The following is a 114344-nucleotide window of genomic DNA, read 5'->3' on the forward strand; positions in this document are numbered from 1 at the left end:
GCACCCGCGGCCGTTCGTCTGGACGAAAACCGCCGACGAGATCCTCGACAAAGTCGCCGCCTACTGCCGACGAATCTCCGACTCAGGTCACTAGGACCTGTCCGGCGGATCATGCCGCAGACGCGTCTAGACGCGCGGCAGGTGACGGTCCAGCAGCGCACGCAGGCGGTCCGAGTCCTCAGGGCTGCGGGCGCCCCGCTTGGCCAGGACGATGGCGCAGCGGCCGGCGCGGTCGGGGCTGCGGAGGGCGATGACGCGGTCCGACTCGGTGTAACTGCCGTAGTTGGCCCAGCCCATGCGCATGTCCGCATGGGCGCTCACCGTTCGCACCCCGGCCGCGCCGACGGTCACCCGGACGGTGCCGTGGTGCTGGTTCGCCTTCAGCAGCTGCCCGGCCGAGATGCGCGGCGCGAAGAACATCAGCACCACCCACACGAAGAACATCACCCCGTACGACATGCCTCCCGCGTCACGGTTTCGCACGCCGACCACGATCAGCCCCACCGCGAACAGCGCGACGCACACGAGGAACGCCGGACGGTGGATGAAGCCGGCCTTCCCCCGCTTGCGGGTCAGCAGCCTGACGGCGTCCGTCATGTCCGCACGCTGGAGCTCGTACTCCAGCGTCACGGTGTCCTCGCGCACACCCACGCCCTGCTCTTCGTCCACGGTCCCTCCCCGAACGCACTGGTGACGAGCGGTGATCGTAGCCCCAGTGGATGACGGGCGAGCACGCGGTCATGCCGCGAGCGGCCACCGATGCCCTCAGACTCCCGACCTGCTCCTCACCTGAGCCGGCGCGGACGGCCCGCTCACCGGCATCGGCCTGCGGACGGTGCTGAACAGCCGGGACAGGACGGCCGAGCGGCCCTGGTCGGCGGTGTTCGGGGCGATGGCGGCGACCCCCGCCCGCAGCCACTCGTCCCACTCGGGCCGGTCGGCCGGGGCCAGGCGCCCATGGGCCTCGGCCATGTCCAGGATCCTGGTGCCTATCTCGGTCGCCATCGAGCCCCCGTGGTAGCGGTAGCGGCTGCCGACGACGCCGAGGTGACACACGTTCACCTGCCCGCGTAACAGGGCGACGGAGATGTTCAGGAAGGTCTCCACACCGAAGTCCGGCGGCAGCGGGGCGGCACGCAGGAGACGGGTGCGGACGGCGCGGTAGCCCGTGAGGGCGTTGGCCCCGTGGAAGCCGACCTCCGGGAAGAAGCGGGCGGTGAGCGGCTCGTAGATGGTGAACGTGGACGCCAGGATGGTGCCGGGATGGTCGTACTCGTAGTCACCGACCACATGGTCCGCCGTACCGTCGGCCGCGGCCTCGCGGAGCACCGCGGCGACGTTCCGTTCCGACGTCACGAGGTCGGCGTCGAGGAAGCACGTCCACTCACTGTCCACCGTCGACACGGCGAGCTGCATGGCCGCGCCCTTGCCGAGCGGGCCGCCGATCACCTCCGCACCGGCCTCGCGGGCCCGCCGGGCCGTGTCGTCGGTCGACCCGCTGTCCACGACCAGGACCCGGTCACCGGGCTGCGCGGCCTCCAGCGCCTGACCGACGATCGTGGCGACCGTGGCCTCTTCGTTGTGTGCCGGAATCACGAACGCGAACAAGCGGAACCCCCGTTGAGATCGAGCTGTGCGCCCATGATCTTAAATCGCACACGCGCGCGGCCTGTTCCCGCCCGGGGGTGAGGCATGTCATGGCGAGCCCGCCGACGGCGGCTACTAGGTGGCCGGGTGGTCCGGGTCCCCCTCCATGGCCAGCAGTTCCTCGTTCGGGATCGCCCCGCCGAAGCGGCGGTCGCGGGAGGCGAACTCGATACAGGCCCGCCACAGGTCGCGGCGGTCGAAGTCCGGCCACAGGACGTCCTGGAAGACCATCTCGGCGTAGGCGCTCTGCCAGAGCAGGTAGTTGGAGGTGCGCTGCTCGCCGCTGGGACGCAGGAAGAGGTCCACGTCCGGCATGTCCGGGTAGTACATGTACTTCGCGAAGGTCTTCTCGTTCACCTTCGACGGGTCGAGCCGGCCGGCCCGGACGTCCTCGGCGAGGGCCTGCGCGGCATCCGCGATCTCCGCGCGGCCGCCGTAGTTCATGCAGAAGTACAGCGTGAGCCGGTCGTTGTCCTTGGTCTGCTCCTGGGCGATCTGGAGCTCCTTGGCGACCGACTTCCACAGCTTGGGCATACGGCCCACCCAGCGCACCCGGATGCCCAGCTCGTCGAGCGTGTCCCGGGTCTTGCGGATGAAGTCGCGGTTGAAGTTCATCAGGAAGCGCACCTCGTCGGGCGAGCGCTTCCAGTTCTCGGTGGAGAAGGCGTACAGGGAGATGGCCCCCACGCCGATCTCGACCGCGCCCTGCAGCACGTCCAGCACCCGCTCGGCGCCGACCTTGTGGCCCTCGGTGCGGGGCAGTCCGCGCTCCTTGGCCCAGCGGCCGTTCCCGTCCATGACGATCGCCACATGGTTGGGGACCAGCTCACCGGGGAGCTTCGGCGCGCGGGCGCCCGACGGGTGCGGCTCCGGTGTCCTGTACTCGCGGCGCTGGCGCCCCAGGAACCCGCGTACGACCATGGTGCTTCTCGTCTCCTCGTGCTTGCTTGCCAGGACTATGGAAAGTGGAGAACTTCTAGGTCTTCTCCACGTATCTGAGGGAGCGCAGCCCGCGCTCCAGGTGCCAGTGCAGGTAGGCGGACACGAGCCCGCTGCCCTCCCGGACGTGCCGCGGCTCGGCCGCGTCCGCGGTCTCCCAGTCTCCCGTAAGCAGCGCGCCGAGGAGTTCCAGGGTCTGCGGCGACGGTACGACACTGCCGGGCACCCGGCAGTCGACGCAGACGGAGCCGCCGGACGCGACGGAGAAGAACCGGTTGGGCCCCGGCATCCCGCACTTCGCGCAGTCGGTGAAGCTCGGCGCGTACCCGTTGACGGCGAGGGAGCGCAGCAGGAAGGCGTCGAGGACGAGGTGCGGCGCGTGCTCACCGCGGGCGAGGGTGCGCAGGGCGCCGACGAGCAGCAGATACTGCTGCACCGCGGGCTCGCCCTCGTGGTCGGTGAACCGCTCGGCGGTCTCCAGCATGGCCGTGCCGGCGGTGTACCGCGCGTAGTCGGCGACGATCCCGCCCCCGTACGGTGCGATGGTCTCGCTCTGCGTGCACAGCGGCAGGCCGCGCCCGATCAGCTCGCTCCCCCGGGCGAAGAACTGCACGTCGACGTGGGAGAAGGGTTCGAGCCGCGCCCCGAACTTCGACTTGGTGCGCCGCACCCCCCGGGCCACGGCGCGTACCCGACCGTGACCGCGCGTGAGCAGCGTGATGATCCGGTCCGCCTCACCCAGCTTCTGGGTGCGCAGCACGATGCCGTCGTCGCGGAACAGACTCATGGCCCCATTCTCCCGTACGCCCGGAGTCAGCGGACCCGGTCGGGGTGGCTGATGGTGTCCCAGGGGGCCAGGTTCCAGGGGCTGGCCCGGTCGGCGGGGTCGAGCAGGGCGCGCAGGTGGGTGTCGGCGGCGGACTGGGGAGCGGGCAGATTGCCGGTGGAGACGCTCTCCAGCCCCTCCCTCCACACCTGCCGTCCGAGCAGGTAGTGATCGGCGTACTCCCGCCACGAGCCGTACGTCCCCACCACCGCCGGCACGATGTTCTTCAGCGCGGTCCAGGCCTCGGCCTCGGTGAGCATGCCGCAGCCGAAGCCGCGCCGGGAGATGTCGACGTACAGGGCGGCGTCCCAGGCGAGCGGCGAGACCCCGAGCCGCCGCTGGGCCCGCGCCCGGTACCCACTGCGCGCCAGCCCGTCGAGCCGGCGGGCCAGATCGTCCCGCGACGTGATCTCCCACTGCTCGGCCAGCCAGCGCCGGGCACTGTCGTCGTCGATCCGCGTGAACGGGTACAGCGTCGTCCGCGAGGCGTTCCGGTCCCGGCTCACCGGCGCGCTCAGCGACACCATCCACAGCTGGTGCGTGGTGAGGGGCACGGGGTACCGGCGTTCGGTTCTGGGCCGCCTTCTCCATTTCCACATGCTCGACAAGCGCATGGGGCCGCACCTTATGTCACACCTGCACGGGCTGCCCCGAGGGCCGGGTGGGGGTAACCCCCAGGGAAATCAGGGCGGTTGCCCGGATGTGACGTGCCGGTGTGATCCGCGAGGCTCATGCGTATGAAACAGATCACGCAGATCCTGGCCGCCTCCGTCACCGTCCTCGGCCTCACCGCGCCGCTCACGGGAACCGCCTCCGCGTCTCCGTCGGCCCACGGCGCCTCCCCCGCCCTCCACTGGACCGACTGCGCGGGCGGCTCGCTCGATCCTCGCCAGCAGTGCGCCACCCTGAAGGTGCCGATGGACTACGCGCACCCGGGTGGCCGGACGATCGACCTCGCGATCTCACGCATCCCCAGTGAGAAGCCCGCCGTACGCCGTGGCGCGCTGGTGCTGATCCCCGGTGGGCCGGGCGGGTCCAGTCTCGGCGATCCCTCGGGGAAGGGGCAGAAGTTGCCGCAGGAGGTGCGGGACGCCTATGACCTGATCGGCTTCGCGCCGCGCGGGATGGCCCCGTCCACCTCCGTCAGCTGTGGGCTCGACCATGCCGATCTCGCCGTCTCCAAGCTGCGGCCGTGGCCCGCGCCCGACGGGTCGGTCACCGGCAACATGGTCACCGCCCGGCGGACGGCGGACGCCTGTGCGCGCAACGGTGGAGAGCTGATCCGGCACATCAGCACGGTGGACAACGCGCGGGACCTCGACCGTGTCCGGGCCGCGCTCGGCGAGCGGCGGATCTCGGCGTGGGGGGTGTCGTACGGGACGTACGTCGGGGCGGTCTACGGCGAGTTGTTCCCGCACCGCACCGATCGCGTCGTCCTGGACAGCAACGACGACCCGGACCCCACCCGGGTGGCCCGTGGCTGGCTCGCCGGGCACGAGCGGGGGGTGGAGGACACGTTTCCCGACTTCGCCGCGTGGGCGTCGGCGCCCGGCAACCCGGACCGGCTGGCCCGGACGGCGGCGGAGGTGCGGCCGCTGTTCCTGCGGCTGGCCGCGCGTCTGGAGCGCGAGCCGATTCCGTGGCCCGGGGCCAACCCCGAGGAGCTGAACGGGAACGTGCTGCGCCAGACCATGCTGGACAGTCTGTACAACCCGGGCCGCTATCCCGCGTTGGCGAAGCTGATGGTGGCCGCCGACAAGGGCACCGTGCCGCCCGCGCCCGCGTCCCCGCCCGAGTCGGTGCTGCAGAACGTCACCGCGGTCGGCGCCGGCACCCTGTGCAACGACGTGGCATGGCCCAGGTCCGCCGCCACGTACCAGAAGGGCGTCGACGCGAGCAGGAAGGCGTACCCGCTGACCGCGGGCATGCCGAGGAACGCGATGGTCTGTGCCGCCTGGCCCTACGCGCCCCGCCGGGCACCGGTGCGGATCACCGACCGGGGGCCGTCCAACGTGCTGCTCGTGCAGAACGAGCGGGACGTGGCCACCCCGCTGAGCGGCGCCCTGCGGCTGCGCGCGGCCCTCGGAGACCGTGCCGTCATGGTGACCGTGAACTCCACCGGCCACGACGCCTACCTCGCCAACGGCAACGCGTGCGGTGACGACACGGTGTCCCGCTTCCTCGCGACGGGTGAGCGTCCCGAGGAGGACGTGTACTGCCCCTGAGCCCTGCACCTCCTGCCGTACTGCCGGGCCAGCGCGTGGAAGGCCTCCTTCGGTTCCCAGTGCCAGTCGGAGCCCGGGTCGTCGGGATGGTCCTTGAGGGGCTTGGTGATGGCGTAGCTCGCGAGGTCGAGGTCGTGGCGCGGGCTGTCGGGGCGGTGGGGGGCGTCCGGGGTGACGAACTCGAAGGCCATCGCCGCGTACAGGCCCATGGACTCGCAGGCCTCCAGCACGTCGACGAGGTACGCGGCCTGGGTGCGCTCGCTGCGGACCGGGTTGCCCTTGATCTCCGGCGGGTCCTTGGCGTAGTCCACGATCGCCCAGCCCATGCCGCCCGTCTCGGGGGCACCCCGGTACGCGCAGGTGCCGAACTCGGTGAGGGCCAGGGGCTTGCCCCGGCGGAGGTACTGGCGCAGGTCCCGTACGTAGTCCGCCTGTCGGCGGTGGTAGCCGTAGTAGTCGATGCCCACCACGTCGAAGAGGTTCCAGTCGACCTCGTCGTCGGCGGCGGCCGCGTAGCTCAGCCGGCCCCGGAAGACGGAGCGGCCGACCTTCGCCGCGCGTGCGGTGAAGCGGTCCAGGCGGCGTTGCGTCCGCACCGGGTCGTAGGTGCCGTCGAGGCGGTGCTGGACGCGGTCGAGGACCGTGTCGCCGGGCAGGATGCCCGGGACGTACAGCCAGAACTCGCAGCCCACGCTGAGGTCGACGCTCGCGCCCTGTCGCCGCAGCCGCTCCGCGAACCGGCCGGTCTCGGCGAGGTGGTCGAGGATGTCCCGCTCCGGGACGTCCCCGAGGGTCGGCTGGAGCCAGACGTGCAGCCCGCGTTCGGCGGCCTCGGCGGCGGTCGCGGTGAGCCGTTCGACGCCGTCGCCGGTGACGTCGAGGGTGTCGGCGTGCAGTTCGTCGCGGATGACTCGGACGTCCCGGCGCATCCGGGCCGTACTGAAGGCGGTGCCCGGAGTCTCGCCCGCGCCGAGGGTGTAGACGACCCCCCGGTGGGCGAGCCCACGCCCGCCACCCCCGAGCCGGGCGCTGGCCGCCTCCCGCCGCGCCGCCCTCCGCCCGCTCGCCGCCGCCATTCCACCCGGCAGCACCGCCCCCGCGACCCCCGTGACCCCGACGGCCGCCGCCCCCGCGAGGAACCGCCCCCTGCCGATGCCCTCGTTACCGCCGTGCGCGCCTTCGCTGTTCCCCGTCGTCTTCTTCATGCGCCCACTGTGCCGACGCCCACCCCGTCCCCGCTGTCGCCCGATGGTCTACGGCACCGCGACCAAGGTATGAGCACGGCGTCCTCCGGTACGGCCCGGGACGTCACCCGAACCGTCCTACGTAGCGCCGCTGCCACGGTGTCTCCACCGCGCCCCGGGCGTAGTGGCGTCGTACGAAGGTCACCGCTTCCTCGGCGGGCACGCCGTCCAGCACGGCGAGGCAGGCCAGTGCCGTGCCCGTGCGGCCGCGGCCGCCGCCGCACGCGATCTCCACGCGCTCGGTGGCGGACCGCTCCCAGGCCTCGGTGAGGACCGTACGGGCGGCGGCGCGGTCCGCGGGGAGGCGGAAGTCGGGCCAGCGGAGCCAGCGGTGGGGCCAGGGCACGTCGGCGGGCGGGCGGCCCTGGAGGTAGACGCCGTACGACGGGACGGTGGCCGTCGGGTCGAGGGGGCGGCGCAGGGCGCGGCCACGGATCAGCCGGCCCGACGGCAGGCGCAGGACGCCCGGCACCTCGGTGCTCCACTCTCTCTCCATGACCCCATTCCAAACGCCTGCCGGGACCCGGGCAACCGAATCCGCGCGACCGGTGGTCTGGAGGGCGAGGGAGGGTGCTTGATGCAGGCCGAACTAGAGGCCCAGTTCCAGGAATTCGTCAGGGCTCGCTGGTCCCGTCTGGTACGGACCGCGTATCTGCTCACCGGCGACGCGCACCACGCCGAGGACCTGACGCAGACGGCGCTGGCGAAGGCGTACCGGTCGTGGCGGCGGGTCGCGCGCAGTGACAGCCCGGAGGCGTACGTGCGCCGGATGCTGGTCACCTGCAACAGCGACCGGTTCCGCAAGCGGCGGGTCAAGGAGGCGCTGACCGCCGCGCCGCCGGAGACGGCGGGGCGCGAGGAGGACGTACGGCGGGTCGACGAGCGGGGTGCGCTGCTCGCCGCACTGGCCCAACTGCCGCCCAGGCAACGGGCGGTGGTGGTGATGCGCTACTGGGAGGACCTGTCGGAGGCCGAGGTCGCCGGTGTGCTCGGCTGCTCTCCCGGCACGGTCAAGAGCCAGGCGTCCAAGGCGCTGGCGAAGTTGCGTACGTATCCGGGGCTGGCCGGGGCGATGGACGCCCCCGCGCCCAGCCGCACGTCGTCGGCGCAGGGAGGCAGCAGGTGAACGGGGAGCGGCAGCGGGACTTCGACGAACAGCCCGAGGGCGTGGACGGCGAGCGGGGGCCGGATTTCGAGGATCACGTGCGTGATCTGCTCGCCGAGGACGCGTACGCGATCCGGCCGTCGCCGGTGCCGTATCCCGCGATCCGGCGGCGAGGCGTGGTGGAGCGGCGTCGGCGGGTGGCGGCGGCCGGGGCCGCGTTGGTGACGCTGGCCGCGGTGCCGGTGGGGGCGTACGCGCTGTCCCCCGGCGACCGGGGCGTGAGCACGGCGTCGACACCCACGCCGTCGGTCAGCGCCCCGCGGTCCGCCGCGCCGACCCCGGCCGCGTCGCCGTCGGGGCCCGCGCGGCCCGCCACCACCGGCCAGCTTCTCGACGGGGTCACCTTCCGACGGGCCACGGAGGGGCTGGAGGCGTGCCTCGACTACGACAAGCAGTACGGCGGCAGCCGCCCGGGCCGCTCGGACCTGGGGAAGGCCTCCGACTACCGGATCATCCTGGCGATGCACAGCACCGGCGACTCGAACGCGCCCGGTGACGGCATCTACGTGGTCGCGGTCAAGGAGCGGCCCAAGCAGACCCGGCTGATCTGCAACATCAGGAACGGCGAGGCCCAGGGCCTGAACACCAGCGTGGGCGGCACCTCGGTCGACGAGGGCAACGGGGCGGTGTACGCGGACATCAACAGCGGCAAGCTCTACCAGCAGTCCTTCCTCGACAAGGGCAAATGGAAGCTCCCGTTCCGCTGGGGGATCATCGGCACGGTGAAGCCGTCGGTCGCCAAGGTGACCGTCTCCTACGGCGACAGCGACAGCACGGCCGTGCTGGACCACGGCTGGTTCGTCGCCGCCGGCATGCTGAACCAGCAGGTCACCGAGGCTCCGCACATCAAGGGCTACGACGCCGGCGGCAAGCTCGCGTACGACTCCGACCAGGACAAGACGTACGAGCGGACGCTGCCGTAACAGTTGGGGCCAGGCCGGGAGCGTGCCCGCGGACAGGCGGCACGCCCCGGCAACTCGTGTTCACCCACGCGACAGTCAGTGCGTGGTCTCAGCCAGGTCGCAGGTGCGGCAGACCACTCTGCGCGCCGCGCGGGCGCCGTAGGTGCGCCCCAAACCGGCCGGGTGAGAGATGTGCACCTGACGTACATGGGCGTGGTTCTCGCAGGTGGCCAAGCCGCAGCGCGAGCAGACACCAATGCCCTCGGTGTCAGTGCGCGCCTCCTGAAGGCAGTCGTAGCACCTCATGTCCAACTCCGGTTCTCAGAAGGGGTCGGGTGTGGCGGCTGAGAGGAAGGCGACTGATACCCACAGCGCGGAACAACACGTCAAATCACCACAAGTGATCGATAAGGCGTAACCCGCTCGTGCCGTACACACCTGCTCAATGGACTCGAAAAGTAACGTCTACATTGGACTTTGTCAAATGTAGGACTTAGTCTGCGTTCCTGATCGACCATCAGCGCCCGCCCCTTCTGGGAGCAACTTCCGCCCTTCACAGCGCCATTGGTCCCACCTCTGGCGACTGCGCCATTCGTGTGCGATCTCTTGACCGCCCCCACAGCCGCTCTTATGGTCGCGCCTGACCAAGCAGGACGTAGGACGTCGTATCTCCCCCCACTGGAGGAACCGTGCGCGACGTGACCCGCGACGTGACCCGCGACGTTCCGGCGCCGCACCGCCGGTCGTTCCTGAAGTACAGCGGCGCGCTCGGCGCGGCCGCCGCCCTGACCTCGTCGTTGTCGGCCTGTTCGTCCGGCCCGGAGTCGACCAACGACACCGGTGGATCGGGCGGCGGCAAGGACGGCACGCTGACCGCGGTCATCGGCTACGGCAACGACGGCAGCTGGGATCCGACACAGACCGCGTCGGCGTTCTGCATGGCCGCCAACAACCACATCTACGAGGGACTGCTCGACACCGACCCGATCTCCCGCGAGCCGTACGCGGCCCTCGCGACCCAGGTGCCGGCCGATCTGAGCGGCACCTCCTGGAAGTTCGCCCTGCGTCAGGGGGCCACCTTCCACGACGGCAAGCCGGTCACCGCCGACGACGTGGTCTTCGTCTTCGACCGGATCCTCGACCCGGACACCCAGACCCTCGCCAAGGGCTTCTTCGCGAGCTGGCTGAAGGAGGTCCGGAAGATCGACGCGCGGAACGTCGAGCTGGTGCTGAAGTTCCCCTTCCCGGAAGGGGTTTCGCGGCTCACCCTCGCGAAGATCATGCCGAAGCACGTGTTCTCGCAGCCGGGCGCCTGGGACGACGCGACCAAGGGCAAGGCGGTGGGCTCGGGGCCGTACCGGCAGAGCGCGCACCACCCGAAGTCCAACACGACCTTCGAGGCGTTCGCCGACTACAACGGACCGCGCCGGCCCGCGTTCAAGAAGATGAACTGGCTGACGATCGTCGACGCCGCCCCGCGGGTCGCCCGGATCTCCGGCGCCCAGGCGGGCGCGCAGATCGCCGACAACATCCCGTACGCCAACATCGCACAGCTGAAGAAGGGCGGGCTGTCGGTCGCCGGCGGGGCCGGGATGAACAACCTGTTCCTGATGTTCAACACCAAGCACAAGCCCTTCGACGACGTCCGCGTCCGGCAGGCGCTGCACTACGCCATCGACACGGAGAAGATGGTGGAGGTCGCCCTGAAGGGGCACGGGACTCCGTCGAGTTCCTTCCTCAACGAGGCCAACCCGAGCTACCGGCGAGCGAAGACCGTCTACGACTACGACCCCGACAAGGCGAAGGCGCTGCTCAAGGCGGCCGGGGTCCGCGGTCTGAAGGTCGAGATCCTCTCGGTGAACGTGAGCTGGATCGTCGACTGTCTGCCGACCATCAAGGCGTCCTGGGACGCGATCGGCGTCGAGACGACGCTGTCCCCGCAGGAGACCACGGCCGTCTTCACCAAGATGGACCAGAAGCAGGACTACCAGGTCGTCGCGGCCGCCTCGAACCCCAACCAGTTCGGCGTCGACGCCGACCTGATCATGCACTACAACTACGGTCCGCAGAACCTGTGGATGCAGTACGCGCGCTGGGCCGACAACTCCGTGGCCAAGCGGCTCTTCAAGGACATGGACCTCGCCACGCGGCAGTCCGACGCCGAGAAGAAGAAGCTGATGATCCAGGAGTACATCGACGTCGTCGCCGAACAGGCCGTGCTCTACCCGGTCGTCCACAACGAGCTGATGACCGCCTGGGACCCGAAGCGGCTCGCCGGGATAAGAGCACAGCCGTACCCCGGCATCAACCTCCTCCAGGCCAAGTGGGTCTAGGAGCCGCTCGGTGATCACCGTCGCCAGGATCCTGCTCCGGCGCATCGCCCTGCTCGTCCCGCTGATGCTCGGCATCGTGCTGTTCGTCTTCCTGGTGATGCGCTTCTCGGACGTCGACCCGGCGTCCGCGTTCTTCCAGGGCGCCAACCCGACCCCGCAGCAGCTGCACGACTTCCGTGAGCGCAACGGCCTGCTCGACCCGCTCCCCGTCCGCTACGTCGACTTCGTCGGCGCCCTCCTCCACGGCGACCTGGGCGTCAGCGCCCTGACCCGGGCACCGGTCGTCGACCAGGTCACCACCGCGCTGCCGCTCACCCTCCAGCTCACCTTCCTGGGCCTGGGCATCGCGGTGGTGCTGGCGCTGGTCGGCGGGGTGACCGCCGCGATCCACCGGGACCGGCTGCCCGACCAGATCATCCGGGTCGTCTCCCTCACCGGTGTCGCGGCCCCCGGCTTCTGGCTGGCGCTGCTGATGATCCAGTACCTGGCGGTCGATCTGGGCTGGTTCCCGACCGGCGGCTACATCAACCCGGCCGACTCCTTCACCGGCTGGCTGAAGACCATGACCCTGCCCGCCTTCGCGCTGTCGCTTCCCGTGGCGGCGCAGCTGACGCGGATCGTGCGGACGGCGGTGGTGGAGGAACTCGACAAGGACTACGTGCGCACGGCGATCGGCAGCGGCCTGCCACCCGTGGTGGTGGTCGGGCGGAACGTGCTCAGGAACGCCCTGATCAACCCGCTCACCGTGCTCGGGCTGCGGGTCGGCTACCTGCTCGGCGGCGCGGTCGTCATCGAGACGATCTTCTCGCTGCCGGGGATGGGCAAGCTGATGATCGACGCCGTGAAGAACGGCGACCCGGCGGTCGTCCAAGGGGTGGTGCTGACCACGGCCACCGGCTTCGTCGTCGTCAACCTCGTCATCGACGTCCTCTACCTGCTGGTCAACCCACGGCTGCGGGAGGCGACATGACGTTCGGCCGCAAGAGGCTCGCCCGGGCCCTGTCCCGTCCCGGCGTCCGGCTGCGCCGCTGGCGTCGGCTGCCGCCGCTGTCGAAGGTCGCCGTCTGCTTCCTGTCCGTCGTGGTGCTGATGGCGCTGCTGGCGCCGCTGCTCGCGCCGGACGATCCGCTCGACCAGCAGCCGCCCGTCGACGGCACCGGGCATCCGTCCGCCGAGCACTGGATGGGCCAGGACAGCCTCGGCCGGGACATCCTCAGCCGGCTGATGTACGGCGCCCGCTGGTCCCTCGCCATCGGGCTCGGCGCGACCGGGCTCGCCCTGGTCGTGGGGGCGCTCCTCGGCGCGGTCGCGGCGACCTCGCGCAAGGCGGTCGACGAGACGCTGATGCGCTGCCTGGACGTGGTGATGGCGTTCCCGGGGATCGCGCTGGCCGCCGTCCTCGTCGCCGTGTTCGGCGGTGGGATCACCGTCCTGATCTGCGCGATCGCGTTCCTGTTCACCCCGCCGGTGGCACGGGTCGTACGGGCGAACGTCCTCGACCAGTACGGCGAGGACTACGTGACGGCGGAACGCGTGATCGGCGCGCGGACCCCGCACATCGTGCTGCGGCACGTGGCCGTCAACTGTGCCGCGCCGGTCCTGGTGTTCTGCACGGTGCAGGTCGCCGAGGCGATCGTGTTCGAGGCGTCCCTGTCGTTCATCGGCGCGGGCGTGCGGCCACCGGACCCGTCCTGGGGCAGTGTCATCGCGGACGGCAAGAACATGGTGCTGACCGGGGGCTGGTGGGCGACCGTCTTCCCCGGGCTGCTGATGCTGGTCACCGTGCTGTCCCTGAACGTCCTCTCCGAGGGCGTCTCCGACGCGTGGGCGGCACCCTCGGCGCGCGAGGTGGACCTACCCGAGGAGGCGAAGGACGAGAGGGACGCGAAGGACGCCCTCGAGGCCCCCGAGCCCGGCAGCGGCGAGGTCGTCGAGCTGCCCGGTCTGGCGGAGGCGGCGCGGCGGCTGCGCGCCCGGGCCCGCCCGCTGCCCCGCGAAGGGCAGCTGGTGCTCGCGGTGGAGAACCTCGCCGTCGGCTTCGACGCCCGGCACGGCGGAGTGGACATCGTCGACGGCATCAGCTTCGAGGTGTACGCCGGTGAAGTCCTCGGCCTGGTGGGCGAGTCGGGCTGCGGCAAGTCACTGACCGCGCTCACCGTGATGGGGCTGCAGCCGAAGGGCGCCCGGGTCGGGGGGCAGGTCCGGTTCGACCAGCGGGAGCTGCTGGCCGAGCCGATGCGCGTACGCAGGCGGCTGCTCGGCCACGAGATGGCGATGGTCTACCAGGACGCGTTGTCCTCCCTGAACCCGGCGATGACGATCCGCGCCCAGCTCAAGCAGGTCGTACGGCGCGGTGGCCGCCGTAGTCCCGCCGAACTGCTGACCATGGTGGGGCTCGACCCCGAGCGCACCCTGCGCAGCTACCCGCACGAGCTCTCCGGCGGCCAGCGCCAGCGGGTGCTGATCGCCATGGCGCTGTCCCGGGACCCGAAGCTGATCATCGCCGACGAGCCGACGACCGCGCTGGACGTGACCGTGCAGGCGCAGGTCATGGAGCTGCTGTTGCGGCTGCGTGCGGAGCTGGGCTTCGCGCTGGTCCTGGTCTCGCACGATCTGGCGCTGGTCGCGGACGTCACCGACCGGGTGGTGGTGATGTACGGCGGGCAGATCGTGGAGACGGGCGTGACCGCCGACCTGGTGGAGGCGCCGGCCCACCACTACACGCGCGGTCTGCTCGGGAGCGTGCTGTCGCTGGAGTCGGCGGCCGAGCGGATGACGCAGATCAGGGGCGTGGTCCCGGCCCCGGCCGACTTCCCGGCGGGCTGCCGCTTCGCCGACCGCTGCCCCCTGGCGAGCGAGGTGTGCCGTACGACCGCCCCCGACCTGACGGGCAGCCACACGCACACGGCGGCCTGCCACCACCCGGCGGTGGACCTGGTGACGACGGAGAGCGAGGTCATCACATGAGCGGGGGCGTGGGCGCGAGCGCGCTGGTGGAACTCTCCGACGCCCATGTCGTGCACAGGGCCCGCAGCGGCGGACTGTTCACGCGGGACCGGGTGTACGCCCTGACCGGCGCCGACCTGACCATCGCGCCGGGCGAGACGGTCGGTGTGGTCGGCGAGTCCGGCTGCGGCAAGTCGACACTGGCGAAGGTGCTGGTGGGGGTGGAGCGGCCGACGTCCGGCACGGTGTCCTTCAAGGGCCGTGACCTGTGGTCGATGCCGCCCGCCGAACGCCGGGCGGCCGTCGGCGGCAGCACCGGCATGATCTTCCAGGACCCGTCGACGGCCCTGAACCGCCGGCTGACGGTCCGGAAGATCCTGCGGGACCCGCTGGACGTGCACGACCGGGGATCGAAGCGGCAACGTGAGGAACGCGTGCGCGAGTTGATGGCTCTGGTCGGCCTCCCCCGGGTGCTGGCCGACGGTCTGCCCGGGCAGCTCTCCGGCGGGCAGCGGCAGCGTGTCGCCATCGCCCGGGCCCTCGCGCTCGACCCCGATCTGGTGGTGGCGGACGAGCCGACGAGCGCGCTGGACGTGTCGGTCCGCGCCCAGATCCTCAACCTGCTGCTGGACCTGAAGGACCGGCTGGGTCTGGCGCTGGTCTTCGTCTCGCACGACATCCAGACGGTACGGCGGATGAGCGACCGCGTGATCACCATGTACCTGGGCCGGATCGTCGAGGAGGCCCCGGCCGACCGGGTCACGGACGGCTCCCGGCACCCCTACACCCGTGCCCTGTTCTCCGCGACGCCCGGCCTGCTCGACCCGATCGAGCCGATCCCGCTCGCCGGTCCGGTGCCGTCGGCGACCCGGCCGCCGAGCGGGTGCCCCTTCCGGACGCGGTGCTGGAAGGCGGACGAGGAGTGCGCGTCCGACATGCCGGGCTTCTCGGCCGCGTCGACGCCCGGACATCGCTACCGCTGCCACCATCCTGTGGAGGAGGACCGTTCGACCCGCGACCTCGTACGACAGAGCCAGCAGCCAAAGGAGCCTTGATGCCCTTCCCCACCCCGCTCTCCGGTGTCGTCCCGCCCGTCTGCACCCCCCTGACACCGGACCGCGAGGTGGACGTCCCCTCGTTGCTCAGGCTCCTCGACCATCTGATGGGGGCCGGAGTGCACGGCCTGTTCGTCCTCGGCTCCTCGTCGGAGGCCGCGTTCCTCACGGACCGGCAGCGCGCGCGGGTCGTGGAGGCGACCGTCGCCCATGTGGCGGGGCGACTGCCCGTGCTGGCCGGGGTGATCGACATGACGACGCCCCGCGTCCTGGACCATGTCGCCGCGGTGACGGCGGCGGGCGCGGACGCCGTGGTCGTCACCGCCCCCTTCTACGCCCGCACCCACCCGGCGGAGATCGCCCGCCACTTCCGTCTGGTCGCGGCGGCCAGTCCGGTCCCCGTGGTGGCCTACGACATCCCCGTGGCCGTGCACACCAAGCTGCCCGCCGCTCTGGTCCTGGAGCTGGCCGCCGAGGGCGTGCTGGCGGGGCTGAAGGACTCCAGCGGTGACCTGGCGGCCTTCCGCGAGGTCGTCACGGGCGCCCGCGTGAACCCGGGCATCACCGGTTTCAGCGTCCTGACCGGCTCCGAGCTGCTCGTCGACGCGGCGCTCGCGCTGGGGGCGGACGGGGCGGTGCCGGGGCTCGCCAATGTGGATCCGCACGGGTACGTCCGGCTCGACCGGCTCTTTCGGGAGGGGGACGGGGTCGCTGCGCGGGCGGAGCAGGAGCGGTTGTGCGCGCTGTTCGGGCTGGTGGGTGTCGGTGATCCGGGGCGGATGGGGGGCAGCTCGTCGGCGTTGGGGGCGTTCAAGGCGGCGTTGTGTCTGCGGGGGGTGATCGAGTCTCCGGTGACGGCGGAGCCGCAGGTGCGGTTGTCCGCCGACGAGGTGGAGGGGGTGCGGAAGTTCTTGGTGGCGGGGGGGCTGTTGTAGCGCCTGCTCGTCTCCTCGGTCGCGGTTCGTCGGCGGGTGCGGGTCCGTTGTGGTTGGTCGCGCGGTTCCCCGCGCCCCTTGTGGCGCTGCGGTTCTCGGCGCCGCCAAGGGGCCGCCGTTTCAGCCTCCCCCCGGCGTCACCAGACCCGACTCGTACGCCAAGACCACCAGCTGTGCCCTGTCCCGTGCTCCCAGCTTGCCCATGATGCGGCTGACGTGGGTTTTCGCGGTGAGCGGGCTGAGGCTCAGCGTCTCGCCGATCTCCGTGTTGTTGAGGCCGCGCGCGACCAGGGTCAGTACCTCGCGCTCGCGCTCCGACAGCCCCTCGGGGCCGCCGTCGGCGCACGGGGTGGTGTGGCTGCGCAGGAAGCGGGCGATCAGGCGGGCCGTGGGGCCCGGGGAGAGCAGGGCGTCGCCGGCCGCCACCGTGCGGATGGCGTCGAGGAGTTCGGCGGGGCGGGTGTCCTTCACCAGGAAGCCGGATGCGCCCGCGCGCAGCGCCTCGACGATGTACTCGTCGGTGTCGTAGGTGGTGAGGACCAGTACGCGCACCCCGGCCAGGTCCTCGTCGGCCGCGATGAGTCGGGTCGCCTCGATGCCGTCCAGGTCCGGCATGCGCAGGTCCATCACCACCAGGTCGGCGCGCTCGGTGCGGGCCCGCGCCACCGCCTCACGGCCGGTGCCGGCCTGGCCGACGACCTCCATGTCCTTCGCGGACTCGACGAGCATCGCGAACGCCTCCCGCACGAGGGTCTGGTCGTCGGCGAGCAGAACGCGGATCATGCGGTCCCTTCCCCTGTCATGTCTCGTCACGTCTCATCGGCAGTACGGCACTCACCTCGTAGCCCTCCCCCGGCAGCGGCCCCGCGTCCACCGTGCCGCCCACGCTGCGGGCCCGCTCCCGCATGCCGACGAGCCCGAAGCCGGGGGTGCCCTCCCCGACGCCCGCGCCGTCGTCGGTGACCCGCACGCGCAGGGCGTCCTCGCCGTCGCACACCTCGACCCGCACGGTGAGGCCCTCGCGTCCGCCGTGCCGTACGGCGTTCGTGAGGGCCTCCTGCACGATCCGGTAGGCGGCCGCGCCCACCGCGGCGGGCACCTCCACCGCGTCCACCGCCAGGTCGACCTTGGCGCCGGCGGCGCGGGCGGTCTCGGCGAGGTCGGGCAGGCCGTGCAGGCCGGGCAGGGGGCCGCGGCCCTCCTGGGCGTCCTCCTCGCGCAGCACCTCCAGCGTCGTGCGGAGTTCGCCGCGGGCCGTGCGGCAGGTGTCCGCGATGTCGTCGAGGGCCTTGGCGACGGCCGTGCGGTCGAGGCGGTCGGGGTCGGCGGCCAGGACGTGGGCGGCGACGGAGGTCTGCACGCCGATGAGAGTGATGCTGTGCGCGAGCAGGTCGTGCAGGTCGCGCGCGATGCGCAGCCGTTCCTCGGCGACCCGACGACGGGCCTCCTCCTCGCGGGTGCGTTCGGCGCGTTCGGCGCGCTCCAGGGCGGAGGCGATGTACTGGCGGTGGACGCGGATGTACCCGCCGAGCAGCAGCACGGAGACGATCCAGCCGGAGATGCGCAGGATCTCGGCGACCTGGTGCGGGTTTTCCAGGGCGTTGACGAAGAGCGTGACGCCGACGACGGAGGCGCCGGTGAGTACGGTGCGGCGGGCGGTGCCGTTCGCGGCGACGGTGTAGAGGGCGATCATGGCGACCGGTACGGCGGCGCTGTGCGTGTAGTCGAGCCCGTGGTAGGGCACGACGCACAGCACCACGGCGAGCAGCGCGAGCAGGGGGCTGCGGCGCCGCCACACCAGGGGGACCTGGGCGGCCAGCAGCAGGGTCCAGCCGAGGGCGTCCAGGTGGCGGCCGTCCTCGACGGACATGCCGAGCGCGACGGCCAGCAGGGCGGCCGCGGCGGCGAGCCAGGCGTCGGCCCGCAGCGGGGAGGGTCCCACGGCGCGACCGGCACCCGCGCTCCCCGTGCCGGCCGGCACGCCGTTGACGACGGCCAACGCCCGCTCGACCAGGGCAGCCCGCTCGATCAGGGCGCGACGACCCCGCATGGTTCCCCCCTCTCCCACGACACCATCCTCCATCAGAGGGCGCCCCTTCCGCAGGGAAGGGGCGCCCGGGGCTCAGCCTCCGACCGGCTCACGCTCCCGCGTGCGTTCCGGTTCCGGCGCCTTGGACAGCCGTCCCGGCCACCACACCTTCCGCCCCAGTGCCACGCTCGCGCTGGTCACGAGGTAGGTCCGCACCAGGAAGGTGTCGAGGAGCACCCCGACCGCGATCACGAAGCCGAGTTCGACGAGTTGGACCAGGCCCATGTTGGTCAGCACCGCGAAGGTCGCGGCGAGGACGAGACCGGCGGAGGCGATGACCCCGCCCGTGGTGCGCAGCGCGGTGAGCGCGGCGGTGACGGGTTCGACGCCCCGCACGGACTCCTCGCGCATCCGGTGCATGAGGAAGATGCCGTAGTCGACGCCGAGGGCGACCAGGAACACGAAGGACAGCAGCCCGAGGCCGGGGTCCGTGCCCTCGAAGCCGAACACCGGTCCGAAGACCAGCCCGCCGATGCCGAGCGCGGCGCCCCACACCGCGACCACGGCGGCGACGAGCATGAGCGGCGCGACGAGCGACCGCAGGAGCACGATCAGGATCAGCAGGACGGAGACGAGGACGAGCGGGACGACGATCATCCGGTCCCGGGCGTTGGTGTCCTTCAGGTCGAGTTGCTGGGCGCTGTCCCCGCCGACGTAGGAGCCGTCGAGGCTGTCCCGCAGCCGCTCGATGGTCGCGGTCTCGGCCGCCGACTGCGGGGGTGCGGACGCGGTCACGGAGATCTCCGTCCAGCCGTCCCCGGTACGGCCCTTGCGGGCGTCGGCGACGCCGGCCGTGCCGCGGATCGCCTCCAGGGTGGCATCGGCGCGGCCGGCCGGGGTGAGCACGTCGATGGGCTGTGCGGAGCCCTCCGGGTAGGCCCTGGCGAGGGTCTCCAGGGCGGCGACCGACTCCGGCCGGTCGACGAAGGAGTCCTGCTGCTTGACCGCGCCGGGCAGGTTCAGCGCGCCCAGGGCGAGCGCGCCGAGCAGGACGGCGCCGGCCGCGAGGACGGTCTTCGGGCGCCGGCCGGCGGAGGTACCCATCGCGGCGAACAGCGACCGGCGGGCCTTGGGCGTGCTGTTGTAAGCGGGCACCAGCGGCCAGAACACGCGGCGGCCCAGCAGGACCAGGAGTGCGGGCAGCAGGGTCAGCATCGCCACCAGCGCGCACAGCACACCGACGGTGCCGAGGGGCCCCATCCCCCGGTTGGAGTTGAGGTCGGCGGCGAGCAGGCACAGCAGGCCGGCGGCGACGGTCCCGGAGGAGGCGAGAACGGCGGGCCCGCAGCCGCGCAGGGCGGCCCGCATGGCGTCGTACGGCCGCTCGACGCGCCGGAGTTCCTCGCGGTAGCGGGAGACGAGCAGCAGGGCGTAGTCGGTGCCGGCGCCGAAGACGAGGATCGTCATGATGCCCGAGCTCTGCCCGGACACCGTCGTCCCGAAGGCCTGGTTGAGGCCGTAGGCGACGCCCATCGACAGGTAGTCGGCGATGCCCGCCACGACGAGCGGCACCAGCCACAGCACCGGGCTGCGGTAGATGAGGATCAGCAGGAGGGCCACGACGCCGACGGTGGTGTAGAGCAGTGGCCCGCCGAGCGCGTCGTAGACCTTGGCGGCGTCGGTGGCGAACGCCCCCGTGCCGCCCACTTCGACGGTCAGTCCGTCCGCGCTGTGGGCGACCTCGCGCACGGCGTCGACGAAGGCGTCCCGCTTCTCCTCGTCGGTGCCGGGCTCGTTGCTGGCGACGGGGTACATGAGGGTGGTTCCGTCCTCGGACGGAATTCCTCGCGGCGGTGTGGTCAGCGCGTGCTCCCCCGCGACCCGCGTGACCTGCTCCCGTGCCGTGTCCCGGTCGGCGGCGGTCAGCCCGCCGTCGCGGTGGTAGACCAGCACGAGCTCGGTGCTCTCGCCGCCGGGCAGCCGGTCCTGGATCTCGGCGACCTGGGTGGAGTCGGCGTTCGCGGGCAGGTAGTCGGTCACGCGGTCGTGCTGCACGTCGGCGAGTTTCGCCGCGAACGGCGACACGACCGCGAGCACGCCGACCCACAGCGCGAGCACCAGCCAGGGAACGGCACGCCGCCCACTCGTCTTTCCTGTCGTCTTTCCGGCCCCCATGGAACGGGCCCTCCCTCCGGAGCGGATGTCTGGGTACGGCATCCAGACTTCCGGCTCGGCGGGCCCGAATCGTCGCGCGTCAGGGCGAGTTCGGGGGTACTGCGTGGGGCGGCCGGGCGGGGTGGTTACTCCCCGGGGAGTAACCGGAGAGCGTCAGGACGGGGTGCGGGCCGCCGCCAGGACGCGGGTCACCTCGTCGGCGCCGATGGTCAGCGCCGCGCCCACCGTGGCCAGGACGTCGCGTTCGGCGGGGGTGTACGGGCCGTCGGCGAGGGCGATCCTGGCGCCCTGGAGCAGGATCGACTCGCGGCCGACCTGGGCGAGGTGGGGGGCGAGGGGGTCCAGGGCCTCGTGGAGCTCTATGGCCAGGCCGGTGCAGGAGGGTTCCCCGAAGGCGCGTCCGGTGTCCGCGGCGAGGGCGTCCACGAGGGCGGCGAGCTGGTCCTCCGTACAGTCGTCGAAGCCGGCGGCGCGCACGGCGGTCGTGGCGGCCTCCAGGGACGTACGGGCGCAGGTGCCGCCCGCGGCGAGGACGGCGAGGGCGACGGTGTGCACGGCGTCGCGGAGCATCGCGGAGAAGCGGATGGTGGTGGGGTGGTCGAGGACCTCGGTGCCGAAGTGGTGGTGGCAGGCCGCGCACTCGACGGCGGGGCCGGTCTCGCCGCGCGGCAGCACGGGCACGCCGAGGACGGTGAAGCGGCGGCGGCCGGTGAGCCGCTGGTAGTTGCGGTCGCCTCCGCAGCCGGGGCAGAAGAACTCGCCGTCCCCGACGGGAGTCCACGCGGTTCGGGTCCCCAGAATGCGCGCACGCCCGTCGACACGGCCGTTTCGTCCCCGTCCTGGCAGCACGTCGCACCTCCCACTCGCCGCGGCATCATCGCCACACGCTTGCGTGATGTTAGCCACATCCATCAGGTGGAGTCAGCACCCTGGACGAGACCTTTCCGTGACCTGCACATGGGAGTGGCCGAGATGTGACGGGGCCCCGACCGCCTCGTACCACGGTCAGGGCCCCGAAGTCCCCGGTCAGCCCCGGTTTGTGCGCGTCAGCGGGTGGCGCGGTTGACGGCGGAGACGACCGCCTTCAGCGACGCACGCGTCGTGTTCGCGTCGATGCCGATGCCCCACAGGACCTTGTCGCCGATCGCGCACTCGATGTACGAGGCGGCCTGCGCGGAGGCTCCCTCGCTCATCGTGTGCTCCTGGTAGTCCAGGAGGCGTACGTCGACGCCGATGGACTGCAGGGCGTCGAAGAAGGCCGAGATCGGACCGTTGCCGGAGCCGGACAGGACGGTGGCCTCGCCGTCGACGGTCGCCTCGACCGTCAGCCTGTCCACGCCGTCCGTGTCGGTGGTCGACTGGTTGTTGCGCACCTGGATACGGCCCCACGGGTTGTCCGCGTTCGGCAGGTACTCGTCCTGGAAGACCGACCAGATGGCGCCGCCGGTGACCTCGCCACCCTCGGCGTCCGTCTTCGCCTGGATGATCTTCGAGAACTCGATCTGCATCCGGCGCGGCAGGTCCAGCTTGTGGTCGTTCTTCAGGACGTACGCGATACCGCCCTTGCCGGACTGCGAGTTGACCCGGATGACCGCCTCGTAGGAGCGGCCGACGTCCTTGGGGTCGATCGGCAGGTACGGGACCGCCCACTCGATGTCGTCGACGGTGACGCCCTTGGCGGCCGCGTCGGCCTCCATGGCGTCGAAGCCCTTCTTGATGGCGTCCTGGTGGGAGCCGGAGAAGGACGTGTAGACCAGGTCGCCCACGTACGGGTGGCGCGGGTGGACCTCCATCTGGTTGCAGTACTCCCACGTACGACGGATCTCGTCGATGTCGGAGAAGTCGATCTGCGGGTCGACGCCCTGCGAGAACAGGTTCATGCCCAGGGTGACCAGGTCGACGTTGCCGGTGCGCTCGCCCTGCCCGAACAGGCAGCCCTCGACGCGGTCGGCACCGGCCATCAGCGCCAGCTCGGCGGCGGCGACGGCCGTACCGCGGTCGTTGTGCGGGTGGACGGAGACGCAGACGTACTCGCGGCGCGAGAGGTTGCGGCTCATCCACTCGAAGCGGTCCGCGTGCGTGGACGGCGTCGAACGCTCCACCGTGGCGGGCAGGTTGAGGATGATCTCGCGGCCCGGGCCCGGCTGGTAGACGTCCATGACCGCCTCGCAGACCTCCAGCGCGAAGTCCAGCTCGGTGTCGGTGAAGATCTCCGGGCTGTACTGGTAGCCGAACTCGGTCTCGGGGCCCAGCAGCTTCTCCGCGTACTCCATCACCAGGCGGGTGCCGTCGACGGCGATCTGCTTGATGTCGTCCTTGGAGCCGCGGAAGACGACCCGGCGGAAGACCGGGGCGGTGGCGTTGTACAGGTGGACGGTCGCGCGGCGGGCGCCCTTCAGGGACTCCACGGTCCGCTCGATCAGGTCCTCGCGGGCCTGGGTCAGGACGGAGATCGTCACGTCCTCGGGGATCGCGCCCTCTTCCTCGATGATCGAGCGCACGAAGTCGAAGTCGGTCTGTCCGGAGGCGGGGAACCCGACCTCGATCTCCTTGTAGCCCATCTTGACCAGCTGGTCGAACATCCGGCGCTTGCGCTCGGGCGACATCGGGTCGATCAGGGCCTGGTTGCCGTCGCGCAGGTCGGTGGAGAGCCAGCGGGGGGCGACGGTGATCCGGTTGTTCGGCCAGGTGCGGTCGGGGATGTCGACCTGCTCGTAGCGGCCGTACTTGTGGATCGGCATGGAACTGGGCTGCTGGCGGTTCGCCATGATGCGGGGGCTCCTCAGGGTGTCCGGATGGACGGCCGACGACGCAACGCCAAGCTCCGCGGGGAGGGAGTCGACCTGGACTACAGGCCCTCGCCGCGGCAGCTAAGAAGAAGCAGCCCGAAACGCATGATGCTCCGCAGCGTAGCCGAGCCGCTCCTGTCGCGCGGGGTCGTATCAGTATGCGGGACCGCGGGGAGGAACGGGACAAAAAGTGCGCCATACCACTCGCGCGGGGGTTCCCTGGCGTCGTATCCCTATATTTCACCAATCATGGTTGCGGGTAGTGACACCGGTATAACCGAGTGCAAAGGTGCCGGGCATGACGACGAACGGGGGCTTCGAGCCCGTCTTCTGCACCGTCGTGCCGCCCTATGTCCTCGACAAGCTGGCACAGCACGACGACCCCGCACTCTCCGGACCCGCCCAGCGCACCCTGGTGCGCGACAGCGAGCTGCGCGCCCGCCGGCGCGTCACCGCCGAGTTCCGCCTGGCGGCCGCCCCGACGGCGAAGGCACCGTCGGACCAGCCGCTGCGCACGATCTACGACGCCGAGCACCGCACCGAGCTGCCCGGCACCAAGGTCCGCGACGAGGGCGACGACCCCGGCCGGGACGCCACGGTCAACCGCGCCTACTCGGGCCTCGGCGCCACCTTCGACCTCTACCTCAAGGCCTACCGGCGCCACTCGATCGACGGCGACGGCCTGCCCCTGGACGCCACCGTCCACTACGACGAGGGCTACAACAACGCCTTCTGGAACGGCGAACAGATGGTGTTCGGCGACGGGGACGGCGAGATCTTCACCGACTTCACCAACTCCATCGACGTCATCGGCCACGAACTCACCCACGGCGTCACCCAGTACACGGCGAACCTCACCTACTACGGCCAGCCGGGCGCCCTGAACGAGTCGATGTCCGACGTCTTCGGCTCGCTCATCAAGCAGTACTCCCTCGGCCAGACCGCCGCCGAGGCCGACTGGCTGATCGGCGCCGGCCTCCTCGCCCCGGGCGTGACCGGCAAGGCCCTGCGCTCCATGAAGGCACCGGGCACGGCCTACGACGACGACGTCCTCGGCAAGGACCCGCAGCCCGCGACCATGGACGACTACGTCCGCACCGGCCGCGACAACGGCGGCGTCCACATCAACTCCGGCATCCCCAACCACGCCTTCTACCTCGTCGCCACCGCCCTCGGCGGTCACGCCTGGGAGAAGGCGGGCCAGATCTGGTACGACGTCCTGACCGGCGGCGAGCTCAAGGAGCGGGCGTTCTTCACCGACTTCGCCAAACTGACCGTCAAGGCCGCGCGCGAGCGCTACGGCGACGGCGGCGACGAGTTCCAGGCCGTGGAGAAGGCCTGGGAACAGGTCGGGGTGCGGATCCTGTGACGGCGTACTAGACAGGGACCCATGCGTATTCAGGTGACCCGTACGGGTGGGTTCGCGGGCATCGAGCGCCGCGCCGAGGTCGACACCTCGGGGCGGCCCGATGCCGACGAGTGGCACGCCCTGGCCGAGAAGGCACTCGCCGACGGCCGGGGCGCGCCCGCGGCCGGCGTTCCGGACGGCTTCAACTACGAGATCACGGTGGACGGCCGGACGGTGTACGCGGCCGATCCCCGGCTCACGGAGGAGCAGCGGAGGCTGGTTTCCAGGGTGCTGAAGGAAGGGGCCTAGGGCCTGTCGTTTGGATCACGCCGCAGACGCGGGGTCTGGCACGCCCATCTGCGGCGTTGTCGTCGGTTGCCGATGCTCCGCATCGACGCCCTCCTCCGCCTTGCAGCTGCACGCACCAAACCCCGCTCACCGGCGCTGACCAGCCCGTGTCGATTTCCTGCGACCTGATCCAAACGACAGGCCCTAGTCGCCGCGGCCCTGGCGTTCGGCGGCCGCCTGCCACTCCTCACTCAGCAGGCCGAACTCCACGGTGTCGTACCACTCCTGTCCCACGCGCACGGCGGCCCGCCTGCGCCCCTCCTCGACGAAGCCGAGGCGCCGGAACGCCCGGAGGGCACGCTCGTTGCCGCTCCAGGTGTCGAGTTCGACCCGCCGCAGCCCGCAGGACCCGAACAGGTGACCCACGAGCAGCCGCAGGGCCTCGGTGCCGTGGCCGCCGCCCCAACGGTCGCGCTCGCCGATGGTGATCCCGACGGTGGCCCGCCCCGCGAACGCGTCGAGGTCGCGGTAGTCGACCATGCCGATCGGGCGTCCGCCCTCCCGTTCCTCGACGGTGAAGGTGGCCCCGTCGCGCGGGTCCTCGCGGAGCCTGGCCTCATGGAACCGCTCCACGGCCTCACGGGTGACCGGGCCGAAGTGCGGGTGGCCTCCCGTGGCCCAGTGCGCCACCTCGGGGTCGTTGCGCCAGCGCAGTTGGACATCCAGGTCCCCGGCGCGCAGGGCGCGGAGTCGTACGAGCTTGCCTTCGATCATCCGGTTGATCATAAACGGGTCCAGTCGATCACCGGAGCGAGGGACGTAACCGCAGTTCCGGGCAAGGGCGTTGACTTCCGTTACCGCTGGTACGGATGATCCGGCGCATGGCGACTGACGCAAGCAACCCGATCCCCCCGTTCCCGGCCGGCTTCCTGTGGGGTGTCTCGACCTCGGCCCACCAGATCGAGGGCGCGGCGGACCAACGTGAGGCGTCCGTGTGGGACGTCTTCTCCGCCGAGCCGGGGCGGGTGAAGGACGGCTCGACGGCGGCGGTGGCCTGCGACCACTACCACCGCTACCCCGAGGACGTGGCCCTGCTCAAGGGCCTCGGCGTGGACGCGTACCGCTTCTCGATCTCCTGGCCTCGGGTGAACTCCCCCGGCGGCCTGGACTTCTACGACCGTCTGGTGGACGAGCTGTGGGCGGCAGGCGTCCGCCCCGTCCCGACCCTCTTCCACTGGGACCTGCCGGTCGCGCTGGACTGGCTGGAGCGGGACACGGCCTCGCGTTTCGCGGAGTACGTGTCCGTGGTGGCCGAGCGTCTCGGCGACCGCGTGCAGAAGTGGATCACGCTCAACGAGCCCGCCGAGCACACCCTGTTCGGGCACGCCCTGGGCGCGCACGCCCCCGGCAGGCAGCTGATGTTCGACGCGCTGCCCGCCGCCCACCACCAGCTCCTCGCCCACGGTCTGGCCGTACGGGCCCTGCGCGCGGCCGGCGCCACCGACATCGGCATCGCCAACTCGCACGGGCCGACCTGGGCGGCCTCGCGGGAGCAGGCGGACCTGGAGGCAGCCGACTTCTACGACCTGCTCCTGAACCGCCTGTTCGCCGACCCCGTCCTGCTGGGCGAATACCCCGAGGGCATCGGCGAGTTGATGCCGGGGGACGTCGCGGCCGACCTGAAGGTCATCGGGGAGCCGCTGGACTGGTACGGCGTCAACTACTACGCGCCGACCCGGGTGGGCGCACCGCAGGGCACGGACATCGAGTTCGGCGGTCTGACGATCCCGGCGGAACTCCCCTTCTCCGTGCAGGAGATCGAGGGCGTCCCGGTGACGGACTTCGGCTGGCCGGTGGTGCCCGAGGCGCTGACAGAGCTGCTGACCGGCTTCCGGGAGCGCTACAAGGACCGGCTCCCCCCGGTCGTGATCACCGAGAACGGCTGCAGCTACGAGGGCGTCGACGACCAGGACCGCATCGCCTACCTGGACAGCCACATCCGGGCACTGCACCGGGCGGTGGAGGCGGGCGTGGACGTGCGCGGGTACTTCGTCTGGTCGCTCATGGACAACTTCGAGTGGGCGGAGGGCTACGCCCGCCGGTTCGGGCTGGTCCACGTGGACTTCGAGAGCCTCGCCCGGACCCCGAAGGCGTCGTACGCCTGGTACCGGGACGTGCTGCGGGCGCAGAGATGACGACGGCGGGCCGGGCCCCGGCGACCGCCCTCACCGAGCCCGTCGAGCGGGTGGGCCGGGACTGGACCTCGGCCCTCTCGCTGGCCAACGGGGCGATCTGGGTGGGCTGGTACGGCCCCCTGCAGATCCTGCTCGCCTCCCAGGCCAAGGACTTCGCGCCCGGCTCCGGCATGTCCAAGGAGACGATGCTGGCCTGGGTGACGGGCGTCGGCGCGGTGGTGTCGCTGGCGGCGAACCCGCTCTTCGGGGCGCTGTCGGACCGTACGACCTCCCGCCACGGCCGCCGTACGCCGTGGATCGTGGCGGGCGCCGCGGGCGGGGCGCTGTCCCTGCTGCTGCTCGGGGCGGCGGACGGGGTGTGGACGATGGCGCTGGGCTGGTGCCTGGTCCAGCTCACCCTGAACGCGGCCTTCGCGGCGGTGACGGCGGCGGTCCCGGACCGGGTGCCGCGGCTCCAGCGGGGCTCGGTGGGCGGCTGGCTGGGCGCGGCACAGATCCTGGGCGTGGTCGGCGGGACGGGCCTCGCCACGGTCGCCGGGGGTGTCGGGGCCGGGTACGTGGCGTGCGCGGTGTTCACGGCGGTGGGGGTGCTGCCGTACGTGCTGCGCCACGCGGACCTGCGGCTGCCGGAGGCGGACCGGCCGCCCTGGTCCTGGCGCGGCTTCCTGGCCGGCTTCTGGCTCAGCCCGCGCCGCCACCCCGACCTGGGCTGGGCCTGGCTGACCCGGTTCCTGATGAACCTGAGCAACGCGCTGGTGCTGCTCTACCTGCTCTACTACCTGCGCGACCGGCTGGACTACGGCGACCCCGACGAGGGCGTGCTGATCCTGACGGCCGTGAACGGCGTGACGCTGCTCGCCACGGTCGTGGTCGGGGGCGTCTGGTCGGACCGGGTGGGGCGGCGCAAGCCGTTCGTGATCTGGTCGGGGGTGCTGATGGCGGTGGCGACGGCCGGGCTCGCGGTGTGGCAGACCTGGCCGGGCGCCATCGTCGCGGCGGCCGTGCTGGGCGTCGGCTTCGGTGTGTTCACCTCCGTCGACTTCGCGCTGATGACGGACGTCCTGCCGCGGGCGCTGGACCGGGGCAAGGACCTCGGCGTCATCAATGTCGCCAACGCCCTGCCCCAGGTCGCGGCGCCCGCCCTCGCCGCGCCGATCGTGAGCCACCTGGGCGGCTACCGGGTGCTGTACCTGGTGGCGGCGGTGATCGGGCTGGCGGGGGCGGTGCTGGTGGGGCGGATCCGCGGGGTGGACTGATCCGGTGGGCCGACCGGTGGGCTGACCCGGTGGACCGGCCTACAGCGCTCCGGCCTCCCGGGCCGCGTAGACGCTGGGGTACAGCGGGCGGTAGCCGAGTTCGCGGCGGATGCGTTCGGTGGAGGTCAGCTGGAAGAAAGGGTCGGGGTCCGTGTGGTCGTAGAGCTCGGCCGGGACGTCGACCCCGTTGAGCTGGTGCAGCTCGACCGCCGTGACGGGGGCGTCGTCGGCGATGTTGTAGATCCGGCCGTCGGCACCCGGCGCGTGCAGGAGGCGCAGCAGGCCCTGGGCGACGTCCGCGTGGTGGACCATGTGCAGCTTCTGGGTCGCCGCCCAGTTCCCGGCCCACATCAGGGACTGGGCGAGGTGCGGATCGCCCTCTCCGTAGACGAAGGCGAGCCGGCCGACACGCACGTCCAGGCCCTCCAGCGCGAGCAGCTCCCGCTCGGCGATCCCCTTCGACTCGGCGTAGGCGCCCCACATGGAGCCGCCGGGCTGGATCTCGTCGTCCTCGGTCAGCGGGCGGCCCCGCCCGACGCCGTACACCAGGCCCGTGCTGACCTGCACGAACCGCTGCACGCCGGAGGTCTGTGCGGCACGGCCCAGTTCCAGTGCCGCGTCCCGGTTGACGGCCCACGCCTCCTCGTCCGGCACCCCGCGGAAGGCCGCCGCGACGTTCACGACGGCGTCCGCTCCGGCCACCGCCTTGCCGAGCGCCTCCGTGTCGCGCAGATCGCCGAGGACGACCTCCGCGCCCAGCTCCGCGAACCGCTCCGCCCGGTCCGCGTCGCGCACCAGGACCCGTACCCGATCCCCCGGCCGCGCCTGCGCCAGCAGCCTCGGCACGAAACGGCGGCCGACCTGTCCCGTCGTACCCGTCACCAATGTCAGCATGTTCTGCTCCTGTCGTCGGTTCGTCGGTGACCAGCCTTCGACGAAGTCACCGCGACCGGGAGAGACCTCCCGATCGGGGGACCGGCAGTCCCTGGATAAGCCGGGCGGGCTGCCCCACGCTGGAGAGGTGAACCGACCCGAACTCGCCGACTTCCTGCGCCGCGGCCGCGGCCGCCTCACCCCCTCGGACGTGGGGCTGGCGCCGGGCGCCCGCCGCCGTACGCCCGGCCTGCGCCGCGAGGAGGTGGCGCAGCTGGCGGGCATGTCGGTGGACTACTACACGCGCCTGGAACAGCGCCGTGGCCCGCGCCCGTCCCGGCAGATGCTGAGCGCGCTGGCCCGCGCCCTGCGCCTCACCGACGACGAGCGCGACCACCTGTTCCACCTGGCCGGCGAGGAGCCCCCGCGCCGTGAGACGGCGTCGGCGCACGTCCCGCCCGGCCTGATGCTGATCCTGGACCGACTGCACGACACCCCGGCGCAGGTGGTGACCGACTGCGGCGAGATCCTGGCGCAGAACGCGATGGGCAGGGCACTGACCCGCGACGTGATGTCCCGCCCCCGGCGTGAGCACAACGTGGTCCGCCTCTACTTCCTGGACCCGGACGCGCGCACCCTGTTCCCGGAGGAGGACCGGGCGGATCACGCCCGCGCCCACGTGGCCAACCTGCGCGCGGTCGCCGCCGCCCGCCCCGACGACCCCGAGCCGGCCGCGCTGGTCGCCGAACTCCTCGCGTCCAGCGAGGAGTTCGCCCGCCTGTGGGACGAGCACGAGGTGTCCCTGCGCAACCGGGCGACGAAGCGTTTCCTGCACCCCGTGGTGGGCCTGCTGGAGCTGGACTGCGAGGTGCTGCTCAGCCACGAGCACCACCAGCTCCTGGTCATCCACACGGCCCGCCCGGGCACGGAGTCGTACGAGCGGCTGGAGTTGCTGCGGGTGGTGGGGCTTCAGGATCTGTCTCCGGAGCCTTCCGGGACGCCGTACGAGTAGTCCGGAATTCACCCTTGCCGCCCCCTCTCCCCCGCGCATCAATGAAGCCATGGATCCGACGGACCGTCAGATTTTCAGCCGGTCGAGCAGCGTGCCCGCACCCACCCGCTCGCAGGCCGTCGGTCGACACTCACCCGCGAAGGGAGCCCCAAGCAGATGAGAGGCAAGCGAATCGGAACAGGTGCGGCAGTGGCGGTCGGGGTGCTCGCGCTCGGCGGGGTCGCGCTCGCCCCCGCGGCCGTCGCCGTCACCCCCCAGGCGGCGACGATCACCGCGGACTGCGGCATCTTCGGTGGCGGAGCCGCCACGCTCACGGCCACGCAGAACGGCACCGCCGCCACCCTCACCCTCACCTCCACCGCGATCAAGGCGCCGATCGCGCTGGCGAAGGACTCGATCACGTCCACCCTCACCCTGGTGAAGTCCGGGGGCGGCAGCAGGGTCTTCAGCGGCAAGGTGAACCCGGCGATGGCCGTCGGCGACCCCATCACCGTCGGCCCACTCCCGGGGACCGTGGCCTCCGGCGACAAGCTGGAGACCTACGGCGGCTCGCTCAAGATGGTCGTCCTGGGCATCACCATCACCTGTACGGCCAAGGCACCGCAGTCGCCCGGACCCTTCGTGTTCGACTGACCGAAGCCGAGCGAAGGCCGAGCGCAGGCTGAGCCCGCCGAGCACAGAGCAGGCGCGGCAGGGAAGGTGACGACCCGTCAGTTTTCCTGCCGCATCTCCATTGACTTCTCACACCGCCTCCACGTCAATGCCCCTTGTCGGCGCAGAAGAGCCGCTGCGCCCATCCCTCAGGAGGGGGCACCCATGGGTCAGACCACCCGAAGACGCCGCCTGGCGTCACTGCTCGGGGCGACCGCGCTCGCGGTCACCGCGGGCGGCGCACTGGCCGCGCCGGCCGGCGCCGTGTCCGCCCAGTCCGCCGACGTGGACTACATGACGCACTGCATCCCGCCGCCCATCGCGGGCATCCCGCCGATCGACGGCACCACCACCGGCCGTATCGCCGTCGACAACACCAGCCCCAAGGTCGGCGACACGGTCACCGTGACCTACACGGTGGTCAAGCCCGCCGCCAGCAACCCCACCGACCTCGCCCTGCCGGCCGACATCATGACCCCGACCGGCAAGGTCACCCTCGGCGGGGCGCAGACCGGCGACGTCACCGTCACGGGGCCGAAGAAGAACGACCCGGTGCCGGGGAAGGGCGCCTTCCCGTCCTTCTCGATGACCGGCACGTTCACGGTCACCAAGGCCGGCGCGATCACCCTCTCGCCCGGCGACTACAACATCCACACCAGCTACATCCTGGAGCTGGACACCCCCTGCACGGTCACCAGCCCGCCCGCGCCGGTCTCCGAGACCGTCACCGCGGTGGGCGACCCGCCCGCCAACACCCGAGCCATCACCCTGGGTTCGGCGTCCGGCAAGCCCGGTGACAGCGTCCACGTGACCGGCAGCGGCTTCACCGCGGGCGCGACCGTCACCCTCGCCGGGCGGTCCGGGAGCACCCAGACCGCGGACAAGGCGACGGTGACCGCGAGCGCCCAGGGCGCCATCAGCGGCGCGCTCGTCGTCAACGACAAGACGACGAGCGGGGTCGTGGCCTACGAGGGCACCGAGTGGAACGCGGCGAAGGGCGCCGGGCCGGTCGCGTACGTCGTCATCGACGACACGCCCGTCCCGGCCGGCAGCCAGAAGCTCACCACCACGGTGAAGGCGGGCACGCTGTCCATGTCCCAGGCCGGGGACGCCGTCCAGCTGTCGGGCGTCGACTTCGGCAAGGGCGGGGCCTCCAAGGGCGACCTGCGCACGGTGACCGTCAAGGACTTCCGCGGCGGACCCGCGGGCTGGTCCCTGACCGGCAAGGTCACCGACTTCACCGGCCCCGGCGCCAAGATCGACGCCGGGAAGCTGAGCTGGACGCCGGCCTGCGCGACCAAGGCGGGCAGCCCCAGCACCTGCCGGGCCGGTTCACCGGGCCCGGTCGGCGGTTCGGGGGCGACCCTGGCGTCCACGCCCGACGGCACGCTCACCGGCGGTGAGTTCACGGTCGACGCCGGGCTGTCGCTCGACGTACCGGCGTTCACGCCTCCGGGGTCGTACTCGGCGGTCCTCACCCTCACGCTCAGCTGATCACCGTACGGGCGCCCCGTCCCCACGGGTCCGCACCCGCCCGTCCGCCTCGTCCCCTTTCGCCTCGTCCCCTTTCGTCCCGTCCTCTTCCGTCCGGTCCGTGGGAGTCCGCACCCATGCGCAAGCCGTACGCCCTCCTCCTGCCCCTTCTGCTGTGTCTGCTGGTCGCCGCCCCCGCGCACGCCGCCGACAACGGCAGCTGGTCCGTGTACCCGGTCTCCTCCGGCGTCTCGGAGCGTCCGTACTTCTACCTCTCCGCCGACCCCGGGCAGACGATCACGGACAAGATCGTCGTCGCCAACAAGACCGCGAAACCGCTGACTTTCCGCCTGTACGCGGCCGACGCGTACAACACCGAACGCGACGGCGGGTTCGCCGTGCGGACGGAGAAGGAGCGGATGCGAGGGGTGGGCGCCTGGGGGAAGCCCGGCAGGTCCCGGATCACGGTGCCCGCCGACAAGTCGGTCACCGTGCCGTTCACGCTCCGCGTGCCCGAGGGCGCCGAGCCCGGTGACCATCCCGGTGCGCTGGTGGCCCTGGACGAGCGCGTCGACGCCGGTGACGGTTCGCTCGCCGTCGGGGTACGGCGGGCCGTCGGCGCCCGCGTCTACCTCCGGGTGAACGGGCCCACCCTGCCCGCGATCTCCGTCGAGGGCGTCCGCGTCTCCCACCACCAGCCCCTCGTCCCCGGCCTCGGCGACAGCACGGCGACCGTCTCCTACACCCTGCGCAACACCGGCAACGTCACCCTCAACCCGAGGGTGGAGCTGCGGGCCCAGGGCCTGTTCGGCCGTACGCTCCTCACCCGCGACCTGGCCGGGGTCCCCTCCGAACTGCTGCCCGGGCAGCAGGTGCGGCTCAGCGAGCCCTGGCGCGGGGCGCCCCAGCTCGACTGGGGCGACGTGACGCTCACGGCGAGCGCGAAGGACACCCGCGAGTCGGCCGGGGCGTCCTTCTTCGCGCTGCCGTGGCTGGTGGTGGCGGTGGCGTTCGCCGCCGGAGTGGTGGGCGGGGTGCTCCTCGTCAGAGCGCGTCGGGGCCGCGCTCGCCCGTCCGCACCCGTACGACCGTCTCGACGGGCAGTGCCCACACCTTTCCGTCCCCGATCTTCCCCGTCTGCGCGGCCTTGACGATCGCGTCGATGACGGCGTCGGAGTCGGCGTCCTCGACGACGACCTCGATACGGACCTTGGGGACGAGGTCGACCTGGTACTCGGCGCCGCGGTATACCTCGGTGTGGCCGCGCTGCCGGCCGTACCCGCTGGCCTCGGTCACGGTCAGGCCGTGCACGCCGAGCTCCTGGAGGGCGGTCTTGACCTCGTCGAGGCGGTACGGCTTGACGATCGCGGTGATGAGCTTCATGCCTGGGTCTTGGCCTTCTGCGCGGAGGAGAGGACGGACGCGGTGACCGGGGCGCCATGCCCCAGGACGCCGTGATCGTATGCGGTCTCGGCGTGCACCGTAAGGTCCAGGCCCTTGTACTCCTGCTCCTCGCTCGCGCGGAAGCCCATGACCTTGTCGATCAGCTTGCCGATGCCGTAGGTGACGAGAAAGGCGTACGCCCCGACGGCGACCACGGCCACCAGCTGCTTCCCGAGCTGCCCGAGCCCGCCCCCGTACAGCAGGCCCTCGGCGCCACCGGTCATGGTGTCGACGGCGAAGACGCCGATCAGCAGGGTGCCGATGATCCCGCCGACCAGGTGGACGCCGACGACGTCCAGGGAGTCGTCGTAGTTCAGCCTGAACTTCCAGCCCACGGCGTACGAGCAGACGACACCGGCGGCGAGGCCCACGACCAGCGCGCCGAGCAGGGACACCGACCCGCAGGACGGGGTGATGGCGACCAGGCCCGCGACCGCGCCGGAGGCGGCGCCCAGCGTCGTCGGGTGGCCGTCGCGCTTCTGCTCGACGAAGAGCCAGCCCAGCAGGCCGGTGCAGCCCGCGGCGAGGGTGTTGAGGAACGCGGCGGCGGCGAGACCGTTGGCCCCGAGGGCGGAGCCGGCGTTGAAGCCGAACCAGCCGAACCAGAGCAGACCGGCGCCCAGCACGACCATCGGCAGATTGTGCGGACGCATGGCGTCCTTCTTGAACCCGAGACGGGGACCGAGCACCAGGCAGAGAGCCAGACCGGAGGCACCGGAGGTGATCTCGACGGGCAGGCCGCCCGCGAAGTCGAGGGCGCCGAGACGGTCCAGGATCCAGCCACCCGGGCCCCACACCCAGTGGGCGACGGGAACGTATACGAGCAGCGCCCACACCGGCACGAAGACCAGCCACGCCCCGAATTTCGCCCGGTCGGCGACCGCACCGCTGATCAGCGCGGCCGTGATGATCGCGAAGGTGAGCTGGAAGGTGGCGAAGAGCACGGTGGGGACGGTGCCCTGCACGCTGTCGGGCCCGAGACCGGACATGCCGGCGTGTTCCAGGCCGCCGATCAGCCCGCCGCCGGCGTCGTCACCGAAGGCGAGGGAGTACCCGGCGGCCAGCCACACCACCGTGACCAGGGCGATCGACACGAAGCTCATCATCAGCATGTTGAGGACGCTCTTCGTGCGGACCATGCCGCCGTAGAACAGGGCCAGACCCGGGGTCATCAGCAGGACGAGGGCGGTCGCGGCGAGCAGCCAGGCGGTGTCGCCGGTGTCGATACGCCCTGCGGCGAGGTGGGCGGCGAGGATCACGGTCGTCTCCAACGGTGTCGGGGCTCGTCAGAGGGTCACCGGCGTGCGTTTCCGGTCGCGTACAGGTGTGTTTCCGTGACGTTTCGTTGCGTGGAGGTTTCCGGGAGCTCACGGGGTGGCCGGTGGGCTCCCGGTAGGCGGACGGTGGACGGACGGTGGACGGACGGATGTGCGGTGGGGCCTTGTGGATCAGGGAGAATGGTCGCCATGAGCGTTCGCAGCCAGTCATCCAAGCCGTCTGAATCGTCGGAGGCTCCCCACCGCGCAGGCTTCGCCTGCTTCGTGGGCCGCCCCAACGCGGGCAAGTCCACCCTCACGAACGCTCTGGTCGGCCAGAAGGTGGCGATCACCGCGAACCAGCCGCAGACCACGCGGCACACGGTGCGGGGCATCGTGCACCGGGAGGACGCCCAGCTGATCCTGGTCGACACCCCTGGGCTGCACAAACCGCGCACGCTGCTGGGCGAGCGGCTGAACGACGTCGTACGCACCACCTGGGCCGAGGTCGACGTGATCGGCTTCTGCCTGCCCGCGAACGAGAAGCTCGGCCCCGGCGACCGCTTCATCGCGAAGGAACTGGCGTCCATCAAGAAGACGCCCAAGATCGCGATCGTCACGAAGACCGACCTCGTCGACGGCAAGACGCTCGCCGAGCAGCTCATCGCGATCGACCAGCTCGGCCGGGAACTCGGCTTCGAGTGGGCGGAGATCGTGCCGGTGTCGGCGGTCGCCGACAAGCAGGTCGACCTGCTCGCCGACCTGCTCGTCCCCCTCCTGCCGGAGGGCCCGGCCCTCTACCCCGAGGGCGACCTGACGGACGAGCCCGAGCAGGTCATGATCGCCGAGCTGATCCGCGAGGCCGCGCTGGAGGGCGTACGCGACGAGCTCCCGCACTCCATCGCCGTCGTGGTGGAGGAGATGCTCCCCCGCGAGGACCGCCCCGCGGACAAGCCCCTCCTCGACATCCACGCCTTCGTCTACATCGAGCGCCCCAGCCAGAAGGGCATCATCATCGGCCCCAAGGGCAAGCGCCTCAAGGACGTCGGCATCAAGTCCCGCAAGCAGATCGAGGCGCTGCTGGGTACTCCGGTCTTCCTGGACCTGCACGTCAAGGTCGCGAAGGACTGGCAGCGCGACCCGCGGCAGCTGCGCAAGCTGGGCTTCTGACGGGTTCTGTCTGGCGGTTTCTGTCTGGCGGGTTGTTTCTGGTGCGGGCCGGCACAATCCAGCCCGTCCGGCGCTTGAGGACGAGGCCGTTCAGGCCGAACGGGGGTCTGGGGGCAGAGCCCCCAGGGACCTCAGCCCGCCGAGACAGTCAGCCGAACAACCCCGTCGGGCCCAGCCACCAACACCGGCGTCTCCGCACCCCCAAGGTCCCGCACAGCCGCCCGGTCCTCCGCGGACGCGGACTCCGCGTCCGTCACGACCGCCGCCGCCTCCAACGACTTCGCCCCGGACGCCACTGCCATCGCCACCGCCGTCCGCAGCGCACTCAACTGCAACGATTCCAGGGCTACGGTGCCTGCCACATACGTACGGCCGGTCTCGTCCCGCACGGCCGCGCCCTCCGGCACACCATTGCGGGCCCGGGCCGAACGGGCCAGGGTGACGATCTTGCGGTCCTCGGGGTCGAGCGCGTTGCTGTCGGTCATGCCCTGAGCATACGGACACGCACCGCCGCGCTCAGGGCCGGTCCAACCGCAGTCGCTCCGCGCGCGGCAGACCGGCCACGACCAGGTCGTACGAGTCCTCGATGAGCTCCCGGACCTGTTGATCGGGGAGTCCGCCGTCCACCGTCACCGTGTTCCAGTGGCGCTTGTTCATGTGGTAGCCGGGGATGATGAGGCCGGGATGGTCGGCGCGGAGCCTGATCGCGTCCTCGGGGTCGCACTTGAGGTTGATCGTCAAGGGCCGCGCGTCCAGGTTCGAAAGGGCGAAGAGCTTGCCCAGGACCTTGAAGACGGACGTTTCCGGGTTGAAGGGGAAGTCCTCGACCGCCGCGTTGAAGGACAGACAGAGGGCGCGCAGTTCCTGGGGGGTCACTCCGCTTTCGCCTCCTCCTGGTCCAGTGGCTCCACCTTGCCGTCCGGCTCCACGAGGACCGTCACGATCTTGTTGCGCCGGCCGGCCGCGGCCTCCGCGGTCAGCCGCAGTCGGCGCCCGTCGGGAAGGTCGACGTGCGAGGACGCCCCGGCGATGGGGACGCGGCCCAGCGCCTTGGCGAGGAGTCCGCCGACGGTTTCCACGTCCTCGTCGTCGAACTCCTCCAGGCCGTACAGCTCGCCGAGGTCGGTGATGTCGAGGCGGGCGGTGACGCGGTAGCGGTCCTCGCCGAGGTTCTCGACGGGCGGGAGCTCACGGTCGTACTCGTCGGTGATCTCGCCGACGATCTCCTCGAGGATGTCCTCGATGGTGACGATGCCGGCGGTGCCGCCGTACTCGTCGATGACGACGGCGACGTGGTTGCGCTGCTGCTGCATCTCGCGCAGCAGGTCACCCGCGTTCTTGGTGTCGGGCACGAACGCGGCGGGCCGCATGGCCGTGGAGACGAGTTCGCTCTCCGCGTCGCGGCTGATGTGCGTCTTGCGCACCAGGTCCTTCAGGTACACGATCCCGACGATGTCGTCCTCGCTCTCCCCGGTGACGGGAATGCGCGAGAAGCCGGAGCGCAGGGCGAGGGTGAGGGCCTGACGGATCGTCTTGTAGCGCTCGATGACGACGAGGTCGGTACGCGGGACCATGACCTCGCGGACGAGCGTGTCGCCCAGTTCGAAGACGGAGTGCACCATGCGGCGCTCCTCGTCCTCGATGAGGGACTCCTGCTCGGCGAGGTCGACCAGCGCCCGCAGCTCCGCCTCGGAGGCGAACGGGCCGCGGCGGAAGCCCTTGCCCGGGGTGAGCGCGTTGCCGATGAGGATCAGCAGCGGCGGGATGGGGCCCATGATCCTGGCGAGCGGCAGCAGGACGTACGCGGCCGCCGTCGCCGTGTTCAGCGGGTGCTGGCGGCCGATGGTGCGCGGGGAGACCCCGACGGCGACGTACGACACCAGGACCATGACGCCGATCGCGACGAGGAGGGCCTCGGCGGTGCCGTCGAACTCCCTCAGGCAGCCGTACGTGATGAGCGCGGCGGCCGCCATCTCGCAGGCCACGCGCACCAGCAGCGACACGTTGAGGTAGCGGGTGGGGTCGGCGGCGACCTGGATCAGCTTGGCGCTGCCGCGCCGCCCGGACTTCACGGCCTCTTCGGCGCGGAAGCTGGAGACGCGCGCGAGGCCCGCCTCCGCGCAGGCGGCGAGCCAGGCGACGACGACCAGGGCGATCGCGCCGGTGACGAGGGCGAGGCTCATGACACGGTGGGGGCCGGGGACGGGCCGGTCAGGCCCTTCTCCGCACGCCAGCCGTCCACGATGGCCGCCTGCAGGCCGAACATCTCGGCCTTCTCGTCGGGTTCCTCGTGGTCGTAGCCGAGCAGGTGCAGCACGCCGTGGACGGTGAGCAGCTGGAGCTCCTCGTCCATGGAGTGCTGGGTCTCCGCCTCGGCGCCCTGCTTGGCGGCCACCTCGGGACACAGCACGATGTCACCGAGGAGGCCCTGCGGGGGCTCGTCGTCGTCCTTCGACGGCGGACGCAGTTCGTCCATCGGGAAGGACATGACGTCCGTGGGCCCCGGCAGGTCCATCCACTGGATGTGCAGCTGCTCCATGGCGCCTTCGTCCACGACGATCACCGAGAGCTCGGAGAGCGGGTGGATGCGCATCCGTGCGAGCGCGTAGCGGGCGATGTCGAGGATCGCCTGCTCGTCGACCTCGGTTCCGGACTCGTTGTTGACGTCGATCGACATGGTGCGGTTTCTGTCTACTTCCCCTTGGGCCCGGACTGCCTGCCCCGGCCGCCCTTGTGGGTGCCGTTCTCGGTGCCGTGCTTGGTGTCGTACTTCTCGTACGCGTCGACGATACGGCCGACGAGCTTGTGCCGTACGACGTCGTGGGACGTGAGGCGTGAGAAGTGGACGTCGTCCAGGCCCTCCAGGATCTCCTGCACCTGGCGCAGACCGGACTTGGTGCCGGACGGCAGGTCGACCTGGGTCACGTCACCCGTGATCACGATCTTCGAGTCGAAGCCGAGGCGGGTGAGGAACATCTTCATCTGCTCAGGGGAGGTGTTCTGGGCCTCGTCGAGGATGATGAAAGCATCATTGAGGGTGCGACCACGCATGTACGCCAGCGGCGCGACCTCGATCGTTCCCGCCGCCATCAGCCGCGGGATCGAGTCCGGGTCGAGCATGTCGTGCAGCGCGTCGTACAGCGGGCGCAGGTAGGGGTCGATCTTCTCGTACAGCGTGCCGGGCAGGAAGCCGAGGCGCTCCCCCGCCTCCACCGCCGGGCGGGTCAGGATGATGCGGTTGACCTGCTTGGACTGCAGGGCCTGCACCGCCTTGGCCATGGCGAGGTAGGTCTTGCCGGTGCCGGCGGGGCCGATGCCGAAGACGATCGTGTGCTTGTCGATCGCGTCGACGTACCGCTTCTGGTTGAGGGTCTTGGGCCGGATGGTGCGGCCCCGCGAGGACAGGATGTTCTGCGTCAGCACCTCGGCCGGGGTCTCCTGGCCTTCGCTCTCCCCGTTCTCGCTCGCCCTGAGCATGGCGATCGAGCGTTCCACTGCGTCCTCCGTCATCGGCTGCCCGGTGCGGAGCACCAGCATCATCTCGTCGAACAGGCGCTGGATGAGGGCCACTTCAGCGGGGGCGCCGACCGCGCTGATCTCATTGCCCCGGACGTGGATGTCGGCCGCCGGGAAGGCCTTCTCGATCACGCGCAGAAGGGAGTCACCGGACCCCAGGACGGTCACCATGGGGTGCTGGGCGGGGACGGTGAACTGTGCTCTCGCCTGCCCCTGCGCGGGGGTGTGAGCTGTGGGTGTCTGAGTCATGGGCCGGCGCTGAAGGCCTGCGGTTCCTCCTCATCACGGCCGCGTAGCTGAGAGCGGCCTCGCGGTATCCAGAGTACGACGGTCCACTGACAACGCCGTAGGGCTTTTCGGTGCCGATACGGTCATCGCCGCGAGCCTCACGCCGACCTGCGGAACCCGATCGTCGGCACGGCCCTCCGCAGCGGCCACGGTCGTACCGCCCCCTCGGGGACGAGGTCCGCGAGGAACGCGTACCGGCGCAGGGCGGTCGGGTCCTGGCCCTCGACCGACTGGACCCTGCTCCACCAGGCGGCGATCTCCGCCCACCCCGGTGCCGAGAGGGACCCGCCGAACTCCTGGACCGACAGGGCGGCGGTCAGGCCGGCGAAGGCGAGGCGGTCGGCGAGCGGCCAGTCGGCGAGTGTGCCGGTGACGAAGCCGGCCACGAAGACGTCGCCGGCGCCGGTCGGGTCGAGTGCCTCGACGGCGATCGCGGGGACCTCGGCGCTCTCCCCGGTCCGCCGGTCCACCGCGTAGGCGCCCTCCGCGCCGAGGGTGACGACGGCGAGCGGCACGTGCTCGGTGAGGGCGTGCGCGGCGGCCCGCGGGCAGGTGGCGCCCGTGTAGCGCATGGCCTCCGCCGCGTTCGGCAGGAACGCCTCGCAGTGTTCGAGGTCGGCGAGGCCCGCCAGGTCCCACGCCCCGGTGTCGTCCCAGCCGACGTCGGCGAAGACGCGGGTGCCGTGGTGCGCGGCCTGGGCGATCCAGGGGGCCCGTTTGCCGGGGGTGAGGGAGGCGACGGCCGCGCGGGCGCGGGGCGGGTCCTCGGGGGCGGGCTCCTCGGGGGGCGGTTCGTGGCCGTGGGAGACCATGGTGCGCTCGCCCTCGTAGGCCATGGACACGGTGACCGGGGAGTGCCAGCCGGGGACCGTGCGGGACGGGGAGAGGTCGATGCCCTCGCCCTGTGCGAGCGCGTCCCAGCAGTAGTCGCCGTAGTGGTCGTCGCCGAAGGCGGCCGCGAGGGACGTGCGCAGGCCCAGACGGGCCAGGGCGGTGGCCATGTTGGCGACGCCACCGGGGCTCGACCCCATCCCGCGCGCCCAGGACTCGGTCCCGCGCACCGGGGCGGAGTCGAGCCCGGTGAAGATGATGTCGAGGAAGACGGTGCCGGTGAGATAGACGTCCCAGGGCGGGTCGCCCGGTGTACGCAGGGCGGCCAGGGGGTCGACCTGGGGCTGCTTGCGGGGGTCCTCTCCGACGGACGGGGTCACGATGCGCTCCCTGACGATGGTGCGGATCCAGCCAGTCTGCACCAGACCACCGACAGCGGGGCGGCAGTCCCGCCTCTACCGCCCCTCTCGTCAGGCGGCGGCCGGTCCCGGACGGGCCGTTCGCGCCGCACCCGGTGTCGCCCGGGGTTCCGGTGTCACCGGGGCCTTCGCCGGCTTCGTACGGACCCGGTCGTTGCGGCCGCCGCCGCGGACCAGCAGGACGCTGAGCGCGGCGAGGAAGCCGACGACGGTGAGGCCGACCAGGCCGCCCTTGGTGGAGCCGGTGGCGTCCTCGATGAGCCCGAAGGCGGTGGGGGCGACGAACCCGCCGAGGTTGCCGATGGAGTTGACGAGCGCGATGCCGGGGGCGGCGGCGCGGGCGTCGAGGTAGCTCTGCGGGATGGTCCAGAAGATCGGGGAGGCCGGTTTGAAGCCCATCGCGGCCAGGCACAGCGCGCCCAGGCCCGCCCACGGCGACACGAACACGGCGAGCAGCGTGCCGCAGCCGCCGAGGACCAGCAGGGCGATCAGGATCGGGCGGCGCTTGCCGATGCGGTCGGAGACGCGGCCGCTGACGTAGACCGAGGCGATCGCGCACAGCCAGGGCACCGAGGTGAGCAGGCCCACCTGGAAGGAACTGAGCCCGCCGATGTCGTCCACGATCGACGGCAGCCAGAAGGTGACCGCGTACAGGGCGACGTTGATCGCGAAGTAGATCCACAGGAAGAGCAGCATCTGGGGATCGGCGAGCAGCTTCCAGCGGGAGACGTGCGTGCCGGTGCCGCGTTCGGCGTCGCGGGCGTCCTGCTCGGCGTCGATGACCGCGACGAGGCCGGTCTTCTCCTCGTCGGTGAGCCACTTCGCCGTCTCGATGCCGGAGTCGAGGAAGCGGTAGACGACGAAGCCGAGGACGACGGAGAGGACGCCCTCGATGAAGAACATCCACTGCCAGCCCGAGTGGCCCCAGACGCCGTGCATTTCGAGGAGCGCGCCGGAGACGGGGCCGACGATCACGGTGGCGGTGCCGGAGCCCATCAGGAAGATCGAGGTGGCGCGGCCGCGGTGGGAGTCGGGGAGCCAGCGGCTGAAGTAGTAGATGACTGCGGGGAAGAATCCTGCCTCCGCGACGCCGAGCAGGAAGCGCAGGGCGTAGAACGTCTCCACGCTGTTGACGAAGGCCATCGCGGTGGCGACCACACCCCAGCTGATCATGATCCGGGTGAGCCACACCTTCGCGCCGAACCGCTCCATCAGGATGTTGGAGGGGACCTCGAAAAGGGCGTAAGCGATGAAGAAGATCCCGGCGCCGAGTCCGAACGCGGCGGCCGACAGCCCTACGTCGGCGCGGAGTTCGTCCTGGGCGAAGCCGAGGTTGACGCGGTCCATGTAGTTCGCGACGAACATCACGAAGAAGAGGGGGACCACACGGCGGAAGATCTTGCGGATGGCGGACTGGACGGCGGGCGGGTGTTCTACGGGGACAGCTGGTTTTACTGACACGAGCGGCTCCGATCGTGCTCAGGCGGAGGGGGGATTACCAGCGGGGAACGGCAGGGGTCACCCAGTCCGGGTCGGCGACCCGCATCGCGGCCGCGTCGTCGCGGTCCTTCAGACTGCCGTCGTCGTCGAGCCAGCGCCGGTGGAGGAACTCCAGTCGGTCACGGTCGAGTTCGACGCCGAGGCCGGGTGCGTCGGAGACGGTGACCTTGCCGTCTTCGAAGGTCAGCCGCTGGGTGAGGACGTCCTCCGACTGCCAGGGGTAGTGGGAGTCGCAGGCGTGGTGGAGGTTGGGGACGGTGGACGCCACATGGGTCATGGCGGCCAGGGAGATCCCCAGGTGGGTGTTGGAGTGCATGGAGACTCCGACGCCGAAGGTGCGGCAGATGGCGGCGAGTTGCTGGGTGTTGCGCAGGCCGCCCCAGTAGTGGTGGTCGGAGAGGACGACCTGGACTGCGTCCTTCTGGAACGCCTCCTTGATCTCGGCGAAGGTCGTCACGCACATGTTGGTGGCGAGGGGGACGTCGGTGTGCGCGGCGACCTCGGCCATGGCGGGGGTGCCGAGGGCGGGGTCCTCCAGGTACTCGAGGACGTCGCCGAGCTCCTTCGCCACGTGCAGTGAGGTCTCCACGGACCAGGCGCCGTTGGGGTCGAGGCGCAGGGGGTGGCCGGGGAATGCCTCGGCGAGGGCGCGGATCGCGGCGATCTCCTCGTCGGGCGGGAAGACGCCGCCCTTGAGCTTGAAGGAGGTGAAGCCGTAGCGCTCGGTGAACCTGCGGGCCTGCTCGACGACTCCGGCGGGGTCGACGGCGGCACCCCAGTCGTCCTTCTCGGACGTCACGCCCTCGGGGTGGTCGGCCCACTTGTAGAAGAGGTACGCGCTGTACTCGACGGCGTCGCGCACCTTGCCGCCGAGCAGGGCGTGCACGGGCAGGCCGAGGGCCTTGCCGAGGGCGTCGAGGCAGGCCACCTCGAAGGCGGAGATGACGGACAGCCGCAGCTTGTCGGCGGTCTGGACACCGCGCAGTCCGCCGACGTCGACCTGGCCGGAGACCCGGGAGTTGTCCACGGCCACTTCTTCGGCGACGACGAACAGCCCGTTGAGGTCGCTCACCGGGCGGCCGACCAGCTTGTTCGCGAACGGCCGGGCCAGCTCCAGGTACTTGGTGTCGCCGTAGGTCTCCCCCACGCCCGTCGTCCCGTCGGCCGTGACCACCTCCACGATGAGGCGGGGGGTGTACGGCTGGTGGACGCCCTGTGTGTTGAGCAGGGGCGGGTCGGCGACCAGGATCGGCGTCAGGCGGACCTCGGTGATGGTCAGGTCGCGGGTCACAGGGAGGCTCCTACGAGGTCGAGTCCGGTGGTGAGGACGGCCTTGAGGTCGGCCAGGTCGGCTGCCGACGGGTCGGTGAGCGGGGCGCGGACCGGGCCGACGGGACGGCCGCGCAGCCGGGCGGCGGCCTTGACGAGGGACACGGCGTAGCCGGGGACCCGGTCGCGGAGTTCGACGAGCGGGACGTAGAAGTCGCGCAGCAGCCGGTCGGTGGTCTTGTCGTCGCCCGCGTGCAGGGCGGTGAAGAACGCGTCGGCGATCTCGGGGGCGAAGGCGTGCACGGCGGAGGAGTAGGCGGGGACGCCGACGGTGGCGTAGGCGCGGGCCTGGATCTCGGCGGTGGCGGCGCCGTTGAAGAAGAGGAAGCCCTCGGGGGCGGCGAGGGTGAGGCGCTGGAGGCGGTCGAGGTCGCTGTGGCCGTCCTTGAGGCCGATGACGTTCGGGATCTCGGTGATTCGCCTGAAGGCCTTCACGCCGAAGGCGACCTGGCCGCGCTGGTAGGCGATGAGCGGCAGCCGGGTGCGGGCGGCGAGGTGCTCCAGCTGGGCGACGAGGCCGTCCTGCGGGGCGGCGACGAGGTAGTGCGGCAGCACGAGCAGGGCGTCGGCTCCGGCGTCCTCGGCGATGCGCGCGAAGCGGGAGGCCTGGGCCCAGCCGTAGCCGACGCCGGCGACCACGGGCACCCGGCCGGCCGACTCCTCGACGGCGATGGTGACGACCCGGCGGTACTCGTCCTCGTCGAGGGAGAAGAACTCGCCGGTGCCGCAGGCGGGGAAGACGGCGCCGGGGGCGGTGGCGATCTGGGCGGCGACATGGGTGCGGAAGCCGTCGGGGTCGAGTGAGCCGTCCGCGTGGAAGCTCGTCAGCGGGAACGACAGCACGCCGCCCGCCATGCCGTCCCGCAACCGCCGGGTCGTGTCCGGGTCGAGGGTCACCCTCGCTCATCTCCCTATGTAGACGTCATCTACGTATGAGGATGGAGGTTAGATACGCGAACACCGGCCGTCAATGGGCGCGCCCGCACCTTTACGATCGGCACATGTCGGAGACAGGGGGCGTCCGCGAGGTGAAGTCGGCGGCGCGCACGGTCGAGCTGCTGGAACTGCTCGCGGCGCGCGGCGACCGCCCGGCGCGGCTGCAGGAGCTGGCGGACGAGCTGGGCGTGCCGCGCAGCTCGATGTACGCGCTGCTGCAGACCCTGATCTCGCGCGGCTGGGTCCGCACGGACACCACCGGCTCCCTCTACGGCATCGGCATCCACGCCCTGCTGACCGGCACCAGCTACCTCGACTCCGACCCGCGTGTACGGCTGGTGCGGCCCTATCTCGACGAGGCGTCCCAGGCGCTGGGCGAGACCATCCACCTGGGGCGGCTCGACGGGCGGAACGTGACGTACCTGGCGACGCGCGAGTCGCACGAGTACCTGCGGACCATCAGCCGGGTGGGGCGCAGGCTGCCGGCCCACGCGGGCGCGCTGGGCAAGGCGCTGCTGGCGGAGCGCCCCGACGAGGAGCTGCCCGAGGGGCCGTACGAGGCGCTGACCCCGAACACCCACACCGCCCGCGCGCCCCTGGCGGCGGACCTCGCGGCCGTACGGACCCGTGGCCACTCCGTGGACCGCGAGGAGGGCGTCCTCGGCATCGTCGGCTTCGGGTTCGCGCTGCGCTACGACACTCCCGCGCAGGACGCCGTCAGCTGCTCGGTGCCGGTGGCCCGGATGACGCCGGAGCACGAGGAGCGGATCGTCGCGGTGATGCGGGAGATCCGGGCGAAGATCGAGGCGACGGCACCGGGCGCGGGCGGAGCCGTGAACTGGCGCTAGGGAGCGCCCAGTTCACGCCACGGGGGTCACCACTGCTACCCGGCCTCTCCGGCCCCAAACGTAAAGTGATCCACATCACCAGGCCCGCGTTTCTTTCCCGAACCATGTGCTTGATACAAATTGGCCGCGCGTTCCCGTCCGTCGACGGCCGTCGCCATCCCCCCTCTTCTTGAGCCGCTTTCGCATGCCCTGGGAACGCCCGTGTTCGCCCCCCGCACCACCCCCTGGCCCCTCGTCGCCCTTTTCACGGCCGGGTACCTCGCCCCGTATCTGCTGCCGACGGTCGTCGGCCGTCTTGACGCGGGACTTCCCCTGTCGGCCACCCAGGCCGGTGCCGTCGGCAGCGCGCTGCTGCTGAGTTCGGCCTCCGCCGGGTTCGCCCTGGCCTCCCGCGTCGAGCGGATCGGGGCCCGCACCCTCGCCCGCGTCGGACTGCTCCTCGCCGTCCTCGGCTACGGCGGGGCCGCCCTCACCGGCAGCGTCCCGGCCGTCGTCGCCGGTGCCATGGTCGGCGGCTTCGGGTCGGGTACGGCCACGACGGTCGCCGCGACCCGCATAGCCGCCGAGCGCGACCCGCACCGCGCCTCCTCGCTGGGGCTGCTCGCGGTGTCCGCGCTCGCCGGGGCCGTCTATCTGACGGTCCCCCACCTCGGGGCCGGTCACGGGCAGCCGCTCGCCGCGATCGCGCTCACCTCGGTCGCCGTCTGGCCGCTGACGGGCGGTCTCCCCGGCCGCACGGTCACGCCGCACGCCCGCCGGCAGCGTGAACGCCTCCCCCACCTGCGCTCCGGGCTGCTCCTGGCCGCCGCCATGCCGTGCTGGTCCCTCGCCCAGAACTCCCTGTGGGGCGTCAGCGGCCGGATAGGGCTCACGCAGGCCCACCTCACCGAGGCGACCGTCGGAGCCGTGTTCGCCGTGGCGCTCGGCGCCGGGCTGCTCGGCGTCCTCGGCGCGGGCGCGCTGGGAGCGCGGTTCGGGCGGGCGCTGCCCATCGGGGGCGGTACGACCCTCATCGCCGGGTGCATCGTCGCGAGCGCGTCCGCGACCGGCCTGGCGAGCTTCGCGGCGGGCGAGATCGCCTGGAACGCCCTCTACCCGGTCGTCCTGTCGTACCTCATCGGCCTCGCCGCCTCGCTCGACCCGCGCGGCCGCTGGGCGGTGCTCGTCGGCTCCGCGTCCTCGCTGGGCACGGCGGCGGGCCCGCTGACCGGGAGCGTGCTGTCGGCGCAGGCCGGCTTCCCGGCGATGGGCGCCGTCCTCGCCGTGGGCCTGCTGGTCGTCGCCGTGCCCATGACCGCCGTCGCCCTCCACACCGGCGGACGCCCGCTGCTGCCCGGCGCGGTCCGCCGTCGCGGCGGCACCCCGGCCGCCGTGGTCGCCGCGGCCCCCGGCACCCCCACGGGCGCGGTGCCGCGCGTCGGCGCGCCGGAGCAGCCGGTGGTGGCGATCCACGTCGAGCCGCCGGCCGTCGCGGCCCAGGGCGCCTACGACACGGCGGGACCCCGGCCGGCTGGTGCCGCGCCGGGGCCCGGGGGCGCGTAGCTCCGCGACGGCGTCACTGGAAGGCGTACGCCTCCACCTCGGCGAGGTAGCGCGCCCGCCGCTCCTCGTCGTGCTCCAGGAAGGAGGCGAGGAAGGAGTTGCGGGCCAGCTCGCGCAGCCGGTCCTCGCCCAGGCCCAGCGCCTGCCGTACGGCGTGGAAGTTGTCGTCGACGTAGCCACCGAAGTAGGCCGGGTCGTCGGAGTTGACCGTGCAGAGAAGGCCGGCGTCGAGCATGGCGGGCAGCGGGTGCTCGGCGAGGACGTCCACGGCCCGCAGCCGCACGTTGGACAGCGGGCACACGGTGAGCGGGATCCGCTCCCGCACCAGCCGCGCGACGAGCGCCGGGTCCTCCATGCAGCGCAGCCCGTGGTCGACGCGCTCGACGCCGAGCACGTCCAGAGCCTCCGTGATGTACTCCGGGGGCCCCTCCTCACCGGCGTGCGCCACGCGTCGCAGACCGAGGGCGGCGGCCGCCTCGTACACCTCGCGGAACTTCACCGGCGGGTGGCCGACCTCGGCCGAGTCCAGGCCGATGCCGGTGATCCGGTCGAGGTACGGGCGGGCGGCCTCCAAGGTCTCCAGGGCCGACGCGGCGGACTCGTCACGCAGGAAGCACAGGATGAGCTGGGTGGAGACCCCGTGGTTGGCCTCGCTCGCGCCCAGCGCCCGCCACAGCCCCTCGACGACGGTGCCCATCTCCACCCCTCGGGAGACGTGGGCCTGCGGGTCGAAGAAGATCTCCGCGTGCCGCACGCCCTGCGCGGCGGCACGGGCGAGGTAGGCGTTCGCGAGGTCCTCGAAGTCCCGCTCGGTGCGCAGGACCGCCATGAGCTCGTAGTACAGGTTCAGGAAGGACTGGAGGTCCTCGAACTGGTACGCCTTGCGCAGCTCTTCGGTGTCCGCGTACGGCAGCTCGACACCGTTGCGCGCGGCGAGCTCGAACGCCAGCTCGGGCTCCAGGGTGCCTTCGATGTGCAGGTGCAGTTCAGCTTTGGGGAGGGGCATCAAAGCATGGTACGGGTGATTTATCTGCGCTTCGGAACCGGCACCCGCAGCAGATCGTGTGCCACGGTCAGCTCCCCCTCGAAGCCCGCGGCCCGCGCCTGGCGTTCGAACTCGTCGGGCTCCGAGTAGCGCTGACTGAAGTGGGTCAGCACCAGATGCCGCACCCCGGCGTCCCGCGCCACGCGCGCCGCCTGACCGGCGGTCAGATGTCCGTGCTCGACGGCGAGTTCCTCGTCGTCGTCGAGGAAGGTGGACTCGATGACGAGCATGTCGCAGCCCTCGGCGAGCGCGTGCACACCGTCGCACAGCCGGGTGTCCATGACGAACGCGAACCGCTGCCCGCGCCGCACCTCGCTGACCTCTTCCAGCGTCACCCCGCCGACGGCGCCCTCCCGCTGGACACGGCCGACGTCCGGCCCCGTGATCCCGCGCGCGGCGAGCCGCTCGGGCAGCATGCGGCGGCCGTCGGGCTCGACGATCCGGTAGCCGTACGACTCCACGGGGTGGGACAGCTTGCGGGCCTCCAGCGTGTAGCTCTTGGTCACGGCCAGCACCCCGTCCTCGGCGACCGGCGCCTCGGCGAGCTCGACGGTCTCCCGGTAGGCGGTGGCGTACCGCAGCCGGTCGAAGAAGCGTTGGCCCGAGCGCGGGAAGTGGGCGGTGACCTGGTGCGGGACCTTGTCGAGGTTGATGCGCTGGATGACCCCGGCGAGGCCCAGCGAGTGGTCGCCGTGGAAGTGCGTGACGCAGATCCGGTTCAGGTCGTGCGCGGCGACACCGGCACGCAGCATCTGGCGCTGCGTGCCCTCGCCCGGGTCGAACAGGATGCCGTCGCCGTCCCAGCGCAGCAGGTAGCCGTTGTGGTTGCGGTGCCGGGTCGGGACCTGGCTCGCGGTGCCGAGGACGACCAGTTCACGTACCGACACGACGTCCTACCCGGGGGGCCATTGCAGGCCGCGCCCGCCCAGGACGTGCGCGTGCGCGTGGAAGACGGTCTGCCCGGCGCCGCTGCCCGTGTTGAAGACGATCCGGTAACTCTCCAGCTTCTCCTCGTCCGCGATCACCTGCGTCTCCCGCAGCACGTCCGCGGCGAGCTCCGGAGCGGCTGCGGCAAGCGCCGCGGCGTCCGTGTAGTGCGCCTTCGGGATCACCAGGATGTGCGTCGGCGCCTGCGGGTTGATGTCCCTGAACGCGACGGTCGTCCCGGTCTCCCGGACGATCGTCGCCGGGACGGCCCCCGCCACGACCTTGCAGAACAAGCAGTCGTCCTGCGGCTCCCCTGCCATGCGGCCTCCTCACACAGTTGATCGCTATGGGGGCATGTTATCCATCCGCCGAGCCGCGGGCAGTCGTGCCGCTGGGGCGGCTCCCGACCCACTGAAGGCGGCACCCCGCAAGCGCCGGGCTGCGCGCCCCACCCCCCGCCCAGCACCGACCCAGGGCTATGGCAAAGCGGGGGGAACCTTCGCCGGCGTCACCTCGAGCGCGGCCAACGCCAGCCTCACCGCCTCGTCCAGCTGTACATCCCTCCCGGCCGCCCAGTCCTGCGGGGCCTGCACCACCTCCACGTCCGGGTCCACCCCGTGGTTCTCCACCCCCCACCCGTAACCCTCCAGCCAGAACGCGTACTTCGGCTGCGTCACCAGCGTCCCGTCCACCAGGCGGTACCGGCTGTCGATCCCGACGACCCCGCCCCACGTCCGCGTCCCGACCACCGGTCCGATCCCCAGCGCCTTGATCGCCGCGTTCACGATGTCCCCGTCCGACCCGGAGAACTCGTTCGCCACGGCCACGACAGGTCCCCGCGGCGCGTCCCGCGGATAGCTCTCGGCCCGCATCCCGCGCGGCAGGTCCCACCCCACGATGCGCCGCGCCAGCTTCTCGATCACCAGCTGGGACGTGTGTCCGCCCCGGTTCTCACGGAGGTCGACGACGAGCCCCTCCCGCGCGACCTCCACCCGCAGGTCGCGGTGGATCTGCGCCCAGCCGGGCGCCTGCATGTCCGGGACGTGGAGATAACCGAGCCGCCCGCCGGACTTCTCGTGGACGTACGCCCGCCGGTCCGCGACCCACGCGTGGTACCGCAGTGATTCCTCGTCGGCGATCGGCACGACCACGGCGTGCCGCAGCTCGCCCCCGCCGGACGGTGACACCGTCAGCTCGACGGTCCGCCCGGCCGTGCCGACGAGCAGCGGTCCGGGCCCGGCCACCGGGTCCACCGGCACTCCGCCCACCGCGACGACCGCGTCCCCGGCCCGCACGGCGACGCCGGGTGCGGCGAGCGGGGAGCGGGCGTCGGGGTCGGAGGTCTCGGAGGGCAGGATGCGGTCGATGCGCCAGCTGCCGTCCTCGTGCCGGGAGATGTCGGCGCCGAGCAGGCCCTGGCGGGCCCCGTGGCCGTGTCCGCCGCGCGGAACGACGTACGCGTGCGAGGTGCCGAGTTCGCCCTGCACCTCCCAGAGCAGGTCCACCAGGTCGTCGTGGGTGGCGACGCGTTCGACGACGGGCCGGTAGCGGTCGAGGACCGCGGTCCAGTCGACGCCGTTCATGCCGGGGTGCCAGAAGTGGTCGCGCATGATGCGGCCGGTCTCGTCGAACATCTGCCGCCACTCGGCCGCCGGGTCGACGGTCTGCCGGACGCGGCCGAGGTCGACGGTGATGTTCGAGTCGCTGTCGTCGTCGCCGGAGGCCCGCCGGTCGCTGGGTACGACCTTCAGCTTGCCGTCGGTCCACAGCAACAACCGCTTGCCGTCCCCGCTGACCTCGAAGTGGTCGGCGTCGGCGGCGAGGTGCTCCAGGCGCTGCTGGGCGAGGTCGTAGCGCTCCAGCTCGGTGTCGGGGTCCGGGTCGTCCGGGGTGGCCCGGGAGGCGCCGAGGACGCCCCGCACCGGGTGGCGCAGCCACAGCACGCCGTCCTTCGCGGCCCGCAAGTTGGTGTAGCGGGCGGCCTCGACGGGGAACGGGACGATCCGGTCGGCGAGGCCGTCGAGGTCGATACGGGTGGCCGGGGTGCCCTCGCTGTCGGGCGTCTCGTCCTTGTCGGGCGCCTCGAAGGGCCGGCCGTGCCGCTGCGGCCCGAAGGGGGACGGCGTGGTCGCGGCGAGGGTGATCAGGTGCGGTCGGGTGCCGACGACGAACGCGAGGTCGAAGACGTGCTCGTCGTAGACGGGGTCGAAGGAGCGGCTCGACAGGAAGGCGAGGTGCTTGCCGTCGGGCGTGAACGCGGGGTCGTAGTCCTGGAAGCGCAGCGGGGTCGCCTCGGTGACCGACAGGTCGGTGGTGTTGGCGAGCTTGAGCTGGCTCAGGGGGCGGGACCCCGGGTGCGACCAGGCGAGCCAGGCCGAGTCGGGTGAGAACACCAGGCCGGAGACGTCCCCGTCCTCGCTGCGGTCGACCTCGCGGACCTCGCCGGTCTCCCGTTCGACGAGGAGGAGGCGTCCGTCGTGGGCGGCGACGGCGGCGCGGCTGCCGTCGGGTGCCATCGCGAGCTCCAGGACCCGGCCCAGGCGTCCGGCGGCCAGGCGGCGCGGGGTGGCGCCCGGCGCGAGACCGGTGGCGGGCGCGAACTCCAGGGCGTCCTCGCCCTCGGCGTCCGTCACCCACACCACCCACTCCTCGCCGTCCGCGCGGAAGGTGCGGGGCGAGCGGGCCCGGACGCCGGGCTCGGCGGCGAGCGTACGGGTGGGGCCGGAGCGGTGGGTGACCCAGTGCACGGCGCCGCGCACGGAGACCGCGCTGCCGCGCCCGGTGTGGTCGGGGGCGGCGGAGCCGAACCAGCGGGCGGCGTTCACCTGGAAGGGCCGCCGGTCGGTGCGCTGGCCGCCGAGCCGGATGTCGAGGCGGCGCGGCTCGGCGCCGTCGAGGTCGTCGAGGAGCCACAGCTCACCGGCGCTCGCGTACACCACCCTGGTGCCGTCGCTCGCCGCGTGCCGGGCATAGAAGCCGTCGAGAGGGGTGTGCCGGCGCAGGTCGGAGCCGTCGGCGAGGGAGGAGTACAGCGCGCCGGTGCCCTCGTGGTCGGAGAGGAAGGCGATACGGTCCCCCACCCACCCGGGGTATTCGAGGTTGCCGTCCAACTCCTCGTGCAGGCGCGTGAATGCGCCGGTGTTCTCCCGGTCGATCCACAGCTTTCCGGCCGTACCACCCCGGTAGCGCTTCCACGAGGCGGCCTCGCGGCCCATGAGCGCGGACAGCAGCACGGTGTGCGGGCCGTGGGCGACATCGCCGACGGGCCCGTACGGCAAGGTGGTGGCGGGTCCGCCGTCGAGCGGGAGGGCACGGGCCCAGGTGCGGCGCATGCTGGCCTCGCCGTGGGCGGTGACCGCGAGGACCCGTCCGTCCGGGGTCCAGCCGCGCACCTGTGTCCTCGCGTTGCCCCAGTACGTCAGCCGGGTCGTGGGCCCGCCGTCGACGGGGGCGATGTGCACCTCGGGGGCGCCGTCGCGGGTCGAGGTCCAGGCGACGGTGGTGCCGTCGGGTGAGATGCGCGGATGGGTGACCGGCATGTTGTCGGCGCTGACCCGCCAGGCGCGGCCGCCGTCGAGAGGCGCGAGCCAGACGTCGTCCTCGGCGGTGAAGGCCACCAACTCGCCGTGCGGGTGCGGAAAGCGGAGATAAGCCGATGAGGCGGCGAATGCCGTGGTCGCGGACTGTGTCACCCGATCACCCTATGCAGGGCGGATGCTCGGGGACAGGGCTTTGGATCACTTGGCCGTCAGGTTCTCTCGGTCACTTGCCCTGGACGGGACGACAGTTCGGATAGTCGTCGCACCAGATGGTGGTGGTGACGGTCACCGTGACCGTGGGGGCGGGCCCCCCGCCGTTCCCGGGGCCCGGGGCGACGGGCGAGGGCGTTCCGTCGCAGTTGCCGAGACCGCTGACGTGGAACCTGACCTTGCCGCCCACCTTGGCGGTGAGATCACCGCGCACACAGGCGCCGCTGACGGCACGCGTGACCTTGCCCGTGACGGTGATGTCCTTGCCGTCGCCGGTCTCGCCCTGACAGTCGACACGGGCGACGGTGTCCTCGCTCGCGGAGGGGGACGCCGAGCGGCTGCCCTTGTAGTCCGCCGTGCACGTCAGCCAGCGCACGTCGACCTTCTGCCGTTCGAGCTCCTTCGTCGCCGTCTCGTCGGTGGTGAACGCCACCGTCGCCGCGCTCAGCCCGCCCGGATCGCACGCCACCGCGCCACCCACGGCCATCAGCGCGAGGCCGGCCACCGCGGCCACCCGGCTCCCGCGCGGCCGTACCTGAATCCGCCTCAAAGCCCCCATGGTCGGACAGCGTGCCACTGTCCCGGCCGACACGGAAGGGCGCATACGGCCACTCCGGCACCGGCGCGCGGAGGTCAGCCGAGCAACAGCAGCCACTCCTGGAGTTCCACCAAGTTGCCCTCGGGGTCCTTGAGATGGGCGACCCGCAGACGGTCGGTCATGGGCGCGGGTCCGTGCACGAGGGTGGCGCCGCGGGCGGTGATCTGCTCGCAGTAGGTGTCCAGGTCGTCGACGCGCAGCACGACCAGGGAGCGGTGGCCGGTCGCCGTGTCGCCGAGTTCGTCGAGGACCTCGGCCATCATGGCCCGGTCCTGGAGCGCGATGCCCGCCGACCCGACGGCGGGGCTGAACTTCTCGTACGGCCCCTGGGTGGAGCCCGACTGCGGCTTGAGGCCGAGGACGTCGGCGTAGAAGCGGTAGCAGGCGGCGAAGTCGCTGACCAGCAGCCGTACTTGAGCCAGTTCCATCGTGGTGCCTTCCGGAGGCTTCTGAGGTGTGCCGGAGTCAGGACCAGCGGCCGGTGCGGCCGAGGAGCAGGGCCGCGGCGGCGGTGCCCGCGGTGGAGGTGCGCAGCACGGTCCGGCCGAGCCGGTAGGGCCGTGCGCCGGCCTCCTCGAAGAGCGCCAACTCCTCGGGGGAGACACCCCCTTCGGGCCCGACGACGAGCACGATCTCGCCCTGGGCGGGCAGTTCGGCCGTCGCGAGCGGGGTGTCGCCGCTCTCGTGGAGTACGGCGGCGAAGTCGGCGTCGGCGATCAGTGCCGCGACCTGCTTCGACGTCGCCGCGTCGGCGACCTCGGGGAAGCGGACCCGGCGGGACTGCTTGCCGGCCTCCCGGGCCGTCGCCCGCCACTTCGCGAGCGCCTTCAGCCCGCGCTCGCCCTTCCACTGCGTGATGCAGCGGGAGGCGGCCCACGGGACGATCGCGTCGACGCCGGTCTCGGTCATGGTCTCGACGGCCAGTTCCCCGCGGTCGCCCTTGGGCAAGGCCTGCACGACGGTGATCCGGGGCGCCTCGGCGGGCTCCTCGACGACGCCCTTCAGGCTCACGACCAGCCGGTCCTTGCCCTCGGCGGCGACCACCTCGCCCTCGGCCCAGCGCCCGGCGCCGTCGGTGAGGACGACGGCCTCACCGGGCCGCAGCCGCTTCACGGAGACGGCGTGCCGCCCCTCGGGGCCGTCCAGGACGAACTCCCCGGCACCGGCCGCACCGAAGTCCTCGACGACGAACACCGGGGCCGTCATCGGCCCGCGTCCTCACCCGGGCACACCGACAACGCTGTCCTGGCCGCGGCCAGTTCCTCGGCCAGCACCTCGACCAGGCGCCCGGCGGGCAGGTCGCGGGCCATCCGGTGGCCCTGCCCGGCCCACAGCGCCATGCCCTGCGCGTCCCCGGCCTTGGCGGCCGCCTTGCGCAGCGGGGAGGTGAGGTGATGGACCTCCGGGTAGGCGGCGGGCGCGTACGGGCCGTGCTCGCGCAGGAAACGGTTCACCAGGCCGCGCGCCGGGCGCCCCGAGAAGGCGCGGGTGAGTTCCGTCCGTACGAACAGCGGGTTGGTCAGCGCCTCCTTGTGCACGGCCTGCGCGCCGGACTCCGGTGTCGCGAGGAACGCCGTGCCGAGCTGCGCCGCGCTCGCGCCCGCGGCCAGCACGGCGGCGATCTGGCTGCCGCGCATGATGCCGCCGGCGGCGACGAGGGGAAGGCTCACGGCCTCCCGGACCTGGGCGAGCAGCGACAGCAGTCCCAGAGCGGAGCCGTCGGTCTCCGGGACGTCCCGGTGGGTGCCCTGGTGGCCGCCGGCCTCCACGCCCTGCACGATCACCGCGTCGGCGCCCGCCCGCTCCACCGCCACGGCCTCGTCGGGGGTGGTGGCGGTGACGAGGGTGAAGGTGCCGGCCCGGCGCAGCGACTGAAGCGCCTCGGGGGCCGGCACGCCGAAGTGGAAGGACACCACCGGCACCGGGTTGTCGAGGAGCACGGCCAGTTTGGCGTCGTACCCGTCGTCGCGGCCGCTGTCGGGGTCGCCGAGCTCCGTCTCGTACCAGGCGGCCTCGCCGGCGAGCTGGTGTGCGTAGACGTCGACGGCGCCGGTCTCGGCGTACTCCGGCTGCGGCATGAAGAGGTTCACGCCGAAGGGCCGGGAGGTCAGGCTCCGCAGCTGTTTGATCTCCTGGTACATCCCGTCGGCGGTCTTGTACCCGGCGGCGAGGAACCCGAGCCCGCCCGCCTCACAGACGGCGGCGGCGAGCTGCGGCACGGAGACACCGCCCGCCATGGGGGCCTGCACGATCGGCTGGGGGAAGAGATCGGTCAGCGCGGAGGACATGACGGCATGTTGTCACGTCCTCCGGGCGGGACCGAATCGGGCTGCCTTTCCGGCACAGGCCAGTACTTCTCGGCCGACCGAGTCGGGTGGTGGGCGGGCGAGGCGGGGGTCCAGGGGGCGGAGCCCCCTGGCGGGGTCGAAGGGGCGGAGCCCCTTCCGTCAGCGCCCGTTGAACGCGTCCTTCAGCCGCGAGAACAACCCCTGCTGCCCGGGCTGGAACTGGCCCTGGGGCCGTTCCTCGCCCCGCAGCTTGGAAAGCTCGCGCAGCAACCGCTCCTGCTCGGGATCCAGCTTCGTCGGCGTCGTGACCTCGACGTGGACGATGAGGTCGCCCCGGCCGCCACCGCGCAGGTGCGTGACACCCCGGCCGTGCAGCGGGATCGACTGGCCGGACTGGGTGCCGGGCCGGATGTCGACCTCCTCGAGGCCGTCCAGCGTCTCCAGCGGCACCTTCGTGCCGAGGGCCGCCGCCGTCATCGGGATGGTGACCGTGCAGTGCAGGTCGTCGCCGCGCCGCTGGAAGGTGGGGTGCGGCAGCTCGTGGATCTCGACGTACAGGTCACCGGCGGGACCGCCACCGGGACCGACCTCGCCCTCGCCCGCGAGCTGGATACGGGTGCCGTTGTCGACGCCGGCCGGGATCTTCACCGTGAGGGTGCGGCGCGAACGCACGCGGCCGTCACCGGCGCACTCCGGGCACGGCGTGGGAACCACGGTTCCGAAGCCCTGGCACTGCGGGCAGGGGCGGGACGTCATGACCTGGCCCAGGAAGGACCGCGTCACCTGCGACACCTCACCGCGGCCGCGGCACATGTCACACGTCTGGGCGGTCGTGCCCGGCGCCGCGCCCTCACCGCTACAGGTGGCGCAGACGATCGCGGTGTCGACCTGGATGTCCTTGGTCGTGCCGAAGGCCGCCTCGTCGAGCTCGATCTCCAGCCGGATCATCGCGTCCTGGCCGCGCCGCGTCCGCGAGCGGGGGCCGCGCTGGGACGCCGTACCGAAGAAGGCGTCCATGATGTCGGAGAAGTTGCCGAAACCACCGGCGCCGAAGCCGCCCGCGCCTCCGCCGCCCGCCTGCGAGAGCGGGTCGCCGCCGAGGTCGTAGACCTGCTTCTTCTGCGGGTCCGAGAGCACCTCGTAAGCGGCGTTGATCTCCTTGAACCGCTCCTGGGTCTTCGGATCCGGGTTGACGTCCGGGTGCAGCTCGCGAGCGAGCCGCCGGAAGGCCTTCTTGATCTCTTCCTGCGACGCGTCGCGGCGCACGCCGAGAACGGCGTAGTAGTCCGTGGCCACTTACGACTCCGCCAGGATCTGTCCGACGTACCGTGCCACTGCGCGTACCGCTCCCATCGTTCCCGGGTAATCCATGCGGGTCGGTCCGACCACGCCGAGCTTGGCGACTGCCTCGCCGCCCGAACCGTAACCGACCGACACCACGGAAGTGGAGTTGAGTCCCTCGTAGGCGTTCTCGTGACCGATGCGTACGGTCATGCCCGAATCCCCCGCCTCGCCCAGGAGTTTGAGGAGCACGACCTGCTCCTCCAGGGCCTCCAGGACGGGCCGGATGGTGAGGGGAAAGTCATGTCCGAAGCGGGTGAGATTGGCGGTACCGCCGATCATCAGCCGCTCCTCGTTCTCCTCGACAAGCGTCTCCAGCAGGGTGGAGAGCACCGTCGTGACCGTACCGCGGTCCTCGACGTCGAAGCCCTCCGGGAGGTCCTCGACGAGTCGCGGCACGTCGGTGAACCGGCGCCCCGCGACCCGGCTGTTCAGCCGCGCCCGCAGGTCCGCCAGGGACGCCTCACCGAAGGGCGCCGGGCAGTCCACCATGCGCTGCTCGACCCGGCCGGTGTCCGTGATCAGCACGAGCATCACGCGCGCGGGGGCGAGTGACAGCAGTTCCACGTGCCGCACGGTCGAACGGGTCAGCGAGGGGTACTGCACGACGGCCACCTGCCGCGTCAGCTGCGCGAGCAGCCGCACGGTACGGGCGACGACGTCGTCGAGGTCGACGGCGCCCTCGAGGAAGTTCTGGATGGCGCGCCGCTCGGGCCCGGTCATGGGCTTCACACCGGCCAGCTTGTCGACGAACAGCCGGTAGCCCTTGTCGGTGGGGATGCGCCCGGCACTGGTGTGCGGCTGGGCGATGTACCCCTCGTCCTCCAGGGCCGCCATGTCGTTGCGGACCGTCGCCGGGGAGACGCCGAGGTTGTGCCGCTCGGTGAGCGCCTTCGAGCCCACCGGCTCCTCGGTGCCGACATAGTCCTGGACGATGGCGCGCAGCACCTGGAGCCTGCGTTCACTCAGCATCGCGCGCACCTCCGAACTCGTCCCCTTGACATCCACCTGGCACTCTGCGCGTGCGAGTGCCAGCGTTCCCCGGCCCAGTGTACGGCCGGGGGGTACACCCGGGGCAAGGCTGGTACCCGGCACCGCACGCCGGAGTGTGCTCCCCGCTAGCGTCGCCGTATGACCGTGACTTGGGAAGAGCTGGGCTGGGAGCGGGTGGCGGCCGGGGTGGGGCGGTGTCGGCTGCCCGGGTGGGACTGCACGGCGGGGCTGGTCGTCGGGCCGGGCGCGGTCCTGGTGATCGACGCCGGGTCGAGCCTGGCGGAGGGGGCGCGGCTGCGGTACGCGGCGCAGGAGCTGGCCGGCCGGCGTGTGACTCATCTCGCTCTCACCCACCCCCACTTCGACCATGTCTTCGGGGCGGCGGCGTTCGCGGGCGCGGAGGTCTTCGGCGCGGTGGGCCTCGACACGGTGTTGGCGCGGGGGCGTGCGGAGCTGCACACGGACGCCCTGCGCAACGGGCTGGACCCGGCGGCGGCGGACGAGGCGGTGGAGACCCTGGTCCGACCCCACCACCATGTCTCCGGCGAGTGGACCCTCGACCTGGGCGACGGCCGCCAGGCGCTGCTCGCGAACGTGGGTCCCGGGCACACCGCCCACGATCTCGCGGTCCTCGTCCCCGGCGACCCGGAGGTCGTCTTCTGCGGCGACCTCGTCGAGGAGTCCGGCGAGCCCCAGGCCGGCCCCGACGCCGTACCGGCCCACTGGCCGGCCGCCCTCGACCGGCTCCTCGGCCTCGGCGGCGAGGACGCGCTGTACGTGCCGGGTCACGGAGCGGTGGTGGACGCGGCGTTCGTACGGGCCCAGCGGGACGCGTTGGCGGCGCGTTTCGGCGTGTCGCGGTGAGGGCACGGCGGGTTCTCCTATCGTCATCCGAATGCGCCAGTACTCCGCCGACCTGACCCCGCCGTGGAAGAAGCCCCAGCCCGTGCCCGAGGTACCGGCGGAGCCGGGCCTGGTGGTGGAGGAGCCCGGGACCGGTTTCTGCGGTGCGGTGATCCGCTGTGAGGCGGGCACGGTGACCCTGGAGGACCGCTTCGGCAAGCACCGGGTGTTCCCGCTGGAGCCGCGGGGGTTCCTGCTGGAGGGGCGGGTGGTGACCCTCGTACGGCCGTCGTCAGGGGGCCCGGTACGTCCCACCCGTACGGCATCCGGTTCGGTCGCCGTCCCCGGCGCACGCGCGCGCGTGGCTCGCGCCGGGCGGATCTACGTCGAGGGCCGGCACGACGCGGAACTCGTCGAGAAGGTCTGGGGTGACGACCTGCGCATCGAGGGCGTGGTCGTGGAGTACCTGGAGGGCGTGGACGACCTGCCCGCCGTCGTGGCCGAATTCGACCCGGGGCCGGACGCGCGGCTGGGGGTGCTGGTGGACCACCTGGTGCCGGGTTCGAAGGAGTGGCGCATCGCGGAGTCGGTGACGAGTGAGCACGCGTTGGTCGTGGGCCACCCGTACATCGACATCTGGGAGGCGGTGAAGCCGTCGTCGCTGGGCATCGAGGCGTGGCCGCGCGTGCCGCGCGGGCAGGACTGGAAGACGGGGGTGTGCCGGGCGCTGGGGTGGCCGGAAAACACCGGTGCGGCGTGGCAGGGGATTCTGGGGCGGGTGCGGTCTTACCGGGACCTGGAGCCGGCGTTGTTGGGGAGGGTGGAGGAGCTGATCGATTTCGTTACGGGTAGCGGTGGGGCCTGACGTTCGGATACGTGCCGAACCTCGTGGTGTCGAGTCCAATTCCGAGCGGCTCCAGGGGCGTGACGTCGCCGTACTTGGTGAGCCGCTGGCATCGGTAGTCTGCGTCTTCTCCCCGCCCCGTCGGCTCGGTGAGCAGTACGCAATGGGCCATGACGGGGTCGATGATCAAGTAGGCGGTAACCCTGGCTGCTGCATACGTCGAACGCTTGACACCGTAGTCGCGGTGGACGCTGATCCCGGAAACAACCTCCACCAGCATGGTCACAACCCCGGCGGGCATGAGCGCCCCACGGTCCGGGCCTGTGCCTCGCTCGTACACCACAAGGTCGGGCACGGGTGCACTGACTTCGTCGAGCATGTCGACGCACTGGGTCTGGAGCCGGGACCAACGCTCACTCGGAATCTGGTCCGCCATCTCCGTGACGTTCCTGTTGTGCACCAGATCAGGACTGCGTGACATCACGATCTCCCCGCGCAGGAGCTCGACCCGGATGCCCTCAGCAGGCTCGCACTCCGCAAAAAACTTGATCATGCCACGGTCGTCCACAGCGGCACCCTAGGAATCGGTGCAGCTGTCCTACCGGCGTTCCGCAGGGATTCACCCGCCGGAGTGATCAATCCACCAGGTCCCTGACCACCGCGTCCGCCAGCAACCGCCCCCGCAGCGTCAGCACGGCCCGTCCCTCCTCGTACGGACCGCCCTCCAGCAGCCCCTCCCCCAGCGCCCGCCGGGAAGCCGCCAGCCCCTCCTCCCGCAGCAGCGACAGCGGGACCCCCTCCCGCAGCCGCAGCTCCAGCAGGATCCGCTCCACCCGCCGGTCCTCCTCGGACAACAGCTCCCGCCCAGCCCCCGGAGAACGGCCGGAGGCCAGCGCCGCCGCGTACGCCCCCGGATGCTTCACGTTCCACCACCGCACCCCGCCCACGTGGGAGTGCGCTCCCGGCCCCGCGCCCCACCAGTCGGCGCCCCGCCAGTACAGCTCGTTGTGCAGGCAGCGGCCCGCCTCCGAGGTGGCCCAGTTGGACACCTCGTACCAGTCGAAGCCCGCCGCCGACATCATCTCCTCCGCGATCAGGTACCGGTCGGCGTGCACGTCGTCGTCGGTCATCGGGACCTCGCCACGGCGAATGCGCCGCGCGAGCTGGGTTCCCTCCTCGACGATCAACGCGTAGGCGCTGATGTGGTCCGGTCCCGCGCCGAGCGCCGCCTCCAGCGAGGCCCGCCAGTCGTCGTCGGACTCCCCCGGTGTGCCGTAGATCAGGTCGAGGTTGACGTGCTCGAAGCCCGCCGCGCGTGCCTCCGCCACGCACGCCTCCGGGCGGCCCGGCGTGTGCGTGCGGTCCAGCACCTTCAGGACGTGCTGCCGCGCGCTCTGCATCCCGAAGGAGACCCGGTTGAAGCCGCCCTCCCGCAGCCGTGTGAGGTACGCCGGGTCCACCGACTCCGGGTTCGCCTCCGTCGTGACCTCGGCGTCCGCCGCGAGGCCGAACTCGTCGCGGATCGCCCCCAGCATCCGTACGAGATCATCCGCGGCCAGCAGGGTCGGCGTACCGCCGCCGACGAAGACCGTACGGACCTCGCGCGGGTCGTCGCCGAGGACCTTGCGGGCCAGGCGGATCTCGTCGGTGAGGGTGTCCGCGTAGTTGTCGCGGGAGGCGAGGACGCCGCCGGTGCCGCGCAGCTCGGTGGCGGTGTAGGTGTTGAAGTCGCAGTAGCCGCAGCGGGTCGCGCAGTAGGGGACGTGCAGGTAGAACCCGAGGGGGCGCGCGGCGGCGCCGGTGAGCGCGTGCGCGGGGAGTGCGCCGTCGTCGGGGACGGGCTCGCCGTCGGGGAGTGCGGAAGGCATGCCTTCCATTGTCCAGCACCCACGGACCGTCCTACTCGGCCTGGAGCACCAGCAGCGCCAGGTCGTCCTCCGGCGGCTGCCCGCCGAACTCGTGCACCAGCCGCTTGATCCGCTCCGCGATCAGTTCCGCGTCCAGGCCCGCGCATCCGGCGAGCGCCTCGGCGAGGCCGTCACCGTCGTCGAACTGGCGGGAGCCGCAGCGCCGCTCGGTCACCCCGTCGGTGACGCACAGCAGACTGTCGCCGGGCCGCAGCTCGACGGTGTCGCAGGTGTACGTGACCTCCTCGATGACCCCGAGCAGGGTCTGCGGCTGAGCGACCGTACGGACGCCGCCGTCCGGTCCGAGGAGCAACGGCAGGGGGTGTCCGGCGGAGGCGAGGGTGCAGCGGACGCCGCCCTCGAAGGGGGCCAGCTCGCCGTAGAGGAGGGAGAGGAACCGGGTCTGCGGGCCGTCTCCGGGCACGGCGGGGCCGACGAGCGCGCGGGCCGCCGCGTCGGCGGCCTCCGTGGCGTCGTCGAGGAGGAGCTGGTTGAGGCGGTCGAGGACGTCGGCGACGCCGTAGCCCTCGCGGGCCAGCAGCCGCAGCCAGGGCCGGGCGAGGCCGATGACGACGGCCGCCTCGGGCCCCTTGCCCTGGACGTCGCCGACGGCGAAGCACCAGCGGCCGTCGCCGGCCGGGAACAGGTCGTAGAAGTCGCCGCTGGGGCCGCCCTTGTCACAGGGCTCGTAGACGAGGGCGCTGCGCACACCCGGTATCTCGGCAACGGCGCCGGGCAGCAGGCCGCGCTGGAGTACGGCGCTGATCATGGCCTGGCGGGCGTACTGGCGGGCCGCGCCGATGGCGAGCGCCACCCTGCGGCCGAGGTCCTCGACGAGACCGGTGACCTCGTCGGGGAAGCGCGGGGTCCCGGCCCGTCCGATGACCAGCGTGCCGAGCGGGCGGCCGCCCGCGACGAGGCGGTACGAGAGGGCCGCGCCGTCCTCTCCGGCCGCGCCGAGCGCCTCCCCGGGCCAGGGGAACGGCACGGGCCCGGACCGTAACGCGTCGGGCCGGCGCGGCGGGTCCTCTTCCAGGGCCCGGCGCAGTTCCTCGATGCGGTTCTCGCTGCCGTGCCAGACCCGGGCGAGGCGCGGCCCCGGGCCCCCGGCGCCGTCCCCCGTCCAGCCGCCGCGGCCGCTGAGCTCGTCCTCCAGCCACACCGCGCACCAGTCGGCGAGGCGCGGCACGATCAGCTGGGCGGTCAGCGCGGCCACGAGGTCCTCGTCGAGCTGCCCGGCGAGGAGGTCGGAGGCCTCGGCGAGGAAGGAGAGGGCGCCGCGGTTGAGCCAGTCGCACTCGGGGGCCCGGCGGGGCTCGAAGGCGTCCCGGCCCGCTGGGGTTCCGGCGGCATGGAGGGCAAGGGGTGCATGGGGTGCGTGGGGTGCATGGGGGGTCTCGAAGGCCTCGGTGAGTTCGAGGGCCTGTGGGACGTCGAAGGCCTGGTGGGCTTCGGGGGCGTGCACACCGGCGCTCCTCCAGGCGTACACCGGTGTGTGCGCGGCGCTGTACATCTCCATCGCACCGGTCATCTCCATCGCACCGGCGTACGCCCCGCTCAGCCCGCTCGCGCCCTCCCCCGCGTGCTCGGTGTGCGCCTCCCCCTCCGCCGGTATCCGCGCCCACACCGTCTTGGCGCCCCTGCGGAAGGTGACGCCCCAGGTCTCGGAGAGCGCGGAGACGAGCCGCAGGCCGCGCCCGTACTCCGGGGTGTCGTACGGCGTCTCGGGGGCGCCGTCGCGCGGGGCGCGCGAGGGGTGGTGGTCGGAGACCTCCACCACCACCGCGCCGGTCTCCTCCAGGCCGCACATCAGCTCGACGTCGGTGCCGGCGTGGACGACGGCGTTGGTGACGAGTTCGCTGACGACGAGCATCGCGTCCTCGGCCAGCCGTCCGCTGACGTACTCGGTTCCGGGCAGGCCGAGGTCGGTCCACTCCTCCAGCGCGGCGCGCAGCAGTGCGCGGGCGGATCCGGGCGCGAGGGAGCTTCCGGACAGGGCCGCGCGCGCCTGCGCACGCGGATGCGCGGGCACATCAGTGGCCGCGTCAGCGGCATGCGCAGGCGCATCTGAGGCAAGGGAAACGGTCTCCCGTTGCGTCGGAATGGCCCTCATGGACAGCTCCCCGAGCAGTTCGGACGAATACGCCTCGGTCGATGCGGACAGAGTGACAGACTGACCACGCCCATAAGCGCCGAGTTACCGAAGTGGGCCGTCATGAGTGAGAACAGTGCTACGCGTGTGCTCGAAGACGGACAGAAAGAGGACCGGATTCGAGCATCCGACCCGCGTCCACTGCTCACCGCGAAGGCGTGGCGCGTCAAGCGCGCTCCGACGCGGTACGACCGGCTGGACGAGGCGGACCATGAGTGAGCGGGAGGGCGACGACCGCCCCGGCATCCTCCTGGTCGACGACATGGAGGACAACCTGATCGCTCTGGAGGCGGTCCTGGCCTCCCTCGACGAGCCCCTCGTCCGCGCCCGTTCCGGCGAGGAGGCCCTGAAGGCACTCCTCCGCCGCCGCTTCGCCCTCGTCCTGCTCGACGTCCACATGCCCGGCATGGACGGCTTCGAGACCGCCGCCAACATCAAGCGCCTCGATCAGGCCAGGGACGTCCCGATCATCTTCCTCACCGGCGCCGACGACGACGCCGGTTACGCCTTCCGCGGCTACGCCACGGGAGCCGCCGACTTCGTGCGGAAGCCGTTCGACCCCTGGGTGCTGCGAGCGAAGGTGAGGGTGTTCCTGGAGCTGGCGGAGCTGCGCCACGAGGTGCGGGAGCTCCGCCGGCTCATAGGCCGGGGGCAAGGCAACTGACCAGCCCCTACGCCTCGCGCGCCCCCGCGTACATCTCGTCGATCAGGTGCTTGTACTCCCGCTCCACCACCGGCCGCTTCAACTTCAGACTCGGCGTGATCTCCCCGTGCTCCACATCCAGGTCCCGAGGCAGCAGCCGGAACTTCTTGATCGTCTGCCACTTCTGAAGCCCGGCGTTGAGCTCCTCGACGTACACCTGGACGAGGGCGACGGTCTCGGGCGCGGCGACCACCTCCGCGTACGACTTCCCTCCCAGCCCGTTCTCCTTGGCCCAGTCGAGGATCGCGACCTCGTCGAGGGCGATCAGCGCCGTGCAGAAGTTCCGGTCCGCCCCGTGCACGAGGATGTTGGAGACGTACGGGCACACCGCCTTGAACTGCCCCTCGACCTCCGCCGGCGAGATGTACTTGCCGCCGGACGTCTTGATGAGGTCCTTCTTGCGGTCGGTGATCCGCAGATAGCCGTCGGGCGAGAGCTCGCCGATGTCCCCGGTGTGGAACCAGCCGTCCGACTCCAGCACCTCGACGGTCTTCTCGGGCAGCTTGTGGTAGCCCTCCATGATGCCGGGGCTCCGCAGCAGGATCTCCCCGTCCTCCGCGATACGGACCTCCGTGCCGGGCAGCGGCTTGCCGACCGTGCCGGTGCGGTACGCCTCGCCGGGGTTGACGAAGGAGGCCGCCGACGACTCCGTGAGGCCGTATCCCTCGAGGATGTGGATGCCGGCGCCCGAGAAGAAGTAGGCGATCTCCGGTGCGAGGGCGGCCGAGCCCGAGATGCAGGCACGGAGCTTGCCGCCGAAGGCCTCGCGCAGCTTGGCGTAGACGAGCGCGTCGGCGACCTTGTGCTTCGCGCCCAGCCCGAACGGCACGGAGGCCGTCCCGGTGCGCCGGAAGTTGTCCTGTGCGGCCTTGGCGTACTCACGGGCGACCTCCGCCGCCCACTGGAAGATCTTGTACTTGGCGGCGCCGCCCGCGCGGGCCTTGGCGGCGACGCCGTTGTAGACCTTCTCGAAGATGCGCGGCACGGCCGCCATGTACGTCGGCTGGACGACCGGCAGATTCTCGATGATCTTGTCCACGCGGCCGTCGACGGCGGTGACGTGGCCGACCTCGATCTGGCCGGAGGTGAGCACCTTGCCGAAGACGTGCGCGAGCGGCAACCACAGGTACTGCACGTCCGCATCGCTGATCAGCCCGGTCGCGGCGATCGCCTTCGCCATGTACGACCAGTTGTCGTGCGGCAGGCGGACGCCCTTGGGACGGCCGGTGGTGCCGGAGGTGTAGATGAGGGTGGCGAGCTGGTCGGAGGCGATCGCGCCGACCCGCTCCTTGATCAGCTCGGGTTCCTTCTCCAGGCGGGCGGCGCCACGCTTCTCCAGCTCGTCGAGGGTGAGGATCCAGTCGGCGGTCTCGACACCGGCCGGGTCGATCACCACGACATGGGTGAGGTCGGGCAGCTCGGCGCGCTTCTCGACGGCCTTGGCGAGCTGGGCCGCGTTCTCGGCGATCAGCACCCGGCTCTCGGAGTCGGACAGGATGAACGCCGACTCCTCGGCGTTGGTCTGCGGGTACACGGTGGTGGTGGCGGCGCCGGCGCACATGATGCCGAGGTCCGCGAGGATCCACTCGAGGCGGGTCGAGGAGGCGAGGGCGATGCGCTGCTCCGGCTGGACGCCGAGCTCGATCAGGCCGGCCGCGATGGCGTAGACACGTTCGGCGGCCTGCGCCCAGGTCAGCGCCTTCCAGTCGTCCGGGCCCTGGCCCGAGGCGGGGGGTACGGGATACCGGTATGCCTCGGCGTCCGGTGTGGCTGTCACGCGGTCGAGGAAGAGGCACGCCACGGACGGCGGACGGTTCTCGATCAGTGTCTGTGTGTCGCTCACGACATCCTCCGGGGCCCGCGGCAGTGCGGCGGCTGGCTCAAATACGGCTGGTTTCACTCACGCGCTGACACATCCGCGCGCTCTTGTTTAACTCGCGAGTAACTATCGAGCAGGCATCAGGGTAAGGCTCGACCGGCCGGTGCGTAAGTCTCCGCACCCTGTCACTTTCTACAGAGAGCGACCGCCTCCACGCACAGGGGCCCGCCGCGTTTTCGCACGACGAGCCCCGTTTATGCCCATTTTGCCGGTGGCGTGAGGTGTAACGGTCGGTTACTTCTTGCCCTTGCCCGACCCCGCGCTGTCATCGCTGGAGAGCACGGCGATGAAGGCCTCCTGCGGAACTTCCACGGAACCCACCATCTTCATTCGCTTCTTGCCCTCCTTCTGCTTCTCCAGCAGCTTCCGCTTACGGGAGATGTCACCGCCGTAGCACTTGGCGAGGACGTCCTTGCGGATGGCTCGAATCGTCTCGCGGGCGATGACCCGGGAGCCGATGGCGGCCTGGATGGGCACCTCGAAGGCCTGCCGCGGGATGAGCTCGCGCAGCTTGGCGACGAGCCGCACCCCGTACGCGTACGCGGCGTCCTTGTGGGTGATCGCCGAGAAGGCGTCCACCTTGTCGCCGTGCAGCAGGATGTCGACCTTGACGAGTGAGCTGGTCTGCTCGCCGGTGGGCTCGTAGTCCAGGGAGGCGTAGCCGCGGGTCTTGGACTTCAGCTGGTCGAAGAAGTCGAAGACGATCTCGGCCAGCGGGAGGGTGTAGCGGATCTCGACCCGGTCCTCGGAGAGGTAGTCCATGCCGAGCAGGGTGCCGCGCCGGGTCTGGCACAGCTCCATGATCGAGCCGATGAACTCGGTCGGCGCCAGGATGGTGGCGCGCACGACCGGCTCGTACACCTCGTTGATCTTGCCCTCGGGGAACTCGCTCGGGTTGGTGACGGTGTGCTCCGTGCCGTCCTCCATGACCACGCGGTACACCACGTTCGGCGCGGTCGCGATCAGGTCGAGGCCGAACTCGCGCTCCAGGCGCTCGCGGATCACGTCGAGGTGCAGCAGGCCGAGGAAGCCGACGCGGAAGCCGAAGCCGAGGGCGGCGGAGGTCTCCGGCTCGTAGACGAGCGCGGCGTCGTTGAGCTGGAGCTTGTCGAGGGCCTCGCGCAGCTCGGGGTAGTCGGAGCCGTCCAGCGGATACAGGCCGGAGAAGACCATGGGCTTGGGGTCCTTGTATCCGCCCAGGGCCTCCGTGGCGCCCTTCTGCTGGCTGGTGACGGTGTCACCGACCTTGGACTGGCGGACGTCCTTCACACCGGTGATGAGGTAACCCACCTCACCGACACCGAGGCCGTCGGCGCCCAGCATCTCGGGCGAGTTCGTCCCGATCTCCAGCAGCTCGTGCGTGGCGCCCGTCGACATCATCTTGATGCGCTCACGCTTGTTGAGCTGGCCGTCGATGACACGGACGTACGTGACCACGCCCCGGTACGAGTCGTACACGGAGTCGAAGATCATGGCGCGCGCGGGGGCGTCCTTGACGCCGACCGGGGCCGGGATCTCCCGGACGACCTTGTCGAGCAGCGCGTCGACGCCCACGCCCGTCTTGGCGGAGACCTTGAGCACGTCCTCGGGGTCGCAGCCGATGAGGTTGGCGAGCTCCTCGGAGAACTTCTCCGGCTGGGCGGCCGGCAGGTCGATCTTGTTCAATACGGGGATGATCTTGAGGTCGTTCTCCATCGCCAGGTAGAGGTTGGCGAGGGTCTGGGCCTCGATGCCCTGGGCTGCGTCGACGAGGAGCACGGTCCCCTCGCAGGCGGCGAGCGACCGCGAGACCTCGTACGTGAAGTCGACGTGCCCCGGGGTGTCGATCATGTTGAGGATGTGCGTGTTGCCCTGGTCCGGGCCCGTCATAGGGGCCCAGGGCAGACGCACCGCCTGGGACTTGATCGTGATGCCGCGCTCACGCTCGATGTCCATGCGGTCGAGGTACTGAGCACGCATCTGCCGCTGCTCGACCACACCGGTCAGCTGGAGCATCCGGTCGGCGAGCGTGGACTTGCCGTGGTCGATGTGCGCGATGATGCAGAAGTTGCGGATCAGAGCCGGGTCGGTACGGCTCGGCTCGGGCACATTGTTAGGGGTCGCGGGCACGCAGGGTCCTGATTCTTGAGGTATCCGCAGGGTCAGCAGCGGCTCGGGTCGGATCGATACGTAGCCTCCATGGTCCCACGGGCGGGGACCGGCGACCGGTTTGGGCCACAGGACGGGCCGCTGGTAGCCTGGGTGGCTGTGCCTCATGCCCTCTCAGCGCGAGGCACTCCTCAAGAAAATCATCGGTACGGGACCCGTGCGGCCCCGTGCCTGAACCTGCAAAGGCTCATTCGTGGCGAACATCAAGTCCCAGATCAAGCGGATCAAGACCAACGAGAAGGCTCGGCTGCGCAACAAGGCCGTCAAGTCCTCCCTGAAGACCGCGATCCGCAAGGCCCGCGAGGCCGCTGCCGCGGGTGACGTCGAGAAGGCCACCGAGTACCAGCGCGCTGCCGCGCGTCAGCTCGACAAGGCCGTCTCCAAGGGCGTCATCCACAAGAACCAGGCCGCCAACAAGAAGTCGGCGCTTGCCACCAAGGTCGCGTCCCTCAAGGGCTGAACCCCTTTCTGATCTGACCGCCGGAAGGACCCAGAGCGGGCCCTCTCTCATCCGCTCCCGACCGGCACCCCAAGGAGCCGCGCGCGGCCTGCGTTCGCCACGCGGGCGCGGCTCCGGCAGCTTGTGAACGAAGGCCCCGGCGCCTCGCCCTTCCCCAGGGCGGACGCAGGGGCCTTCGTCATGCCGATGCGACCCGTCGGCCGTCATGGTCAGAAGGGGACCGTCCGCCGTCACGACCAGAATGCGTTGGTCCTGTCGATGTCCTCGACGCACTCGTCGAGGTCGGTGATCTTGTCTCCGACGATCCGGAAGACGATGCCGCCGTTCTCGTCGATGTGCTTGCCGCCCCGGTCGGCGGTGAACCGGTGTGTGGAGACGGCGTGCCCGCGGCCGTCGACGAACACGTTGAGCAGGGCGACGCGGAACGATCCGCCCGTCTCCGAGGAGAGTCGGCTGTAGTACCCGTCGATGATCGAGTCGATGCCCTTGAAGTCGCCCGAGAGCGGGTGGGAGCCGGGCACATGGTGGGTGCAGTCCCCGGTCATCAGACCGCGCAGGGTGTCCATGTCTCCGCGCTGGAAGGCGTCATAGCCCGTGCGGACGAGCGCTGCGTGCGGGTGTTCAGCCATGACGATCGCCACCTTTCCGTGTTCGGCGAGGTACGGCTGACACGCACGATTCTCCTCCCCGTGGCCCCTATCCGCGTCCTCGGGAACGCGCCGCCCGCGCGATCGTCACGACCGCCTTCTCCAGCGCGTACTCGGGGTCGTCGCCACCGCCCTTGACCCCCGCGTCCGCCTCGGCCACCGCGCGCAGGGCGACGGCGACCCCGTCCGGTGTCCATCCGCGCATCTGCTGGCGCACCCGGTCGATCTTCCACGGCGGCATCCCCAGCTCCCGGGCCAGGTCGGCCGGTCGGCCGCCCCGCGCCGAGGACAGCTTGCCGATCGCCCGCACGCCCTGTGCCAGCGCGCTGGTGATCAGCACGGGCGCCACTCCGGTCGCGAGCGACCAGCGCAGCGCCTCCAGTGCCTCCGCCGCCCGCCCCTCGACGGCACGGTCGGCGACCGTGAAGCTCGACGCCTCGGCCCGGCCCTTGTAGTACCGCCCGACGACGGCCTCGTCGATGGTCCCCTCGACGTCGGCGACCAGTTGGGACACGGCCGACGCCAGCTCCCGCAGATCGCTGCCGATGGCATCGACGAGCGCCTGGCAGGCCTCGGGCGTGGCGGACCGCCCGGTCACCCGGAATTCCTGTCTTACGAAGGCCAGCCGGTCGGCGGGCTTCGTCATCTTCGGGCAGGCCACCTCCCGCGCGCCCACCTTGCGGGCGGCGTCGAGCAGCCCCTTGCCCTTGGCTCCGCCCGCGTGCAGCAGCACGAGGGTGATCTCCTCGGCGGGCGCGCCCAGATACCCCTTCACGTCCTTGACCGTGTCGGCCGACAGGTCCTGCGCGTTGCGTACGACGACGACCTTGCGCTCGGAGAAGAGCGACGGGCTCGTCAGCTCGGCGAGCGTCCCGGGCTGCAACTGGTCCGGGGTCAGGTCGCGTACGTCCGTGTCGGCGTCGGCGGCCCTGGCGGCGGCCACCACCTCCTGCACGGCACGGTCGAGCAGGAGGTCCTCCTGGCCCACGGCGAGCGTCACGGGGGCGAGAGGGTCGTCATTCGCAGTGTTCCTGGCCATCGCGACAAGCATCCCACGGGCCACTGACAACGGGGCCCGCGTACCGGGTGCGCCGGGCCTACGGCTCCTCGCGCCAGCCGTCCCACTCCCCGGCGAACGCGTCCAGCTCGCCCGGGTCCAGCCGCTCCTCCTCGTCCCGCAGGACGACGAGCCACTGCGCGTCCTCGGCATCGTCCTCACCGGCCAGCGCGTCCCGCACCAGCCTGGGCTCCTCCGTGATGCCGAACCGCTCCCCGAGCGTCTCCGCCGCCTCCTGAGCGGCATCGCGGTCGGGCAGCACCAGCACATGTCTCACATCGCTCACCGGGCCATTGTCGGCCACCCCTCCCCCGCCGCCGTCATGCGGTCCGCACGACCGGTACGGAGGTCAGCTCGATCCCGAACCGGTCCCGGTACACCGTCAGCACCTCCCCGTCCGTGGTCAGCTCCCGCTCCTGCCTCCGGCCGTCGGCGGCCGTCTCCGTGAGCCTGCGCCCGCTCAGCGTGACCCTCCCGCCCTCCTCGGTGACCCGTGAGCAGACCAGCGACCGCACGAAGTGCGAGGTCGGGGAGGTTCTGTGCCACCAGGCCCCGACGGCGAAGTCGCCGAGCACCCGCGGCCGCACCTCCAGGCGGTACTCGGGCCTGCCGTCGCGGCTGACGTCCAGATCGGCCGCCCCGGTCGCCTGTGCCCCGGGCGCCCCGCCCCGCGCGCCCGCCGCGTCCGGACCCGCCTCGACGATCCGGAAGACACCGCCGGGGTCCGCCTGTTCGCCCCGCTCCTCGAAGGCCAGCGGGTAGTAGCTGTGCGCCCCGAAGCCGATGTCCGCCAGCCAGGCACCCGCGTCCACCGTCCGCACCCGCAACGCCATGTGGTCGTACGGGATCCCGAGCCGTCCCTCCTCCCCGTACACCCGCCCGGCGAGGAGCGTGACGTCGAAGCCCAGCGCGGTGAGCAGCGCGGCGAACGCCCCGTTCAGTTCGTAGCAGAACCCTCCCCTGCCCGTGCCCAGCACCTTGTCCAGCAGTCGCTTCTCCTCCAGCACGATCTCCTCGCCGAGATGGATCGACAGGTTCTCGAAGGGCACGGTCTGCAGGTGGCGCAGGTGGAGTTCGCGCAGGACGTCGATGGTGGGCCACGCCGGGTGGGCGACCCCGAGACGGCGGAGGTAGGCGTCGACCTGTGCGGAGTTCATGCCCTCAGTCTCGCGCCACCCGCAGCTCACCGCCCAGGGTGGCGACCGCCACCGCGCCGTCCTCGTCCGTGCGCAGCACGGTCGCACCCCCGGCGCGCAACGCGGCGACCGTGCTGGGCGCGGGATGCCCGTAGGGGTTGTCCTCGCCGCACGAGATGAGCGCGAGCCGGGGAGCCGCCGCGCGTATGAGGTCCGGGTCCTGGTAGGCGGAGCCGTGGTGGGCCACCTTGAGCACGTCGACACCGCCCAGCAGCCCGGCCGCCGGTGACCGCAACAGGGCCTGCTGGGCCGGGGGTTCGAGATCGCCGAGCAGCAGCAGGCGCAGCCCGGCCGTGCGGGCCAGCAGGGTGACACTGGCGTCGTTGGGGCCCTCCGGCTCCGGCACCGGGTGAGGTGGAGGCCACAGCACCTGCCAGGACAGGGCTCCGATCCGACGCTCTTCCCCGGCACCGGCCCGGGTGAGGGGAACGTGGTGTGCCGCCGCCTCCCGCCGTACGAACTCCGCCTGCTCGGCGGGCTCTTCGAAGCCCGTCGTCTCGATCGCGCCCACCGCGCGCCCCCGCAGTACGCCGGGCAGTCCGGCCACGTGGTCGGCGTGGAAGTGGGTCAGCACGACGAGGGGGACCCTGGTGATGCCGAGGTCGCGCAGGCACCGGTCGACCAGCGTCGGATCGGGCCCGGCGTCCACCACCACCCCGGTGCCCTCGCCCGCCGCGAGCACCGTCGCGTCGCCCTGGCCCACGTCGCACATCGCGAACCGCCAGCCGGGCGGCGGCCAGCCCGTGACCACCCGGGTCAGCGGCGGCGGCTGCACCACCACGAGCAGGAGCAGCACCCCGCACGCCCCGCACAGCCACGGATGCGCCGGCAACCGCCTGCCGACGAGCACGACGGCGGCCGTGGCGAGCGCCAGCAGCAGCGCCCCTGTCCAACTGCCCGGCCAGTCCACTCCCGCGCCAGGCAGCGCCGCCCCCGTCCGGGCCACGTCCGCGATCCAGCCGGCGGGCCAACTCGCGCCCCACGCCAACGCCTTGGCCACCGGCATCGCCACCGGCGCCACCGCCAGCGCCGCGAACCCCAGCACCGTGGCCGGTGCCACCGCGAACTCGGCCAGCAGGTTGCACGGCACCGCGACCAGGCTCACCCGAGCCGACAGCACCGCCACGACCGGCGCGCACAACGCCTGCGCGGCGCCCGCCGCGGCCAGCGCCTCCGCCAGCCGGGGCGGCACCCCGTGGCCCCGCAACGCGTTGCTCCAGCGGGGCGCGAGCGTCAGCAGGGCGCCGGTGGCCAGGACGGAGAGCAGGAAGCCGTAGCTGCGGGCCAGCCACGGGTCGTACAGCACCAGCAGCAGGACGGCCGTCGCCAGCGCAGGGACCAGCGAGCGGCGGCGGCCCGTCGCGAGGGCGAGCAGGACGACCGCACCGCAGGCCGCGGCCCGCAGGACACTCGGGTCGGGCCGGCACACCACGACGAAGCCGAGCGTGAGCGCTCCACCGAGCAGTGCGGTGGCCCGCAGGGGGATGCCGAGACGCGGGGCGAGTCCGCGGCGCTCGACGTGCTGGGCGACGCCGGGCGGCCCCAGCAGCAGGGCGAGGATGATCGTGAGGTTGCTGCCGGACACGGCCAGGGTGTGCGCGAGGTCGGTCTCCTTGAAGGCCTCGTCCAGCTCGGGCGTGATACGCGCGGTGTCCCCGACGACCAGCCCCGGCAACAACGCCCTGGCGTCCGCCGGCAGCCCGTCGGTGGCCTCCCGCAGACCGGCGCGCAGCCGGCCTGCGAGCCGTTGCGCACCGGACGGCTCGCCGACCACGTCCGGCGCCGACCCCTCTCCCGCTGTTTCCGCAGCCGACCGCTCCCTCGTCTCCGGCTTCGGCCTCTCCCGCACCTCCGGCTTAGGCCGCTCCCGCGCCCGGACCCGCAGCACCGCCGCGATCCGGTCACCGCCGACCAACGCCGGGGCGAGCCGCCCGCTCACCCGGACCCTCGTGGAGGGCAGCAGCGCGAGCCAGGCGGTACGCCGGGCATCGGTGGCCGCCTCGGCACCACCCCCGGCGCCGTCCGTGCCCACGTCGACGATCACCAGCACCGGCGCGCGCGTGGCCACGTCCCCGACTCGACGGACCTCCGCGCCGATCAGTACGGCGGGGCGAGCCGTGTGGTTGCCGGTGACACGGGGCCGACTGAGCCGCGGGTCCGCGGTGACCTCCACCTCCGCGGTCACCGTGGCGTACTGCCGGGCCAGCACCGGCACCGGTCCGCGCCGCAGGTCCGCCCCGTGCAGCCCGGCGGAGGCGGCCGCCGCGGCGACACAGAGCAGCACGGCGGCGACCGTCGTACGCGACCACGCGCCGCCCGGCCCGGGCTCCGTGGCACCGCCTCGTCCACGCCGCCGCACCGCCAGCAGTACGACAGCCAGCCCCAGGCACACCTCACCGACTCCGGCGACCACGCCCGGCGACGCGTCCAGCGCCAGGGCCGCCGTCACCCACGCGGCGAGCGCGGGCGGCACGAGCCGCAGATCCGTCGGCCCTTCCTGCCGGGGGTTCGCGGCCCCGAGCCGGTTCCCGGCGGCGGCGTGCACGGAGGGGCGGGCGGAGGGAGCGTCGCCGGGGTGGGGTGGCACGCCTCCCCCGAAGGGCACACCTCCGCCGGACGGCGCACCTCCGTCGAGTCGCACAACACGTCCCGCCCTCATGGCCGTACGAGGTTCCGCAAGTCGGCGAAGCGGCGTTCGCCGATGCCGTTGACCTCGCGCAGTTCGTCGATCGATCGGAAGCCGCCGTTCCGGGTGCGGTAGTCGACGATGTGCTGGGCCAGCACGGGTCCCACGCCCGGCAGGGTGTCGAGCTGGTCCACCGTGGCCGTGTTGAGGGACACCGGGGTCGCGGGTGCGGCTCCGCCCGGCGCACCTCCGGCCGGGCCGGCGCCTCCGGGGCCAGGAGCGACGCCCGGCGCGGCGGCGGAGCCGCCGACGAGTACCTGCTCCCCGTCCACGAGGAAGCGGGCGCGGTTGAGGCCGTCGGTGTTCGTGCCCGGCCGTACCCCGCCGGCCGCGCGCAACGCGTCGGCCACACGGGAGCCGGCCGGGAGGCGATGGATTCCGGGGTCACGGACCTTGCCGCTGACGTCCACGACGATCTCCGCACCTGCGGTGCCCGTCGCCGTTGCCGTGGGCGCACCGGCCGAGGCACCGTCGGGCTCGGCCTCGGCCCTGCCGGACTCCCGGGCCTCGTAAGGTGCCGCAGCCCGCACCACCTCGGGTGCCTGGACGGGCTGGGGCCGCCCGGTCCAGAAGTGCTGGACGGCGAAGGCCGCGGCGACGACGAGCAGTGCCGTGAGCGCCAGTACGCTCCGCAGCTCCAGCCCGCACCGCGCCTGCAGCCACACCGGCATCCGCTCCCGCAGCGCGAGCCCGACCCGCACCCTCGCCCGAGCACGCGGCGCCTCTGCCGAGTTCTCAGCGCCCCCCGGCCAACGGGACCCCGCATCCCGCGCCCCGGCGTCCGCAGCCCCGACCACTTCCGCCCGGTCCGACGGACCGTCAAAGCCCTCGCCCACCTCCGGACCGGCACCGGCACCGACATCCGTACCTGCACCGACGCCCGCAGCCGCACCCGCCCCCACAAGCACGCCACCTCGCCCCTCCCCCGGCGGCCCGCTCCCCGACTCCCCCCGCTGTCCCTCCCCTGGGGCGAACAGCATCTCCGCGCGCCGACGGAGTTCCTCCGCCGAAGAAGCATGCCGATGCCGGGCAGCGTCCTGTGGTGTGCGCGAGCGGCGGCGCAGGTGGCGGGTGCGGACGTCGGACGTGGCTCCACGGCCAGGTCCACTCGTCGCGGTCGCTGTGCGTGAGCGTGATCGAAGTGCCATGGGACGAGGGTCGACGAACACCGCCGACCCGCGATGATCTTGCTCAATTCCCGGGGACTACCCGCCGGTTGTGGACAACTCCGCCACCCGTACGAGTGACCGGCAGCGGCCTCTCACCGCGGCGAGACCACAACTCCCAGCAGACCGGGCCCCGTATGCGCCCCGATCACCGCGCCCACCTCGCTCACATGCAGGTCGGCCAGGCCGGGCACACGGGCGCGGAGGCGGTCGGCCAGGGCCGATGCGCGGTCGGGGGCGGCGAGGTGGTGGACGGCGATGTCGACGGCCGCGCTGCCGGCGCGCTCGGCGCCGAGTTCCTCGAGGCGGGCGATGGCCTTCGAGGCCGTCCGCACCTTCTCCAGGAGGTCGATGCGCCCGTCCGCGAGTTGGAGCAGCGGCTTCACCGCGAGTGCGGAGCCCAACAGGGCCTGGGCGGTGCCGATCCGGCCGCCGCGGCGCAGGTAGTCGAGCGTGTCGACGTAGAAGTAGGCGGAGGTGCTCGCGGCCCGTTTCTCGGCTGCCGTGACGGCCTCGTCCACCGTGCCGCCCGTCTCCGCGACCTCGCACGCGGCGAGCGCGCAGAAGCCGAGGGCCATCGCCACCATGCCGGTGTCCACCACCCGCACCGGCACCGGCGCCTCGCGGGCCGCGACGACCGCGGCGTCGTAGGTGCCGGAGAGCTCGGCGGACAGGTGGAGGGAGACGATGTCGGTGGCGCCGGACTCGGCGACCTTGCGGTAGGTCTCCGCGAACAGTTGGGGGCTGGGGCGCGAGGTGGTGACGGGGCGTCGCTTCTGGAGTGCCTGGGCCAGGGAGCGGGTCGAGATCTCGGTGCCCTCTTCCAGTGCCCGGTCGCCGAGGACCACGGTCAGGGGTACCGCGGTGATGCCGTGGCGCTCCATCGTCCACTGCGGCAGGTAGGCCGTTGAATCGGTGACGATCGCGACATGGCGGGACATGAGCTGGAGGTTACCTGGCGTACTGCCCCCTCGGCAGCCCGGCCCCTCTGACCTGGGACGGGTGTGGCGGGGTCAGGTGGTGCTCTCGGGGCGGGGCTTCTTCTGCCAGGGGTAGGTGGGTCGGGCTCCCGGCGGGGTGATCGCGGGCCGGGCCGGTTCCGACGCCTGACGCGGGCGCGGGTTGCCCTGCCAGGTCTGCTCGCCGGCGGCGTCGGCGGCGGGCGCCTCGGGCCACGAGGGCGGCGGGTCGGCGGTGCTCGGCGAGGTCGCGGTCTCCGACGTCGTCCAGTGGCGCAACGCGCCCGCCTCCACGTCGATCTGTGCGCTCAGGGTGTCGAGGTCGTCGCCGGCGAAGCGGTGGGCCCGGTCGCGGGCCGCCCAGCGCAGGGAGTCGGCGGAGCCGGTGATGCGCTCCGTGCGCTCGCGCAGCTCGGGGAGCCGCGCGGCGAGGGTCGCGCGGTCCGGCTCGGCCTCCAGGCGCTTGAGTTCGCCGTCCAGTTCGTGTCCGTGCGTGCTGAGCCGCTGGAAGAGGCCGAGGGACTCCCTGAGGGACTCGTCCTGGGTCACGCCCGCGTACAGCGCGTCCTGGGTGGCCCGCATCGAGGTGCGCAGCTTGAGGCGGAGCTGGGCGATCTCGGCCGCCGGGCCGGTCTGGGCGAAGGACTTGGCGCGCAGGGTGTGGTCCTCGACCGTGCGGCGGGCCTGGTGGATCGTGCGGTCCACGCCGCGCTTGGCGGCGCCGACGACCTTCACCGTGGCGTAGGCACCGAGCACCACGAAGAGCACGAAGAGCAGGACGATGACGGCGATCACTGCTTCCACGGCGCTCCTCCTCCGAACGGGCGCGGCACGTCTCGCGCCGCTCCTCCACGGTAAACGCAAAGGGCAGGTCCGGAGTTCCTCAAGAACCCCGAACCTGCCCGTAGGGGACTACCCCCAGCGCGAGATCACGCGGAGATCACGCGTCCCGCGACTACGCCGTGACGATGTTCACCAGCTTCGGCGCGCGCACGATGACCTTGCGGATGCCCGCCCCGTCCAGTGCCCCGACGACCTTCTCGTCGGACAGCGCGACCTTCTCCAGCTCCTCCTCGGAGATGGACGGCGAGACCTCCAGGCGGGCCTTGACCTTGCCCTTGATCTGCACGACGCAGGTCACGGTCTCGTCCACGACGTAGGCCGGGTCGGCCACGGGGAAGTCCTGGTGGACGACCGAGTCGGTGTGGCCCAGCCTGCGCCACAGCTCCTCGGCGATGTGCGGGGCCAGCGGCGCGACCATCAGCACCAGCGGCTCGGCGACGGAGCGCGGCACCGCCCCGCCCGCCTTGGTCAGGTGGTTGTTCAGCTCGGTGACCTTGGCGATGGCGGTGTTGAAGCGCAGGCCCTCCAGGTCCTGGCGGACGCCGTCGATCGCCTTGTGCAGGGCGCGCAGGGTGTCCTCGTCGGGCTCCGCGTCGACCACGGTCACCTCACCGGTGGCCTCGTCGACGACGTTGCGCCACAGCCGCTGCAGCAGCCGGAACTGGCCCACCACCGCGCGCGTGTCCCACGGCCGGGAGACGTCCAGGGGGCCCATCGCCATCTCGTACAGGCGCAGGGTGTCGGCGCCGTACTCCTCGCAGATCGACTCCGGGGTGACGGCGTTCTTCAGGGACTTGCCCATCTTGCCCAGCAGGCGGGAGACCTTCTCGCCCTGGTAGTAGTAGGCGCCGTCGCGCTCCTCCACCTCGGCGGCCGGTACCGCGAAGCCACGGCTGTCGCGGTAGACGAAGGCCTGGATCATGCCCTGGTTGAACAGCTTGTGGAACGGCTCGGCGGACGAGACGTGCCCCAGGTCGAACAGGACCTTGGACCAGAAGCGCGCGTACAGCAGGTGCAGCACGGCGTGCTCGGCGCCGCCGACGTACAGGTCGACGCCACCGTGCGGCTGCCCCTCGCGCGGGCCCATCCAGTACCGCTCGATCTCGGGATCGACCAGCTTCTCGCTGTTGTGCGGGTCCAGGTAGCGCAGCTCGTACCAGCAGGAGCCGGCCCAGTTCGGCATGGTGTTGGTCTCACGCCGGTACTTCTTCGGTCCGTCGCCCAGGTCCAGGGTGACGTTGACCCAGTCCGCGTTGCGCGACAGCGGCGTCTCGGGCTGGGTGTCGGCGTCGTCCGGGTCGAAGGTGCGCGGCGAGTAGTCCTCGACCTCGGGCAGCTCCAGCGGCAGCATCGACTCGGGCAGGGCGTGGGCGATGCCGTCCTCGTCGTAGACGATGGGGAAGGGCTCGCCCCAGTAGCGCTGGCGGCTGAACAGCCAGTCGCGCAGCCGGAAGTTGACGGTGCCCTGGCCGATGCCCTTGCTCTCCAGCCACTCGGTGATGCGGGCCTTGGCCGCGGCGACGTCCAGGCCGTCCAGGGAGATGTCGTCGTTGGACGAGTTGATGATCTTCGCGTCGTACGCCGCGAAGGCGTCCTCCCACGTGGTGGTGTCGGTGCCCCGGCCGTCCGTCGGCTCGACGATGCAGGGGATCGGCAGCTCGAAGGCGCGCGCGAACGCGAAGTCGCGCTGGTCGCCGGCCGGGACGGCCATGATCGCGCCGGTGCCGTAGCCCATCAGGACGTAGTCGGCGATGAAGACGGGGATCCGCTCGCCGTTGACCGGGTTGGTGGCGTACGCGCCGATGAAGACGCCGGTCTTGTCCTTGGCCTCGGCCTGGCGCTCCACGTCGGATTTGGAGGCGGCCTGGGCGCGGTAGGCGGCGACGGCCTCGGCGGGGGTGGCGTGGCCGCCGGTCCACACGTCGTGGGTGCCCTCCGGCCAGGCGGCCGGGGTGAACTTCCCGACCAGCGGGTGCTCGGGGGCCAGCACCATGTAGGACGCGCCGAACAGGGTGTCCGGGCGGGTGGTGAAGACGGTGATGCGCTCGCCGTCGATCGGGAAGTCGACGCGGGCGCCCTCGGAGCGGCCGATCCAGTTGCGCTGCTGCAGCTTGATCGCCTCGGGCCAGTCCAGCGCGTCCAGGTCCTCCAGCAGCCGGTCGGCGTAGGCCGTGATGCGCATGTTCCACTGGCGCAGCTTGGCCTTGAAGACGGGGAAGTTCCCGCGCTCGGAGCGGCCGTCGGCGGTGACCTCCTCGTTGGCCAGGACCGTGCCCAGGCCGGGACACCAGTTGACGGGCGCGTCGGAGGCGTAGGCCAGGCGGTACTCGCCCAGGACGTCGGCGCGCTCGGCCTCGGTCAGCTCGTCCCAGCCGCGGTCGCCGCGCACACCGCGCTCACCGGCCTCGAACTGCGCGACCAGCTCGGAGATCGGGCGGGCCTGCTTCGCCTCGTCGTCGTACCAGGAGTTGAAGATCTGCAGGAAGATCCACTGGGTCCACTTGTAGTAGTCCGGGTCGATCGTGGCGAACGAGCGGCGCTTGTCGTGGCCCAGGCCCAGCCGGCGCAGCTGGGACTTCATGTTGCTGATGGCGGCCTCGGTGGTGACCCGGGGGTGCTCGCCGGTGGCCACCGCGTGCTGCTCGGCGGGCAGGCCGAAGGCGTCGAAGCCCAGGGTGTGCAGGACGTTGTGGCCGGTCATGCGCTGGAACCTGGCGTATACATCGGTGGCGATGTAGCCCAGGGGGTGGCCGACGTGCAGGCCCGCACCGGAGGGGTACGGAAACATGTCCATGATGAACTTCTTGGGGCGGGCCACCACCGCGGGGTCGCCGGCCAGGTCGCCCCGGGGGTTCGGCGCCGCGTAGGTGCCCTCGGCGTCCCAGAAGTCCTGCCAGCGTGCCTCGATGTCGGCGGCCACGGAGGCCGTGTAGCGGTGCGGCGCGGCCACCTCGGCGGTGGCAGCGGGGTTCGTCTCGCTCATGATCCTCAAAGCTCCATCGATCGTCTCTGCCGGCGGCTGTCTCTCTCGGGAAACGAAAAATCCCCTCGCACAGGAGGGGACGCCGCGCCGATTCCGACCCGCTCTCACCGGGGGTCGGGACTGATCAGCGCGGCCCGCTAAGCAGAAGGCGTACGGCACGCATGGCGCTAGAGTACCGCAGCCCCTGAGCAAGCTGCGACGCGCTTACGTATGTCTCTGTGACACCGTAAGCACCCCGGCGAAAGCTGAACCAGGTTCAAAGATTACTTCGCGTAACAGTAACTAAGGGACATCACAACAGGCGCATTGTCCTTTGATAACAACGCAATAACTCAAACCTCGTACCCACCGGTATGGCGCCCGCTTAGAGTTCGGCATCGGGACCGCTTTCCCGAACTGCTCGGAGTTGCCCCCATGAACCCTCGTCGTAGTAACAGCTCGCTCCCCGCCACAGGCCGGTCGGCCTACGGCTTGGTGTCGGCTGTCGTCCTGCTCCTCATACCCGTGGTCGTGCTGGTCGGAGGTGACACGTTCCGCGACTTCCTGAACTTCGGCGCGGGCGTCCTCTCCCTCGTCTCGCTCAGCTGTTCGGTGATCTGGGGCCTGGTCGCCCAGGACCGGATCTTCCTCAACACGCGCCAGCGGATCGTCGGCCAGGCGGTGCACAGGACGACGGCGGTCGCCTCGATCGCGTTCCTGCTGCTGCACGTCACCACGAAGATCGCGTTGGACCACACCCAGCTGATCGCCGCGATCATCCCCTTCTCGCTCGGCGTCACCGGGATCGAGGGCCTGGTCGGTCTCGGCTCGCTGGCCGGCCTCCTGATGATCTTCGTGGGCATCACCGGGGCGCTGCGCAGCCGCTTCGCCTCCCCGGCCCCCGTCGCGGCACGCTGGCGCGCCATGCACATGCTGGCCTACCCGGCCTGGTGTGCCGCCCTGGTCCACGGACTCTACGCGGGTCGAGCCGTGAAGAGCCCGCTGTTCACGTACCTGTACATGGCGTCCCTGCTCGTGGTGATGGGCGCCCTGGCCCTGCGCGCGGCGCCGCGCCCGATCAAGCGCCAGGTCGCCGACCGGATCGCCATGCTCCTGGGGGTCGTGGAGCCGATGGGCCGCGACGCGCTGGAGGAGAGCCGGGCCCGCATGAGCGAGGGAAGCGGCCGTATGGGCGAGGGCGGCGGCCGTATGGGCGAGGGCGGCGGCCGTATGGGCGAGGGCGGCGGGCGCATGGGCGAGACCATGTCGTCCTCCCTACCGGGTTACGAGAACCGGGGCTCGTCGCGCGAGTCGCGCACCTCGTCGTTCGAGGCGCCCGCGCCGGAACCGGCGAACGGCTTCGCGGCCGCCTACCGGGCCGTCAACACGCCCCGCGGCCAGCAGTCCTACGGGGCCGCCGACCAGACCGCGCGCATGGACATGCCGTTCGACATGCAGGCCACGGAGGCGATGCCGCGCGTCGACAACGGCGGCAGCACCTCGGGCAGCTGGCCGATCCCGTCCCCGCCGCCGGTCGGCGAGGCACCCCCGTCGGCCTACGACCCGCTCCAGGACACCGGTTTCAACATCCCGCCCTACGGCAGCGGGGGCACCGGCCAGTACGGCGGGAGTGATGTGTACAACACCGGTGAGACGAACGCCCCCTTCGGTACGTACAACACCAACGACACGTACAACAGCGGTCCCGCCAATGAACCACGCCCCGGTGCTTCTTCCTACGACTTCGACGCACCGGGTTCGGGCGAACCTTGGAACACGCCTTCCGGAGGCTTTAAGTGAACGAGGCCCTGCCCGACGTCCCAGAAGTCCGCGTGGTCGGCCTTCCCCAGCTCACGTCGGGCTTCGACCTTGTCGAACGACTCGATCTGCCCATGCACCTGAAGGTGCATGGGCCGCTCGAACCCATGGGTGGAGAGCAGCTCGCGAAGCTCTCCGAGGCCATCAACCTCAAGGGCCGCGGCGGCGCGGGCTTCCCCTTCCACAAGAAGCTGCGCTCGGTCGCCGAAGCGGCGATCAAGCGCGGCGTACGGCCGGTCGTCGTCGTCAACGGCAGTGAGGACGAACCGGCCTGCCGCAAGGACACGGTGCTGATCAACCGTGCCCCTCACCTGATCCTGGACGGCGCGCTGCTCGTCGCCGAGGCTCTGGGTGCCCGCACGCTCGTGGTGGGGGTCACCCGGGAGTCCACCCAGCGCTCCATGGAGGCCGCGCTGTCCGAGCGCGGCCTGAGCAACAGCCGCAGGTCGGCGCTGCGTGCGTTCGTGCAGCGCAACCCGGTGCGCATGGTCACCGGCGCGGCCGCCTCCCTGATCCGCTCGATCGACGGCGGCCCGGCCGTCCCGCCCGGCCGCAAGGTCAGCGCCTCGCAGAACGGCGTGGGCGGCGCACCGACCCTGCTGTCCAACGCGGAGACGTTCGCGCAGCTCGCGATCGCCGCCCGCATCGGCCCGGAGCGCTACGGCAACACCGGTCTGTACGACGAGCCGGGCACCGTCATGCTGACGGTCTCCGGCGCGGTCGCCCGCCCGATGGTGATCGAGGTCCCCACGGGCGTGCCGCTGCGCTACGTCCTCCAGCTCGCCGGCGCCCCGCCGGTGCCGCAGGGTGTGCTGACCGGCGGCTACCACGGCAAGTGGATCGACGCGGCGACGGTCAACGAGGCAATCGTCTCGCGCAACTCCCTGGACGCGGTGGGCGGAGCGCTCGGCGCCGGCGCCATCCTGCCGATCACTCAGGAGACCTGCCCGCTGGGCGAGTCGCTGCGCGTGGCGCAGTGGCTGGCGGAGGAGAGCGCGGGCCAGTGCGGTCCCTGCTACCTCGGCCTGCCGGCCGCCGCGCGCGGCATGGAGGACATCCTCAACGGCGGCGGCCCGGCCGCTCTGGAGGCGCTCAAGCAGGTCGCCAAGAACGTCAAGCGGCGCGGCGCGTGCTCGCACCCGGACGGCTCCGCGATGTTCCTGGAGTCGACCATCAAGGCGTTCACGGACGACCTCGCCGCGCACGTCCTCGGCAACGGCTGCGGACGGCGCGTGGAGGGCGTCCTGCCACTGTTCGAGGGCGGCAGGGCGCCGACGGGCATCCCGGGCGCCGCGGCCGCGGAGGAGAGCGGCGGCAGCCGTCAGAAGATCTTCGTCGACTGGACGCTGTGCCGGGGCCACGGCCTGTGCGCGGACATCCTGCCGGAGGTCTTCCAGCTGGGCGCCGACGGCTTCCCGACCGTCGCCCAGGCGAAGGTGCCACAGTACGCCGAGGCGAAGGCGCTGCGGGCGGTGCGGCGCTGCCCGGCGCTCGCGCTGCGCATCGAGGAGGACACCCGCTCGCAGGCTCCGGCCCGCAACCTCCCGGTCGTGTCCCAGGGCCGCGGACGGCGTGCGCTGGGGCGCTGAGCGCCGACACTGCTGAGGGGCCGCCCGTTTGCGGGCGGCCCCTTCGCGCTGTCCCCGTCGGGGGAAAACAAAAAGATCCCGCCGGATCGAATCCGATCCGGCGGGATCTGCTGTGGAGCTAAGGAGAATTGAACTCCTGACCTCCTGCATGCCATGCAGGCGCTCTACCAACTGAGCTATAGCCCCGTGCTTTGGTCCGCCCGGTTTCCCTGGCGGCGACGCCAACATTACCGGTCCATCGCGTGCAGCACCAAATCGATTTCGTTCTGTCCGAATTGCTCGGAAATGCCAGTTATGCCGTGACGAACGAGTAGAACCGCTTGAGCGTGCAGTGCTCTTCGAGGAGGCGGCCGTAGATCGGCTCGCCCTCCAGCTCCCGGTACGTCTCGATCGGGTCGCCCTTTATGATCAGCGCCCGTGCGCATTCCTCGCACCAGTACTGGTAGTCGGGGTTGACCGGCTCCATGTCACGGACGATCGGCGTACCGCTGCCGCACCAATCGCACTTCCGCCTGTGTGCACCCATCGCTCAGCTCCAGCTGTGGCCGCAGGCCGTGCACACGTAGGAGATTCCGCCGTTGTCCCCGAGGACCTGGGCCACATGCGCGGAACCACAGGAAGGGCAGCCGAGGCGGGTCGTCCTGCTCCGTGTCATCGCCGCGTCGAAGAGGTGGTCGACCTCTCCGAGGATGCTCGCAGGCATCGCTACTCCCTCCCGTCGGGCCGCGCCCCCTTCCGGCCGTTTGATTCTGCCACGGCCGGACCAATACGGTCAGCGACGCCTCAGTACCAGTCCGGACACGGCCGCCGAGGTGACCGTGGCATACCCGCACGCCAAGAGCGCTTGCGCAGAGGTATACGCCTCCGGGGCCCCCGCTGACTCAAGTCCCCGATGACGTTCTTCAGAGCTTCTCCACCCCAGCGCTATCCGACACCGTGACTCTCCTTCCCACTACGGGCCGCATCTCACCCGCGGCCGCCGAACCGACGTGGGAGGAACCCGTGACCGCCGTGACGACCGCATCCGGTGTCCCCGCGCACCCGCCCGTCGTGGTGCTGCTGCCGGGGCAGGGCTCCCAGTACCCGGGCATGCTGCGCGGGCTGTACGGACACGAGCCGGTGTTCACGCGGGTGCTGGACGAGGTGTTCGACGGGCTCGGCGCGGAGGGCGCGCGGGTCAGGGACGACTGGCTGTCCGACGCGCCCGTGGTGCCCCTGGACGACGTACGCCGGGCACAGCCGCTGGTCTTCGGGCTCGATGTGGCGCTCGGCACGCTGCTCACCTCGTGGGGCGTGCGGCCCGTCGCGTACCTCGGGCACAGCGCCGGGGAGTACGCGGCCGCCGTGCTCGCCGGGATCATGAGCCTGGGCGACGCGGTGGACGTCCTGGGCGAGCGGGTGCGCTCCCTGGCCACGGCCCCGCGCGGAGGCATGGTCGCGGTGGCCGCGAACGCGGCACAGCTGGCCCGCTGGATCACCCCGCAGGTCGTCGTGGGCGCCGTCAACGCGCCTGACCAGATCATGCTGGCGGGGCCCGAGCCCGAGCTCGGCGAGGTCACCGGCCGGCTCACCGGGGCGGGGATCACCTGGATGCCCGCCCGGGCGACCGCCGGGTTCCACAGCCCGTCCGTGGCGGCCGCGTGCGCGGCGACCGTGCCCGCGTACCAGCGGATCTCCTACCGCGCGCCGCAGGTGACGGTGGTGTCCGGGTACACCGGACGGGCGCTGCGCGAGCCGCTGCTGAGCGACCCCCGGTTCTGGGCGATGCAGCCGTCCCGGCCCGTCCACTTCGGCGCCGCCCTGAGTCATCTCCTCGGCCCTCAGGGACCGGCCGGCCCGGGCCCCTTCCTGCTGGTGGAGGCCGGACCGGGGCAGGGGCTGTCAGCCGTCGCCCGCCGGCACCCGGCCGTCACCCGGGGCGGCGGCACGGTCGTACCGCTCTCCTCGGTACGGGCGGGCGCCGAGCGGGACCGTGCGCGCCTGGCCGAGGCGGCACGGCACCTCCGTCCCACCGCCGACGCCTCCGCCGACCCCGTCACCGACCCACCCACCACCTCCCCTGGAGAGGAACCGTCATGGACACCAGCCGGCGCCGCGCGGCCCTGATCACCGGAAGCACCAGCGGAATCGGTCTGGCCTGCGCCGAACTGCTGGCCGAGCAGGGACACGCGGTCTTCCTGTGCGCCCGTACCTGGGACGACGTGGACACGGTCGTGGAGAAGCTGCGCGCCGCCGGTCACGAAGCGTCCGGGGTGCGGGCCGACGTGACGTCCAAGCAGGACGTGAAGGACCTGGTGCGGGCCGCCGTGGACGCCTTCGGGCCGCTGCACGTCCTGGTGAACAACGCGGGCCGCGTCGGGGGCGGGGTCACCGCCGAACTGCCCGACGTGATCTGGGAGGACGTCGTCGAGACCAACCTCAACGCCGTCTTCCGCGTCACCCGTGAGGTGCTGACCACCGGGGGCATGCTGGAGCGCGGCGCCGGGCGCGTCATCAGCATCGCGTCGACCGGCGGGCGGCAGGGCGTGGCGCTGGCCGCGCCGTACGCGGCGTCGAAGCACGGTGTCGTCGGCTTCACCCGCGCCCTCGGCCTGGAACTGGCCCAGGCCCGCTCCGGGATCACCGTGAACGCGGTCTGCCCCGGGTACGTCGAGACGCCCATGGCGGGCCGGGTGCGGCGCAGTCACGCCGAGCACTGGGGCATCACCGAGGAGGAGGTGCTCCAGCGGTTCGAGGCGCGGATCCCGCTCGGCCGCTACGCCACGGCGGAGGAGGTCGCGGGCATGGTCGGATACCTGGCCTCGGACACCGCCGCGTCCGTCACGGCACAGGCGATCAACGTCTGCGGTGGGCTGAGCACGACCTGACATCCGTATCCCTCGCCGTCCCCTACCGGAAGGAGCCACCGCGTGCCAACGGTCCGTCACACGCGTCACGAAGTCCTCACCAGCGCCCCGCCGGAGCGCGTCTTCTCCCTGGTGGCCGATGTCACCGGCTGGCCGCAGGTGTTCGGCTCGACCGTGCACGCCGAGGCCACCGACGCCGCCAAGGAGGCGGACGGCGAACAGCTGCTGCGGGTGTGGGCGTACGTCAACGGTGAGGCCCGCTCCTGGTCCTCACGGCGGGTCCTGGACCGGGCCGCCGGCACGATCCGCTTCCGGCTGGTCGGCTCCTCGCCCCCGCTGGCGAGCCTGGGCGGCCAGTGGAGCGTGGAGCCCGACCGCGGCGGGGCCCACGTGGTGCTGCTGCACCACTACAGCGTGGCCGACGACGCACCGGGGGCGGCCGAGCGGGCGGCCGCTGTCCTGGACCACGACAGCGAGGCCGAGCTGGCCGCGTTACGGGGCTCGGCCGAGATCGCCGAGCAGTGGCCGGAGCTGACGTTCTCCTTCGGCGACAGCGAGGAGATCAGCGGCTCCGCCGAGGACGTGTACGGGTTCCTCGACCGCGCCGACGCCTGGCCCGAGCGGCTGCCGCACGTCGTCGCGGCCCGCTGCACCGGGGAACGCGGCGGTGTCCAGGTGCTCGACCTGGACACCAGGAGCCCCGACGGCTCGGTGCAGCACAGTCGTTCGGCGCGGGTCAGCTTCCCCGACCGCGGTCTGCTGGTGTACAAGCGGCTCACGATGCCCCCGCTCCTGGCGGGCCACACCGGCCGGTGGACGGTGGAGGAGCTGGGTGACAAGGTCACCGCCACCTCCTGGCACACCGTGACCCTGGACCCGGCCGGCGTACGGCAGGTGCTGGGCGAGGGGGCGAGCCCGGCCGAGGCGCGCACGCTGGTGCGGCACGCGCTCGGGACGAACAGCACGACGACCCTGCGGTACGCCAAGGAGTACGCCGAGGCCCGCCGCGCGTGACGACGGCGGGCCGGTCGTCCGCTTGCCTCAGCTCGCCCGCTGCCAGGACCCCGCGGGCGGGTTCACGGGTGTCCAGCGGGCCCGGCGGGCGCGCTGCCGCGCGAGCGTGGTCGGGGACGGGGGCGGCGGGGTGCGGCGGGGCAGCACCGCCAGGATGGCCGCGGTGACCGCCGCGATCTCGTCCGGGGTCGGATCGCCGCTGAAGACCAGCAGCGGCTTCGGCGGCTGCTCCACGGCACGGGCGTCGGTGTCGGCGACGCACGGGGGGACGGGGAAGGGGGCGAGGGCGGCGGGGGTCTTCTTCGGTGAGGTCATTGTGGCTGGTTCCCATGCTTTCGGGCCGGGCCCCCTCGGTGCTTGGCGCGCAGCATGGCCAGCGCGTCGATGAGCACCTTGCGGGTGTCGGCGGGGTCGATGACGTCGTCCACGAGTCCGCGTTCGGCGGCGTAGTAGGGGTGCATGAGTTCGGCGCGGTACTCCTCGATGAGCCGCGCCCGGGTCGCCTCCGGGTCGTCGGAGGCGGCGATCTGCTTGCGGAAGACCACGTTGGCGGCGCCCTCGGCGCCCATGACGGCGATCTCGTTGCTCGGCCAGGCGAAGGACAGGTCGCAGCCGATGGAGCGGGAGTCCATGACGATGTACGCGCCGCCGTACGCCTTGCGCAGGATCACCTGGATCCGGGGCACGGTCGCGTCGCAGTACGCGTACAGCAGCTTGGCGCCGTGCCGGATGATGCCGCCGTGCTCCTGGTCGACGCCCGGCAGGAACCCGGGTACGTCGACGAGGGTGACCAGCGGGATGTTGAAGGCGTCGCAGAACTGCACGAAGCGGGCCGCCTTCTGGGAGGCCTCGATGTCGAGGACCCCGGCGTACACGGACGGCTGGTTGGCGACGATGCCGACGCTCTGGCCGCCGAGGCGGGCCAGCGCGCACACCACGTTCGGCGCCCACAGCTCGTGCACCTCCGTGAAGTCGCCGTCGTCGACGATCTCGGCGATGACCGGGCGGACGTCGTAGCTGCGCCGGGCCTCGGCGGGCACCAGGTCGAGCAGGGCCTCGCAGCGCCGGTCGACGGGGTCCTCGGGTTCCAGTTCGGGCGCCATCTCGCGGTTGTTGGCGGGCAGCAGCGACAGCAGGTAGCGCACCTCGGCCAGGCAGGTCTCCTCGTCGTCGTGGACGAAGGCGGCGACCCCGGTACGGGCCGCGTGCACCTCGGCGCCGCCCAGTTCCTCGTGGGTGACCTGCTCCCCCGTGACCGCGCGCACCACGTCGGGGCCGGTCACGAACATCTGGGAGGTGGAGCGCACCATGAACACGAAGTCGGTGAGCGAGGGCGAGTAGGCGGCGCCGCCCGCGCACGGGCCGAGCATGACGCTGATCTGCGGGATCACGCCGGAGGAGCGCACGTTGCGCTGGAAGATGCCGCCGTATCCGGCGAGCGCGGAGATGCCCTCCTGGATGCGGGCGCCGGCGCCGTCGTTGAGCGACACCAGGGGCGCGCCGGCCGCCTCCGCGAGGTCCATCAGCTTGTGGATCTTCTGGGCGTGGGCCTCGCCGAGCGCGCCGCCGAAGATGCGGAAGTCATGGGCGTACGCGAAGACCCGACGGCCGTCGACCAGGCCCCAGCCGGTCACCACGCCGTCGGTGTACGGGCGTCGGTCCTCGAGGCCGAAGCCGGTGGCCCGGTGTCTGCGCAGGGTCTCGATCTCGGTGAAGGTGCCCTCGTCGAAGAGGAGTTGGAGGCGTTCGCGGACGGTGAGTTTGCCGCGCCGGTGCTGGGCGTCGGTGGCCGCTTCGCCGGGGCCGGCGGCGGCGAGGTCCCGCCGGGCGGCGAGCTCGACGGTCAACTCCCTTAGGTGGGTGGTGGATTCACCGACCGGTGCCTGGCTCGTCGGTCTGTCCACCTCGTAGACGCTCATACGCCCCGCTCGCTTTCCTGTTCCTGTGGGTGGTGTGCCGTGGTGAACTCCTCCAGCGCCTGGACGAGTCGGTGCGGTGGTGGCTGGGCCGCCAGATGGGTCCGGAGTCGTTCGGCGGCGGCGAGGGCCCGGCCGCCGTAGAGCAGTTCGGCCAGTCGTCGGCGCAGCCGGAGGGCGTCGGCGAGGTCCCGCGCGTCGTCGGTGTCCGCCGCGACGAGGCGGCGGCCCGCGCCGATACGGCCCAGGCGGTCGCCGGCCGGGCGGGTGTCGGCGATCACCAGTTGCGGGACGCCGTGGGCGGCGGCCGTCAGGGTGACGTCCGGGCCGCCTTCGTGGACGACGCCGGCGCAGGTGGCGAGGACCGGTCCCAGGAGTCGTGGTCCCGCGAACCGCACGCTGCGGTCGAAGGCGTCCTGGTAGGCGTGACGCATCGCGGGGGCGACCACGGCGACCAGCTCGGCGTCGAGACCGAGCACCGCGCGGGCGATCCGGCGTACCCGGTCCACGGGCCAGGGGCCGGTGCCGCTCTCGGGGCCCGGCCGCAGGCAGACCCGCAGCCGGCCGGGCGGCCGCTCCAGCCAGCGGGGCATCCGGACGGCGGGTACGTCCTCGTGACGTACCGTCAGCGCGCCGGACTCCGCGGCGGTGCGCAGATCAGGTGGGCAGGGGTCGACGCACAGTGGCCCGGAGCCGGCCGCCCGGTGCCCCAGGGGCGTCCAGCGCACGACCGGTCCGCCGGTCCAGGGGCCGGGTCCGTCACCGTGCTCGGCACGCACCACCAGGTGCGGGTGCCAGCCCGGCTCCGGCGGCAGGACGGGCAGTCCCCCGTACAGGGGTGGACCGCCCGCCCGCACCGGAGCCGCGATCCGCACCTCGTGACCGGCGGCCGCACACGCCAGAGCGGTCGGCACCATCGTGAACAGGTGCGGCAGGGAGCGCCGCGCGGCGAACAACACCCGCATCCTTCCCCCTCGCAGCCCGGGGTCGCACGCTCCCACCGCGCACGACCTCCGCATTCAGCAGACCGCCGCCTGGTGGAGCCGCATTAGGGGGACGCTGGAGAGGGGGCAGCGCCGGGGGCCAGGTGGGCACGACTGCCCGCGGCTACGCGGGCCAGGAGGTCAAGCGGGGGCCGTCGCCGCCCGCTCGCGGACCTCGCGTTCCAGGCGGCGCAGGTCCGGGGAGGGGAGGAGGCCGAAGTGTTCGTCGAGGCGGGTGCGGACGGATTCGTAGACGGCGAGGGCGCCCTCGGGGTGGCCGGAGCGGTCCAGGGCTGTCATGAAGAGGGCGTGGAGGGCCTCGTCGTGGGGGTGGTGGGTGGTGAGGTGGGCGAGTTCGGGCAGCAGGCGCTCATGGGCGCCCAGCCGTAGTTCCGTGGCCAGGCAGCGTTCCAGAACTCCCGCGCGGCTCTGCTCCAGGCGCATCGCCTCCAGACCGAGTACGGCGCCCGGGCGCAGCCCGTCGAAGGCCGGGCCGTTCCACAGGGCGAGCGCGGTGCGGAACAGGCGGGCCGCGCCGGGGTCGTCGCCCTGTTCCAGCGCGGTCTGCGCGTCGGCGCACAGGCGGTCGTAGACGTGGAGGTCGACGTCGTCGGGGCCGGTGAGGAGGGCGTAGCCGCCGGGGCGGGTGACCAGGACCTCGCGGGCGGCGGCCGGGGCGCCGAGCGCGCGGCCGAGGGCGGTGCGCAGTTGCAGGACGTACGTCTGCACCGTGATGTGCGCCTTCGGGGAGGCGGCGGCGCCCCAGACCTCCTCGATGACGGTGGCGACGGGGACGACCTGCCCGGCGTGGACGGCGAGCAGGGCGAGGATCTGGCGGGGCTTGGCGGCCGTCGGTGCGATCGGGGCACCGTCGGTCGTGGCGGAGAACGGTCCCAGCGCGGTGATCTTCATGGGTGTCCCTCCCTGGACGGTCGCTGCCGGCGGCCCCCGACGTACCGACCGTCGCACGCGCCGCGCCCCGGGCGACAGTGAGGGGGAAACGGATCGCGGGTGAATCCGTCACGGGCGGGACGTGAGGGATTCACGTACCCGGTTCAGGTGCGGGTTTCGGGCCCGCCGCCGTCACAGCCAGCCGGAGGAGCGGGCGATGCGGATCGCGTCGACGCGGTTGCGGGCGCCCAGCTTGTAGACGACGGTCGTGAGGTAGTTGCGCACGGTGCCCGCGGACAGGTGCAGGGTCCCGGCGATCTCGTCGACGTCGTCGCCGGACGCGGCCAGCCGCAGCACATCGGCCTCGCGGGGCGTCAGCGGGGACTCGACGTGGTCCAGGGCCGCGAGCGTGAGCTGCGGGTCGAAGACCCGCTCGCCCGCGGCGACCGCGCGGATGGCCTCGGCCAGCCGGTCGGGTCCGGCGTCCTTCAGCATGAACCCGCGCACGTTGGCGTTGAGCGCCCGGCGCAGATGGTTCGGCCGGCCCAGACTGGTGAGGATCAGCACCCGGGTGTCGAGGCCCCGGGTGTGCATCTCCTGGGCCGCCGACAGGCCGTCCAGGACGGGGAGCTCGATGTCCAGGACGGCCACGTCGGGCCGTACGCTCTCGGTGCGTTGCACGATGTCGCCGCCGGACTCGAGTTCCGCGACGACCTCGATGTCGGGCTGCATGGAGATCAGCTCGACGAGCGCACGTCTCAGCATGCGCATGTCCTCGGCGATCAGGATCCTGATCACGCCCCGTCCACCCCCTCCGGCCGTCCGCGCCACCGCACGGAGTTGGCCGGAATCCACAGTACGTGCCGGAATTCGCCGCAGGAGGTGTTCGCGACAGGCCCCGGCCCGTATTTCCCGGGATTTGAACAACCGCCGGACGTCAGAGGAACATCGGCACCGGATTGAGGCTTTCGTACGGTGTCGGCGCGGGCGTCCGGCCGAGCGCCACCGGTATGTCGTAGAGGCGGCCGGGGGCGAAGCGGGCCCAGAAGTGGCGCATCCCGGGGACGATCGTCTTGACCACCGGCAGTCCGATGTCGGGCCGGGTCTGGTCGAGGACGAGGAGTTCCATGCCGCGTTCCTCGACGGCCGAGCGGACGGCGGTCACGTCGTCGAGGAGATCGGCGCGGGGCGTGTACGGGAAGTCGGCGCGGGTGCGCGCGGGTGCGGCCGGGTCGGGCAGCAGGTAGGGGTGGCCCGCCACGGTGGCGGTGCGCCACCAGTCGGTGAGCCGCTCGTCGGGGCAGCCGTAGCCGGTGCCGTCGGGGCCCGCCTCGACGACGGCCGGCATCATCTGGTTCATCTCGGCCAGCGCGCGGCACAGCGCCACGGACGGGTCGAAGTGGGCACCGAAGCCGAACAGGACGTCCTCGGTGGGCCCTTGGGTGCGGCGGGTGAGCGCGGCGAAGGCGGGGATGCCGAAGTCGGAGGTGACGTCGAGCGCCCACACCTCGCGGCCCAGCGCGGCGTGCACGGCGCGGATCCGGCCGATCCAGGGCTCGTCGAAGGAGTCGAGGTCGACGCCGGGCTGGCGGGTGCGGTTGTACCACCACAGGGCGACCGCGTCCCGTTCGACCAGTTCCAGGAAGCCCTGCACGACGGCGTCCTCGACGCTGCTGCCGCCCGCGTTGCCGTTGGAGTCCGCCCGTACACAGCCCAGGCCGGGGGTGCGCGGGGCGTCGTAGTAGAGCAGCGCGGTGGGCAGCAGGCGGTGTTCGCCCCGGGTGAGGGACCATACGGGCGTCCAGTCGACGGGGGCGGTCTCGTCGAAGGGGGTGACGTTCTGGCGCGGGTCGTAGAGCTGGCAGGCGGCGGGGTGCACGGCGACGTCGGCGACCTCGCGCCAACTCGCCCGCACGGTGGGCTCGTCGCCCTGGTAGGTGCCGGAGTGGCGTTCCAGGGACTCGCACAACGCGCTGACGCGGGCGTCGAGTTCGGTCATGCCCTTGCCGCCGCTCTCGCTGCGCAGCCGGGAGGCCGGTCCGGTCAGGCCTCGCGCGCCGCGGGCGTGGTTGTGGCCGGCCCGGAAGGAGTTGAACTCCGCGGGGCCGCGGGTGTCGCGTTCGACCGCCTTGACCACGCCGGTGATGGGGCTGATCAGGTGCTCGTAGGTACGCAGGGTCCGCTCGGCGGTGACCGCGCGGTGGCCGTTGCCGGTGCGTTCGGCCTTCGGGCGTGAGCGCAGCGGCAGCGGGCGGGTGACCTGGCGGGCGATCAGCGTGGGGTCGCCGCACGCCGGGCACTGGGGGCGGGGCCGCAGCGCGTGCAGCCGGCTGCTGAAGCCGATGGTGTCGAAGGTCTGGACGCCGTCCTGGCCCGGGTAGCGGTGTCCGGCCAGCCACTTCATGCCCTCGGCGACGGCGAGTTGGTGGCCGAGCATCAGGCTGGCTGGGGTCTCGGCGGGCGGGAGGGGCACCGGGCGGCCGAGGCGGGCGCGCAGATGGGCCTCGGTGGAGCGGTGGCCGGCCATCCGGTGGGCCAGGCACTCCCAGCACGCCGACTCGCCGGGCCGGAAGACGGGACCGACCCAGGGGGTGGTGCCGTGCGGCTTGGCCAGCAGCCAGGGGCGGCCCGTGGCGCGCCCCTGGTCGTCGATCTCCCGCAGGGCGGGGTCGAGGTAGTCGTCGCACACGACCAGGGTCAGCGCGGCGGCCGTGTCGTCGTCGGTCACCGTCAGGCCCGAGGCCGCGCAGGCCTGGGCGGCGGCCCGCGCGTCGGCACCGCCGACGGCGCGCACCCGCACCACGAGCGAGGTCAGGGGGCCGGGGGCGCCGGCCAGTTCCCAGTAGGCGGCCGCCGCGCCGGCGACCGGGGCCGGAGTGCGGCCTCCTCGCGGCAACTCCCCTGCGGTTTCCTGTGGTTCGGGGCGGCTGCTGAGCAGGTCCGCCTCGCTGAGCCGGCCGATCGCCAGTGCCACGTCCAGCGCGGAGCACCGGGGTGCCGCCTCGGCGACCAGGGTCCTGAAATCCCTGGTGCCGTCCAGCAGCGGCGCGATCACCGCGACCGGGTTGTCCTCGAAGGCCACGATGCCCCGCTCGGACACGACGTACGTGCCCTCCCCCGGGACGACCTCGGCGCGCACATGTCTTCTGAACCCCACTCGCATCGCTTCTCCCCCTGTCGTCGTGTGGTCGTGTGGTTCAGCACGTTCAGTGGGCCGCGGCGACCAGTTCGACGGCCGGTCCGGCCTCGGCGTCGGCGATGCAGAGGGTCAGCAGGCAGACCCCGGCGGTGCCGAGACCGGTGAAGTCCTCGCGTACGACGCCGTCTTCGGCGAGCCGGGGAAGGGCCGGTGCGTGGTCGTCGCCGAGCGCGAGACCGAACTCGTCGAGGACGGCCGCGGGGGCGGTGGCGTAGCGTTCGGCGGTCGTCGGGTCGAGGTAGGCCTGGGCGATCAGCTCGGCGAACTTCAGCTCGTCCTCGGGGGTGTTGAGCACCGCGGCGGTCCGACGGCCGGTGAACGTGGACTGGTTCATGGTCACTCCCTGGGTGTCGTCCGGCGCGGGGCGGGGCGCCGGAGGTCGTCAGTGGTGCGAACAGAGTCGTGCGAACAGCGAGCGGACGGTCCGGAATGCGCGTCGTCGGGCACTCCGTGAACCTGGCGAACCGTGCGAAACAGCGTGCTCGGCCGTGGGCCGTGGACCGTGCGGGATGCCGTTGACCGCGGGGCGGACTGTCCTTGCGGTCGGTGCTGCCGTGGTGCGCCGCTGTGCTGCCGCAGAGTTAACGCAATCCGGCCAGATCCAGGCCAGTTATCGGCTCATGTCTGCCGATGTGAAATTTTCACTGCTCGGCATATACGCGATCCAACCGGACTCTTAACAAGGACCTTTGACGGTAAAGCGGGCATGTGTCACGAGCGGCGTCGATGCACCCTCCACAGGATGGTCACCTCCGTTATGATTCGGACGCCGGTTCGGGGGAATCCAGGAGACCTGGGGGTCTGGTGACGCGTAAGGCTGAAACCGAACGCAAAGTTCCGCCCAAGCGCACGAATCCGGCCGAGCCCGATCTGGCCGCCGTCAGCTCCGCGGCCCCCAGTCCGAGGATCGCTTCCGTCCTGGTCGTCGTGGTCTTCTCCGGCTATCTGCTCATGCAGCTGGTGAACGTCCTGGACTCCGCCCCCGGGGGCGTCGAGTTGGTGACGTGCGCGGCTGTTCCTCCCGTCCTCGCGGCGCTCCAGTACGTCCACTCCGCACCGCACCGGGCCGCCCTGCGCAGCCGGGTGCTGCCGTGGAGTCTGGTGCTGCAGGCAGTGCTGACGTTCACTCCGCTCGTGGCCTTCGGGTGGCACTGGGGCGGTATGGCGGGGTTCCTCGCCGGGTCGTTACTGCTGCTGTTGCCGTCGGTCGCGGGCTGGACGACGTTCGGTCTGACCGTGGCCGCGGTGGTGGTGGTCTCGGCGGTCCAGTCACTGGGCTTCGTGAACATCGCCTACATGGGCGTCTCGACAGCGCTGACCGGGCTCATCATCTTCGCGGTGGTCCGCCTCGCGGGACTGGCCACGGCGATCCACGAGTCCCGTGACGAGCTGGCGCGGATGGCGGTGGCCAGGGAGCGGCTCCGGTTCGCCCGCGACCTGCACGACCTGCTCGGGTACAGCCTCTCCTCCATCACCCTGAAGAACGAGCTGATCTCGCGGCTGATCGACAGCAATCCGCAGCGGGCGCGGGAGGAGGTCGCCGAGGTGCTGACCATCTCGCGGCAGGCTCTCGCCGACGTACGGGAAGTGGCGCGCGGCTACCGGGACATGTCGCTGCTGGTGGAGGCGGAGTCGGCGCGGTCCGTGCTCAAGGCGGCCGGCATCGACGCCCGGATCGACGTGTCCGTCACCGGGCTGTCCTCCACGGCCAACACGATCCTGGCGACGGTGCTGCGGGAGGGCGTGACCAACGTGCTGCGTCACAGCCAGCCCAGCAGCTGTTCCATCACCACCGCCCTCGACGTCGAGGAGTCCTTCGTCGAGCTGGAGATCGTCAACGACGGCGTCGGGGCCGGGAGCGCGGTCCCGGCCGGCACGGTGTCCAGCGGCACGGGCCTCGGCAACCTCGCTGCCCGGGTGGCGACGGTGGGGGGCGGCCTGCGGGTCGGCGCCGAGGAGACCGACGAACCGGGCGTGTTCCGCCTGGTCGTCCGGGTGCCGGTGCACGCGGCGCCGGGCGCGGAGGCGGCGGCGTCGGGTGCTCGGGAGAGGGCGCCGCGGCTGACGGTGTGAGGAGCCCTGCGCGTCAGCGCAGGTTCAGCTCCCGGCTCAGGCGTAGCTCCAGGGCCGTCAGGGGAATGTCGTCGCGCAGCCGCTCGGGGTGACCGGGCGGGGGCCCCGCCACCCGGCACGGACGCCGGGATCCGTCGCTCCGGTCCCCGAGGCCACCGTGCTCACCGCTGAGGATCAGCTTCATCTGATCGTCCGGCAACGCCACCCAGCACGCCCCGTACGCCACCAGCGCCCGGTACACCTCCAGCACCCCACGCACCAACGGGCCCCGTCTGCGCCCCATCCCTCCACCCTCCGTCCCTGTACGCCCGGCAAGTCCCCACAAACTCCGCCGCCCCGCTCACGTACGACTGGAAGCGCGCTCGAGCCCTCCAGAGGCGCGGGGAACTGCGCGAACGGCCCCGAACCCGCGGCCGACCACACGCCCCAACCCTTCAGCGCCGCTCAAGGCCCGCCGCGCAGACTCGTGCCGTTTCCCCCTGAGTCGGTGTGGGCCCTCGTGGCGTGGCGGGAGGAGTGCGGGATGAGCGGCACGGCTTCCGGCGTCGTGGCATGGGCGCCATGACCAGGGCGGAGCCGGTGTGGTGGAGCGGGGGGACGGACGGGCGGCGGGCGCGGCCGTTGGTCGTGGTCGTCGCGGGGGCGCTCGGTGACCCGCGGGAGCATCTGCCGCTGTTGGGCCGGCTCGTGCGGCGGGGCTACGCCGTCGTCGGCGTACGGACGCCCGCCGAGCCGCACCGGGCCGGGCGGTCCGAGCGGCTCGTCTCAGGAGTCGTCGACCGGTACGCGCACCTCGCCCTGACCGAGCGCACCTGCCTCATCGGCTTCGACTTCGGGGGGCGGCTCGCGCTCGGCGCCGCCCTGCGCGACGAGCGGATCAGCGTCGTACAGCTCGTCGGCGCGCCCGTGGCCCGCCTCTTCGACGAACCGGAGCTGCTGCTGTCGCTGCCCGGCGACGACCTCGACGCGCTCGTACGGATCACCGGAGCCGCCCGCCGCGAACTGCCCGAGGCGCTCGGCGGGCTGGCGCTGCGCCCGGAGGAGTTGTATTCGCTGAGCGGGCTGGTCCGCGTCGCCCACGCCCTCGACGACCCGCTCACCCCGCCGCAGGACCTTGCCCTGCTGAAACTCACCCTGGAGCGCAGCGAGTTCCGCGCCTTCCCGCCCGGAACCGGGACCACCCCGTCGGGGCGGGCGCTGCGGCGCTGGCTGGTGGACGGGGTGACGCGGCGGCCGCGCCCCTCCTCGCTCCGCGCGTTCCTCACGGCCCCGTGAATCCCCGAAGCCCCCGTAAAAACCTGCCAAAAAACTGTCCCTCGACTACCGGTCGAGGCCCTCTCCAGCCCGGAGGGGGACCGTGCCGGGGACTGTCCTTCGCGACCCCTCTTCACGCCCTGGGGTGACCATGTACGAACACGACGACATCATCGCCGCCGTCACCGGCCGCGACACACAATGGCAGCCCGACCGGCTGACCCGGGTGCGCTCACGGATCGCCGAGATCGAGGACGGCCTGGGCGACCCGTGGAACCCCGACAACCCGATGGGGTTCGACGCGGTCCTCGACTCGGACCGGACGGGACAGACCTCCGCGGTCGGCATCCGCCGCTTCCAGAGCCTCGGCATGCCCGCCGAACTGGTGCCCGAGTCGCTCGGCGGCCGAATGGCCGGCGCCGACCTGCTCGGCCTGGTGATGCGGCCCTTCTTCCGGCGCGACCCGGCGCTGGCCTTCAGCCACGGCTTCACCCCGTTCCTCGGGGCCCAGATGGTCTGGCTCAACGGCGACACCCGCCAGGCCGGCCGGATGGCCGGGGTCATCCTGCGCGGCGGCACGGTGGGGGTGGCCTGCCAGCGCTTCGAGCACGAGAGCGAGTTCCACGCCCAGGAGTACACCGCCGCCTGGAGCGACGACGGCATGCTGCGGCTCAACGGCCGCAAGAACGCCATCAACAACGCGCACACGGCGGAGCTCATCATCGGCTTCGTCAAGACCGGCGACGGCGAGACCGACTACTCGATCCTGATGTTCGACCCGGCGACGGTGCCGCCCGCGAGCGTGCGCGCGCTCGGCCGGCACCGTACGACCGGGGTACGCGGGGTGCAGGCGGCGGGCCTGGAGTTCGTCAACTGCCCGCTGCCCGGCGAGTCCCTCGTCGGCACGTGGGGCGACGGTGTCGCGCTGAGCCTGCGCGCCTACCCCGCCGTGCACGCCGTGTTCCCGTCGATGACCATCGGCCTCGCCGACACCGCGCTGCGGGCGGCCGTACGGGCCGCGCAGGAGCGGGAGTTCGGCGGGCCGGCCGGGGACGCCTCGGCGCGTTCGGCGATCGCGGGCACCTTCGCCGACCTGCTGATCGCGGACTGCCTGTCGCTGACGGCGAGCCGGTCCGTGCACCTGCTGCCGGACCAGTGCGACGTGCTGACGGCGGTCACGAAGTACATCGTGCCGAAGATCGTCGGCGAGGCGCTGTACGACCTGTCGGCGGTGATGGGGGACGCGTTCCACGCGGAGAAGGGCCACAACGCCGTCTTCCGCAAGCATCTGCGGGACCTGTCCACGATCACGTTCGGGCACGTCAGCAGCGCCATCTGCCAGTCGGTGATCGCCCCGTACCTCCCGGCGCTGGCGCCCGGCGCGCCCGCGGCGGCCCCGACGCCCGCCGACCTGTTCCGCCTGGAGGTGCCGCTGCCTGCGATGGACGGCGAGCGGCTCGCCCGGTTCGGCGGTGGCGACGGTCTGCTCGACTACCTCGACCAGGCCGCCGAGCGGCTGCCCGACGCGCTCACCGGGCAGGACCACGCCGGTCTGGTGCGTGAGCTGGTCGCGGGGCTGTGCGCCGAGGCCGCCGAGATCCGCCGGGAGGCCGGGCGGCTCAGCGGCTCCGACAGCGGGTTCCTGCTGGACACGCACAGCTTCCCGCTGAGCGAGCGGTACGCGCTGGTGCTGGCCGCGTCGGCCTGCGTCGGTGTGTGGCTGAACGCGGGCGCGGGTCCGGACGCCTTCCTCACCGACCCGGCGTGGCTTGCGCTCGCCCTGCACCGGCTGCTGCGCCGGGTGGGCCGTTCCGTGCCGGCGTTGCCCCGCGCGGTGGAGGGGCAGCTGTGCGACGAGGTGCTGGAGCGGGTGCGGCAGCCGCGCAGCCTGGACCTGCCGGGAACCGGGTGCGCGGGATGAGCACCACGACGTACGGCGGCCCCCGGCCGCCCCTGCCCCCGCCGAGCCGGGTCGACGGGCCCACCGGGCCGTGGGCCCGGCTCCTGCACGACCTGGACACCGTGGGCGTCGGGCTGGTGCACGCCTCGTTCGCCGCCTGGCGCCCGCTGCTGCCGCCGGAGGAGGAACGCCGGTTCCTGCTCGGCCGGGACTGGGCCCGCTACAGCAAGCTCTCCGGCGAGCAGATGCGCGACCGGTTCCTGGCCACCCGGCTGCTGATCCGGCACACCGCGGCGGTGGCGCTCGGCACCGAACCGAACTCGCTGGAGCTCAGCTACGGCCTCAACGGCCGCGTGCATCTGCGCGGTTACGACCAGATCGACGTGAGCCTCAGCCACACCGGCGACCTGCTGCTGTGCGGGATCACCTCCCTCGGTGTCATCGGCGTCGACACCGAGCCGCTGAAGCGGCGGCTGAGCGGGCGGGACGTGGAGACCCTGATGTGCACGGGCCCGGAGCGGCTGCGGCTCGCGGCGACGCCGGACGAGGAGCGCAACGGGCAGCTGCTGGCGCTGTGGACGCTGAAGGAGGCGTACAGCAAGGCGCTGGGGCAGGGGCTGCGGTTCCCGTTCACGGAGTTCGGGTTCCGGAAGGAGGCGGGGCCCGGGCCGGCGGGGCACGAGCCGACGGGGCCGGGGGCGGCGGGCGACGCGGAAACGATCCTTCTGGAGCGGTCCGACGGCACGCCCGTCGCCGACGACACCTGGCGCTTCGCCACGTTCCCGCTGTCCACGGGGCACCTCGTCGCGCTGGCGCTCCAGGACACGCGGCGCTCGGGGCAGCCCGACACCCGGGCCGGGACGGCGCTGAACCGGCAGATCCTCGCCGCCATCGGCTCCCTGGGCAGCTGACCCGCACGCCGGCCTCCGCCCCTTCCACCCCGGCTCGAGGTCATGTCAAGCCCGCACCGCCACTCTGAAGGTGCCGGGGAGACCGCTCCGGGATCTGGGGCGGGGCTCTTCGGAGGCGCCCGGGCCGGGACAGATGGGCCACAAGCCGGCTGTCCCGGCCCCTAGGGGGTGCCCTTCCTTTCGCACCGCCTGTCACTCGAACCGCCCAGGGCCGCAGGCCCTGTCGTCTCCATCCCGCCGTCCGCCGCGAGGGCGTCCCGGGACCGCGATCGAAGTCCCCCGGATCGCGCGTCCCCGACACCCGGCCGGGCCCCGCCCCGAGGCGGGCGGCGGGGCGGTGACGACACGACCTGACCGCGCCGATACGGACGAACCGCCGTTGGTGAAGGGGTAACTGACGATGGCACAACTCACCCTCCGGGATCTCGGCGAGATCATGCTGGAGTTCCACGACTCCGAGTCCCCGAGCCTCCTCGACACGCGCAACCTCGACGTCGTCTTCGAGGACCTGGACTGCGACTCGCTGATGCTGCTCCAGACCACCGGCCGGATCCAGCGCGAGTACGGCGTGGAGCTGGACCGCGAGCGCATCGCCGCCGCGGACACCCCGCGGGCCCTGCTCGACCTGGTCAACAGCGCCCTCGCGGAGGTGGCGGCATGAGGCTCAGCGGATTCAGCGAGGTGCTCCCGGGCGAGCCGGTCACCAACCGCGACATGGCCGAGCGCTTCGGACTGCACGAGAAGTGGCTCGACATGATGACGGGCAACCGCACCCGGTACTTCTGCCGGACGGACTCCCCGCCCTCGGTGCCGAAGAGCACCTCCGACCTGGCCGTCGCCGCGGCCACCGGCGCGCTCGCGGACGCCGGGGCCGACGTGGCGTCCCTGGACTTCCTGGTCCTGACCACCGCCTCCCCCGACCACCTGATGCCGGCCACGGTCAACCTGGTCGCCGACCGCATCGGCCTCAACGACGTGCCCACCTTCCAGCTGATGTCGGGCTGCGCGGGCGCGCTCACCGGCCTGTACACGGCCCGCGCGCTGCTGGCGTCCGGGCTGCGGCGCGGGCTGGTCATCGGCGCCGACACCTGCCTGAAGCTGTTCCCGTCCAGCGGCGAGATCGCGAACATGTCGCCGGCCGAGCTGATCAACTTCGCGCTGTTCGGCGACGGCGCCGGCGCGGTCGTCGTGGAGGCCGACCCGGACGGACCCGGGCTGCTGGTCGAGCACCTCTTCCTGCGCACCACCGGCATGGGCCGCAAGCCCGCGCAGATCGCCCGCTGGTTCGGCACCGAGGGCTCCACGGTGACCGAGGGCCCCGACGGGCCGGTGCGCGAGCCGTGGGGCGAGGAGGACTACAAGGCCATCGAGCACCATGTGCCGGAGCACGCCGAGACCATCTTCAAGGAGCTGGCCGCGGAGACCGGCTGGCGTCTGGACGAGGTCGAGCACGTGCTGCTGCCGCAGCTCAACGGCGTGATGACCGACGGCATCCGCAAGCGCCTCGGGGTGCGCCCCGAGCAGGCCGTCAACTGTGTCGCGGACACCGGCAACAACGGCAACGCGGTGCCCTTCGTGCAGCTCAACCGGGCGATGAAGCGCATCCGTTCGGGCCTGGGCGTCGGCGGCCGGATGCTGGTGGCCAACGTCGAGTCGTCCAAGTGGATCCTGTCCGGCCTGGCGCTGCGCCACCAGGGCGGAGCGACGCGATGACCACCGCACCCGCCCGCCCCGCCGCCGGAGACCTGGCGGAGCTGCGGGCCCTGAAGCGCTCCGGGGAGCTCTGCGGGGCCGCCGACCGGGTGCGTACGGTGCTCGGCGCGCTCGGCGACCCCGTGGACCGCGAGGCGGCCGGCGCGCTGCTCGGCGCCCGCGCCGCCCGGACCGCGCTGGCCGCGTCCGGCGCCTTCACTCCCGTACCGCTGGCCCTGCTCGCGTCCGCGACCGCCGATCCCGTACCGCCGCTGCTGACCACGGCGCTGCTGGCCGAGGGGGTGCAGCCGGACACGGCGACGACCGGGTTCAACCAGTGGCGGTTCGAGATCCTCACCGGCGCGCCCACGCTGCGGGAGCACGGGCCGGCCGTCACCGCCTGTCTGCTGGACGACAGCGCCGTCTTCGAGAAGGTCACCGACCCGCTGGACGCCGACGAGGTGGTGGCGCGCTGTGCCGCGTTCCCGGCCGAACTCGCCGCCTGGCTCGACGCGTACGACCGCCATGTGGGCACCCTCGCGGTGCTGAACACGGTGCCGCTCGGCGCCGCTCGGCGTGACCGGTGGGTCGACTACGCCACGAGGGCGCGGGTGGAGGCGGCCTGGCAGCGGATGAACGCGGCCGTGCTGGACCTCGCCGAGCGGCCGAACACCGTGGTGCTGTCGGTGGACGCCGTGGCCGAGCGGGGTGGCGCGCGGTGGGCGGCCACCGACCGGATGCGGCACATCGCCGCGCACGCGTACGGCCAGGAGTTCCTGGACGCCTACGCCCGCGAGGTCGCCCGTGTGGTCCTCGCCCGGCTGGGGCGCGCGAAGAAGTGCCTGGTCCTGGACCTGGACCACACCCTGTGGGGCGGGGTCGTCGGCGACGACGGCGTGGGCGCCCTGAAGATCGGCGGCGCCTTCCCCGGCTCGGCCCACCGCGAGCTGCAGAGCCTGGCCAAGGACCTGTCCCGGCAGGGCGTGCTGCTCACCGTCTGCTCCAAGAACGACGAGGCGGTGGCCCGCGAGGCGATCGACACGCACCCCGAGATGCTGCTGCGCACCGGGGACTTCACCGCGTTCCGCGCCAACTGGGACCCCAAGCCGGGCAACGCGGCGAGCATGGCGGCCGAGCTGAACATCGGCACGGACGCGATGGTGTTCGTCGACGACAACCCGGCCGAGCGGGGCCTGATGGCGCGGCAGCGGCCCGAGGTGACCGTCGTCGACCTGCCGGCCGACCCGGCCGGATACGCCTCCGCGGTCGCCTCGGCGGGCTTCTTCAACCAGCTGCGGCTGACGGACGAGGACCGCACGCGCGGGGAGATGTACCGGGCGCGCGCCGAGCGCGAGCGGCTGCGGGAGACCGTGACCGACGTCGAGGACTATCTGCGCGAGCTGGGCACCGAGATCACGGTCGAGGAGTACGGCCCGCTCAACGGTGCCCGGATCGCGCAGCTCTTCGGCAAGACCAACCAGTTCAACCTGACCGGCGTCCGCTACGGCGCCGACGAGCTGGCCCGGCGCGTCGACGAGGGCACGGCCGCCTTCTTCGGGGTCCGGGTCACCGACGCGTTCGGCGACAACGGGCTGGCCGGTGCTCTGGCGCTGGTCCGGGAGCCGGACGGGGCCTGGCTGATCGAGAACTTCGTGCTGTCGTGCCGGGTGTTCTCGCGCTCCGTGGAGGACGCGATCGTCGGGCTCGTCCTGCGGGCCGCGCGGGACGCGGGCGCCCCGGCCGTGCGCGGCCGCCATGTGCCGACGGCCAAGAACGGCCGGTTCGCGGACTTCTACCCCTCCCTCGGATTCGCCGGCGGACAAGGCCCGGACGGCGACTTCCGGCACGACCTCACTCAACTCGCCGAGCTGCCCGGATGGGTGCGCGTCGGCCCCGGCGAAGGAGCCTTCCATGCCCCCTGAGGGAACAGCATCCGCCCTGGACGCGGCCGAGCAGACCGTCGTCGAGGCCCTCGGCCAGCTGTTGGACGCCGACGAGGACGCCCTCGGCGCGGACACCCCGCTGTCCGCGATCGAGGGCTGGGACTCGGTCAACGCGCTGCGTGTCCTGGTGTTCCTGGAGCGCGAGCTGGGCTCCCCCGTCGACTACGAGCGGTTCGCCGCCGCCGGGTCGGTGGGCGATCTCGGCGCCCTCGTCGCCGACACCGCGGGCGGGGGGTCGTCGTGAGCGCACCGGTGACGACCCCGTTGCCGGCGGCGCGACGGGGGACGTACATCTTCCTGGAGGAGGCCCGGCGCACCGCGCACGTGTACCTGCTGGCGGAGGTCGACGCGAGCGCGCTGCGCGCCGTGCGCGCCGCCGCCGAGCGGCCCGCCTCCTACGTGAGTTACGTGGTGAAGGCGGCCGCCGACGTCCTGGAGAAGTACCCGGAGGCCCGTGCGGTGTTCCGGGGCGGCCGCGCGCCCCGGCTGAGCGTGCAGCCGTCCGTGCACGCGAAGGTGCTGTTCGACAAGACCGTCGACGGACAGCGCTGTGTGGCCTCCGGGACCGTGCCGGACGTCCAGGACAAGGACGTGGACGGCGTGCAGAGCGTCATCGACGTCTACAAGAAGGCCCGGATGGAGGACCCGGACGGGCCGTTCGCCAAGGTGCGGAAGCTCCAGCGGCTGCCGCTGCCGGTGTTCCGGCTGCTGTACCGCGTGATGACGCGTGATCCGGCGCGGCGGGCGCTGCTCCAGGGCACCTTCGCGGTCACGTCGATCGGTCACGAACCGGTCGGCGCGATCCTGCCGTTGATCTCCGGAACGCTCGGTTTCGGCGTCGGCAACATCGCCGACGCCCCCCGGGTGCGGGCGGGCGAAGTCGTCGTCGCGCCCGTGTTCACCCTCTCGCTCGTCTTCGACCACCGCGTCATCGACGGCGCGATGGCCGCCGAAATCCTCGCCGGCGTCAAGAACCGGCTGGAGAACTGGGAGCCGGCATGACCGACCACACCAACCCCACCCCGGCCGACAGCGCGCCGGCCGAGACCGAGGTCCTGATCGTCGGCGGCGGCCCGGCCGGCTCCCTGCTGGCCACGCTGCTGGCCCGGCGCGGCATCCGCAGCGTGCTGGTGGAGAAGCAGACCAACCTGGAGCGCAGCTTCCGCGGCGAGACGATCGCCGCGCCCTCCGTGACGTCGCTGAACCGGCTCGGCTTCGGCCCGGCGCTGCGCGCGCACGGCTTCCTGGAGACCACGTCGGTCACCACGATCGCCGAGCAGCGCGAGGTCCTGCACGTCGACTACCGCAGGTTCGCGGGCCAGCCGCTGCCGATCGACATCCCGCAGCCGTCCCTGATCCGCATCTTCAACCGCGCCGCCGAGGAACTCCAGGGCTACGTCTACCTGTCGGGCTGGGCCTTCTCCTCGCTCATCGAGGAGGACGGTGTCGTCCGGGGTGCCGTGCTGAGCCGCGGTCGCGGGGAGCGCGTCTCGGTGCGGGCGCGGATCGTCATCGGCGCCGACGGGCGTTTCTCCAAGGTGCGCAAGGCGTCCGGTCTGGCCGCCGACATCCAGCCGATGGCCCGTGACTTCCTGTCGTTCAAGCTGCCCAGGCCGCCGGAGTGGGGCAGCGCCGCGCAGCTCGTCATCGAGCGGGACAAGCACCTGGTGATCCTGCCGACGTTCCCGGACACCCTGCGCATCGGGCACAACCTGCCCAAGCGGGGTCTGGGTGAGCTGCGCGCGGCCGGGTTCGAGTCGTTCAAGCGGGGCATCATGGCGATCTCCCCGCAGCTCGCGCCGCTCGTCGACGAGCACCTGCGCTCCTGGGACGACACCGGCTTCCTGGAGATCTTCACCGCGGAGATGGAGCAGTGGGCGCGCGACGGCCTGCTGCTCATCGGGGACGCCTCGCACACCGCGACGCCGATCCTCGGGCAGGGCGTCAACCTCGCCATGCAGGACTCGATCACGCTGGTGCCGGTCCTCGCGGCGGCGCTCGGCCGGGGCGGTCCGGAACGGGTCCTCACCAAGGCGGAGTTCGACGACTTCGTGGCCACCCGGCGTGCGCACAAGCTGCACGTCACCGGTTTCCAGCGGATGCAGGAGGCCAACCTCGCGGTCGGTGACCCGCGCGGGGTGAAGCTGCGCCGGCTGAAGTTCCGGCTGCTCAACGCCTTCCCCGGCAAGTACCGGGTGTTCAACAAGGTCATCAACGCCCAGCACGCCATCGACGACGTCGACCTGGCCCTCGCCCGCACCGGCGGGCCGCGCGCCGTGGACGCCGCCGACCCGAGCCCGTACGAGGTGAGCGCGCATGAATGAGCAGGACGTGACGGCCGAGGAGGGGCGGCCGGCGATCGCCGTGGTCGGTATGGCGGGCCGCTTCCCGGGCGCGCCGAGCGTCGACGCGTACTGGCGGCTGCTGACCGCGGGCGAGGAGGCCGTACGGCCCGTGCCGCCGGAGCGCTGGGACACCTCCGCGCAGCTCGACCCGGTGAAGAAGATCCCCGGCGTGGCGGCCCTCCTGGACGACGTCGACCAGTTCGATCCGGGCTTCTTCGGCATCTCGCCCCGCGAGGCCGAGGACCTGGACCCGCAGCAGCGGCTGATGCTGGAGATCGGCTGGCTCACCCTGGAGCACGCCGGCATCCGGTCCGACGCCGTGCGCGGCAGCCGTACCGGCGTGTACGTCGGCGCGCTGTGGCACGACTACCAGTCCACCCGCAAGGAGCGCGGGGTCCCGACCACCCAGCACACGGCGGTCGGCAACGCGCTGGACATCATCGCGGCCCGCATCTCCTACTTCCTCGGCCTGCGTGGCCCCAGCCTGGTCGTGGAGACCGGCTGCTCCTCCGGTCTGGTCGCCCTCGACCTGGCGGCGGGCGCGCTGCGCTCCGGGGACATCGAGGGCGCGTTCGTCGGCGGGGTGAACCTGATCCTCGCCCCCGACAACTCCATCGGGCTGACCCACTTCGGCGGGCTGTCCCCCGACGGGCACTGCCGGGCGTTCTCGGCGCAGGCCAACGGGTTCGTGCGCGGCGAGGGCGCGGTCGGCGTCTGGCTCAAGCGCCTGGACCGGGCGATCGCCGACGGCGACCGCATCCACGGCGTCATCGTCGACAGCGCCGTCAACAACGACGGCGGCGGGCACAGCCTGGTCTCCCCCAACATCGACGCGCAGTCCGAACTCCTGCGCCAGGTCTACGACCGCGCCGGCGTCCCCCTCGACAAGCTCGCCTACGTCGAGGCGCACGGCACCGGCACCCTGCGCGGCGACCCCATCGAGACCGAGGCCCTGGGAAGCGCCCTGGGCCGGACCCGCCCCGCCGGGTCGGGGCCGCTGCTGATCGGCTCCGCGAAGTCCAACATCGGTCACCTGGAGGCGGCGGCCGGGCTCGCCGGGCTGGTCAAGACGGTGCTGGCGCTGCGCGAGCGGCACATCCCGCGCAGCCTGCACGCCGAGGAGCTCAACCCGAGGATCCCGTTCGGCGAGCACAACCTGAAGGTCGCGACGGAGCCGGTCGACCTGCCCGCCGACGGCACCGTCTACGCGGGCGTCAACTCCTTCGGCTGGGGCGGCACCAACGCCCACGTCGTGCTGCGCACCCCGCCGCCGCACGAGCCGCCCGCGGTCACCCCGCCCGGCGCCCTGCTGCTGCCGCTGACCGCGCACAACGACGCCGCGCTGCGCCGCCGCGCCGAGGACGTGCTGGCCGACCTGCCCGAGGACGCCGACGGCGTCGTACGCCTGGCCGGAACCCTCGGCAACGAGCGCGACCACTTCCCGGCGCGGGCCGCCGTCACCGCCGGTGACGTGGCCGAACTGCGGGAACGGCTGGAGCAGTTCACCCAGGACCCCGCCGCCGAGATCCCCGGCGTGGTCACCGGCCGGGCCAAGGAGCGCGGCCGGGTCGCGTTCGTGCTGCCCGGGCAGGGCTCGCAGTGGGCCGGCATGGGACGCCGGCTGTACGCCGAGTCACCGCTGTTCGCGCAGGTCGTCGGGCGCTGCGCGCAGGCGCTCCGGCCACACTTCGCGTGGGACCTGGAGGGCATCCTCTCCGGGACTGCGGGCGAGGAGTGGCTGGAGCACGTCGAGATCATCCAGCCCACCCTGTGGGCGATGTCCATCGGCATCGCCGAGCTGTGGCGGGCCGCGGGCGTCGAACCGGACGTGGTGGTCGGGCACAGCCAGGGCGAGGTGACCGCGGCGACCATCGCGGGGCACCTGTCGTACGAGGACGGGGCGCGGATCATCGCCCTGCGCAGCGCGCTCGCCAGGCGCACCGCCGGTCGCGGCCGGATGCTCGCCGTCGATCTCGGCGTGGAGGAGGCGCGCAAGGCGCTGGACGGCTTCGAGGACAGCGTCTCCCTCGCCGTCAACAACGGCCCGTCCTCCTGCGTGCTGTCCGGCGACACCGACGCGGTGCTGATGCTGCGCGAACTGCTGGAGGCGGACGGCACGTTCTGCCGTCTGGTCAACGTCGACTACGCCTCCCACTGCCACCACATGGACGAGCTGACGGACGAGCTCGTCGAGGTGCTGGCGCCGATCCGGCCGCGCGCGGGCGCGGTCCCGCTGATGTCCACGGTCGTCGGCCGGGAGGTCGGCGGCGAGGAGCTCGACCCCGCCTACTGGGCCGCCAACCTGCGCCGCCCGGTGATGTTCGCCGACGCCATGACCAAGCTCCTGGACGCCGGTGTCACCCACGTCGTCGAGATCAGCCCGCACCCGGTGCTGAGCCCGGCCGTGGAGCAGCTGGCCGCGACCCGGGAGACCCCCGTGGCCGTGCTGACCAGCCTGCGCCGTGAGGAGGGCGCCCTCACCGACTTCACCCGCGCCCTGGCCCGCGCCTACACCGAGGGCCTGGCCCCGTTCGCCGCGCTGCCCGCCCGGCCGGGTGCGAGCGTGCCGTCGTACCCCTGGCAGCGCTCCCGCTTCTGGCTGCCGGAGGGCGGGCGGCGCAGCGGCGGCCCGAGCGGACTCGGCTTCCAGTTCACCCCCGCCACCACCGAGCAGGACGTCCACGAGGGCCGCACCGAGCTGTCCCTGGCCGACCTGCCGTGGCTGCGCGACCACCAGGTGTACGACGCCGTCGTACTGCCCGGTGCCGCGATGCTCGCGCTGGCGGTCGCCGCCGCCCGTGCCCGCACCGGCGAGAACCCGGCCGCGCTGCACGCCGTACGGTTCCGCAGCGACCTCACTCTCACCGACGAGCCGGTCCGGCTGGGTGCGGTGTGGCGCGAGGACGGCACCGACTCGGCGGGCTTCACGCTGTCGTCGCTGCCGACGGGCGCGGACGGCTGGACCCGGCACGCGACCGCCCGGGTGGGCTCGGGCGCCGTGGAGATACCGGGGCCGTCCGGTCTGCCGGAGGGCGCGCGGGAGGTCGACCCCGAGTCGTTCTACGCCGACTGCGCCGCCCGCGGCCTCAACTACGGGCCCGCCTTCCGGGGCGTGACCGCCCTGCACGTCGGCGAGGACCAGGCCGTCGGCACCGTACGGCTGCCCGACTCCTGCCTGGCCGGGGTGCGCCCCGGCGAGCTGCACCCCGCGCTGTGGGACGCGGCGCTCCAGGTCACCCTCGCCCTGGTGCCGGGCGGCACCACGGTCGTGCCGACCGCCGTGGCACGGGTCGACTACGCCGTGGGCCGGGACGCGTCCGTGACGGCCGTGACCGCGCACGCCCACCGCACCGGCGACGGCACCTTCGACCTGGTCTGCCACGACGACGAGGGCCGCCCCGTGCTGCGCATGGCGGGCCTCGCCTTCCAGGCCATCGACACCGCCGACGAGGCCACGGTGGACCCGGCGCGCCTGCACCGCTTCGAGTTCCGGGCCGCCGACGAGGTCACCGCGACCTCCGGCGCCACGGGGCACTGGGTCGTGTACGACGGCGCCGGCACGGGCGGTGCCCTGGCCGCCGCGCTCACCGCCGAGGGCGCCTCGGTCACGCTGCTGACCGCCGCCGACCGGCTGCGCGAGGTGGCGGACCCGGACGCCCTGGTGTTCCTGGCGCCGGGCGCCGGGCGCGGGCTCGACGCCCAGCGGGCCGGGCTGCTCACGCTGGCCGAGGCGGTCCGGGCGGCCACCGCGCTGCCGGTGCCGCCGCGCACGGTGGTCGTCACCGACGGCGCCCAGAGCGTGGCCGCCGACGAGACGCCCGACCCGGGGGCCGCGCTGTACTGGGGCTTCGGGCGGGTGCTGCGCCGTGAGCACCCGGAACTCGCGGCGTCCCTCGTCGACGTGCGCACCGGGGCCGACGACTGGGCCGGTCCGCTGGCGCGGCTGCTGCTGTCCGCCGACCCCGAGGACCAGACCGTGCTGCGCGGCGCCGGGCGCCATGTGGGCCGGGTGGTGCGGGGCGAGGAGGAGGAAGCGGTCACCGCGTCGGTGCCCTGGGCCGGTCCCGCGCAGCCGTTCCGGTTGCGGCCCGACGGGTCGGGGCTGTGGGAGGGGCTGGCGTTCCGTCCGCTGGGACGCCGGGCGCCGGCCGCCGGAGAGGTCGAGGTGGCGGTCGAGGCCACCGCGATCAACTTCATCGACGTCATGAAGGCCATGGGCACCTACCCCGACCAGTCGGCCGGTGCCGGACTGCTCGGCGGCGAGTGCGCGGGCACCGTGACCGCCGTCGGCCCGGGCGTCACCGGGGTCACGGTCGGCGACCGGGTCGTGGCCTGCGGGTTCGGGGCGCTCGCCTCACACCTGACCGCCCGCGCCGAACACGTCAAGCCGCTCCCGGAGGACCTGACGGCCGCCCAGGGCGCCGCCCTGCCGCTGGTCACCGCGACCGCCTGGTACGCCCTGGCGGACACGGCACGCCTGGAGGCGGGCGAGACGGTACTGGTCCACTCCGCCGCGGGCGGCCTCGGTCTGGCCGCGATCGGCGTGGCCCGCGCCCTGGGCGCCCATGTCATCGCCAGCGCGGGCACCGAGGAGAAGCGGGCCCGGCTGCGGGAGATGGGCATCGAGCACGTCCTGAACTCCCGTGACCTGTCCTGGGCCGACGAGGTCGAGCGGATCACCGGCGGGCGGGGCGTGGACGTGGTCCTCAACTCGCTGGCGGGCGCGGCGATCGAGCGGGGCCTGGCGGTGCTGGCCGAGGACGGCCGGTTCGTCGAGGTCGGCAAGCGGGACATCTACGCCTCCCGCACCGTGAGCCTGCGCACCTTCGCCAAGGGCACCAGTTTCGCCGCCGTCGACGTGGCCGGGCTCATCACCCGGCGCCCGGCCCGCTTCGCGCGGATCCTGGACGCGGTGTGGCAGCGGGTCACGGACGGCACCCTGCCGCCGCTGCCGGTCACCGAGCACCCCTTCGCCGAGGCACCCGAGGTGCTGCGCTCCATGGCGCGCGGCGAGCACACCGGCAAGCTGGTGCTCACCGGACCGGCCGAGGTCACCTCCGTCACCCCGGAACCGCTGCCCGAGGGCCGCCTGCGTCCCGACGCGAGTTATCTCCTCACCGGCGGCCTGGGTGCCCTGGGCCTGTCCCTCGCGGAGTTCCTCGCCGACCGCGGCGCCCGCAGCCTGGTCCTGCTGGGCCGTTCGGCGCCGAGCACCGAGGCCGCGCGCCGCATCGAGGAGTTGCGGCACCGGGGGTGCGACGTCACCACGCTCCCCGTCGACGTCGCCGACCGTATGGAGCTGGCGGCGGCCCTGGACACCGTACGGGCCGAACTGCCGCCGCTGCGGGGCGTGTTCCACGCGGCCGGTGTGCTGGACGACGCCACCGTGGGCAATCTGACGGAGGCCCAGCTGGCGAAGGTGCTGACGCCCAAGGTCGACGGTGCCCGCAACCTGGACGAGTTGACGGCCGAGGACCCGCTCGACGCGTTCGTGCTGTTCTCCTCCGTCGCCGGGCTCGTCGGCAACCCCGGGCAGGCCGGGTACGCGGCGGGCAACGTGTTCATGGACGCGCTGGCCGAGGCCAGGCGCAGGCGCGGGCGGCCCGGACTCGCCGTCCAGTGGGGTCCGTTCGCCGACATCGGCCTCGCCGCCGACGAGGCGATCCGCGGTGAGCGCCTCGCCGACCACGGCATGTCCGGGTTCACCGCGGCGGAGGCCTGGGAGGCCCTCGCCCATCTGCTGGACGGCCCCGGCCGTGTGGTGTCGTACGTCCCGCTGGACGCCCGGCACTGGTTCGACGCCTACCCAGAGACGGCGGCCCAGCCCAGCTGGGGTGTCGTCGCCGAGCTCGCCAAGGACGGCGGGAGCGGCTCGGGCGGCGGCGAGGAGTTCCTGGGCCGGCTGCGGGAGGCGGGCGACACCGAGCGTCCCGAGCTGGTCGAGGGCAAGATCCGGGAGCTGGCCGGGCGGGTGCTGCGGCTCGAGGCCGATTCGATCGACCGTGAAGCCCCCTTCAAGTCCCTTGGGCTTGACTCGTTGATGAGCCTGGAGCTGCGCAACCGGCTGGAGGCGGCGTTCGGAATGAAGCTGTCGCCCACGCTCCTGTGGACCTACGGCAGTACCGCGGCCCTCGCCGGAATGCTCACCGGGCGCCTCACCGGCCCCGAGGATCCCGTACGGAACTGATCCCCGCGGGACTGAGACACCGGGCCGGGCGCCGCCGAACAGGGCGGCGCCCGGTTTCGCTCTCCCCGGCTCAGACGAAGCAACCACTGCCGATCGCGAGGGACTTCTTGTGACCAGCACACCGACCCATGAGACTCCGGCCGGCCGGCAGTCCGGCGCCGGGCGCAGCACCGCCACCCCGCTCAGCCGGGCGATGGACACGATCAAGAAGCTGCGCGCAGAGCTGGAGGAGGCGAAGGCCGGCTCGGCGGGCGGCCACGGCGGCCCGCTGGCCGTCGTCGGCGTCGGCCTGCGGCTGCCGGGCGGGATCGCCGACCTCGACGGCTACTGGACCGCCCTGTCCGAGGGTCGCGACCTGGTCCGCCCGATGCCCGCGCACCGCAAGGAACCCTTCGCCGCCGACTGGGAGTCGCTCCCGCACCGCGGCGGCCACCTCGACGACGTCCTCGGTTTCGACGCCGCCTTCTTCGGCATCAGCCCCCGCGAGGCCCGCAGCCTCGACCCGCAGCACCGGCTGCTCCTGGAGGTCGCCTGGGAGGCCCTGGAGGACGCCGCCCTGCCGCCCCGCGCGCTCGCCGAGGCGGGCCGGCGCACCGGGCTCTACGTGGGCGTCACCGGCCAGGACTACCGCGACTGGCAGCCCGCGGGCCAGGAGGACGCCTACTGGCTCACCGGCAACGGCCACTGCTTCGCCGCCGGCCGGCTCGCCTACACCATGGGCCTGATGGGCCCGGCGGTCGCCGTCGACACCGCCTGCTCCTCCTCCCTCACCGCGGTCCACCTCGCCGGGCAGGCCCTGCGCCGCGACGAGTGCGACGTGGCCCTCGCGGGCGGCGTCAACCTCATCCTGTCGCCGCGCTCCACCCGCCTCATCCAGCAGACCAACTCCCTCGCCCCCGACGGGCTGTGCAAGACCTTCGACGCCCGCGCCAACGGCTTCACCCGCGGCGAGGGCTGCGGTGTCGTCGTCCTCAAGCGGCTCGCCGACGCCCGGCGCGACGGCGAC

General features: G+C 72.2%; 99 protein-coding genes, 1 tRNA gene and 1 pseudogene (1 of these 101 running past the window's edge). 40 read left to right on the plus strand and 61 right to left on the minus strand.

Translation table 11 applies throughout. From position 1 onward, the window contains the following. Positions 1-126: 126 nt before the first annotated feature. The 5 genes from ACGFNV_RS42080 to ACGFNV_RS42100 form a co-directional block, all read right to left on the minus strand. Entirely contained in the window at positions 127-669 is a 543-nt protein-coding gene (locus ACGFNV_RS42080) for a hypothetical protein (protein WP_393630405.1), read from the minus strand. A gap of 96 nt (positions 670-765) precedes the next feature. Continuing rightward, positions 766-1608, minus strand: a complete 843-nt coding sequence (locus ACGFNV_RS42085; RefSeq protein ID WP_393630406.1) for a glycosyltransferase family 2 protein — start codon at positions 1606-1608, stop codon at positions 766-768. A 114-nt stretch (positions 1609-1722) separates the two neighbouring features. Then, positions 1723-2568 (minus strand): isoprenyl transferase, encoded by an 846-nt coding sequence (locus ACGFNV_RS42090; protein ID WP_393630408.1) that lies wholly within the window; start codon positions 2566-2568, stop codon positions 1723-1725. A 55-nt stretch (positions 2569-2623) separates the two neighbouring features. Beyond that, positions 2624-3373, minus strand: coding sequence for a DNA repair protein RecO (gene recO, locus ACGFNV_RS42095; protein WP_393630410.1), 750 nt, complete (start codon positions 3371-3373; stop codon positions 2624-2626). A gap of 26 nt (positions 3374-3399) precedes the next feature. Then, positions 3400-3966 (minus strand): DUF1266 domain-containing protein, encoded by a 567-nt coding sequence (locus ACGFNV_RS42100; protein WP_393630411.1) that lies wholly within the window; start codon positions 3964-3966, stop codon positions 3400-3402. A 183-nt stretch (positions 3967-4149) separates the two neighbouring features. Here ACGFNV_RS42100 and ACGFNV_RS42105 point away from each other — a divergent pair, with 183 nt between their 5' ends. Further along, on the plus strand, positions 4150-5637 hold the full coding sequence (locus ACGFNV_RS42105; RefSeq protein WP_393630413.1) for an alpha/beta hydrolase: 1488 nt from the start codon (positions 4150-4152) through the stop codon (positions 5635-5637). On the opposite strand, the gene ACGFNV_RS42110 is transcribed toward ACGFNV_RS42105, so the two are convergent. Then, on the minus strand, positions 5544-6842 hold the full coding sequence (locus tag ACGFNV_RS42110) for an abortive phage infection protein (RefSeq protein ID WP_393630414.1): 1299 nt from the start codon (positions 6840-6842) through the stop codon (positions 5544-5546). The two genes, ACGFNV_RS42105 and ACGFNV_RS42110, sit on opposite strands and share 94 nt — an antisense overlap. Before the next feature lie 103 nt (positions 6843-6945). After that, positions 6946-7377 carry a protein-tyrosine phosphatase family protein gene (locus ACGFNV_RS42115; RefSeq protein WP_393630416.1) on the minus strand — a complete coding sequence of 144 codons (432 nt, stop codon included), beginning with the start codon at positions 7375-7377 and terminating at the stop codon, positions 6946-6948. Between the two features lie 81 nt (positions 7378-7458). Here ACGFNV_RS42115 and ACGFNV_RS42120 point away from each other — a divergent pair, with 81 nt between their 5' ends. Both ACGFNV_RS42120 and ACGFNV_RS42125 read left to right on the plus strand, forming a co-directional pair. Then, complete coding sequence (locus tag ACGFNV_RS42120; protein WP_393630418.1) at positions 7459-8007, plus strand: SigE family RNA polymerase sigma factor; 549 nt, start codon at positions 7459-7461, stop codon at positions 8005-8007. Continuing rightward, positions 8004-8969: a hypothetical protein gene (locus ACGFNV_RS42125; protein WP_393630419.1), complete on the plus strand. Its 966-nt coding sequence runs from the start codon at positions 8004-8006 to the stop codon at positions 8967-8969. Before ACGFNV_RS42120 ends, ACGFNV_RS42125 begins: the two co-directional genes overlap by 4 nt. A gap of 75 nt (positions 8970-9044) precedes the next feature. Here the strand turns inward: ACGFNV_RS42125 and ACGFNV_RS42130 are convergent, their stop codons facing one another. Beyond that, a complete protein-coding gene (locus ACGFNV_RS42130; protein ID WP_393630420.1) occupies positions 9045-9254 on the minus strand; it encodes a DUF2180 family protein in 210 nt (69 codons plus the stop codon). Positions 9255-9646: 392 nt separating this feature from the next. On the opposite strand from ACGFNV_RS42130, the gene ACGFNV_RS42135 reads away from it, so the two are divergent. From ACGFNV_RS42135 to ACGFNV_RS42155, 5 genes are read left to right on the plus strand one after another with little or no spacing between them, the layout of a single operon-like run. Then, the gene (locus ACGFNV_RS42135; protein ID WP_393630576.1) at positions 9647-11281 is read left to right on the plus strand and encodes an ABC transporter substrate-binding protein; all 1635 of its coding nucleotides are present in this window, start codon (positions 9647-9649) and stop codon (positions 11279-11281) included. A 10-nt stretch (positions 11282-11291) separates the two neighbouring features. After that, entirely contained in the window at positions 11292-12251 is a 960-nt protein-coding gene (locus ACGFNV_RS42140) for an ABC transporter permease (RefSeq protein WP_393630421.1), read from the plus strand. Then, complete coding sequence (locus ACGFNV_RS42145) at positions 12248-14248, plus strand: dipeptide/oligopeptide/nickel ABC transporter permease/ATP-binding protein (protein WP_393630423.1); 2001 nt, start codon at positions 12248-12250, stop codon at positions 14246-14248. The genes ACGFNV_RS42140 and ACGFNV_RS42145 overlap by 4 nt, the downstream gene beginning before the upstream one ends. Beyond that, entirely contained in the window at positions 14245-15282 is a 1038-nt protein-coding gene (locus ACGFNV_RS42150) for an oligopeptide/dipeptide ABC transporter ATP-binding protein (RefSeq protein ID WP_393630427.1), read from the plus strand. The genes ACGFNV_RS42145 and ACGFNV_RS42150 overlap by 4 nt, the downstream gene beginning before the upstream one ends. Next, positions 15282-16217 (plus strand): dihydrodipicolinate synthase family protein, encoded by a 936-nt coding sequence (locus tag ACGFNV_RS42155; RefSeq protein WP_393630429.1) that lies wholly within the window; start codon positions 15282-15284, stop codon positions 16215-16217. The genes ACGFNV_RS42150 and ACGFNV_RS42155 overlap by 1 nt, the downstream gene beginning before the upstream one ends. 120 nt (positions 16218-16337) lie before the next feature. On the opposite strand, the gene ACGFNV_RS42160 is transcribed toward ACGFNV_RS42155, so the two are convergent. The 5 genes from ACGFNV_RS42160 to leuA form a co-directional block, all read right to left on the minus strand. Then, positions 16338-17000 (minus strand): response regulator, encoded by a 663-nt coding sequence (locus ACGFNV_RS42160; protein WP_393630431.1) that lies wholly within the window; start codon positions 16998-17000, stop codon positions 16338-16340. A gap of 16 nt (positions 17001-17016) precedes the next feature. Further along, the gene (locus ACGFNV_RS42165) at positions 17017-18267 is read right to left on the minus strand and encodes a sensor histidine kinase (protein ID WP_393630433.1); all 1251 of its coding nucleotides are present in this window, start codon (positions 18265-18267) and stop codon (positions 17017-17019) included. A 72-nt stretch (positions 18268-18339) separates the two neighbouring features. Then, complete coding sequence (locus ACGFNV_RS42170; protein WP_393630434.1) at positions 18340-20421, minus strand: MMPL family transporter; 2082 nt, start codon at positions 20419-20421, stop codon at positions 18340-18342. A 153-nt stretch (positions 20422-20574) separates the two neighbouring features. After that, entirely contained in the window at positions 20575-21270 is a 696-nt protein-coding gene (locus ACGFNV_RS42175; protein ID WP_393630436.1) for a TerB family tellurite resistance protein, read from the minus strand. 197 nt (positions 21271-21467) lie between these two features. Then, entirely contained in the window at positions 21468-23189 is a 1722-nt protein-coding gene (gene leuA / locus ACGFNV_RS42180) for a 2-isopropylmalate synthase (RefSeq protein WP_393630438.1), read from the minus strand. A gap of 319 nt (positions 23190-23508) precedes the next feature. On the opposite strand from leuA, the gene ACGFNV_RS42185 reads away from it, so the two are divergent. Continuing rightward, positions 23509-24579 carry a M4 family metallopeptidase gene (locus ACGFNV_RS42185; protein WP_393630440.1) on the plus strand — a complete coding sequence of 357 codons (1071 nt, stop codon included), beginning with the start codon at positions 23509-23511 and terminating at the stop codon, positions 24577-24579. Between the two features lie 21 nt (positions 24580-24600). Next, positions 24601-24867, plus strand: a complete 267-nt coding sequence (locus ACGFNV_RS42190) for a protealysin inhibitor emfourin (RefSeq protein ID WP_393630442.1) — start codon at positions 24601-24603, stop codon at positions 24865-24867. A gap of 183 nt (positions 24868-25050) precedes the next feature. On the opposite strand, the gene ACGFNV_RS42195 is transcribed toward ACGFNV_RS42190, so the two are convergent. After that, the gene (locus ACGFNV_RS42195; protein WP_393630444.1) at positions 25051-25620 is read right to left on the minus strand and encodes a GNAT family N-acetyltransferase; all 570 of its coding nucleotides are present in this window, start codon (positions 25618-25620) and stop codon (positions 25051-25053) included. A gap of 95 nt (positions 25621-25715) precedes the next feature. Between ACGFNV_RS42195 and ACGFNV_RS42200 the strand changes: the two genes are divergently transcribed. Both ACGFNV_RS42200 and ACGFNV_RS42205 read left to right on the plus strand, forming a co-directional pair. Next, entirely contained in the window at positions 25716-27041 is a 1326-nt protein-coding gene (locus ACGFNV_RS42200; protein ID WP_393630446.1) for a GH1 family beta-glucosidase, read from the plus strand. After that, positions 27038-28297, plus strand: coding sequence for an MFS transporter (locus tag ACGFNV_RS42205; protein WP_393630448.1), 1260 nt, complete (start codon positions 27038-27040; stop codon positions 28295-28297). Before ACGFNV_RS42200 ends, ACGFNV_RS42205 begins: the two co-directional genes overlap by 4 nt. Before the next feature lie 39 nt (positions 28298-28336). Here the strand turns inward: ACGFNV_RS42205 and ACGFNV_RS42210 are convergent, their stop codons facing one another. Beyond that, entirely contained in the window at positions 28337-29191 is an 855-nt protein-coding gene (locus ACGFNV_RS42210; protein ID WP_393630450.1) for an NAD-dependent epimerase/dehydratase family protein, read from the minus strand. A 127-nt stretch (positions 29192-29318) separates the two neighbouring features. Here ACGFNV_RS42210 and ACGFNV_RS42215 point away from each other — a divergent pair, with 127 nt between their 5' ends. From ACGFNV_RS42215 to ACGFNV_RS42230, 4 genes are all read left to right on the plus strand, one after another. Next, positions 29319-30182: a helix-turn-helix transcriptional regulator gene (locus ACGFNV_RS42215; protein WP_393630452.1), complete on the plus strand. Its 864-nt coding sequence runs from the start codon at positions 29319-29321 to the stop codon at positions 30180-30182. Positions 30183-30338: 156 nt separating this feature from the next. Then, a complete protein-coding gene (locus tag ACGFNV_RS42220) occupies positions 30339-30815 on the plus strand; it encodes a hypothetical protein (protein ID WP_393630454.1) in 477 nt (158 codons plus the stop codon). Positions 30816-30998: 183 nt separating this feature from the next. Next, complete coding sequence (locus ACGFNV_RS42225) at positions 30999-32327, plus strand: beta-xylosidase (RefSeq protein ID WP_393630456.1); 1329 nt, start codon at positions 30999-31001, stop codon at positions 32325-32327. A 116-nt stretch (positions 32328-32443) separates the two neighbouring features. Then, complete coding sequence (locus ACGFNV_RS42230) at positions 32444-33457, plus strand: WxL protein peptidoglycan domain-containing protein (RefSeq protein ID WP_393630458.1); 1014 nt, start codon at positions 32444-32446, stop codon at positions 33455-33457. On the opposite strand, the gene ACGFNV_RS42235 is transcribed toward ACGFNV_RS42230, so the two are convergent. After that, entirely contained in the window at positions 33351-33689 is a 339-nt protein-coding gene (locus tag ACGFNV_RS42235) for a P-II family nitrogen regulator (protein WP_133926381.1), read from the minus strand. The two genes, ACGFNV_RS42230 and ACGFNV_RS42235, sit on opposite strands and share 107 nt — an antisense overlap. Next, complete coding sequence (locus ACGFNV_RS42240; RefSeq protein WP_393630460.1) at positions 33686-35020, minus strand: ammonium transporter; 1335 nt, start codon at positions 35018-35020, stop codon at positions 33686-33688. Before ACGFNV_RS42240 ends, ACGFNV_RS42235 begins: the two co-directional genes overlap by 4 nt. A 186-nt stretch (positions 35021-35206) precedes the next feature. Between ACGFNV_RS42240 and era the strand changes: the two genes are divergently transcribed. Beyond that, the gene (gene era / locus ACGFNV_RS42245) at positions 35207-36175 is read left to right on the plus strand and encodes a GTPase Era (protein WP_393630462.1); all 969 of its coding nucleotides are present in this window, start codon (positions 35207-35209) and stop codon (positions 36173-36175) included. Positions 36176-36306: 131 nt separating this feature from the next. On the opposite strand, the gene ACGFNV_RS42250 is transcribed toward era, so the two are convergent. From ACGFNV_RS42250 to ACGFNV_RS42290, 9 genes are all read right to left on the minus strand, one after another. Then, complete coding sequence (locus ACGFNV_RS42250; RefSeq protein ID WP_393630463.1) at positions 36307-36660, minus strand: cytidine deaminase; 354 nt, start codon at positions 36658-36660, stop codon at positions 36307-36309. 31 nt (positions 36661-36691) lie between these two features. Then, a complete protein-coding gene (locus tag ACGFNV_RS42255) occupies positions 36692-37051 on the minus strand; it encodes an MmcQ/YjbR family DNA-binding protein (RefSeq protein WP_393630465.1) in 360 nt (119 codons plus the stop codon). Then, entirely contained in the window at positions 37048-38358 is a 1311-nt protein-coding gene (locus tag ACGFNV_RS42260; RefSeq protein WP_393630467.1) for a hemolysin family protein, read from the minus strand. Before ACGFNV_RS42260 ends, ACGFNV_RS42255 begins: the two co-directional genes overlap by 4 nt. Further along, positions 38355-38852: an rRNA maturation RNase YbeY gene (gene ybeY, locus ACGFNV_RS42265; protein ID WP_133926373.1), complete on the minus strand. Its 498-nt coding sequence runs from the start codon at positions 38850-38852 to the stop codon at positions 38355-38357. Before ybeY ends, ACGFNV_RS42260 begins: the two co-directional genes overlap by 4 nt. Before the next feature lie 14 nt (positions 38853-38866). Continuing rightward, positions 38867-39940 carry a PhoH family protein gene (locus tag ACGFNV_RS42270; protein WP_393630469.1) on the minus strand — a complete coding sequence of 358 codons (1074 nt, stop codon included), beginning with the start codon at positions 39938-39940 and terminating at the stop codon, positions 38867-38869. A gap of 137 nt (positions 39941-40077) precedes the next feature. Further along, entirely contained in the window at positions 40078-41190 is a 1113-nt protein-coding gene (locus tag ACGFNV_RS42275) for a carbohydrate kinase family protein (protein WP_393630471.1), read from the minus strand. 90 nt (positions 41191-41280) lie between these two features. After that, on the minus strand, positions 41281-42615 hold the full coding sequence (locus ACGFNV_RS42280) for an MFS transporter (RefSeq protein ID WP_393630578.1): 1335 nt from the start codon (positions 42613-42615) through the stop codon (positions 41281-41283). A 109-nt stretch (positions 42616-42724) separates the two neighbouring features. After that, a complete protein-coding gene (locus tag ACGFNV_RS42285; protein ID WP_393630473.1) occupies positions 42725-44020 on the minus strand; it encodes a glucarate dehydratase family protein in 1296 nt (431 codons plus the stop codon). Next, a complete protein-coding gene (locus tag ACGFNV_RS42290; protein ID WP_393630475.1) occupies positions 44017-44955 on the minus strand; it encodes a 5-dehydro-4-deoxyglucarate dehydratase in 939 nt (312 codons plus the stop codon). The genes ACGFNV_RS42285 and ACGFNV_RS42290 overlap by 4 nt, the downstream gene beginning before the upstream one ends. Positions 44956-45059: 104 nt before the next feature. Between ACGFNV_RS42290 and ACGFNV_RS42295 the strand changes: the two genes are divergently transcribed. Both ACGFNV_RS42295 and ACGFNV_RS42300 read left to right on the plus strand, forming a co-directional pair. Next, positions 45060-45842, plus strand: a complete 783-nt coding sequence (locus ACGFNV_RS42295) for an IclR family transcriptional regulator (protein ID WP_393630477.1) — start codon at positions 45060-45062, stop codon at positions 45840-45842. 201 nt (positions 45843-46043) lie between these two features. Then, positions 46044-47384, plus strand: a complete 1341-nt coding sequence (locus ACGFNV_RS42300) for an MFS transporter (RefSeq protein ID WP_393630479.1) — start codon at positions 46044-46046, stop codon at positions 47382-47384. Between the two features lie 13 nt (positions 47385-47397). Here the strand turns inward: ACGFNV_RS42300 and ACGFNV_RS42305 are convergent, their stop codons facing one another. The 10 genes from ACGFNV_RS42305 to hrcA form a co-directional block, all read right to left on the minus strand. After that, positions 47398-48390 (minus strand): adenosine deaminase, encoded by a 993-nt coding sequence (locus ACGFNV_RS42305; protein ID WP_393630480.1) that lies wholly within the window; start codon positions 48388-48390, stop codon positions 47398-47400. 20 nt (positions 48391-48410) lie between these two features. Then, positions 48411-49316: a ribonuclease Z gene (locus tag ACGFNV_RS42310; protein ID WP_393630482.1), complete on the minus strand. Its 906-nt coding sequence runs from the start codon at positions 49314-49316 to the stop codon at positions 48411-48413. Positions 49317-49322: 6 nt separating this feature from the next. After that, positions 49323-49676, minus strand: coding sequence for an HIT domain-containing protein (locus ACGFNV_RS42315; protein ID WP_393630484.1), 354 nt, complete (start codon positions 49674-49676; stop codon positions 49323-49325). Between the two features lie 156 nt (positions 49677-49832). Beyond that, positions 49833-53048, minus strand: coding sequence for a S41 family peptidase (locus ACGFNV_RS42320; protein WP_393630485.1), 3216 nt, complete (start codon positions 53046-53048; stop codon positions 49833-49835). A gap of 70 nt (positions 53049-53118) precedes the next feature. Further along, positions 53119-53664, minus strand: coding sequence for a hypothetical protein (locus ACGFNV_RS42325; RefSeq protein ID WP_393630487.1), 546 nt, complete (start codon positions 53662-53664; stop codon positions 53119-53121). 74 nt (positions 53665-53738) lie between these two features. Next, positions 53739-54131, minus strand: coding sequence for a VOC family protein (locus ACGFNV_RS42330; protein WP_393630489.1), 393 nt, complete (start codon positions 54129-54131; stop codon positions 53739-53741). A gap of 37 nt (positions 54132-54168) precedes the next feature. Continuing rightward, on the minus strand, positions 54169-54909 hold the full coding sequence (locus ACGFNV_RS42335) for a 16S rRNA (uracil(1498)-N(3))-methyltransferase (protein ID WP_393630491.1): 741 nt from the start codon (positions 54907-54909) through the stop codon (positions 54169-54171). After that, the gene (locus tag ACGFNV_RS42340; RefSeq protein ID WP_393630492.1) at positions 54906-55991 is read right to left on the minus strand and encodes a nitronate monooxygenase; all 1086 of its coding nucleotides are present in this window, start codon (positions 55989-55991) and stop codon (positions 54906-54908) included. The genes ACGFNV_RS42335 and ACGFNV_RS42340 overlap by 4 nt, the downstream gene beginning before the upstream one ends. 159 nt (positions 55992-56150) lie before the next feature. Then, positions 56151-57287 (minus strand): molecular chaperone DnaJ, encoded by a 1137-nt coding sequence (dnaJ, locus tag ACGFNV_RS42345; protein WP_393630494.1) that lies wholly within the window; start codon positions 57285-57287, stop codon positions 56151-56153. Further along, positions 57288-58304 (minus strand): heat-inducible transcriptional repressor HrcA, encoded by a 1017-nt coding sequence (gene hrcA / locus ACGFNV_RS42350; protein WP_393630496.1) that lies wholly within the window; start codon positions 58302-58304, stop codon positions 57288-57290. Between the two features lie 159 nt (positions 58305-58463). Between hrcA and ACGFNV_RS42355 the strand changes: the two genes are divergently transcribed. Together ACGFNV_RS42355 and ACGFNV_RS42360 are read left to right on the plus strand one after the other, a co-directional pair. After that, entirely contained in the window at positions 58464-59189 is a 726-nt protein-coding gene (locus tag ACGFNV_RS42355; RefSeq protein ID WP_393630498.1) for an MBL fold metallo-hydrolase, read from the plus strand. A gap of 31 nt (positions 59190-59220) precedes the next feature. Further along, positions 59221-60033: a DUF3097 domain-containing protein gene (locus tag ACGFNV_RS42360; protein ID WP_133926355.1), complete on the plus strand. Its 813-nt coding sequence runs from the start codon at positions 59221-59223 to the stop codon at positions 60031-60033. On the opposite strand, the gene ACGFNV_RS42365 is transcribed toward ACGFNV_RS42360, so the two are convergent. From ACGFNV_RS42365 to ACGFNV_RS42375, 3 genes are all read right to left on the minus strand, one after another. Further along, positions 60011-60565, minus strand: coding sequence for a Uma2 family endonuclease (locus ACGFNV_RS42365; RefSeq protein WP_393630579.1), 555 nt, complete (start codon positions 60563-60565; stop codon positions 60011-60013). The two genes, ACGFNV_RS42360 and ACGFNV_RS42365, sit on opposite strands and share 23 nt — an antisense overlap. Positions 60566-60647: 82 nt before the next feature. After that, entirely contained in the window at positions 60648-61880 is a 1233-nt protein-coding gene (gene hemW / locus ACGFNV_RS42370) for a radical SAM family heme chaperone HemW (RefSeq protein ID WP_393630500.1), read from the minus strand. Between the two features lie 31 nt (positions 61881-61911). Then, the gene (locus ACGFNV_RS42375; protein WP_393630502.1) at positions 61912-64032 is read right to left on the minus strand and encodes a SpoIIE family protein phosphatase; all 2121 of its coding nucleotides are present in this window, start codon (positions 64030-64032) and stop codon (positions 61912-61914) included. 250 nt (positions 64033-64282) lie between these two features. On the opposite strand from ACGFNV_RS42375, the pseudogene ACGFNV_RS42380 reads away from it, so the two are divergent. Next, positions 64283-64720 (plus strand): annotated as a pseudogene (locus tag ACGFNV_RS42380) (two-component system response regulator); the annotation flags it as partial. A gap of 22 nt (positions 64721-64742) precedes the next feature. Here ACGFNV_RS42380 and ACGFNV_RS42385 read toward each other — a convergent pair. Together ACGFNV_RS42385 and lepA are read right to left on the minus strand one after the other, a co-directional pair. Then, positions 64743-66617, minus strand: a complete 1875-nt coding sequence (locus ACGFNV_RS42385) for an AMP-dependent synthetase/ligase (protein WP_393630504.1) — start codon at positions 66615-66617, stop codon at positions 64743-64745. A gap of 270 nt (positions 66618-66887) precedes the next feature. Next, the gene (gene lepA, locus ACGFNV_RS42390) at positions 66888-68762 is read right to left on the minus strand and encodes a translation elongation factor 4 (protein WP_393630506.1); all 1875 of its coding nucleotides are present in this window, start codon (positions 68760-68762) and stop codon (positions 66888-66890) included. A gap of 232 nt (positions 68763-68994) precedes the next feature. Between lepA and rpsT the strand changes: the two genes are divergently transcribed. Next, positions 68995-69261: a 30S ribosomal protein S20 gene (rpsT, locus tag ACGFNV_RS42395; protein WP_030172934.1), complete on the plus strand. Its 267-nt coding sequence runs from the start codon at positions 68995-68997 to the stop codon at positions 69259-69261. 230 nt (positions 69262-69491) lie between these two features. On the opposite strand, the gene ACGFNV_RS42400 is transcribed toward rpsT, so the two are convergent. The 9 genes from ACGFNV_RS42400 to leuS form a co-directional block, all read right to left on the minus strand. Further along, the gene (locus tag ACGFNV_RS42400) at positions 69492-69890 is read right to left on the minus strand and encodes a nuclear transport factor 2 family protein (protein WP_393630508.1); all 399 of its coding nucleotides are present in this window, start codon (positions 69888-69890) and stop codon (positions 69492-69494) included. Between the two features lie 67 nt (positions 69891-69957). Further along, on the minus strand, positions 69958-70947 hold the full coding sequence (holA, locus tag ACGFNV_RS42405) for a DNA polymerase III subunit delta (RefSeq protein WP_393630510.1): 990 nt from the start codon (positions 70945-70947) through the stop codon (positions 69958-69960). A 58-nt stretch (positions 70948-71005) separates the two neighbouring features. Continuing rightward, a complete protein-coding gene (locus ACGFNV_RS42410; protein WP_393630512.1) occupies positions 71006-71251 on the minus strand; it encodes a hypothetical protein in 246 nt (81 codons plus the stop codon). 34 nt (positions 71252-71285) lie between these two features. Beyond that, complete coding sequence (locus ACGFNV_RS42415; protein WP_393630514.1) at positions 71286-72122, minus strand: arylamine N-acetyltransferase; 837 nt, start codon at positions 72120-72122, stop codon at positions 71286-71288. Between the two features lie 4 nt (positions 72123-72126). Beyond that, complete coding sequence (locus ACGFNV_RS42420; RefSeq protein WP_393630581.1) at positions 72127-74706, minus strand: ComEC/Rec2 family competence protein; 2580 nt, start codon at positions 74704-74706, stop codon at positions 72127-72129. Between the two features lie 110 nt (positions 74707-74816). Next, complete coding sequence (locus ACGFNV_RS42425) at positions 74817-75995, minus strand: helix-hairpin-helix domain-containing protein (protein ID WP_393630516.1); 1179 nt, start codon at positions 75993-75995, stop codon at positions 74817-74819. A 113-nt stretch (positions 75996-76108) separates the two neighbouring features. Then, a complete protein-coding gene (locus tag ACGFNV_RS42430; RefSeq protein WP_393630518.1) occupies positions 76109-76954 on the minus strand; it encodes a DegV family protein in 846 nt (281 codons plus the stop codon). Between the two features lie 72 nt (positions 76955-77026). Next, positions 77027-77776: a hypothetical protein gene (locus ACGFNV_RS42435; protein ID WP_393630520.1), complete on the minus strand. Its 750-nt coding sequence runs from the start codon at positions 77774-77776 to the stop codon at positions 77027-77029. Positions 77777-77927: 151 nt separating this feature from the next. Continuing rightward, positions 77928-80798: a leucine--tRNA ligase gene (leuS, locus tag ACGFNV_RS42440; protein WP_393630522.1), complete on the minus strand. Its 2871-nt coding sequence runs from the start codon at positions 80796-80798 to the stop codon at positions 77928-77930. Positions 80799-81212: 414 nt separating this feature from the next. Between leuS and ACGFNV_RS42445 the strand changes: the two genes are divergently transcribed. Beyond that, a complete protein-coding gene (locus ACGFNV_RS42445) occupies positions 81213-82577 on the plus strand; it encodes a cytochrome b/b6 domain-containing protein (protein WP_393630523.1) in 1365 nt (454 codons plus the stop codon). Then, the gene (locus tag ACGFNV_RS42450; protein ID WP_393630525.1) at positions 82574-84184 is read left to right on the plus strand and encodes an NADH-ubiquinone oxidoreductase-F iron-sulfur binding region domain-containing protein; all 1611 of its coding nucleotides are present in this window, start codon (positions 82574-82576) and stop codon (positions 84182-84184) included. Before ACGFNV_RS42445 ends, ACGFNV_RS42450 begins: the two co-directional genes overlap by 4 nt. A gap of 113 nt (positions 84185-84297) precedes the next feature. Here ACGFNV_RS42450 and ACGFNV_RS42455 read toward each other — a convergent pair. The 3 genes from ACGFNV_RS42455 to ACGFNV_RS42465 all read right to left on the minus strand — a co-directional run bounded on the left by ACGFNV_RS42455 (position 84298) and on the right by ACGFNV_RS42465 (position 84887). Continuing rightward, positions 84298-84370: transfer RNA gene (locus ACGFNV_RS42455), tRNA-Ala, on the minus strand. A gap of 106 nt (positions 84371-84476) precedes the next feature. Continuing rightward, positions 84477-84710 carry a hypothetical protein gene (locus ACGFNV_RS42460; RefSeq protein ID WP_003976229.1) on the minus strand — a complete coding sequence of 78 codons (234 nt, stop codon included), beginning with the start codon at positions 84708-84710 and terminating at the stop codon, positions 84477-84479. 3 nt (positions 84711-84713) lie between these two features. Next, positions 84714-84887, minus strand: a complete 174-nt coding sequence (locus ACGFNV_RS42465; RefSeq protein WP_133926340.1) for a hypothetical protein — start codon at positions 84885-84887, stop codon at positions 84714-84716. A 299-nt stretch (positions 84888-85186) separates the two neighbouring features. On the opposite strand from ACGFNV_RS42465, the gene ACGFNV_RS42470 reads away from it, so the two are divergent. Genes ACGFNV_RS42470 through ACGFNV_RS42480 form a run of 3 tightly spaced genes read left to right on the plus strand, consistent with a single transcriptional unit; the run spans position 85187 to position 88044 of the window. Further along, positions 85187-86290, plus strand: a complete 1104-nt coding sequence (locus ACGFNV_RS42470) for an acyltransferase domain-containing protein (RefSeq protein WP_393630527.1) — start codon at positions 85187-85189, stop codon at positions 86288-86290. Continuing rightward, on the plus strand, positions 86260-87051 hold the full coding sequence (locus ACGFNV_RS42475) for an SDR family NAD(P)-dependent oxidoreductase (protein WP_393630529.1): 792 nt from the start codon (positions 86260-86262) through the stop codon (positions 87049-87051). Before ACGFNV_RS42470 ends, ACGFNV_RS42475 begins: the two co-directional genes overlap by 31 nt. 42 nt (positions 87052-87093) lie before the next feature. Beyond that, a complete protein-coding gene (locus tag ACGFNV_RS42480) occupies positions 87094-88044 on the plus strand; it encodes an aromatase/cyclase (protein ID WP_393630531.1) in 951 nt (316 codons plus the stop codon). 27 nt (positions 88045-88071) lie between these two features. Here the strand turns inward: ACGFNV_RS42480 and ACGFNV_RS42485 are convergent, their stop codons facing one another. The 7 genes from ACGFNV_RS42485 to ACGFNV_RS42515 all read right to left on the minus strand — a co-directional run bounded on the left by ACGFNV_RS42485 (position 88072) and on the right by ACGFNV_RS42515 (position 95367). Further along, positions 88072-88359 carry an acyl-CoA carboxylase epsilon subunit gene (locus ACGFNV_RS42485; protein ID WP_393630533.1) on the minus strand — a complete coding sequence of 96 codons (288 nt, stop codon included), beginning with the start codon at positions 88357-88359 and terminating at the stop codon, positions 88072-88074. Beyond that, a complete protein-coding gene (locus ACGFNV_RS42490) occupies positions 88356-89963 on the minus strand; it encodes an acyl-CoA carboxylase subunit beta (RefSeq protein WP_393630535.1) in 1608 nt (535 codons plus the stop codon). Before ACGFNV_RS42490 ends, ACGFNV_RS42485 begins: the two co-directional genes overlap by 4 nt. Further along, positions 89960-90925 (minus strand): nucleotide disphospho-sugar-binding domain-containing protein, encoded by a 966-nt coding sequence (locus tag ACGFNV_RS42495; RefSeq protein WP_393630537.1) that lies wholly within the window; start codon positions 90923-90925, stop codon positions 89960-89962. The genes ACGFNV_RS42490 and ACGFNV_RS42495 overlap by 4 nt, the downstream gene beginning before the upstream one ends. Positions 90926-91084: 159 nt before the next feature. After that, on the minus strand, positions 91085-91855 hold the full coding sequence (locus ACGFNV_RS42500) for a BTAD domain-containing putative transcriptional regulator (protein ID WP_393630538.1): 771 nt from the start codon (positions 91853-91855) through the stop codon (positions 91085-91087). Between the two features lie 171 nt (positions 91856-92026). After that, positions 92027-92632, minus strand: coding sequence for a response regulator transcription factor (locus ACGFNV_RS42505; protein ID WP_133926332.1), 606 nt, complete (start codon positions 92630-92632; stop codon positions 92027-92029). Positions 92633-92771: 139 nt separating this feature from the next. Continuing rightward, a complete protein-coding gene (locus ACGFNV_RS42510; protein ID WP_393630539.1) occupies positions 92772-94997 on the minus strand; it encodes a TOMM precursor leader peptide-binding protein in 2226 nt (741 codons plus the stop codon). Between the two features lie 43 nt (positions 94998-95040). Continuing rightward, complete coding sequence (locus ACGFNV_RS42515) at positions 95041-95367, minus strand: hypothetical protein (RefSeq protein WP_393630540.1); 327 nt, start codon at positions 95365-95367, stop codon at positions 95041-95043. Between the two features lie 470 nt (positions 95368-95837). Here ACGFNV_RS42515 and ACGFNV_RS42520 point away from each other — a divergent pair, with 470 nt between their 5' ends. Next, complete coding sequence (locus ACGFNV_RS42520) at positions 95838-97106, plus strand: sensor histidine kinase (RefSeq protein WP_393630542.1); 1269 nt, start codon at positions 95838-95840, stop codon at positions 97104-97106. Positions 97107-97119: 13 nt separating this feature from the next. Here the strand turns inward: ACGFNV_RS42520 and ACGFNV_RS42525 are convergent, their stop codons facing one another. Next, positions 97120-97389 carry a DUF6059 family protein gene (locus ACGFNV_RS42525; RefSeq protein WP_393630544.1) on the minus strand — a complete coding sequence of 90 codons (270 nt, stop codon included), beginning with the start codon at positions 97387-97389 and terminating at the stop codon, positions 97120-97122. Positions 97390-97667: 278 nt separating this feature from the next. Between ACGFNV_RS42525 and ACGFNV_RS42530 the strand changes: the two genes are divergently transcribed. The 11 genes from ACGFNV_RS42530 to ACGFNV_RS42580 all read left to right on the plus strand — a co-directional run. After that, positions 97668-98381: an alpha/beta fold hydrolase gene (locus ACGFNV_RS42530; protein ID WP_393630545.1), complete on the plus strand. Its 714-nt coding sequence runs from the start codon at positions 97668-97670 to the stop codon at positions 98379-98381. Between the two features lie 130 nt (positions 98382-98511). After that, the gene (locus ACGFNV_RS42535; protein WP_133926326.1) at positions 98512-100281 is read left to right on the plus strand and encodes an acyl-CoA dehydrogenase; all 1770 of its coding nucleotides are present in this window, start codon (positions 98512-98514) and stop codon (positions 100279-100281) included. Next, entirely contained in the window at positions 100278-101171 is an 894-nt protein-coding gene (locus ACGFNV_RS42540) for a 4'-phosphopantetheinyl transferase family protein (protein WP_393630548.1), read from the plus strand. The genes ACGFNV_RS42535 and ACGFNV_RS42540 overlap by 4 nt, the downstream gene beginning before the upstream one ends. Before the next feature lie 400 nt (positions 101172-101571). Continuing rightward, positions 101572-101832, plus strand: a complete 261-nt coding sequence (locus ACGFNV_RS42545; protein WP_133926323.1) for an acyl carrier protein — start codon at positions 101572-101574, stop codon at positions 101830-101832. Further along, positions 101829-102884 carry a 3-oxoacyl-ACP synthase III family protein gene (locus tag ACGFNV_RS42550; protein ID WP_393630550.1) on the plus strand — a complete coding sequence of 352 codons (1056 nt, stop codon included), beginning with the start codon at positions 101829-101831 and terminating at the stop codon, positions 102882-102884. Before ACGFNV_RS42545 ends, ACGFNV_RS42550 begins: the two co-directional genes overlap by 4 nt. After that, a complete protein-coding gene (locus ACGFNV_RS42555) occupies positions 102881-104785 on the plus strand; it encodes an HAD-IIIC family phosphatase (RefSeq protein ID WP_393630552.1) in 1905 nt (634 codons plus the stop codon). Before ACGFNV_RS42550 ends, ACGFNV_RS42555 begins: the two co-directional genes overlap by 4 nt. After that, entirely contained in the window at positions 104775-105050 is a 276-nt protein-coding gene (locus tag ACGFNV_RS42560) for an acyl carrier protein (protein WP_393630553.1), read from the plus strand. The genes ACGFNV_RS42555 and ACGFNV_RS42560 overlap by 11 nt, the downstream gene beginning before the upstream one ends. Then, positions 105047-105808 carry a 2-oxo acid dehydrogenase subunit E2 gene (locus ACGFNV_RS42565; protein ID WP_393630555.1) on the plus strand — a complete coding sequence of 254 codons (762 nt, stop codon included), beginning with the start codon at positions 105047-105049 and terminating at the stop codon, positions 105806-105808. Before ACGFNV_RS42560 ends, ACGFNV_RS42565 begins: the two co-directional genes overlap by 4 nt. Then, positions 105805-107130 carry an FAD-dependent monooxygenase gene (locus tag ACGFNV_RS42570; RefSeq protein ID WP_393630557.1) on the plus strand — a complete coding sequence of 442 codons (1326 nt, stop codon included), beginning with the start codon at positions 105805-105807 and terminating at the stop codon, positions 107128-107130. Before ACGFNV_RS42565 ends, ACGFNV_RS42570 begins: the two co-directional genes overlap by 4 nt. Beyond that, complete coding sequence (locus tag ACGFNV_RS42575; RefSeq protein WP_393630559.1) at positions 107123-113338, plus strand: SDR family NAD(P)-dependent oxidoreductase; 6216 nt, start codon at positions 107123-107125, stop codon at positions 113336-113338. Before ACGFNV_RS42570 ends, ACGFNV_RS42575 begins: the two co-directional genes overlap by 8 nt. Before the next feature lie 109 nt (positions 113339-113447). Beyond that, positions 113448-114344: the beginning of an SDR family NAD(P)-dependent oxidoreductase gene (locus ACGFNV_RS42580; RefSeq protein ID WP_393630561.1), read on the plus strand. It continues 8091 nt past the right edge of the window; the window shows 897 of its 8988 coding nt (coding positions 1-897); its start codon is at positions 113448-113450; the stop codon falls past the right edge of the window.

This window comes from Streptomyces sp. NPDC048751 (genome assembly GCF_043198595.1).
Taxonomy (GTDB): domain Bacteria; phylum Actinomycetota; class Actinomycetes; order Streptomycetales; family Streptomycetaceae; genus Streptomyces.

Bases quoted from the DNA above. Each gene is read 5' to 3' on its own strand.
- ACGFNV_RS42360 (WP_133926355.1), top strand. From the start codon at position 59,221: ATGCGCCAGTACTCCGCCGACCTGACCCCGCCGTGGAAGAAGCCCCAG.
- ACGFNV_RS42155 (WP_393630429.1), top strand. From the start codon at position 15,282: ATGCCCTTCCCCACCCCGCTCTCCGGTGTCGTCCCGCCCGTCTGCACC.
- ACGFNV_RS42220 (WP_393630454.1), top strand. From the start codon at position 30,339: ATGAGAGGCAAGCGAATCGGAACAGGTGCGGCAGTGGCGGTCGGGGTG.
- ACGFNV_RS42445 (WP_393630523.1), top strand. From the start codon at position 81,213: ATGAACCCTCGTCGTAGTAACAGCTCGCTCCCCGCCACAGGCCGGTCG.
- leuA (WP_393630438.1), bottom strand. From the start codon at position 23,189: ATGGCGAACCGCCAGCAGCCCAGTTCCATGCCGATCCACAAGTACGGC.
- ACGFNV_RS42510 (WP_393630539.1), bottom strand. From the start codon at position 94,997: ATGCGAGTGGGGTTCAGAAGACATGTGCGCGCCGAGGTCGTCCCGGGG.
- ACGFNV_RS42355 (WP_393630498.1), top strand. From the start codon at position 58,464: ATGACCGTGACTTGGGAAGAGCTGGGCTGGGAGCGGGTGGCGGCCGGG.
- ACGFNV_RS42425 (WP_393630516.1), bottom strand. From the start codon at position 75,995: ATGGCACTTCGATCACGCTCACGCACAGCGACCGCGACGAGTGGACCT.
- ACGFNV_RS42365 (WP_393630579.1), bottom strand. From the start codon at position 60,565: ATGATCAAGTTTTTTGCGGAGTGCGAGCCTGCTGAGGGCATCCGGGTC.
- ACGFNV_RS42295 (WP_393630477.1), top strand. From the start codon at position 45,060: ATGTCGGAGACAGGGGGCGTCCGCGAGGTGAAGTCGGCGGCGCGCACG.
- ACGFNV_RS42500 (WP_393630538.1), bottom strand. From the start codon at position 91,855: ATGAAGATCACCGCGCTGGGACCGTTCTCCGCCACGACCGACGGTGCC.
- recO (WP_393630410.1), bottom strand. From the start codon at position 3,373: ATGAGTCTGTTCCGCGACGACGGCATCGTGCTGCGCACCCAGAAGCTG.
- ACGFNV_RS42430 (WP_393630518.1), bottom strand. From the start codon at position 76,954: ATGTCCCGCCATGTCGCGATCGTCACCGATTCAACGGCCTACCTGCCG.
- ACGFNV_RS42485 (WP_393630533.1), bottom strand. From the start codon at position 88,359: ATGACCTCACCGAAGAAGACCCCCGCCGCCCTCGCCCCCTTCCCCGTC.
- ACGFNV_RS42325 (WP_393630487.1), bottom strand. From the start codon at position 53,664: ATGGGGGCTTTGAGGCGGATTCAGGTACGGCCGCGCGGGAGCCGGGTG.
- ACGFNV_RS42160 (WP_393630431.1), bottom strand. From the start codon at position 17,000: ATGATCCGCGTTCTGCTCGCCGACGACCAGACCCTCGTGCGGGAGGCG.
- ACGFNV_RS42130 (WP_393630420.1), bottom strand. From the start codon at position 9,254: ATGAGGTGCTACGACTGCCTTCAGGAGGCGCGCACTGACACCGAGGGC.
- ACGFNV_RS42335 (WP_393630491.1), bottom strand. From the start codon at position 54,909: ATGACGGCCCCGGTGTTCGTCGTCGAGGACTTCGGTGCGGCCGGTGCC.
- ACGFNV_RS42465 (WP_133926340.1), bottom strand. From the start codon at position 84,887: ATGCCTGCGAGCATCCTCGGAGAGGTCGACCACCTCTTCGACGCGGCG.
- ACGFNV_RS42315 (WP_393630484.1), bottom strand. From the start codon at position 49,676: ATGGCAGGGGAGCCGCAGGACGACTGCTTGTTCTGCAAGGTCGTGGCG.
- ACGFNV_RS42235 (WP_133926381.1), bottom strand. From the start codon at position 33,689: ATGAAGCTCATCACCGCGATCGTCAAGCCGTACCGCCTCGACGAGGTC.
- ACGFNV_RS42145 (WP_393630423.1), top strand. From the start codon at position 12,248: ATGACGTTCGGCCGCAAGAGGCTCGCCCGGGCCCTGTCCCGTCCCGGC.
- ACGFNV_RS42170 (WP_393630434.1), bottom strand. From the start codon at position 20,421: ATGGGGGCCGGAAAGACGACAGGAAAGACGAGTGGGCGGCGTGCCGTT.
- ACGFNV_RS42185 (WP_393630440.1), top strand. From the start codon at position 23,509: ATGACGACGAACGGGGGCTTCGAGCCCGTCTTCTGCACCGTCGTGCCG.
- ACGFNV_RS42260 (WP_393630467.1), bottom strand. From the start codon at position 38,358: ATGAGCCTCGCCCTCGTCACCGGCGCGATCGCCCTGGTCGTCGTCGCC.
- ACGFNV_RS42575 (WP_393630559.1), top strand. From the start codon at position 107,123: ATGAATGAGCAGGACGTGACGGCCGAGGAGGGGCGGCCGGCGATCGCC.
- ACGFNV_RS42570 (WP_393630557.1), top strand. From the start codon at position 105,805: ATGACCGACCACACCAACCCCACCCCGGCCGACAGCGCGCCGGCCGAG.
- ACGFNV_RS42150 (WP_393630427.1), top strand. From the start codon at position 14,245: ATGAGCGGGGGCGTGGGCGCGAGCGCGCTGGTGGAACTCTCCGACGCC.
- era (WP_393630462.1), top strand. From the start codon at position 35,207: ATGGTCGCCATGAGCGTTCGCAGCCAGTCATCCAAGCCGTCTGAATCG.
- ACGFNV_RS42400 (WP_393630508.1), bottom strand. From the start codon at position 69,890: ATGGCTGAACACCCGCACGCAGCGCTCGTCCGCACGGGCTATGACGCC.
- ACGFNV_RS42535 (WP_133926326.1), top strand. From the start codon at position 98,512: ATGTACGAACACGACGACATCATCGCCGCCGTCACCGGCCGCGACACA.
- ACGFNV_RS42495 (WP_393630537.1), bottom strand. From the start codon at position 90,925: ATGCGGGTGTTGTTCGCCGCGCGGCGCTCCCTGCCGCACCTGTTCACG.
- ACGFNV_RS42515 (WP_393630540.1), bottom strand. From the start codon at position 95,367: ATGAACCAGTCCACGTTCACCGGCCGTCGGACCGCCGCGGTGCTCAAC.
- ACGFNV_RS42545 (WP_133926323.1), top strand. From the start codon at position 101,572: ATGGCACAACTCACCCTCCGGGATCTCGGCGAGATCATGCTGGAGTTC.
- ACGFNV_RS42530 (WP_393630545.1), top strand. From the start codon at position 97,668: ATGACCAGGGCGGAGCCGGTGTGGTGGAGCGGGGGGACGGACGGGCGG.
- ACGFNV_RS42375 (WP_393630502.1), bottom strand. From the start codon at position 64,032: ATGAGGGCCATTCCGACGCAACGGGAGACCGTTTCCCTTGCCTCAGAT.
- ACGFNV_RS42190 (WP_393630442.1), top strand. From the start codon at position 24,601: ATGCGTATTCAGGTGACCCGTACGGGTGGGTTCGCGGGCATCGAGCGC.
- ACGFNV_RS42200 (WP_393630446.1), top strand. From the start codon at position 25,716: ATGATCCGGCGCATGGCGACTGACGCAAGCAACCCGATCCCCCCGTTC.
- ACGFNV_RS42270 (WP_393630469.1), bottom strand. From the start codon at position 39,940: ATGACTCAGACACCCACAGCTCACACCCCCGCGCAGGGGCAGGCGAGA.
- ACGFNV_RS42105 (WP_393630413.1), top strand. From the start codon at position 4,150: ATGAAACAGATCACGCAGATCCTGGCCGCCTCCGTCACCGTCCTCGGC.
- ACGFNV_RS42550 (WP_393630550.1), top strand. From the start codon at position 101,829: ATGAGGCTCAGCGGATTCAGCGAGGTGCTCCCGGGCGAGCCGGTCACC.
- ACGFNV_RS42540 (WP_393630548.1), top strand. From the start codon at position 100,278: ATGAGCACCACGACGTACGGCGGCCCCCGGCCGCCCCTGCCCCCGCCG.
- ACGFNV_RS42115 (WP_393630416.1), bottom strand. From the start codon at position 7,377: ATGGAGAGAGAGTGGAGCACCGAGGTGCCGGGCGTCCTGCGCCTGCCG.
- holA (WP_393630510.1), bottom strand. From the start codon at position 70,947: ATGGCCAGGAACACTGCGAATGACGACCCTCTCGCCCCCGTGACGCTC.
- ACGFNV_RS42555 (WP_393630552.1), top strand. From the start codon at position 102,881: ATGACCACCGCACCCGCCCGCCCCGCCGCCGGAGACCTGGCGGAGCTG.
- ACGFNV_RS42230 (WP_393630458.1), top strand. From the start codon at position 32,444: ATGCGCAAGCCGTACGCCCTCCTCCTGCCCCTTCTGCTGTGTCTGCTG.
- hemW (WP_393630500.1), bottom strand. From the start codon at position 61,880: ATGCCTTCCGCACTCCCCGACGGCGAGCCCGTCCCCGACGACGGCGCA.
- ACGFNV_RS42460 (WP_003976229.1), bottom strand. From the start codon at position 84,710: ATGGGTGCACACAGGCGGAAGTGCGATTGGTGCGGCAGCGGTACGCCG.
- ACGFNV_RS42090 (WP_393630408.1), bottom strand. From the start codon at position 2,568: ATGGTCGTACGCGGGTTCCTGGGGCGCCAGCGCCGCGAGTACAGGACA.
- ACGFNV_RS42330 (WP_393630489.1), bottom strand. From the start codon at position 54,131: ATGGAACTGGCTCAAGTACGGCTGCTGGTCAGCGACTTCGCCGCCTGC.
- leuS (WP_393630522.1), bottom strand. From the start codon at position 80,798: ATGAGCGAGACGAACCCCGCTGCCACCGCCGAGGTGGCCGCGCCGCAC.
- ACGFNV_RS42415 (WP_393630514.1), bottom strand. From the start codon at position 72,122: ATGAACTCCGCACAGGTCGACGCCTACCTCCGCCGTCTCGGGGTCGCC.
- ACGFNV_RS42525 (WP_393630544.1), bottom strand. From the start codon at position 97,389: ATGGGGCGCAGACGGGGCCCGTTGGTGCGTGGGGTGCTGGAGGTGTAC.
- ACGFNV_RS42490 (WP_393630535.1), bottom strand. From the start codon at position 89,963: ATGAGCGTCTACGAGGTGGACAGACCGACGAGCCAGGCACCGGTCGGT.
- ACGFNV_RS42120 (WP_393630418.1), top strand. From the start codon at position 7,459: ATGCAGGCCGAACTAGAGGCCCAGTTCCAGGAATTCGTCAGGGCTCGC.
- ACGFNV_RS42110 (WP_393630414.1), bottom strand. From the start codon at position 6,842: ATGAAGAAGACGACGGGGAACAGCGAAGGCGCGCACGGCGGTAACGAG.
- ACGFNV_RS42205 (WP_393630448.1), top strand. From the start codon at position 27,038: ATGACGACGGCGGGCCGGGCCCCGGCGACCGCCCTCACCGAGCCCGTC.
- ACGFNV_RS42195 (WP_393630444.1), bottom strand. From the start codon at position 25,620: ATGATCGAAGGCAAGCTCGTACGACTCCGCGCCCTGCGCGCCGGGGAC.
- ACGFNV_RS42475 (WP_393630529.1), top strand. From the start codon at position 86,260: ATGGACACCAGCCGGCGCCGCGCGGCCCTGATCACCGGAAGCACCAGC.
- ACGFNV_RS42250 (WP_393630463.1), bottom strand. From the start codon at position 36,660: ATGACCGACAGCAACGCGCTCGACCCCGAGGACCGCAAGATCGTCACC.
- ACGFNV_RS42340 (WP_393630492.1), bottom strand. From the start codon at position 55,991: ATGTCCTCCGCGCTGACCGATCTCTTCCCCCAGCCGATCGTGCAGGCC.
- hrcA (WP_393630496.1), bottom strand. From the start codon at position 58,304: ATGCTGAGTGAACGCAGGCTCCAGGTGCTGCGCGCCATCGTCCAGGAC.
- ACGFNV_RS42305 (WP_393630480.1), bottom strand. From the start codon at position 48,390: ATGCCCCTCCCCAAAGCTGAACTGCACCTGCACATCGAAGGCACCCTG.
- ACGFNV_RS42165 (WP_393630433.1), bottom strand. From the start codon at position 18,267: ATGCGGGGTCGTCGCGCCCTGATCGAGCGGGCTGCCCTGGTCGAGCGG.
- ACGFNV_RS42210 (WP_393630450.1), bottom strand. From the start codon at position 29,191: ATGCTGACATTGGTGACGGGTACGACGGGACAGGTCGGCCGCCGTTTC.
- ACGFNV_RS42225 (WP_393630456.1), top strand. From the start codon at position 30,999: ATGGGTCAGACCACCCGAAGACGCCGCCTGGCGTCACTGCTCGGGGCG.
- ybeY (WP_133926373.1), bottom strand. From the start codon at position 38,852: ATGTCGATCGACGTCAACAACGAGTCCGGAACCGAGGTCGACGAGCAG.
- ACGFNV_RS42560 (WP_393630553.1), top strand. From the start codon at position 104,775: ATGCCCCCTGAGGGAACAGCATCCGCCCTGGACGCGGCCGAGCAGACC.